Origin of the sequence: Pseudomonas sp. YH-1 (assembly GCF_051990045.1) — a bacterium.
GTDB lineage: Bacteria > Pseudomonadota > Gammaproteobacteria > Pseudomonadales > Pseudomonadaceae > Pseudomonas > Pseudomonas nicosulfuronedens.
In genome coordinates, this window is the sequence record NZ_CP178184.1 from 338,396 (window position 1) to 453,738 (window position 115,343).

Genomic DNA, 115,343 nt, shown 5'->3' on the forward strand with positions numbered 1-115,343 from the left:
CGATTCGCTGCTGGGCACCTACCGCGAGCTGGGCTACCCGCTGCTGGAGGTCTCGGCCGCCAACGGCCTGGCACTGGACGCCCTGCGCGCCGCACTGAACGAGCACGTCAGCGTGTTCGTCGGTCAGTCGGGCGTGGGCAAGTCCTCGCTGGTGAACGCGCTGCTGCCGGGCGTCGACACCCGTGTCGGCGACCTCTCGGAAGTCACCGGCAAGGGCACCCACACCACGACCACCGCGCGGCTGTTCCACTTCCCCGCCGGCGGCGACCTGATCGACTCCCCGGGTATCCGCGAATTCGGCCTCGGCCATGTCAGCCGCGACGATGTCGAAGCGGGTTTCATCGAGTTCCACGACCTGCTCGGCCACTGCCGCTTCCGCGACTGCAAGCACGACCGCGAGCCGGGCTGCGCCCTGCTCAAGGCGCTGGAAGACGGGCGTATCTCGCCGCAGCGGATGAACAGCTATCGGCACATTCTCGCCAGCCTGCCGGAAGACACGTACTAAACGACCTGTAGGGCGCATAACGCCTCAAGCGTTATCCGCCGCCTGGCCGTGCAGATGGCGCAAAGAAAAAGGCCAGCTTTTCAGCTGGCCTTCTGCGTTCTTACTGCTGCTTGTTCAGCTCGTCGAGCTTCAGCGTGCCGCCGTCGTCGAACAGGTTGAGCTTCTGCTTGAGCTGGTCCGGCGGCAGCGGGTCACCCTGCCCGGCTGCCGGCTGGGCCGGAGCGGCGCCCGGCGCGACCGGAGCAGCACCCTCGGGCAGCTTCTGCGTCCCGCCATCCTGTCCCTCGATGGCCCGCTGGGCCTTCTTGGTCAGGACGATGATGTCGATGCGGCGGTTCACCGGGTTGAGCGGCTTGTCACGGTCGAACAGCGCGGAAGAGGCGTACCCCACCACGCGGGCGATCTGGTCTACCGGATAGCCGCCGGCCTCCAGCGCACGGCGTGCGGCGTTGGCGCGGTTGGCTGACAACTCCCAGTTGCCGAACTCGCCGTTGCCGGCGTAAGGCTTGGCATCGGTGTGACCGCTGATGCTGATCTTGTTCGGCACCTGCTTGATGGTCTCGGCCAGCGCCAGCAGGATGTCCTCGAAGTACGGCTGCAGGCGCGCGCTGCCCAGGTCGAACATCGGCCGGTTGTCCGAGTCGACGATCTGGATGCGCAGGCCGTCCTGGGTGATCTCGAAGAGGATCTGGTCCTTGAAGCGCTTCAGGGTCGGGTTCTCGTCGACCTTGTTCTGCAACTCCTGCAGCAACAGCTCCAGACGTTCCTTTTCCACCTGCTCGGCGACGTCCTGGGCCTGTTGCTCGGTGATCTTGGCATTCTCGTCCGGGTTGATCCGCGTCTCGTCGGCGTCCGGCTGGGCCTGGATCTGCGGGTTCAGGGTCTTGTCCGGCGCCGGCGTCGGCGTGCCACCCAGGTCGATGACATAGGGGCTGGCACTCTCGGTGAAACCGATGGGGTCCTGGAAGTAGCCGGAGATGGCCTTCTTCTGCTCCGGCGTGGCCGAGGACAGCAGCCAGAGCACCAGGAAGAACGCCATCATGGCGGTGGCGAAGTCGGCGAAGGCGATCTTCCAGCCACCGCCATGGTGGCCGGCGGCATAGCGCTTGATGCGCTTGACGATGATCGGCTGGTTGTTATCCATGCTTAGCGCCCACGTACCGCCTGTTCCAGCTCACTGAAGCTGGGACGGTGCGCCGGCAGCAGCACCTTGCGGCCGAACTCGACGGCCAGCGACGGCGGCATGCCGGAGGCGGACGCCACCAGGCAGGCCTTGATCGACTCGTAAAGGTTCAGCTCTTCCTTGGCGTCATGCTCCAGGGCGTTGGCCAGCGGACCGACAAAGCCGTAGGCCGCGAGAATACCGAGGAAGGTACCCACCAGCGCTGCGGCGACGTGGTGGCCGATCTCGGCCTGGCTACCCTGGCCGAGCAGGGCCATGGTGATCACGATACCCAGGACCGCGGCAACGATACCGAAGCCCGGCAGGGCGTCGGCGACGCGGGTCACGGCATGGGCCGGGTGTTCCAGATCTTCCTTCAGGCTGCCCAGCTCCATGTCGAACAGGCCTTCCAGCTCGTGGGGCGCCATGTTGCCGGAGGACATGATGCGCAGGTAATCGCAGACATACGCCGTCATGCGTTCGTCCTTGAGCACCGCGGGGTACTTGCTGAAGATCGGGCTGGCGGCCGGGTCCTCGACATCGGCCTCGATGGCCATCATGCCTTCACGACGGCTCTTGTTGAGCACTTCATAAAGCATGCCCAGCACCTCCAGGTAGAAGGTGTGGGTGAAGCGGTTGCCGAACATCTTCGGCGCCTTCTTCAGCACGGTCATGAAGGTGCTGCCGGGGTTCGCCTGAAGGAATGCACCCAGCGCGGCGCCGCCGATGATCAGCACCTCGAACGGCTGAATGATGGCCGCGATCTTGCCGCCGGAGAGCATGTAGCCGCCGAGCACGCTGGCCATGAGAACGATGATGCCGATGATTTTTGCCATGGGGACCGGACTGAAACGGTGAACAGAAAGGGAGGCATGTTTCCCGCCTCCCTGTTGTTATCGGAGATTTCGGGCAAGACTATAGGCCGAAAACACTAAAAACCAGTTCGGCGCCTCACGCATGTCAAAGCAAATGCTTCATCCAGAGCGTCTCAAGGCCTGGCTCGATCAGTTGGAAGATCTGCCTTTACCGGTTCCGCTGGAGCAGCGCGATGACATTCGCCGTGCGTTGAACGATAGCCGGCGCTCGATCCGAGAGATCGCCGACCTGCTGCAGGACGCGCCAACGCTGGCGTTCGCCATCCTGCGCGAAGCCAACCGGGCACAGAGCGCCAGGGACAATCCGGCGGAAAGCCTGGAAGTTGCGCTCAACCGCCTGGGCCTGAGTCGCGCCAGCCAGTTGCTCGACAGCCTCCCCGCGGTGCCCGAGGCGCAGATGCCGCGCGCGCTGAACCAGCTGCTGCTGATCAGCCGCCATGCCATGCAGCAGGCCAGCGGCCTGTTCGCCAATCGCCTGGCGCGACTCTGGCAGGAAATTCACTGGGGCAGTCTGTTCACCCTCGCGCCGCTGTGGGCGCTGGCGACCGCAAGACCGGAGCTGATGGAGAGCTGGCAGCGCCAGGTCTACGGCCTGGGCCGCTGCAGCAGCGAGGTCGAAGAGGAACTGCTCGGCACCCGGCTGCTGCCGCTGTGCCGCGCGCTGGCCGACAGTTGGCGGCTGCCGGACTGGGTTGGCCAGGGCTACGCCCTGCTCAGCGACGACAAGCGCCTGCTGGTGCGTGCCCTGCATGTTGCGCATACCGAGCATGAACCACTGGGCCAGCAGCAACGCCTGGACGCCGACCCGGAGCTGCAACGCTGGCTGACCCGCCCGGCCAACACCATTCTCCTCGCCAACAGCATCACCATGGCCGCGCACCAATCCTGGGGCGGCGTACACATGCTGCGCTGGCAGCGCCTGACCAGCCTTTATCTGCAGATACCGCTGGAAGAACTGCAACAGATAGTCCACGGTCTCGCCGCGCAGAGCGCCCGCCGCCACGCCCGCCCGCTACTCTGGCACCCCGCCGAGGCGCTGCTGTGGCCCTGGGACGCGCGCCGCTGGCTCAACGGGCCGAAAGCCGAGGAACCGGCCAAGGCGCCGGACACCCTGGCCGAATGGCGCCAGCACTGCACCCGCCTGATGCAGGCGCCCAGCCCGTTCGGCAACGCCGTGCAGCTGCTCGACTGCGCCACCGCAGCGCTGCAAGCCTGCGGCCTGCAGCGCGGCATGATCCTGCTGGCCGACAAGGGCGGCAGCTGGCTGCAGGCGCGTCGGCACTTCGGCCTCGACGGCGAGATCGGCGATTTCAAACTGGAGGTCGCCGCCAGCCCGGTGCTGCGCAAACTCCTGCAACAGACCGGTCAGCTGCGCCTGAGCCCGGGCAACATGGCCGAGTTCTCGGCGCTGATACCCGGCGCGCTGAAGGCGCTGATCCCCAGCGAAAACCTGCTGCTGCGCTCGCTGAGCAACGGCGCGCGGGTGGTCATGCTGGTCGTCTGCGACCGCCACGGCCAGCCGCTGGCGGACCTGCACGCGCAGGCCTTCGGCCGCACCGTGCAGTGCATCGAGCACGCGGTGAAGCAGATGGCACGGGGCGCCTGATCGGCGAAAGGTTTGCGCACCGCCGCGTCCCCTTTAAACTAACCGCCCTCACGGGGTAGCCCAGGGCGCCTGCTCACGTTGCCTCCCCCCACCGTTCCCGCCGGGAGACTCCGACATGTCCGCCTTCTCCGCCCTGCCCCTGGTGATCGAACCGGCTGACCTCGCCAGCCGCCTCGACGCCCCCGAACTGATCCTGGTCGACCTGACCAGCGCCGCGCGTTATGCGCAGGGCCACATTCCCGGTGCACGCTTCGTTGCTCCCGCGCGCACTCAGCTGGGCGGCACGCCGGCTCCGGGCCTGCTGCCGGCCAAGGCCGACCTGGAAGCGCTGTTCGGCGAACTGGGCCACAACCCCGATGCCGTCTATGTCATCTACGACGACGAAGGCGGTGGCTGGGCCGGCCGCTTCATCTGGCTGCTGGATGTGATCGGCCACGGTAACTACCACTACGTCGACGGCGGGCTGCACGCCTGGCTCGCCGACGGCCTGCCACTCTCCGAGGACGTCCCGGCGCCAGCTGGCGGCCCGCTGCCGCTGACCCTGCACGAAGAGCCCACCGCCACCCGCGAATACTTGCAGACCCGCCTGGGTGCCGACGACCTTGTCGTCTGGGACGCCCGCAACGCCAGCGAGTACAGCGGCCAGAAAGTCCTCGCCGCCAAGGCCGGCCATGTGCCCGGCGCTGTCAATTTCGAATGGACCGCCGGCATGGACCCGGCCCGCGCCCTGCGCATCCGTACCGATATGCCGCAGATCCTCCAGGACCTGGGCATTACCAAGGACAAGGAAGTGATCACCCACTGCCAGACCCACCACCGTTCCGGCTTCACCTACCTGGTGGCCAAGGCCCTCGGCTATCCGCGGGTCAAGGGCTATGCCGGTTCCTGGTCGGAATGGGGCAACCATCCCGACACCCCCGTAGAGGTTTAAGGAATGTCGTTCAAAGATCGTCTGTTCATCCTCGCCCAGTACCTGCTGCCGCATCACCTGCTGTCGCGCCTGATCGGCTGCGCCGCGGAGTGCCGCGCGCCCTGGTTCAAGGACCGCCTGATCCCCTGGTTCGCCCGCCGCTACCGGGTGGACATGCGCGAAGCCCAGGTCGAGGACCTGCGTGCCTATGAGCACTTCAACGCCTTCTTCACCCGCGCCCTGAAAGACGGCGCGCGCCCGCTGGACGACACCGCCGGCTCCGTGCTCTGCCCCGCCGACGGCGCCATCAGCCAACTCGGCCCGATCGAGCACGGCCGTGTGTTCCAGGCCAAGGGCCACAGTTACAGCCTGATGGAACTGCTGGGCGGCGACGCCGAACGCGCCGCGCCCTTCATGGGCGGCGAATTCGCCACCGTCTACCTGTCACCCAAGGACTACCACCGCGTGCACATGCCGCTGGCCGGCACCCTGCGCGAGATGGTCTATGTGCCAGGCCGCCTGTTCTCGGTGAACCAGCTGACCGCCGAGCAGGTGCCGGAACTGTTCGCCCGCAACGAGCGCGTGGTGTGCATCTTCGACACCGAGCGCGGGCCGATGGCGGTCGTACTGGTAGGCGCGATGATCGTCGCCTCCATCGAAACCGTCTGGGCCGGCCTGGTGACCCCGCCCAAGCGAGAGCTGAAGTCGTTCTCCTACGACGAAGCTTCCCGCGCACCGATCCACCTGGAGAAAGGCGCCGAGCTGGGCCGCTTCAAGCTCGGTTCCACCGCCATCGTGCTGTTCGGGCCGGAGCAGGTGAGCTGGGCGGAAAACCTCGCTGCCACCAGCGCCGTGCGCATGGGCGAGCGCCTGGGTGGCGCGCGCCAGGGCTAACGCCCATTCCTATAAGGCGGGCGGCCAACGAGTCGCCCGCCAACGCTTTCCGCCTCATCGTGCCAATTCCCTGCCATGAAACGCTTCCTGCATCTGATGGGCTGGCGTGCCAACGCCACCAGCCATCTCGAGAAATGGCTCTCCGCAATCGGAGCGCTGTGCGGCATCGCCGTCATCTATGCCGTCACCCACTGGGTCCTGCCCAGCGAAGCGGCCATCTGGGTCGTCGCCTCCATGGGCGCCAGTGCCGTGCTGCTGTTCGCCGTCCCCCACGGCGCGCTGTCGCAGCCCTGGGCGGTGCTCGGCGGCCAGGTCCTCTCGGCCATCGTCGGAGTGATCTGCCAGAAACTCTTTCCCGGCCAGGCCTTCACCCCCGCTCTCGCGGTGGGCGCGGCGATCCTGGTCATGCACTACACCCGCTGCATCCACCCGCCGGGTGGCGCCACCGCGCTGGCGGCGGTGTCCGGCGGGCCGGCAATCAGTGCGCTGGGCTTCCACTACGTGCTCAGCCCGGTGCTGCTCAACGTGGCGCTGATCCTCGCCGTTGCCGTGCTCTTCAACGGCTTGTTCGCCTGGCGCCGCTACCCCGCGCCACTGGCACGCCTGCCGCAAACCCCGAAGCTGCCGGCCGGCCCCGCGCCGGAAGATCTCTACCACGCGCTGCGCAAGATGGATTCGTACATCGACGTGCAGTTCGACGACCTGCTGAAGATTCTCCAGCTGGCCCAGGAGCACGCCCAGGCGCAGCGCCTGACGCCGGAGGATGTCCTGCTCGGCGCCAGCTACAGCAACGCCCTGAGCGGCGATGCCTGGGCCGTGCGTCAGGTGATCGACGACCACCCGGACAAGCGCGGCCGCCAGGATCAACTGGTCTACAAGGTGGTGGCCGGCGCCGGCAAGGGCAACACCGGCGTGTGCCGCCGCCAGGACCTGCTCGACTGGGCCGCCCATCCGGTGATCGCCCAGGGCGACGGCTGGGTGCGCAGCACAGCGCAGGACTCGGCAAAAAACGCACTGCAACGACAGTTAACAGGCGAAACACCGCTGGCGTGACCTGTCCGCGCACCATCCGGGCGATGGGCTGCGGCGCGCGACGGATGCTGCTAGAGTTCGGAAAAAGCCGACAGTTATGACCAACCGGTTCGTACAACGAGCCGGATTGTGGAGAAACCATTCCCACCATGGACAACAGTCCCCAGCAGTTTCTACGTGTCCCCACCCCGACGCACGAGAGCCTGAGCTTCTGCAACGCCAACGCGCGCGAGCTGAAAAACTGGCTGGATCACCTGCCCAAGGCCAACCTCGGGGAAACGGCCCGCCAGCTCTACCAGGGGCTGATCGAACTCAACCAGCTCAAGCTGCCGGTCGAGACGCGCCTGCAATTGCTGGAACTGTTCCGTCCGGAAGTCCACTTCGTCTGCCATAACCTGGAACGCCACTTCCTCAACCAGTCGATCGTCCTGGACGAGCGTCCGCGCAAGGTCGCGAACCTCTGCCAGGCGCTGCAGAACCACCTGGCCATCGGCTACAAGCTGATCGTCGTGCGCGAGGCCTCGCGCTTCACCCGCGAGCGCGCGCAGGTCATGACCGCCGCCATCCAGCGCGCCATCCGCAGCCTCTGCGGCCCGCTGGTGCGTGCCTCCCAGCTGTACTGCCCGGTGCCGGAAAACCTCTGGCTGGAACTCCACCAGCTCTACCAGCTCGCCCGCCAGCACGGCCTGCAGAACACCCCCGTGCGCGATGCCCTGGCACGCCAATCCCAAGGGCTGTCCATCGAGCACTCCTATCTGGTCGCGCTGATGCTTGGCTCGGCGCGCTGCAACCAGATGCGCCAGAACAATATCGCCCGCGTCGCCGAAGTCCTCGAGGGCTGGACCGCACAGGTAAGAGTCCAGGCGGCTGATGCACCCTCCACCCTGTTCGTGGTGGTGCCGCAGGTGGATGGCCCGCCGCGCTACCGCACCCTGTTCAAGGACAGCGACCTTGCCGGCGCCCTGGGCATCGACCCGCAGCCGCTGGTGGACGTGATCCGCGAGTACCTCCTGCTGCCTCCGGAAAACCGCGCGCAGGCGCGCCTGAAAGTGCCCGAGGGGGTCAGCGTCGACCTGTTGCAGCACCTCGCCGCAGCCTGGGGCGACATCGCCGAGCGCACCTTCCACCGCACCCCCGGCCAGGGCCAGCTGACCCTGTGCATCGGCATGAGCGCCCTGCACTACTTCCTCGCCGGCCGCAAAAGCTTCAATGACCTGCTGAAGATCCAGGTGCAGGAACAGGTGCCGACCTTCAAGGCCGACGTCAAAGATGCCTGGTCAGGCGCCTTCGATGCACAGAAGGTCAACGACTGGCAGCCCGGCATGCCACTGGAGGAAATCGAATACACCGCGCCTCGCGCCGTCGACGACTCCAGCCTGAGCCTGGGCGGGGTGACGGAAACCCAGCGCGACGACTACCCGGTGTTCACCCTGAACATCGTCAACCACAGCCCAGGCGGCTACTGCCTGACCTGGCCAAAGGACATTCCCAGCCAGTTGCAGGCCGGTGAGCTGCTCGGCATCCAGGACACCCCGGAGCACAGCTGGAGCGTCGCCGTGGTGCGCTGGATCCGTCAGGTCCGTGGCGGCGGCACGCAGATGGGCATCGAACTGATCGCCCCGCTTGCCCAACCCTGTGGCCTGCAACTGCTGCGCAAGACCGAGCAGGGCAGCCAGTACCTGCGCGCCCTGCTGCTGCCTGAGATCGCCGCGATCTCCCGCCCAGCCACCGTCATCACCCCGCGCCTGCCCTTCCAGGAAGGCAACCGCGTGCAGCTCAACCTGCAGGGGGACGAACGCCGCGCCACCCTGACACGCAAGGTCACCGCCACCGCCAGCTTCACCCAGTTCGAATACCAGGCACAGGATGCAGCCGGCGTACCGAGCGATAAGCCCATCACAGCCCCGAATGCTCGCGGCGCTGGAGGGGAGGAAGACTTTGACTCGCTGTGGAAGTCTCTGTAGATTCCGGGAATTCCCTTTCGTCGCCTTTTTGCTGCCGTCCAGCGCGGTATAAGCAGCCTTCCCCATGGCCAATGAAAAGAAAACCATCCGCCTGCTGATCCTGGAAGACTCGCAGAACGAAGCCGAGCGCCTGGTCAGCCTGTTCCGCAACGCCGGTCGTGCGACCCGCGTCCACCGCATCACCTCCAGTGAAGACCTGACGGACATTCTGCCCCAGGGCTGGGATCTGCTGATCGCGGCCCCGGAAGCCGAGGCCCTGGACCCGAGCGAAGCGCTGGGCGCTATTCGCCGCCAGGCCAAGGACATTCCCTTCATCCAGCTGGTCAGCGGCAATGATTCCGACGCCGTGACCGAGGCCCTGGCCCTCGGCGCGCAGGATGCCCTGCCGCAAGGCGAGGACGAGCGACTGATCCTGGTCGCCAACCGTGAGCTGTCCAACCTCGAGGAGCGCCGCGCCCGCCGCTCCGCCGAAGTCGCCCTGCGTGAAGCGGAGAAGCGCTGCCAACTGCTGCTGGACAGCTCGGTCGACGCGATCACCTACGTCCACGACGGCATGCACATCTACGCCAACCGCGCCTATGTCGGCCTGTTCGGCTACGAAGACGCCGAGGAGCTGGAAGGCATGCCGATGATCGACCTGATCGCCGGCTGCGACCAGTCCACCTTCAAGGACTTCCTCAAGGGCTATCAGACCACCGAAGACGCCGAACTCGCCTGCAGCGGCATCCGCAGCGACGGCCAGGCCTTCGCCGCGCGCATGACCTTCTCGCCCGCCACCTATGACGGCGAACCGTGCATCCAGGTGGTGATCCGCGCCGAGTCGGATAACGCCCAGCTCGAGGAAAAACTCCGCGAAGTCAGCAGCCAGGATCTGGTCACCGGCCTGTACAACCGCGCCCACTTCCTCGACCTGATGGACAGCGCCGTGGAGCGCGCGGTGACCGCCGGCCAGCCAGCCACCTTCGCCTACATGCAACTCGACCGCGCCCAGGCGCTGCAACTGGACCTGGGCGTTGCCAGCATCGACCTGCTGCTGGCGGACCTGGGCAACCTGCTGCGCGGGCAATTCCCCGAGCCGGCTCAACTGGCACGCCTGAGCGACGACGTGTTCGCCGTGCTGCTGCCGGGCGAGGCACCGGAGCACTCCGCACCGCGCTTCAGCTCGCTGCTGAAGAAAATCGAAGGCCACCTGTTCGACATCCATGGCCGCACCGCACAGGTCACCCTCTCCATCGGCACTGCCGGGCTGGACGAGAAGACCACCCGCGCCCAGGACGTCATTGAACGCGCCCACCGCGGCGCCGACGAGGTCGCGCAGAAGAACGGCAATGGCCTGAAGGTCTTCAACCCGGCCGATGAACTGGCCGCCGCCGCCTACCGCGGCGATATCAGCGCGATCATCCGCCAGGCGCTGGAGCAGAACAGTTTCCGCCTGCTGTTCCAGCCGATCATCAGCCTGCGCGGCGACACCCACGAACACTATGAAGTGCTGCTGCGCCTGCTCAACCCGCAGGGCGAGGAAGTGCCGCCGGCAGACTTCCTCAACGCCGCCAAGTCCAGCGGCCTGGCCGAGAAGATCGACCGCTGGGTACTGCTCAACTCCATCAAGCTGCTCTCCGAGCACCGCGCCAAGGGGCACGAGACCAAACTCTTCGTGCACCTCTCCAGCGCCAGCCTGCAGGACCCGGAACTACTCCCCTGGCTGAGCGTGGCACTCAAGGCCTCGCGCCTGCCGGCCGACGCGCTGATCGTGCAGATCAGCGAACCGGACGCCATCGCCTTCCTGCGTCAGGCCAAGGTGCTGAGCCAGGGCCTGGCCGAACTGCACTGCCAGATCGCACTCTGTCAGTTCGGCTGCGCGCTCAACCCGTTCAACACGCTCAAGCACATGAACGTCGACTTCGTGAAGGTCGACGGCTCCTACGTGCAGGACCTGAACGTCCCGGAGAACCAGGAAAACCTGAAAACGCTGATGGCCAGCCTGCACGCCCAGGCCAAGCTGACCATCGTGCCCATGGTGGAAAGCGCCACCGCCCTGGCCACCCTGTGGCAGGCCGGCGCCAACTACATCCAGGGCCGCTACCTGCAGGGCCCCAGCCAGGCGATGGACTACGACTTCGCCTCGGACGAGTGACCCGGGAGGGAACCTGTAGGAGCGAGCTCGCTCGCGAACAGAGTCAACCGGTACCTCCAATGCTGGGCGCGGTTCGCGAGCAAGCTCGCTCCTACAAAAAGCGCTCTCCAGCTCGCACGACGGATAATGACAAAGACAAAAAAGCCGCCCTTGGGGCGGCTTTTTCTTTTCAGCATCGTTCAGCGCTCGTCAGGCACCTTCGCGGTCACGGAAGCCGAGCAGGTACAGGATGCCATCCAACCCAAGGGTGGAGATCGCCTGCTTGGCCGACTGCTTGACCAGCGGCTTGGCTCGGAAGGCCACGCCCAGGCCGGCCAGACCAAGCATCGGCAGGTCGTTGGCACCGTCGCCCACGGCAATCGTCTGCTCAAGCTGCAGACCTTCCTTCGCCGCCAGTTCACGCAGCAGGTCGGCCTTGCGCTGGGCGTCGACGATGGGCTCGATGGCTACGCCGGTCAGCTTGCCGTCTACGATCTGCAGTTCGTTGGCAAACACATAGTCGATGCCCAGCTTCGCTTGCAATTGCTTGGCGAAGTAGCTGAAGCCGCCGGAAAGAATGGCGGTCTTGTACCCCAGGCGCTTGAGCTCGGCGAAGAGGGTTTCGGCACCCTCGGTCAGGCGCAGAGAGGCGCCGATCTCTTCCAGCACGTCTTCGGAGAGACCTTGCAGCAGCGCCAGGCGCTCCTTGAAGCTGGCACGGAAGTCCAGCTCACCGCGCATGGCGCGTTCGGTGATCTCGGAGACCTGCTCACCGACGCCGGCGGCCTTGGCCAGTTCGTCGATCACTTCGGCCTCGATCAGCGTCGAGTCCATGTCGAACACCGCCAGGCGGCGATTACGGCGGAACACCGAGTCCTGCTGGAAGGCGATGTCGACGTTCAGCTCCTGGGCCACGCTGAGGAACTCGGCGCGCAGTGCCGCCGGATCGGCCGGCTCCCCGCGCACGGAGAACTCGATGCAGCCCTTGCCTTCGTCAGCCGGCATGTCCAGCGGCATGCGCCCTGACAGGCGATCGATCTGGTCGATATTCAGGCCGTATTTGGCGGTGATCGAGCTGACCCGCTGCAGCTGCTCGGCGGTTACCCGGCGAGTCAGCAGGGTGACGATGTGGCGAGGCTTGCCCTGGCCACCGACCCACTGTCGGTAGTCGTCTTCGGAGACCGGCGTGAAGCGCACCTGCTGGTCGAGCTTGTAGGCCGTGAACAGCACGTCCTTGAGCACCGACGAGGCCCGCTCGTTATCCGGGATTTCCACCAGGATGCCGAAGGACAGGGTGTCGTGGATCACCGCCTGGCCGATATCGAGGATGTTCACGCCACCCTGCGCCAGGACGCCGGTAATGGCCGCGGTGAGGCCGGGGCGGTCTTCCCCGGTGATGTTGATCAGGACGATCTCGCGCAAGGCGCTGTCTCCGCCATGGAAAAAAGGCGGTCATTCTACCTGCTTTCACTGTCGGCGGATGCTCCGCTCGCCCCCTTGCGCCCGACTCAGGGCCAGGCGCCGTCGATCGGATTGAGGGCCAGTAACCGGGGCCATTCAGGCTTGGGTCGTATTGACAGGCCCTGCGGCGCTTTGCCCCCCGGTAGGGCCTCGTTATACTGCCCCGCATCTGCCCTAAAGAAGACCGAGCCCGCTGTGACCCGGCCCACCTCCGTCAAGCCCGACAATTTCTTCCTGCTGCTCTTCCACGCCCTGCGTCAGCGCCGCGTGCCGATTGCCCTGCGCATCGCCGTTCACGGCCTGTTGCTGGTGGCCACGGCCCTGGTGATCTACGCCTGCGTGATGGGCCTGCAGTTCAAGCAGGCCATGCAGCAGCAGGCTGACGCCCTCGGCCAGAGCCTGACGACGCAGACTGCGCAGTCGGCCACGGAGCTGCTGGTGTCCAACGACATCCTCAGCCTCAACGTGCTGCTCAACAACCTCACCAAGAATCCGCTGGTGGCCCACGCGGCCATCTACAGCGTGGACAACCGCATCCTCGCCGAGTCCGGCACGCGCCCCAAGCAGGGCCTGCTGGGTGACGCCGAAGGCCTGTACTCCACGCCCATCACCTTCCAGGAAGTGATCGCCGGTCACCTGCGCATCAGCCTCGACATGCACCAGTTCGAGCAGCCGATGACCGTCAGCCTGCAGAGCATGGGGCTGATCAGCCTGATCCTGCTGCTGCTCACCCTGACCTTCGGTCTGCGCCTGGGGCGGCAGATTTCCACACCGCTGTTACAACTTCGTGTCTGGTTGCGCGATCCGGACGACAGCGCGCCGGGCGCCGGCCTGCAGAACGAGATCGGCGACCTTGCCCGACAGCTGCAAGCGCGTCTGGCACCTGAGAAGCCGCCGGCCCCCGAGCCGGTGGTCAGCGCTCCCGCGCCGCGCCCGAAAGCGCCGGCCAAGGCTGGCAAGCCTGCCCCCAGAGAGCCGTCTCTGGATGCCAACGACGCCGCTGACGAACACGAATTCGACGAGAACATCTTCTCCGACGACGAACTGCTCGCGCCCGCCGCGCGCCGCAAGGCCGACGCCGACGAGGACTTCCCGGAGGAAGAGTTCGAGGCGCTGACCGAAGGCGAAGCCGAAGACGAGATCGGCGTCGACGAAGAAGAGCCCGAAGCCGAGCCGGAGCCGGTTTCCGCCGGCACCAGCGCCGTGCTGGCCGTGCAACTGGGCGCCCAGGAACAGCTGCGCCGCCTGCCGCGCGCCCGCCTGGTCGACCTGCTGCAGCGCTACCGCGACTGCCTGGAGCAGGCCGCGCGCCTGTACAAGGGCACACTCTATACCCTCAGCGACGGCGGCAGCCTGATCCTCTTCCACAGCCGCGACCAGGACGAGGAATTCCTCACCAACGCCCTTTGCTGCGGCGAGCTGATGCGCGCTCTGGGCCATGCCCTGCAGATCGAAGTGGCCGACAGCGGCATCACCCTGCAACTGCAACTGGGCCTGGTGCTGGGTGAAGATGTCGCAGACCTGGAACAGGCCGACCTGCTGCAGGACGCTTCCGCGCAGGACGCCCTGGCCCTGAGCCAGCACAGCCGAAACCTGTTGCTGGTAGAGAAGTCAATTGGCGACGACGAAAAAGTACGCGAGCGCGCACGCATCCGTCCTATCGCCAGTCCGGAAAATGCCTGCTGTGTGGAATGGCTGAAGGAGCCCTATCCTTCCATGCTCGAACGCCAGCTCTCGCGCATGCGCGCGTTGCGCACCACCTGACCCTCAATAGAAAGAGAGAGGGGGCCGCCTGGCCCCTCGTGGAACGGATTCCATGACCACCCTGATCACCCATCCCCTGCCCGCGCTCGCCGTGGGCCTGGCGCTCGGCTCGCGCTTCATCTCGCCGCGCCTCCTGCTGGCCGGCATGCTCGCCGCCTGCCTGCCCGACCTCGACGTAGTCGCCTTCAAGCTGGGCATTGCCTACAACGACGCCTTTGGCCATCGCGGCTTCAGCCACTCCTTGCTGTTCGCGGCCTGCATTGGTGTGCTGGGAGCGCTGTGCTGCCGCCTGCTGGGCAGCGGCCCGCTGAAAGCCGGCCTGTGGGTCGGCCTCGCCACTGCCTCCCACAGCGTGCTGGATGCCATCACCGACGGCGGCCTAGGAGTCGCATGGTTCTGGCCCTGGAGCGATCAGCGCTACTTCCTGCCACTGCACCCCATCGAAGTCTCGCCCATCGGCCTGTCGCGCTTCCTCAGCCCGCGCGGGCTGGAGGTGCTGATCTCGGAGGCGCGCTGGGTCTGGCTGCCCTGCCTGGGCGTGGCACTGGCCGGTATCGGCCTGCGCCGCGCGCTGCGTCGCAACGCCTGAGTCAGCGCTTGCCCAACTGCACCTGGAGCTGCTCCAGCAAGGAGGCCTGGGCACTCTGCAACGGCAGCCGTGCGCTGTAGCCCTGGAAGCTGCTGAACCGCGCCTGGTAATCCAGCTCGACCCGGAAGCGATTGTCCCAGCCGGGCGAATCCTCCGGCATCAGTTGATCGCAGTCATGCAGGGCCTGTGGCGTCGTGCAGGGCTTGTAAGCCTGCGGGTAGACCTGACGTTTCCACAGCACCCAGGGCGACAGCGACAACCCGGCGAGGCTGTTGCGCCGCAGATCCAGCTCGAGCAACTGCAGCAGCCCGTTGCCGCCCAGGTACTGGTGCTGGTAGTCGACCATCACCATGTCCACGCTGTGCCCCAGGTCATTGAGCATCCGCGTATGCACTGCGCCATCGGCGTGGGCGTTCAGGGTGAGGAATACCTGGTCATTGCGGCGAATCAGCCGGTCCCATAGCAGCACACCGCTGGCGTTGTCCTCGCGGGACAGCTCCGCCAGGCCGCCAGCGCTGCGTCGCAGGATGCTGTGCGATGCAAGGATCACCGGCACACGGGGATGCTCGTCGATGACGCTCTGGGCCCACGCCAGGGTAGCCTCGGAGGGGCTCCAGTCCAGCGCCAGCAGCAGGAACGACTGACCATAACGCTGGAACAGGTGCACCTGGCTCAGGCCCTTGGGATCGCTGCCGACGTAGGTACTCTGCCAGGCGGCGCGCTCGGGGCCGAAGTGATCCGCGAAACGGTCGAGGAAGGAGCGACGATCATCCGTGCTGGCTTCTTCGTGCACGTCACGCTCCCCCGTGGCGATGCTGTAGGGCACGCCGCGCTCTTCCAGCGTGCGCATGGCGCCGCTGGCGGTCTGCCACTGGGTGACGACGCCGGCGTTTTCCACCACGTCGCCCAGGTGCACCACCATCGGGACCTGCAGCACCTCGGCGTACTTTGCCAGCCAGAATGTCTGCGCGAAGAACGCCAGCGCCGGCTGGTACGGCAGGTCAGGGAAACGTTGCTCGCTGCGGAACAGGTGGCGCTTGCGGTGGTTGTTCTCCGCGTAGAACTGGGTATCGGGCAGCAAGGGCAATACGAAGCTGCCGCCGCCGGACACGATCTCCAGCGGTGGCAACGGGTGCTGGCGGAAGAACGCCTGGTCCCGTTCGACCACATCCTGGGTATCGGAATCACCACAACCGCCCAGCAGCAGGCAGCAGGCGAGCAGGGAAGTCAGTGCTTTCATCACGGCTTGGTGCCCACTCCGGGAAGGCGCAGCAGGCGGAAAGTGTTCTTGTCGAAACTGCCTTCGAACAACAGCTGGGAAGCCGCCGGCAAGGTGGGGGCAATGCGCTCGGCATCGCGATCCTGGATCACCAGGTAAAACGGTCCATTCAGCGCCGCCAGTTGCTCAGGGCGGTCCAGGAACAGCGGCTTCAGGTCGCGATCGAGATTGACCATCAGCTTGATCGCCTGCGCGTCCGGCGCCATGCCATAGAGCGCCAGGGGCGCGGGCTGAGCGTCGAGTTGGCGTAGCACTTCGCGGGAAAAACCCTGACTGTCGTACAGGCGGCGCTCCATTGGCTCGAAGACCAGGATGTAGCTGGCCCAAAGGGCGAGCGCGGCGCCCAGCGCCAGTGCTGCCGGACGTCGCCAGCGCAGTGCGCCGAAAGCCAGCAGAGCGGAGAGCACCACGATGCACGCCGGCAAGCGCCAACCCAGCGCGGCAAGTTCCTGTGGATAATGCTTCCAGGCCAGCCACAAACCCGCCAGCAGCAGGACCGGCAAAACCAGCCACAGCGCTCGCAGCAAGCCACGCAGCACTTGCGCCAAACGGCTGCCGGCGACCATGAACGGGTAGCCCGCAACGATGGCGGCCAGCGGCGCCAGCGCAATGATATAGCGGGCCTTCTTGGCCTGCGGCACCGACAGCCCGGCCATGACCACCAGCGCCGCCAGGGCGCAGCCTGCCACCAGACGGAACGCCGGCTCGCGGCGACGCTGCCAGAGCAGCGCCAGCGCCGGCAGCGCCAGCGGGAAGGCCAGCGCGTAGTTACCCAGGGAACTGCGGAAGTAATACAGCGCATCGCTGGAGCCGGCGGAACCATCCAGCCGACCGATCACCTGCATCTGCAGGACGTCCTGGACGAAGGCCTCGCCACCCACCGAGCGCGCCAGGGCAATCAGCGCGATCACGCAGAGGGTCAGCAGCGCCAGCGCGCTCGCCGAGAAGGCGAACAGCGGCTTCCAGCGGCGATCCAGCAGCAGCTGGCTGCACACCATGCCCGCCGGCACCACCAGCCCCAACGGGCCACGCAGCGCGAAACCGGCGAGCAGCAACGGCAGCAGGCGCAGCAGCAAGCCCGGCACGCCGTGTCGCTCGGCATGGAAGGCAACGCAGAAGGCCAGCAGGCCGACGGCGGCCACCATCAGGTCCAGGGAAACGGCCCGTGTTTCGCTGACGAAGGTCGCGGTCAGCAGCAGCATCGCCACGCTGACCAGAGCCCAGCAACGCGAGAAGGGAGCCACGAGCCGATACACCACGCCGGTACAGATCGCCCCCGCCAGCGCGGTGGGCAACCAGGCAGTGAATTCAGTGACGCGCCCCAGCGGCAGCGACAGCAGGTAAGTCAGGAAGGTCGAGGTGGCCGGATAGTCAGGATAGGGCGCGCCGTAGGTGGTCGGGAACCAGCCCGGCCCGTGGCGCAGCATTTCGCGCGCGAACAGCACGAAGCGCGAGTCGAAGCCGACGAAGGCATCGCCCTGCACACCGAGCAGGAACAGCACCAGCGCCGCCAGCATCACGCAAAGCGTCTGACGATTCAGGGCGGAATCCGCCTGAACACTGGAAAATTGAGGGAGTGAAGACACGCGCGAGTCTCTCGCAGGTTCCGCGCGGAAAATGTCCGGGCGCCAATAACCTGCACAAGCGCCCGTAGATACCACAGGGGCCGTCAAGAAGATGTCAAAACAGGCCACGACAGAAGCAAAACGGCCCGCAAAGCTATGCTCTGCGGGCCGCGAATACCACGGTCGCTGTGATCGGCTTAGAAGCGGTAGACCTCGACATCGGTGCGGATCGGCACCACCAGCGGGATCTTCGGCCCTTCTTCCTTGGGCTTGGCCGCCTGCTCGGTGTTGGCCACAACCGGCTTGCGTGGCGGCGTAGCCTGCTGCTCGGCAACCGCTGCGGCGACCGGACGCACATCACGGGCCAGTTGCACGGACAGCTTGCGCAACAGGTCACCCTGCGCACGCACCTGGTCCTGCACGCTGCCCGAATGCGCTTCTTCCTCGCGGAAGACGCGGCTGTCGCGCAATTCACCCTTCTGATCGAGCAGGCGCCAGCGAGCTTCCAGAACTGCCGGCTCCTTGGGGCCAGAGTCCAGGCGGCTGATGGTCAGCATGACCTGGACCTGCGGGGTGAAGCCGGGCTTCTCCGGGAACAGTGCCAGGCGGGTGCTATCGAGCTCGCCCGAGAGCAGGCGCATCAGTTGCTGGCTGACGTTGGTCTCGAGGCTGCCGGCCCAGCGGGCTTCGGTCGACAGGTTGAGGATACCGTCGGCCTGACGCTGGACCATGGTCTCGCGTTTCAGGTAATCGGCCAGGGAAACCGGGCCGAGCAGTACTGCGACGCCGTTGTCACGGGTCGGGACAGGAACCGCGCCCGCATCCAGCTGGAACAGCTGGGTCGGTCGATTCACCGTACAACCCGCCAGCCCGAGGAGGCTGACGAGAGAAAGATAGGCCAAGGCGCGCAAAGCGCTCATCTGGATCACCGTCATTCGCCGAATTTCGGCGCTACTTCCAACAAAACCAATATGACTTCAGGCAACGCGCCGCGGCGCCGGTTACCCAAAGGGACGTATCATCCCTTAACCGGCGCCTCAGCTCCAGAGGCAGAATGTATCGAGCCGCGTTTCAATCCTGAGACAGCGATTCTACCAGCAAGGCGTCCACTCGCTGGAAACCGCGCGGCAGTTTGTTGCCACGACGGCCTCTTTCGCCCTTGTAGTGCTCCAGGTCGTCACCCTTGAGCGAGAGCGTCCGCTTGCCGGCCTGCAGCACCAGGGTCGCGCCCGTCGGAAGAACGGCCAGGTCAGTGAGGTACTCCTCGCGGCTCGCCACGCGGTCGCCCGGCACGCTGATGATCTTGTTGCCCTTGCCCTTGGCCAGTTGCGGCAGGTCGGACACCTTGAACAGGAGCAGGCGGCCCTCGGTGGTCACGGCGGCGATCCAGTCTTGCTCGACGTCGGCGACCGGCCGCGGCGCCATGACCTGCGCGCCATTGGGCAGACTGAGCAGCGCCTTGCCGGCCTTGTTCTTGGCCTGCATGTCCTCGCCCTTGGCAACGAAACCGTAGCCGGCATCAGAGGCCAGCACATAGAGCGCACTGTCCTCAGGCAGCAGCACACGGTCGAAGGTCGCTCCCGGCGGCGGTGTCAGGCGGCCGGTCAGCGGCTCACCCTGGCCACGGGCGGACGGCAGGCTGTGGGCCGCCAGCGAGTAGCTGCGGCCAGTCGAGTCGATGAACACCGCGTACTGGTTCGAACGACCCGGCGCGGCTGCCTTGAAGCCGTCGCCGGCCTTGTAAGACAGGCCGGTGGCGTCGATGTCGTGGCCCTTGGCGCAACGTACCCAGCCTTTTTCGGACAGCACCACGGTCACCGGCTCGGTCGGCATCAGCTCGGTTTCCGACAGGGCGCGGGCTTCGGCGCGGGCGACGATGGGCGAGCGGCGGTCGTCGCCGTAGGTTTCGGCGTCGGCGACCAGCTCATCGCGCACCAGTTTGCGCAGCTTGGCGTTGGAGCCCAGGATGGCCAGCAGCTTGGCGCGCTCCTTGGCCAGTTCGTCCTGCTCGCCGCGGATCTTCATCTCTTCCAGCCGCGCCAGCTGACGCAGGCGGGTGTCGAGGATGTAGTCGGCCTGCAGCTCGGAGAGTTCGAAGCGCTGCATCAGGACCGGCTTGGGCTGGTCCTCGGTGCGGATGATGTGGATGACTTCATCGAGGTTGAGGAAGGCGACCAGCAAGCCTTCCAACAGGTGCAGACGCTTCTCCACCTTGTCCAGGCGGAACTGCAGGCGGCGGCGCACGGTGTCGGTGCGGTAGGTCAGCCACTCGCTCAGCACCTGGCGCAGGTCCTTGACCTGGGGTTTGCCGTCCAGGCCGATGACGTTCATGTTCACCCGGTACGAGCTTTCCAGATCGGTGGTGGCGAACAGGTGGGTCATCAGTTCTTCGGCATCCACGCGGTTGGAGCGCGGGATGATGACGATGCGGGTCGGGTTCTCGTGGTCCGACTCGTCGCGCAGGTCGGCCACCATCGGCAGCTTCTTGGCCTGCATCTGCCCGGCGATCTGCTCCAGCACCTTGGCCCCGGAGACCTGGTGCGGCAGCGCGGTGACCACGATGTCGCCGTCCTCGACGCGGTACACGGCGCGCATGCGCACCGAGCCACGGCCGGTTTCGTAGATCTTCTGCAGGTCGGCGCGCGGAGTGATGATTTCCGCCTCGGTCGGGAAATCCGGGCCCTGTACATGCTCAAGCAGGTCGCCAACGGTCGCCTGCGGCTCATCCAGCAGGCGGATACAGGCGGCGGCCACTTCGCGCAGATTGTGCGGCGGAATATCGGTGGCCATGCCGACGGCGATGCCGGTGGTGCCGTTGAGCAGCAAGTTGGGCAGGCGCGCCGGCAGCACAGCCGGCTCGTCCAGGGTGCCGTCGAAGTTCGGCACCCAGTCCGCGGTGCCCTGCCCCAGCTCGGACAGCAGGGTCTCGGCATAGCGTGACAGGCGGGCCTCGGTGTAACGCATGGCGGCGAAGGACTTGGGATCGTCCGGCGCACCCCAGTTGCCCTGGCCGTCCACCAGCGGGTAGCGGTAGGAGAACGGCTGCGCCATCAGCACCATGGCTTCGTAGCACGCCGAGTCACCGTGGGGGTGGTATTTACCCAGCACGTCGCCGACGGTCCGCGCCGATTTCTTGTGCTTGGAGTCGGCGTCCAGGCCCAGTTCGCTCATGGCGTAGACGATGCGCCGCTGCACGGGTTTCAGGCCGTCGCCGATATGCGGCAGGGCGCGGTCCATGATCACGTACATGGAATAGTTCAGGTAAGCCTGTTCGGTGAAGTCGGCCAGTGACCGGCGCTCCACGCCCTCCAGACTCAGATCGAGGGTTTCGCTCATGCGTGCCTCACGGTGTAGATCGCTGGCGCAGCACCAGGGTGCCGTCCTGCTGGGTGAAATCGAGTTGTCTGAGTGCGCTCATGCCGAGCAGCACCTCGTCGCCTTCCATGCCCGGCGCGATCAGCGCCGGCACGTCGGTCAGGCGGATGTCGCCAAGCTGCAGGCTGGGCAGGCGCGTGCGCCAGCCCTGGCTGCGGCCGTTGGCGGTGTCCAGGGTCACCGGCAAACCTCGCGGCAGGCCGAGACGGTCGGCCAGGCGCTGCGGCAGGGCCACCTGGGTGGCGCCGGTGTCGAGCATGAAGGTCACCGCCTCGCTGCCGATCCGGCCGTCCACCACATAGTGGCCAGCGCGATTGCCGACCAGCCGCACTTCCACGTAGCCGTCGCCGCGGGTCGACTGCGGCTGCGGATTGGGGTTGTGCTGACGGGTTTCCCAGGCGCCGAAATAACGGGTGGCCAGCAGGATGCCCGCGCCCCAGGCGAGGAACATCATGATCTTGCCGATCCGCTTGCCCGGCACCGCGTCGTTCATTTGCCACCGAGCCAGCCGCCGGCCGGCGCCGCGAAGCGCAGCACATAGGGGCGGCTATCACCGTCGGCGCGGGCGTGCTCGCCGTTGTCCAGGCCGATCCAGGCCCCCTGGTCGTCGAGAATCAGCGCCTCGGCTACGCCGTAAGGCAGGTCGTAGCGACGCTCCGGAGCCAGCGCACCGGCGGCGAAGGACCAGCAAAGCTCCTGCGCGCCGGTCTTGGCATCGCGGCGGCAGATCTGGTGCGCCAGGCGCTCCAGGGTGAACAGCTTGTCCTTGTACAACGCCAGGTCGGAGAAATCGATCGGCAGCGCGCGCTCTGCGCCCAGCTCCGGCGGCGGCAGCGCGGTGCCGCCTTCGCTGAGCATCACGCAGTTGCCGTCGCACTTCCAGGTACCGTTCTCGTTATGCACCTTGAGCAGGCCACGGCGCTGGCGCTCGGCGGCCAGCCACAGCTGCTTGCCGTCGGCGCTGATGGCAATGCCTTCGTAGAGCGCATTGAACTCCATCAGCAGGCCGCTGGCGCGGGCCTGGCGCAGCAGGTTCTGCGGCAACGGCAGCCAGCTCGGCTCGCCAACGGCCGGCAGCAGCAGGACAGCCGCGTAACCTTCGCTGACCACGTAGCGGTTGCCCGCCTGGTCGCAGCTGATGCCCTCGAAATCCATGGCGCCACCACGCAGCAGCCCGCCGACGGTCACCCGCGCGCGGGTGCCCCAGGACAAGCCGCTTTCCGGCGTGCCCGGCACCACGAACGGTTCGGCGGTGGCCTGCCAGGCCTTGCCCGGTGTGTCGTCGATCAGCAGGCGATAAAGACGGTCGTCGTCGCGGTCGGACACCGTCCACATCTCGCTGCCGCACAGCGCCAGCCCGGAGAGATTGCCGCTGGGCATGCCTTCCACCGGGTGCTCGGCAACGAACTGCAGCGAAGCTGGCGCAGCCGGAATGGCGACCGGCGCGACTGCCTTCGGCGCCTCGACGGGCGCTTGGGCAGCAACGGCGAGGCCGGCGAACAGCCCCAGAGAGGCCAGCAGCCAGCGCATCAGGCGAAGTCCGCCAGGTTGCCTTTGGTTTCCAGCCAGGACTTGCGATCGCCGGCGCGCTTCTTGGCCAGCAGCATGTCCATCATTTCCACGGTGCCGTCGGTGTCTTCCAGGGTCAGCTGGACCAGGCGACGGGTGTTGGGGTCCATGGTGGTTTCGCGCAGTTGCGGCGGGTTCATCTCGCCCAGGCCCTTGAATCGAGTGACCTGAGGCTTGCCGCGTCGCTTCTCGGCCGCCAGGCGATCGAGGATGCCGTCGCGCTCGGCTTCGTCCAGGGCGTAGAAGACTTCCTTGCCCAGGTCGATACGGAACAGCGGCGGCATGGCGACGTAGACGTGGCCGGCCTCCACCAGCGGGCGGAAGTGGCGGACGAACAACGCGCACAGCAAGGTGGCGATGTGCAGGCCGTCGGAGTCGGCGTCGGCGAGGATGCAGATCTTGCCGTAGCGCAGCTGGCTCAGGTCGGCCGCGCCCGGATCGACGCCGATGGCCACGGCGATATCGTGGACTTCCTGGCTGGCGAGCACCTCGCCGCCGTCCACTTCCCAGGTGTTCAGGATCTTCCCGCGCAGCGGCATGATCGCCTGGAACTCCTTGTCCCGCGCCTGCTTGGCCGAGCCACCGGCGGAGTCACCTTCCACCAGGAACAGCTCCGAGCGCATCGGGTCCTGCCCTGCGCAGTCGGCCAGCTTGCCGGGCAGCGCCGGGCCCTGGGTGATCTTCTTGCGCTCGACCTTCTTGCCCGCCTTGAGGCGCCGGCCGGCGTTGCTGATGGCCAGTTCAGCCAGTTGCAGGCCCAGCTCGGGGTGGGCGTTGAGCCACAGGCTGAAGGCATCCTTGACCACACCGGAGACGAACGCGGCGGCCTCGCGGGAGGACAGGCGCTCCTTGGTCTGCCCGGAGAACTGCGGCTCCTGCATCTTCATCGAGAGGACGAAGGCGATGCGCTCCCAGACGTCTTCCGGGGCCAGCTTCACGCCGCGCGGCAGCAGGTTGCGGAACTCGCAGAACTCGCGCATCGCGTCCAGCAGGCCCTGCCGCAGGCCGTTGACGTGGGTGCCGCCCTGGGCGGTGGGGATCAGGTTGACGTAGCTTTCCTGCAGCGATTCGCCGCCCTCGGGCAGCCACAGCAGGGCCCAGTCCACGGCTTCCTTGTTGCCGGCCAGCGAGCCGCAGAACGGCTCGTCGGGCAGGCGCAGGTTCTCGGAGACCGAGTCGACCAGGTAGGAACGCAGGCCGTCCTCGTAGTGCCACTCGATGCGCTCGCCGGTGGACTTGTCCTCGAAGCTGACCAGCAGGCCCGGGCAAAGTACAGCCTTGGCCTTGAGCACGTGCTTCAGGCGGCTGACGGAGAACTTGTGCGAATCGAAGTACTTGGCGTCCGGCCAGAAATGCACGCTGGTGCCGGTGTTGCGCTTGCCGACGGTACCGACGACCTCCAGGTCGCTGGACTTGAAGCCGTCGGCGAAGGTCATGCGGTATTCGTTGCCGTCACGCTTGACCCGCACCTCGACCAGGGTCGACAGCGCGTTCACCACCGAGATGCCCACGCCGTGCAGGCCGCCGGAGAACTGGTAGTTCTTGTTGGAGAACTTGCCACCGGCGTGCAGCTTGGTGAGGATCAGCTCGACGCCGGGCACGCCTTCTTCAGGGTGGATATCCACCGGCATGCCTCGGCCGTCGTCGATCACTTCCAGCGAGTTGTCCTCGTGGAGGATCACCTGCACGCTCTTGGCGTGGCCGGCGAGGGCTTCGTCGACGCTGTTGTCGATGACTTCCTGGGCCAGGTGGTTGGGCCGCGAGGTGTCGGTGTACATGCCCGGGCGCTTGCGCACCGGGTCGAGGCCGGAGAGAACCTCGATGGCGTCTGCGTTATAGGCGTTCTGCTGGGCCATGGGGTTCCTGCTTAATCAGTCGAAGAGGTGATGGCTTCAAATTCGGAGAAATCCACGTCGCGCCACTGGCTGGACGGCACACCGGCAAAGGCCAGGAGCGACGGCAGGTGGCTGACGAAGCGCTGGAAGCTATGGTCGCCGCCGGACTCGATGCGCAACGCGGCGGTCCGGTAATAGCGTTCGGCCGCACGGTAGTCGAGAGTCTCGTCGGCGGTCTGCAGCCATACCTGGTAGCGCGCGCCATCGATGGGCGCGGGGACTTCGAGTTCCGCCAGTGCGGCGACGTGATCCAGGGTCAGTTCCCAGGTCTCGCCGCTGTAGTAGTTGGTCTGCGGGCCGAGCTGGCCGTCGAACAGCCGGTGCGGCGCCACGGCCGGGTTGATCAGCACGGCCTTCAGGCCATGGCGCTCGGCCAGGTACGTCGAGTAATAGCCGCCCAGGGAGCTGCCGATCAGCAGTGGCTGGCCCAGTTCGGCAACGGCGGATTCCAGTTGCGCCATGGCCTGGCGCGGATGGTGATGCAGTTCAGGCACGCGCAGCCGATCGGCCAGGCCCAGGCGCTGCATGGCAGCCGTGAACTGGCGTGCCTTCTGCGAACCGGGCGAACTGTTGAATCCGTGGATATAGAGGAATGCGGTCATGGGCCGGGAGGCTACAAGCTGCAAGTGGCATGCCGCAAGTGGGTCAGCGTCGCAAGGCGTTCGAAGCGTGACCGATCAATAGCCCTTGATGCTGTAGTCGACTTCGAACTCGATGTCGGTCACTCGCGAAACGCCGGTCTGCACTTCACCATCCGCCATAAGCCGTAGCCAGCGGTAGCCCGGCGCCGGGCTGTCGACGCAGAAGTCCTCGCTGCCCGGAGTGAACTGCACGCAGGTCGACGGCGAGGCCAGCAGGCGCACGTCACCGCGCATGCGGTCGATTTCCTGATGCACATGGCCCCAGAGCAGGCAGCGCACGTTCGGGTAGCGGTCGATGACCGCGAACAGTCGCTCCGGGTTGTAGATGCCGATGCGGTCCATCCACTGGCTGCCGATGGAGACAGGATGGTGATGGAAGCTGATCAGCAGGTGCTTGTCCGGCGCGGCCTGGATGGCGCGCTCCAGCAACTGGATCTGTTCGACGGTCATCTGCCCCGGCACCGCGCCGGGAATGGTGGAGTCCAGCAGGATCACGCGCCAGGCGCCCAGGTCGATCACCGGATCGAGCAGGTCGGTGCCGGCCGTGGCTTCGCGCATCGGCTCCATTTCGTCGTGATTGCCGGGGAACCAGCGAGTCGCTGCGTCGATCGGCGCCGTGATGGCGCGGAAGCGCTGGTAGGACTCGACCGAGCCATCCTGGGAGAGATCACCCGTGGCCAGCACCAGATCGATCACCGGTTGCTCCTCGCCCACCAGGCGGACGACCTGCGTCAGGCTGTCGGCGGTATCCATGCCCAGCAGCCGGCCATTCTCCTGCGCAAACAGGTGGCTGTCGGAAAGCTGGACGACCAGGACGGAATCGGAAGCGGTGGGCTGGGTGGGCAAAACGCCTTCTCCTGTGAGGCGGGCGTGCGGGAATTCGTGACGAAGTATGGTGACAGGCGCCCCCCTGAGCAAACCGGGAAAGCGTCACAGATCACAGTTAGGGACACGAGTCTGCGATGGGCGGGCAGGATATCACGGCGCGACCATGCCACATGGCCACCATCGCGATTTCAGCGTTGCAGCACCGGCTCCAGCTCGTGGCCGCAGGACAGGCAGTGGCTCAGCCATTCGCCGAGGAACTGATTGAGCTGGTTCTTCTCGTCCGGCTGGTGCATCGCCTGGTTCGGGTAGGGATAGATCGCCAGCAGGCGGCGCGCCTGCTCGGCGCCGACCACTTCGGCCATGCGTGCATCGTGGTACACCCGTACTTCCAGCTTGGGCGCCGGCAGCCAGGGCAGGCCCAGCTCCTGGCGCACTTGCAGCACGGTGGTGTACGGGCAGGCTTCGATCACGTCCAGCGCCAGCACGCCGAGCAGCCGCTCGCCCTCGCTGAGCGCCACGCGGCGCGAGACCTGGGCCTCGCGCATTTCCGGCAACAGGCGCATCAGGCGCAAGTAGTTCGCCTCGCAGGTCGCCTGCAGACCCGCCAGGTCGACGCGATAGCGCTCGCGCAGCAGATTCACACCCATAACCCCCTGACCTCGGCGCGATTGAGCGCCAGCCATTGCAGGGCGAGCATGCTCGCCGCGTTGTTGATGCGGCCGTCACGCACGGCCTGCAGTGCTTCCTCGAACGGCATGACGTGGACGCGGATGTCCTCGCCCTCCTCCTCCAGCCCGTGGATGCCCGAGGCGGTGCTGCTGTCGCAGCGGCCGACGAACAGGTGCACCAGCTCGTTGCTGCCGCCGGGCGACGGCAGGTACTGGGCGATCGGCCAGAGTGCGCCAAGGGTCAGGCCGGCTTCTTCCACCGCTTCACGGCGCGCCACTTCCTCGGGCTCCTCGTCCTTGTCGATCAGCCCGGCCACCAGCTCCATCAGCCAGGGATTGACCCCGGCGTCCATGGCGCCAACGCGGAACTGCTCGATCAGCACCACTTCATCGCGCTGCGGATCGTAGGGCAACACGCACACGGCATCATGGCGCACGAACAATTCGCGCTTGAGCACCGGGCCCATGCCGCCGGCGAACTGGCGGTGCCGCAGGTGCAGGCGGTCGACCTTGTAGAAGCCCTTGAAGCACTGCTCGCGCTTCTGGATCTCGATGTCCTGGGGGCCTGGCTTGAACGTTTCCGACATCCCGTTCCACTCACTCTGCGTTGAACTTCGCGCCATCCTATCGCGCCGCCGTGGCAGGCGCAGCCTCTTTCGCGGGCCGCCGGGCGGCCGGATGGCTGTGACCGTCGCACACTGCCGCCGCTGCGCCAAAGTGGTTCATACTCATCCGCCGAACCGGCAGCGCCGATGGCGGTCGAACCACTCCATTGCCGGCGAACGTCAACGACAAGGACTCTCATGCGACTTCTGAAACTTGCCGCCCTGGGCAGCATCTGCCTGTTACTGGGGGCGTGCCAGGGACTGTTCAAGCCCTCGCTCGACGAGCCGCTGAGCGCGAGCCATACCGCGTTCGAACACCCGAAACCCGGTTGCCAGGGCGACCAGTGCCCGCTGTTCAACCTCGATACCCTGAGCTTCGACGACGAGCCGGCGCTCAACGAAGCGATCAACGCGCAACTGCTGCAACTGGCCCGTGAAGGCGACGGCGCGGCGCCGGCCAGCCTGGACGTCTACGAGAAGCGCTTCCTCGATTCGGCCCAGCCCGGCTGGAGTTCCTACCTGCAAGCCAAGATCCGCGAACAGCATGACGGTCTGGTGATCATCGAGCTGTCCAGCTATCGCTTCACCGGCGGCGAGTACGGCCAGCCCGGCCGCGCGTTCATCAATTATGATCGACGTATCCACAAGGTGCTCACCCTGCAGGACATTCTTCTGCCCGGCCAGGAGGACAACTTCTGGAAGGTGGCGCGCATGGCGCACCAGGCGTGGATCCTGCAGAACAAGCTGGACGAACAGGACCCGAACTTCTCGAAGGACTGGCCATTCCAGCCGACCGAGCATTTCGCCCTGACCTTCGGCGCCATGACGCTCAAGTACGACATCGACCGAATCGCCCCGCACTCGGTCGGGCACCCGGAACTGAAGATCCCGTACCCGCGCCTGAACGGCATCGTGAAGACCTACTACTTCCCGGGGCGCGGGGCGCAGTAGGTCAACACCGGAGCTGCCGATGAGTCATCGCGGACAGAGTCCGCTCCTGCGCCAGATATTGGCACCCATGGTAGGAGCAGACTCATCCGCGATCCGCCGGCAAGGCCAGCATTGGGCGGCTTCGCGAGCAAGCTCGCTCCTACAGACCCAACGCCGGAGCAACGGCTCTCGCAAAACGCCTCAGGCCGAAGCCGGCGCCCTGACGCCAACACGCCCCAGCAACAGCTGCAACACCGCTGCCACTACCAGCGCCGGCAGGGTCGCACCCAGGTCCGGCTGGTAGTTCGCCAGCAGGTGATACACCACCACGCCACCACCCCAGGCCAGCAGCGAGCCCCAGCGCAAGCCGTGGGGAATTGCAGCCGGCGCGCGGCGACGCAGGACGAAGTGATCGATCAGCACCACGCCGAACAGCGGCGCGAACACCGAGCCGATCAGCAGCAGGAAGTTCTGGTACTGCTCCAGCGGTGCGAACCAGGCGATCAGGGTGCAGATCACCCCGATGGCCAGGGCCAGCAGCTCGACCTTCAGCGGCAGCAGGATGCCACTGGAAACCGCCGCCGAATGGATGTCGGCGAAAGCCTTCTCCGATTCGTCCAGCAGGATCAGCAGCAGCGGGATGCCCATGCCCGCGCCGGCCAACGCCAGCAGCAGTGCGTTGGCGTCGCTGCCCTGGGCGAACGCCAGGGTGTAGGCCACGCCCAGGCCCATCAGCCAGAAGCAGCCGATGAAGAAGCCCAGCGCCGCGCCGGTGAAGGTGTGCCCGGCGCGTTTGCCGAAGCGCGAGTAGTCGGCGATCAGCGGCAGCCAGGACAGCGGCATGGCGATGGCAATGTCGAAGCCCACGGCGAAGGACAGCGAACCGTCGCCCGCCTTGGCCCAGATCGCCGCCAGATCGGCGCGCTGGAACAGATCGAAAGTCAGCCAGACGCACGCAGCGATCAGCAGCCAGATACCCCAGCGGCGCAGCACGCGGCGCACAAAGGCGAGCGGGCCGGCAACCGCCAGCAGGGTCGCCAGCGCGCCGAATACCAGGGTCCATAACGCCGGACTGGTCCAGGCGCCGCCCTCGCCGAAGGCGCGGGTTGCGAGCAGGCTGGCGGCGTCACGCATGACGATGATCTCGAAGGCGCCCCAGCCGATCAGCTGCATCAGGTTCAGCAACGCCGGCAACGCAGCGCCGTGACTGCCCAGGCTGAGCTTGAGCGAAGCCATGGCGGACAGGCCGGTGTCGGTGCCGATCACCCCGGCGCTGGCCAGCAGCAGCACGCCGACCAGGGTGCCGAGCAGGATCGCGCCGAGCGCGCCGGCCAGGCCCAGGCCCGGCGCCAGCAGGGCGCCGGTCTGCAGCACCATCAGGCCGATGCCCAGGGAGAACCAGAGGGAGAACAGGTCGCGCAGGCCGAGCACGCGCTGAGCGCTGCCCACGGCGGAAGTCGGTGAATAGTCGATGGCGGTAGTGGTCACGATGCGTGCAGGGCTCGAAAGGTGGTTTAGGTTTTGTTTTTGCTTTGGCTATTGGTAGGAGCGAGCTTGCTCGCGAACCCAGCTCGCCGCTGACTCCGCTGCTGGGCGGTTCGCGAGCAAGCTCGCTCCTACAGGGCTGCCCGTCCTCGTCATGGGGCGGGCGCGGGTGTCACACCTGCTTGTAGATCACCGAGCCTTCGTCCTTGAAGCGCGCAGCCTGCTCCTGGAAGCCGGCCTCGATGGCTTTCTGCTCATCGGTCAGGCCGTTCTCCTTGGCGTAGTCGCGGACTTCCTGGGTGATCTTCATGGAGCAGAACTTCGGCCCGCACATGGAGCAGAAGTGCGCCACCTTGGCCGAGTCCTTGGGCAGCGTCTCGTCGTGGAAGGCGCGGGCGGTGTCCGGGTCCAGGCCGAGGTTGAACTGGTCTTCCCAGCGGAACTCGAAGCGCGCCTTGGACAACGCGTTGTCGCGGATCTGCGCGCCCGGATGCCCCTTGGCAAGGTCGGCGGCGTGCGCGGCGATCTTGTAGGTGATGATGCCGGTCTTCACGTCATCCTTGTTCGGCAGGCCCAGGTGCTCCTTGGGCGTGACGTAGCAGAGCATGGCGCAGCCGAACCAGCCGATCATCGCCGCGCCGATACCGGAAGTGATGTGGTCATAGCCCGGCGCGATGTCGGTGGTCAGCGGGCCGAGGGTGTAGAACGGCGCTTCGTCGCAGCACTCCAGCTGCTTGTCCATGTTCTCCTTGATCAGGTGCATCGGCACGTGACCGGGACCCTCGATCAGCACCTGGACGTCGTGCTTCCAGGCGATGCGAGTCAGCTCGCCGAGGGTTTCCAGCTCGCCGAATTGCGCGGCGTCGTTGGCGTCGGCAATAGAGCCCGGACGCAGGCCGTCGCCCAGCGAGAAGCTGACGTCGTAGGCCTTCATGATTTCGCAGATTTCCTCGAAGTGCGTATAGAGGAAATTCTCCTGGTGATGGGCCAGGCACCACTTGGCCATGATCGAGCCGCCCCGGGAGACGATGCCGGTGACGCGCTTGGCGGTCAGCGGCACATAGCGCAGCAGCACGCCGGCATGGATGGTGAAGTAGTCCACGCCCTGCTCGGCCTGCTCGATCAGGGTGTCGCGGAAGATTTCCCAGGTCAGGTCCTCGGCGATGCCGTTGACCTTCTCCAGTGCCTGATAGATCGGCACGGTACCGATGGGGACCGGGCTATTGCGCAGGATCCACTCGCGGGTCTCGTGGATGTGCTTGCCGGTAGACAGGTCCATCACCGTGTCGGCGCCCCAACGGATGCCCCAGGTGAGTTTCTCCACTTCTTCCTCGATGGAGGAGCCCAGTGCGCTGTTGCCGATGTTGCCGTTGATCTTCACCAAGAAGTTGCGGCCGATGATCATCGGTTCCAGTTCGGTGTGGTTGATGTTCGCCGGAATGATCGCGCGGCCGCGGGCCACTTCCTCACGGACGAACTCGGGAGTGATTTCCTTCGGAATGCTCGCCCCGAAGCTCTGGCCCGGATGCTGGGCGTCCAGCAGGCCGCCGGCACGGGCCTCCTGCAGCTTCATGTTCTCGCGGATGGCGATGTATTCCATCTCCGGCGTGATGATGCCCTGGCGCGCGTAGTGCATCTGCGTGACGTTCTGGCCGGCCTTGGCGCGGCGCGGGGTGCGCACGTGGGCGAAGCGCAGGGCGTCGAGGCTGGCGTCGGCCAGGCGCGACTGGCCGAACTCGGAGGTCAGGCCGGGAAGGATTTCGGTGTCGCCGCGCTCGTCGATCCAGCGCGAGCGCACGTCCGGCAGGCCCTTGCGCAGGTCGATGCGCACGTCCGGGTCGGTGTAGGGGCCGGAGGTGTCGTAGACCATCACCGGGGCGTTCTTCTCGCCGCCGAAGGCGGTCGGGGTGTCGGCGAGGGAAATTTCCCGCACGGGGACGCGGATGTCCGGGCGGGAGCCGGTCAGGTAGACCTTCTGCGAGTTCGGAAAGGGCTGGGTCGACTGGCGGTCCAGCTGTTCAAGGCGGGTGACGTTGTTTTTCTGGGTGCTCATCCTGGCTCTCCTGGGGTTGATTGCCGGGGAGAACCTGGGACGAAAGGAGCTGCTTGCCGCAGCGAAGGGACGCATCCCGTGGGGACGGGGGCCGGGGCGGAAAGCGCCTGGGGATGCGGTCTTCTTGTTCCCTACGCGGGTGCTAACCCGATCAGGTTCAACGGGATCCGGAACTATCCGATCTCAGCCCCTCGCAATGGGGCACCCCGACAAGAACGCCCGCAGTCTAATCAAGTGCGCACGGATTAGCCAACGCCGCCCGGCCGAAAACGCGCAATTGCCTACGCGCGGCTACACTCCTGCCTCGGAAGGCTCGTACGAACGTGCCTTGACCGCCATCGGCGGCGACCGTAGCCTTGCCCCACCTCGCATCACTTTCCAGGACGAACGAATGCTGCGCAGACTCTCTCTGGCTGTCGCTGTAGCCGCAACGACAGGCTTTGCCTGGGCTGCACAGCCCGCTCCGGCCGCCCCATCCCTGCCCTCCAAGACTGACCTGATCAACGTCTACAAGGACGCCGTTGACAACAACGCCGACCTCGCCGCCGCCCAGGCCGACTACCTGGCGCGCAAGGAGGCCGTGCCCCAGGCGCGTTCCGGCCTGCTGCCGCAGATCAACGCAGGCGCCGATGTTGGCAGCAGCCGCACCTCGCTGGACACCCCCAACGTCACGCTGAACCGCAGCAGCCAGGTGATCCAGGCGACCCTGAGCCAGCCGCTGTTCCGCGCCGACCGCTGGTTCCAGCTCAAGGCGGCGGAAAACACCACCGAACAGGCCCAGCTGGAGTTCTCCGCGACCCAGCAGCAGCTGATCCTGCAGACCGCCCAGACTTACTTCGGCGTATTGCGCGCCCAGGACAACCTGGCCGCCAGCAAGGCCGAGGAAGCGGCCTTCAAGCGCCAGCTCGATCAGTCCAACGAGCGCTTCGATGTCGGCCTGTCCGACAAGACCGACGTACTCGAGTCCCAGGCCAGCTACGACACCGCGCGGGCCAACCGCCTGGTGGCCGAACAGCAGGTGGATGACGCCTTCCAGGCCTTGGTAACACTGACCAACCGCGAGTACAGCTCCATCGAGGGTATCCTCCACTCGCTGCCCGTAGTGCCGCCGATGCCTAACGACGCCAAGGCCTGGGTCGACACCTCGGTGCAGCAGAACCTGCGCCTGCAGGCCAGCAACTACGCGGTCGACGCCGCCGAAGAGACCCTGCGCCAGCGCAAGGCCGGCCACCTGCCGACCGTGGACGCTGTGGCCCAGTACCAGAAGGGCGATAACGACGCTCTGGGCTTCACCAACTCTCCTGGTGATACACACTACGGTAAATGGGTCGACCAGAGCAGCATCGGCCTGCAGCTGAACGTGCCCATCTACAGCGGCGGGCTGACCAGCTCCCAGGTGCGCGAGTCGTACCAGCGCCTGAACCAGAGCGAGCAACTGCGCGAAAGCCAGCGCCGCCAGGTGGTACAGGATGCGCGCAACCAGCACCGCGCGGTAAACACCGACGTCGAGACCGTGAAGGCCCGGCGTCAGGCGATCATCTCCAACCAGAGCTCGCTGGAAGCTACCGAGATCGGCTACCAGGTCGGTACCCGCAACATCGTCGACGTCCTGGACGCCCAGCGCTCGCTGTACAACTCGGTGCGCGACTACAACAACAGCCGCTACGACTACATCCTCGACAACCTGAGCCTCAAGCAGACCGCCGGCACCCTCGCGCCGAGCGACCTCGAGGCACTGGGCGCCTACCTGAAGCCGGACTACAACCCGGACAAGGACTTCCTGCCGCCGGACCTGGCCAAGGCCGCCGAGGCGCAGCTCAAGTCCAAGCCCCAGTACTGAGCCAGCCCCATGCAAAAAGCCCCGCGATGCGGGGCTTTTTCTTTGTATCGTCACGCGCTCCTACAGGGAGACGCCGCGACGCGGGCCGAATGCGACGATCAGTCCCGATACCCCGGCGATACCCGATCCAGCATGCGCAGCAGCGCACTCCACGCCAGGTCGTAGCCATCCGGGTCGCTCAACTCCCCTTCCGCCAGCGGCCGCGCCGGGGCGTTGAATTGTTGCTCGGTGTGACGGCACACCTCCTCCGGCGGGGTCACCAGCTCACCGCCCGCCTGGGCTGCCAGTTGGATGTCACAGGCCTTCTCCAGGTAGTACATGCGCAGGAACGCCTGCTGCACCGTCTGCCCCACGGTCAGCAGGCCGTGGTTGCGCAGCATCAGGCCGTAGTGGTCGCCCAGGTCGCGCACCAGGCGCTCCTGCTCGTCCATCGACAGGGCAATGCCCTCGTAGTCGTGGTAGCCCAGGCGCCCGTAGAACTCCAGGGAGATCTGGTTCAGCGGCAGCAGCCCGCAGGCCTGGGCGGCCACCGCGCAACCGGCGCGGGTATGGGTGTGCAGGACACACTGCGCGTCCTCGCGAGCGCCGTGGATGGCGCTGTGGATCACGAAGCCGGCCGGGTTGACCTTGTACGGCGATGGCTCCACCGCATGGCCGCTGAGGTCGATCTTCACCAGGCTGGATGCGGTGATCTCGTCGAACATCAGGCCATAGGGATTGATCAGGAAATGGTGCTCGGGACCGGGGATGCGTACCGAGATGTGGGTGAAGATCAGGTCGGTCATGCGGTAGTGCGCGATCAGGCGGTAGCAGGCCGCCAACTCCTCGCGCAGCTTCCACTCTTCGGCCGAACAGGTGGCGCGGCTGGGCGCCTGCAGCGACGTCATGGTGCACTTCTCCTCATGGCTTTTCTTGTCTGGAGAAACGCCGGGGCCAGCAAAGGCCCCGGCGTCACAGTCACATTCTGGTTATTGCGCGGCCCAGGCGTTGAAGCGCTCTTCCAGCTCTTCGCCGTGGTCTACCCAGAACTCATCGTCCATCGCCAGGCCCTGGGGCAGGTTCTGCGTGGAGGTCGGCACCCAGCCGGCCAGGTCGGACGGCAGGCGCTCGGCGGCCTGCTTGTTGGTCGGACCATACGCAATGTGCTTCACGTAGTCGACCTGGGCGTCGGGCTGGTTGGCGAAGGCGATGAAGCGCTTTGCCGAGTCGACGTGCTGCGAACCCTTGATGATTGCCCAGTAGTCCATGCCATACAGGCTGCCCGGCCAGACCAGTTGCAGGTTGCGCCCTCCCTTGTAGGCATCGGCGATGCGCCCGGTGTAGGTGGTGGTCATCACCACGTCACCGGCGGCCAGCCACTGCGCCGGTTGCGCGCCGGCTTCCCACCACTGCACGTAGGGCTTGATCTGGTTGAGCTTGGCGAAGGCGCGATCGACGCCGGCCTTGGTGCCCAGCTCCTTGTAGACGTCGGCGGGCTTCACGCCGTCGGCCATCAGGGCGAACTCCAGGTTGTAGATCGCGCGCTTGCGCATGCCCCGCTTGCCGGGGAATTTCTGCACGTCCCAGAAATCCGCCCAGGATTGCGGTGCCGGCTTGAGCTTGTCGGCGTCATAGGCGATGGCCACGCCCCACACCAGGGCAGCCGAGCCGCAGTCCTTGGCCGCATTGGGGATCAACTGCTCCTTGCCGCCGATCTGCTGCCAGTCCAGTGGCACGAACAGGCCTTCGTCGCAGCCGCGGGCCAGGTCCGGACCCTCGATCTGTACCACGTCCCAGTCGGCGTGGCCGGTGTCAGCCATCACCTTGATGCGCGCCATCTCGCCGTTGTACTCGCTCTGGGTCACGCCGACCCCGGACTGCTTGCTGAAGGGCTGGAAGAAGGCCGCGTCCTGGGCCTTCTGGCCGGCGCCGCCGTAGCCGACCACCACCATGTTCTCGGCGGCCTGGGCGGCGCCGCAGCTCAGCCCGAGGGCGAGCAGCAGCGGCGAGACGGCGATCTTGAAGAAGGAGCGTTTGTGGCAGGTGTTGCGGTGAAGAGTCATCGAGCATACCCCCAGTCGTAGGTGGCAATGGACGCAGCCGGGATGGCCGCGCACACGCTGGACGGGCGCGCCGAAACAACGTTGCAAGAAAGGCAGGGCAAAGGGATATCGATTGCCAGCGGGCAGGCCCGCCATGCGAGGGGGGACCGTACGGGACGGTTCATGCGCCTCTCCTCTTGTAGTTGTTGTGGAGCACGTCGCGGTGATCCCGGAATCATCCGGAGCGGGATTGAAACTACCCAGTCACTTTTAAAAAAACAAGTTGATTTTTTACTGCTGGTAAATTTCCATAGGAAGAACTTAAACAACAATTGCTTAGGCAACATCGCCCGTTTCAGGAGAAGCCGCCGTGTCCCAGGTCCGCCATTTCCAGCAATCTGCCCTGCAGTTCCAGCCCTACGGTGGGCAGGACATCGAAAGCGCCGCCATCTGCCGGCTGATAGGCCCGGCGGACAGCGAGACCATGGGGGCGGGCCTGGCCCGCTTCGACGGGGTCTCCATCGAGTGGACCGTGCTCTACGACGAACTGATCGTGGTACTCGAAGGAAACTTCCGCCTGCGCCTGGCCGACCAGGTGATCGACGCCAAGCCGGGCGACGTGATCTGGGTCCCCGAACGCACGCCGCTGGCCTACGAGGGTGAGAAAGCCTGCGTGTTCTACGCCCTCTACCCGGTGGACTGGCAGGCGCGCAACGCCTGAGTCCGCACCCCGGCCGCCCGACGCGGCCGGCGCCGCACCACCCGCTGCACCACAACAAGAATCCGGAGTTGCCCGATGAGCCAGTTTCCCCACCTGTTCAGCCCGCTGCGCATTCGCGGCAAGGCGCTGAAGAACCGCATCATGTCCACCGGGCACGACACCTCGATGCCCACCGACAACCTGGTCAACGACCAGTTGGTGGCCTACCACACCGCCCGCGCCAAGGGCGGCGTCGGCCTGATCGTGCTGCAGGTCGCCGGTGTGCACGACAGCGCCCGTTATACCTCCCACGTGCTGATGGCCACCGATGACGAGTGCATCCCCGGCTACCGGCGCATCGCCGAGGCGTGCCACGCCGAGGGGACCGTGGTGCTGTCCCAGGTGTTCCACCCCGGCCGCGAGATCATGGAGTCCAGTGACGGCCTGCTGGCCGTGGCCTATGCGCCTTCCGCCTCGCCCAACGAACGCTTCCGGGTGATGCCGCGTGAACTGAGCCAGGCGATGATCGACGAGATCATCCAGGGCTACGCCGCCGCCGCGCGCCGCCTGCACGCCGCCGGCATCGACGGCGTGGAAGTGGTCGCCAGCCACGGCTACCTGCCGGCACAGTTCCTCAATCCACGGGTGAACCGCCGTAGCGACGGCTACAACGGCGACCTCGACGCCCGCCTGCGCTTCACCCGCGAAGTGATCGCCGCCGTGCGCGCCGCCACCGACGAAGACTTCATCGTCGGCCTGCGCATTTCCGCCGACGAGCGCGACCCGGAAGGCCTCACCGAGGACGAGTCGCTGCAGGCGGTGAAGTCCCTGCAGAACCAGCTGGACTACGTGCACATCGTCGCCGGCACCTCGGCATCGCTGGGCGGCGCCATCCACATCGTCCCGCCGATGGCCATCGAAGCGGCCTACCTGGCCAATGAAGCCGGCACCTTCAAGCGCAACCTGGAGATCCCGCTGTTCGTCACCGGACGCATCAACCAGCCGCAGGAAGCCGAGCTGATCGTCGCCCGCGGCCAGGCCGATGTCTGCGGCATGACCCGCGCGCTGATCTGCGACCCGCAGATGCCGAGCAAGACCGAAAGCGGCCACGTCGAGGACGTGCGCGCCTGCATCGCCTGCAACCAGGCGTGCATCGGCCACTTCCACCGCGGCTACCCGATTTCCTGCATCCAGCATCCGGAAACCGGCCGCGAACTGATCTACGCCGAACGCAAGATGGCCACCCAGCGCAAGCGTGTGCTGGTGGTCGGTGGCGGGCCGGCAGGCATGAAGGCCGCCGCCGTCGCGGCCCAGCGCGGCCATGACGTAACCCTCTGCGAGGCCAGCGGCCAGCTCGGCGGCCAGGTCAACCTTGCCCAGTTGTTGCCGCGCCGCGCGGAGTTCGGTGGCGCCTCCACCAACCTGCAGCGCGAGATGCAGCTGGCCGGCGTCGAAGTGCGCCGCAACACTCGCGTCGACCGCGCACTGGTAGAAGCCGAGCGTCCCGACGTGGTGATCGTCGCCACTGGCGCCAAGCCCTACCGCCCACCCTACGAGGAGGCCGGCGAGCTGCAGGTGGTGGACGCCTGGCAAGTACTGCGTGGCGAAGTGCAGCTCGGCCGCTCGGTGCTGGTCACCGACTGGCGCGCCGACTGGATCGCTCCCGGCATCGCCGAGCGCCTGGTGCGCGACGGCCACCAGGTGCACCTGGCGGTGAACGGCACCCACGCCGGCGAGAGCCTGCCGCTCTATGTGCGCGACCATCTGGCCGGCGAGCTGCACCGCCTGGGCATCACCATTACCCCCTACGCCCGCCTGTACGGCGTCGATGACAGCACCGTCTACCTGCAACACACCGCCAGCGGCGAGCCGATGCTGGTGGAAAACATCGACACCCTGGTGCTCTGCCAGGGCCACCAACCCGTGGACGAGCTGGCCGACGAGATCGCCGGCCTCGCCGAGGTCCGCCGCATCGGCGACTGCCTGGCGCCGCGCACGGCGGAGGAAGCGATCTACGAGGGGCTCAAGGCGGGTTGGGCGATCTGAGGCACGGAAAGCCACTTTTGAATGAAGCAGCTCCGAATGGTCCGGCTTGCGCATGAGTAGGATGGCGTGGAGCGCAGCGATACCCATCAAGCCCAGGCAGCGGCAGCATGGGTATCGCTGCGCTCCACCCATCCTACGACTGTAGGAGCACGCCATGCGCGCGATCGCGGGCATGGCCCGCTCCTACAGATCAGCCTCGGCGTCAAATGGCACGGCGGCAGACCCACAGCCCCGGCGCATTGTTTAGAATGCCCCACGACGCCACTCGCCAGGACCCCCTTCGCATGAGCCGCAAAGCCCCGCAGGAAGCACCCGCCAACGCCGAAGCGCAGTTCCTCGGCACCCGCATCCGCGGCCTGCGCAAGCGGCGCGGCATGACCCTGGCGGAGCTGGCCGAGCAGAGTGGGCTGACCGCGGGCTACATCAGCCAGCTGGAACGCAACCTGGCCTACCCGTCGATCCCGGCGCTGTTCAACATCGCCCGCAGCCTGGGCGTGACCATCCAGTGGTTCTTCGCCAGCGAAGTGCAGGTCGACCCGGCGGACGCCGGCTACGTGGTGCGGCGCAACGCCCGTACCAGCGTGCATTATGAAGACGGCATCGTCGACGAACTGCTCAGCCCGCAGCCCAGCCGCCAGCTGGAAATCCTTCATTCGAAGTTCCCGCCCGGCACCTACAGCCAACAGAGTTACAGCCACGAGGGCGAGGAAGCCGGCTACCTGCTCAGCGGCACTTTCGAGCTCTGGGTGGGCGAGCGCTATTTCCTGCTCAATGAAGGCGACAGCTTCAGCTACTCCAGCCAGGAGCCGCACCGCTACGGCAACCCCGGAGAGGTGGATGCCGTGGTGCTCTGGGTGATTACACCGCCGACTTTCTGAGGTGCTACCGGCTTTTTGTAGGAGCGAGCTTGCTCGCGAACGCTCTCCCGGCGGCTCGGGTGCCAAGCAGGTTCGCGAGCCAGCTCGCTCCTGCAGCCAGGGCACCGGGAAGCTCTGGGGGAGCTCCCTCTCCCCGGCCCTCCCCCTGAAGGGAGAGGGAGCAAACCGGAGCAATCGGCTGACTCAGCGCTCCGCCTGATACCAAACGGTCCCCTCTCCCTTCAGGGAGAGGGTTAGGGAGAGGCCAAACCGTCACGCCGCTCCCCAATCAACCCTCGATCAACCGTCCCAGCCCATTGAGCAGCCTTTCCAGCGCACCCTGGTTGGCCTTCATCACGTCCAGCCCGGCGTCGGCCATACGCTCGGCAACAGCCGGCTCGTCCCACAGCGCGGCCACGGCCACCGCCAGCGAAGGCGCATCAGCTACTTCGCGCAGCGCGCCAACCTCGCGCAGTTGCGCGGCGATTTCCAGGAAGTTGAACAGGTGCGGGCCGGACAGTACCGGCTTGCCCAGTGCCGCCGGCTCCAGCAGATTGTGCCCGCCATTGGGCACCAGGCTGCCGCCGACGAAGGCGACATCGGCCAGCGCATAGAGGAACAGCAGTTCGCCCATGGTGTCGCCCAGCAGCACCTGGGTTTCCGCCATGACCCGTTCACCGGTGGAACGGCGCTGGGTGCGGAATCCTTCGCGCGTGCACAGTTCGAACATCGGGCTGAAGCGCTCCGGGTGGCGCGGCACCAGAATCAGCAGTGCCCCCGGGTGCTTCTCCAGCAAATGGCGGTGGGCAGCGAGGATGATCTCGTCTTCCCCGGCATGGGTGCTGGCGGCGATCCACACCGGCCGCTGCTGCGCCTGCCACTGGGCGCGCAGGTCATCGGCGCGGGCCAGCAATGCGGGATCGATAGTCAGGTCGAACTTGATCGAGCCAGTGACGCTCACGCAGTCCGGGCGCGCACCGAGCTGGCGGAAGCGCTCGGCCTCGGCCTCGGTCTGCACGGCGATCCAGCTCATCTCTTCCAGCATCGGCCGGGTCAGCCCGGCGAAGCGCGCATAGCCGCGCGCCGAGCGCTCGGACAGCCGCGCATTGGCCAGCGCCACCGGGATGCCGCGCTTGGCGCACTGATGGATATGGTTGGGCCACAGCTCGGTTTCCATGATCACGCCCAGTACCGGCCGTGCACGGTCGAGGAAGCGCGCCGCCGCCCAGGGCAGGTCGTAGGGCAGGTAACAGTGCTGCACCTGGTCGCCGAACATCGCGCGGATACGCTCGGAACCTGTGGGCGTCATGCAGGTGACAGTGATCGGCAGGCCGGGATGGCGCTGCATCAGCGCGCGGATCATCGGCGCGGCGGCGATGCTCTCTCCCACCGACACCGCGTGCACCCAGATGCCGCCGGGCTTGAGCGCCGGCAGGCCAAGGGCGAAGCGCTCGCCGACGCGCTGGGCATAGGCAGGGGCCTTGCGCGAGCGCAGGAACAGGCGCAGCGCGACCAGCGGCAGGCCCAGGTGGAACAGCAGGGTATAGAGGGTCCGGTTCATGGCGGCGGAGAGTAGCAAATTAGCGGGCTTGGCGACCGCACAATCCTGCAGGGTGCACCGTTCTTGGTAGGAGCGAGCTTGCTCGCGAACCGCTTGACGTTGGAGCGGCCGGAAAGTCCTGTTCGCGAGCGAGCTCGCTCCTGCGAAGAGCAGGTCAAACGGGAGCGGCGAGATGCTCGGCAAAGCACTCGCCCAACCAGTTGGCCGCTGGCCCCAGGGGCTCATCACGGCGCCAGACCAGCTCCACCACCAACGGCGGCGGTGTCCAGTCGCTGGCCAGTTCCACCAGCAGCGGCTGGTACGCCGGGTACTGCGCCACGTGGGTCGGCAGCCAGGCCCAGCCGAGGTCGCGCATCAGCAGTTCGGCCATGGCGTAGAAGCTGTCGGCGCGCCACACCAGCGGGCTGATCTGCTCGCCGCCTGGGTAGTGGCTGTCCTGCGGCGCCATCAGCAACTGACGGTGTCTGGCCAGCTCTCGGCGGTCCGCGTAATCCAGCCTGGCCAGCTCATGGCCGGCGCCGCACACGGTGACCATCTCGATAGTTCCCAGGCGCTGCCGTTCGAGCTCCTGCGGCATCCCCTCGTGATGGAACAGCAGGCCAAGGTCCGCGCGGCGCTCCAGCAGCTTGCGCGCCACGTCGCCCTGGGCGCTGCTGGAAAGCTGCACTTCCACCGTGGGGAACTCCTGCGCCAGCGCCTGCAGGCCGGAAAGCACCGGCTGGTAAGGCATCGCCTCGTCCTGTGCCAGTCGCAACAAAGGCTCGGTGCCGCGCACCAGCGACAGTGCGCGGCTCTCCAGCCGTTCGCACTGGCGCAGCACTTCGCGCGCCTCGTCCAGCAGCGCACGCCCCTCGACGGTCAGCACCGGCTGGCGGCCGCTACTGCGCTCGAACAGGGTCACGCCCAGGTCGCTCTCCAGCAGCGCGATGGACGAACTCACCGCAGACTGCACGCGCTTGAGCTGCCGCGCAGCAGCGGAGAAAGACGACTGATCGGCGACGCTGACGAACAGGCGCAACTGGTCCAGGTTCCATTGCATAACCCATCTCCATAGCAGATAGGTAATGACTTTATCCCATCATCCACGGGACTAGAATGGCGACCAGAATCGAACGTCAGCTGCGTGTCGCTCATACCGAGCGGCGTGTCGTTCCGGGGAGCACCCACCATGCCCGGCTATCTCTATCTCGCCATTGCCATCGTCGCCGAAGTCATCGCCACCGCCTCGCTCAAGTCAGTGAAGGGCCTGTCCACGCCTCTGCCGCTGGTACTGGTGATCGTCGGCTACGCCATCTCTTTCTGGATGCTCACCCTGGTGGTGCGCAGCATTCCCGTGGGCATCGCCTATGCCATCTGGGCCGGTCTGGGTATCGTGCTGGTCAGCATTGCGGCCATGGTGCTCTACCAACAGAAGCTCGACTCCGCCGCTCTGCTGGGCATGGGCCTGATCGTCAGCGGGGTCGTGGTGATCCAGCTGTTCTCCGGTAACGCCGGCCACTGACGAGGCAACGGCGCGCAGCCTGCCGCCGCGCGCCAACGGGTTATACTGCGCGCCTTGTTTTCCCCTTCGAGGCGCTTTCATGTCCGAATCCCTGAGCACCGACATCCTCATCGTCGGCGGCGGTATCGCCGGTCTCTGGCTCAATGCCCGCCTGCGGCGCGCTGGCTTTTCCACCGTGCTGGTGGAAAACACTGCGCTGGGCGGCGTGCAGAGCATGCGCTCGCAGGGAATCATCCATGGCGGCACCAAGTACGCCCTGCACGGCGCGTTGACCGGCGCCTCCGAAGCCATCGCCGACATGCCCGCGCTGTGGCGCGACTGCCTGGCCGGCACCGGCGAAGTGGACCTGCGCGGCGTACGTGTGCTCTCCGACGCCCATTACCTGTGGTCCCCCGGCGGCCTGGCCGGCAACCTCACCAGCTTCTTCGCCAGCAAGGCGGTGCGCAGCCGCGTAGCCCAGGTGAAAGGCGGTGACCTGCCACCGGCCCTGCAGGACAAGGCCTTCAAGGGCAAGGCCTACCGCCTCACCGAACTGGTGCTGGACGTGCCCAGCCTGATCTCTCGCCTTGCCGAGCTGGCCGGTGACAGCCTGCTGGCCGGCGAACGCATCGAAGCGTTGCGCGACGGCGGCAAACTGGTCGGGCTGCGCGTAGACGGTCGCGAAATCCGCGCCCAGCGCGTGGTACTCAGCGCCGGCGCCGGCAATGAAGCCTTGCTGCGCGAACTGGGACTGGAACGCCCGGAAATGCAGCGTCGCCCGCTGCACATGGTGCTGCTCACCGCCCCCACCCTGAAGCCGCTCTACGCCCACTGCCTCGGCGGCGGTCCGAAGCCTCGCGTCACCGTCACCACCCACCCGCTGAGCAACGGCGACTGGGTCTGGTACCTGGGCGGCGACATCGCCGAAGCCGGCGGCGTGGGGCGCAACGAGGCCGAGCAGATCGCCGAGGCGCAGCGCGAATTGCACAAGCTGGTGCCGTGGATCGATCTCTCCGCTGCCCGCTGGGCCACCCTGCGCGTCGACCGCGCCGAGCCTTCGCAGAACAACCTGCTGCGCCCGGACAGTGCCTTCCTCGCCGAGGACGACGCGCTGCTGGTCGGCTGGCCGACCAAGCTGGCCCTGGCGCCGAACTTCGCCGATCGCGTACTGGAATCCCTGGAAAAAGCCGGCATTAGCCCACAGGCAACAGCCGCCCTTCCCGAACTGCCACGCCCCGCCATGGCCCGCCCGGTGTGGGAGGAACTGCTCGGATGAAAACCCTGCATCACCTGCACCGCCCGCTGGGCAGTACCGGCCTGAGCGTCTCGCCGCTGGGCCTGGGCACTGTGAAGCTCGGCCGCGACCAGGGCGTGAAGTACCCCGCAGGCTTCCGCATCCCCGATGACCGCGAAGCCGCCGACCTGATCGCGCTGGCCCGCGACCTGGGCATCAACCTGATCGACACCGCCCCGGCCTACGGCCGCAGCGAGGAACGCCTCGGCCCGTTGCTGCGCGGCCAGCGTGACCAGTGGGTGATCGTCAGCAAGACCGGCGAGGAATTCGTCGGCGGCCAGTCGCAGTTCGACTTCAGCGCCGCCCACACCCGTCGCTCGGTGGAGCGCAGCCTGCAGCGCCTGGAGACCGACTACATCGACCTGGTGCTGGTGCATTCCGACGGCAACGACCTGGACATCCTGCGCGGCACCGAGGTCTACGCGACCCTGGAGCGCCTGAAGGACGAAGGGCTGATCCGCGGCTTCGGCTTCTCCGGCAAGACCGCCGACGGCGGCCTGCTGGCCCTGGAGCGCGGCGACTGCGCGATGGTCACCTACAACCTCAACGAGCAGGCGGAAAAGCCGGTGATCGACCATGCCCAGACCCATGGGCGCGGCATCCTGATCAAGAAGGCCCTGGCCAGCGGCCACGCCACTCTCGCCCCCGGCGTCGACCCGGTGCGCGCCAGCATCGAGCTGGTGCTAGGCCATCCGGGCGTGGCCAGCGCCATCGTCGGCACCATCAATCCGCTGCATCTGGCCCACAACGTGGCGATCGCGACTGAGGTGCTCGACCGCTGATCGACGGTCATGTGGATTACGTATTCCTGTGCCATGCTCAGATTCCCCTGGGGTCTCTCGGGGGCACAGAAACTGTCGCCAACCGGTGATTGCCAAGGAAATTCCTCGTGATCACCAAGCCTTTCAGGGAAAAATCCGGAAATCCTTTTGATTTTCGATGACACCAGGAGCGGTGTCAGGCTGTCTAGGTTGTAGCGACCCCGTAGAAAACGCTCGGCCGGACCGTCCCTCCAGACGGTCAGCGTTCGCGTCGGCGTCGCCCGCCAGTCAACCAACTGAAGGGACACGCCAGCGCAACCCGGCGCCCTGTACGACCAGGCCCTGCAAGACCAGGCTCTGCAAGAAAAGGAAGCCCACATGCCCCGTACGCTCGCCCGCAAGGACCCGACCGCCTTCAAGACCCTGCCGCTGCTGGTGGAAGCCAGCCCGGAAGGTCTCGCCTACCAGACCCTCGGCAAGCCCCTGAACTTCGCCCAGGTCCTGGAAAAGCGCCGCCCCATCGAGATCCCCGAGACCGAACGCTTCACCACCGAACTGGCCAACCTTGGCGTTTCGGTGCGTCTGACCCTGAACTATCAGGGCCGCGATCACTGGATTCTGGTTCGCCAGCGCCGCCTGGACCGTGGCGACACGGTGCTCAAGCTGATTTCCGGCTACGTGCCGGCCCACGAACTGAACCTGCCGCTGCTCACCGCGATCCAGGAAGTGGCCGAGGAATGCCTGGTGGAAACCGCCGACGGCTGGCTCGGCGGGCGCTTCGGCGACACCTGGCTGCCGACGCCCTACGAGGGCATCCTGCGCTACCGCGAGAGCAGCCACTTCTCCCTGACCCCGCTGTCCGGCGCCTCGCGCCCGGTGCAGGCCGGCGCGCTGCGCCTGCTGGAGCGCCCGCAGGCTTACGTGCACCTGCCAACGGCCTCACTGCAGCTGGTCTATGACCTGCGCATGGAGCTACCCAAGGATGCCCGCGAGGTCAGCCTGTTCCACGTCGACGAGAAACTCGAAAGCGGCCCGCTGGTGGCCCGCCTCGACCGTCGCCGCCCGGACATCTACCTGCTGCCACTGGACCACGGCCAGCCGACCGGCGAGCTGTTCACCCTGAGCAAGGGCGAGCTGAGCAAGGCCAGCACCCGAGGCCTGTGGCTGTCGGAGAGCTTTGCCGAGCAGGACGGCTGGCTCGTCCGCGAGGAACGCATCCGCTTCCGCGAATGGATGGAGCAATGGCCGCCCGCCGCCGGCAATGCCGGCAGCGGGCGGCGCACGGCCTGAGGCCGTCATCTGTCCCAGCCGGCCTTGACCTGTAGGAGCGAGCTTGCTCGCGAACCGCCCAACGCCATCGTGCTCGGGGACGTTGTTCGCGAGCAAGCTCGCTCCTACAAGAGCCCAGCGCTCACTTAAGCTGGCTGGAACTCTTGCCCAGCAGCCGCCGCGCCACGATCAGCAACTGGATCTGCTGGGTGCCTTCGAAGATGTCGAGGATCTTCGAGTCCCGCGCCCACTTCTCCAGCAACTCCTCCTCCCCATAGCCCAGCGCCCCCGCCAACTCGACACATTTGAGCGTGACCTCGTTGGCGACCCGACCGGCCTTGGCCTTGGCGATGGAAGCCTCCTTGGAGTTGGGCAGGCGGTTGTCGGCCATCCAGGCGGCCTTCAGGGTCAGCAGGCGCGCGGCTTCCCATTCGGCTTCCAGGCGGTACAGCGTGGCTTCGACATGACTGGCCGTAAGCAGCGGTTGTCGATAGTCGAAGCGGCAGCCCGCCTTTTTCAGCAGCTCGCGGGTACGGTCCAGCGAGGCCTTGGCCACGCCGATGGCCATGGCGGCGACCAGCGGACGGGTGTTGTCGAAGGTTTCCATCACCCCGGCAAAGCCCTTCTGCACGTCGATCTCGGCGTTGCCCAGCAGGTTGGCGGCCGGCACGCGGCAGTCGCTGAAGCTGATGGAGGCAGTGTCCGAGGCCTTGATGCCGAGCTTCTTCTCCAGGCGCGTGACGGTCATGCCGGGCGTGCCCTTTTCCACCACGAAGGACTTGATCGCGGCACGACCCAGGCTCTTGTCCAGGGTCGCCCAGACCACCACCGCGTCGGCGCGGGCGCCGGAGGTGACGAAGATCTTCTCGCCGTTGAGCACATAGTCATCACCGTCGCGGGTGGCGCTGGTGCGGATCGCTGCCGAGTCCGAACCACAGCCCGGTTCGGTGATGGCCATGGCCGCCCAGGTGCCGGAGAAGCGCTTGAGCTGCTCCTCGTTGGCCACCGCGGCGATGGCAGCGTTGCCCAGCCCCTGACGCGGCATGGCCAGCAGCAGGCCGGTGTCGCCCCAGCACATTTCCATCACACCCAGGCAGGCGGAGAGGTTGCCGCCGTTCTTCACACCCTCCTCCGCTCCGGCCTTGCGCTTGCTGGCCGAGGTGGCGCCGACGGCGTCCGGCGAGCCGGCGTTCATGCCGTCCAGCAATGCGGCCAGCAGGTCCAGCTCCTTGGGATAGGCGTGCTCAGCCTTGTCGTACTTGCGGGAGATCGGTCGCAGGTAGTTCTCCGCCACCTGGCGGGCCTGGTTCTGCAAGGTGCGGAATTTCTTTGGCGTCTCGAGGTACATTCAAGGCTCCTTACAGGTGCAGGCCGCCAGCCATCAGGCTGACGGCGCGCAGGTCGCGGTACCAGCGCTCGGCCGGGTGTTCCTGGGTGAAGCCATGGCCGCCGAGCAGTTGCACCGCATCGGTGCCGATCTTCATCGCCTTCTCGGCGCAAAGCAGCTTCGCCAGGTAGGCCTCGCGGTGGAACCCCTGCCCGCGTTCGGCCAGCGCGCAGGCGCGCCAGACCATCAGGCGCATGGCGTCCAGCTCGACGGCGATGTCCGCGACCATGAAGGCCACGCCCTGGCGATGGCTGATCGGCTCGCCGAAGGCCTCGCGCTCGTTGCAGTAGGTGATCACGTAATCGAGTGCTGCCTGCCCCGTGCCCACGGCCAGCGCACACCAGGCCAGCGCGGTGTGATCGACGAAGGCCTGGAAGTCGAAGCGCTCCGCCGCCAGCCGCTGCTCGGCCGGCACCTTCACACCCTTGAAGCGAACCCGCGCAGTGCCGGTGGCCTTCAGGCCCATGGCCGGTTCGGCGCGCACTTCAACACCCTTGGCACGGGTATCGACGAGGAACAGCGCCGGTCCGTCGCCGGCATCCGCCGCAACGATCAATTTCTGCGCATCCACGCCGCGCACCACCAGGCACTTTTCGCCGGACAGCGTGTAGCTCGAACCGCGCTTGCGCGCCTTGGTCGACAGCCGCAGCGGATCGGCCAGCAGTTGCGGCTCGTTGACCGCAATGGCGATCAACGGCGCGGCCTCTTCGGCGACGAAAGCCGGCAACCAGCGTGCCTGTTGCTCCGGCGAGCCCCAACGGCGAATGCAGTTGGCTGCCGACAACGGAACCAGCAGCGCGGCGGCCAGGCTCAGGTCGCCACGGGCAAGGGATTCGGCGATCAACGCATTGGTCATCACGGTGCGCTCGCCGGCCATGCCGCCGTGCACTTCACTGACGCCATAGTGGGTCAGGCCCAGTTCCTGCGCCTGGGCCAGCAGCTCCAGGCTCAGGCCGGCCTTGGCGTCAGCCTCATGGGCAGCCGGGCGCAATACTTCGGCGGCGAAGCCTTCGAGCATCTCCACGAGCATCTGCTGCTCGTCGGACAGGGACAGGTCGAACAGCCCGTCCGGGTCGGCCTTGCGCGGCGTCTTGGGTTGCTTGGCGGCGCGCTCGCTGGCCAGCCGGAAGCCGGTGCGGCTGCCGCTGTAGAGCAGTCTTTCGAAGGGTTTGCGCAGCTTGAGTCGGTCCGGCCAGTCGGCCTGGGCGACACGGTTCAGCACGGCCAGGGCGCGGCCCTGCACGTCGGTGGTCATGGCATCTCGCTCCGCGGAGGGTGGATGCCCCGATCATGCGCTTCGACGGGCCGCAGGGACCATGACCGCTTTGCCGCCGTTCACTGGCAGAGCGGTCAGTGCATCGCCACAAACAAAAAGGGCGCTACCCGGTAGCGCCCTTTCTGGGGAGGAGAGGATCAGCCCTGGTGGCGAATCTTCTCCACGATGGCGGTGGTGGAGCTGTTTTCCACCAGGCCCAGCACGCGGACTTCGCCGCCGTAGGCCTTGACGATGTCGGCGCCGACCACCTGCTCGACACCGTAGTCGCCGCCCTTCACCAGCACGTCCGGGCGGACTTCGCTGAGCAGGCGCTCGGGGGTGTCTTCGGCGAAGCTGACGACCCAGTCCACCGCGCCGAGGCCGGCGAGTACGGCCATGCGGCGGTCGACGCTGTTGATCGGGCGGCCCGGGCCTTTCAGACGGGTCACCGAACCGTCGTCGTTGACCCCGACGATCAGGCGGTCGCCCTGGGCGCGCGCCTGCTCCAGATAGGTCACGTGGCCGGCGTGGAGGATGTCGAAGCAGCCGTTGGTGAAGACGATCTTCTCACCGTGGGCGCGGGCATCCTCGATGGCCAGCAGCAGCTGGTCGAGGCTCAGCACGCCACGCTCGGAGCCCTGCTCGCGCTGCACCGCGCGACGCAGCTCCGGGGCGCTGATGGCGGCGGTACCGAGCTTGCCGACGACGATGCCGGCGGCCAGGTTGGCCAGGGCCACGGCCTGCGGCAGGTCCTCACCGGCAGCGATGGCGCCAGCCAGGGTGGAAATCACGGTGTCGCCGGCGCCGGTGACGTCGAACACTTCGCGGGCACGGGCCGGCAGGTGCAGGGCGCTGTGGCCGGGACGCAGCAGGGTCATGCCGTGTTCGCCTCGGGTGACCAGCAGCGCGCCGAGCTCCAGCTCGGTCATCAACTGCTGGCCCTTCGCAACGAGGTCGGCTTCGTCGGTGCAACGGCCGACGATGGCCTCGAATTCGGAGAGGTTCGGGGTGATCAGGCTGGCGCCCCGGTAGATGGCGAAGTCCTTGCCCTTGGGATCGGCCAGCACCGGGATGCCGCGTTTGCGCGCGGCCTGGATCAGCGCCTGGTGGTTCTTCAGCGCTCCCTTGCCGTAGTCGGAGAGCACCAGCACTCGGACCTGGTCCAACAGCGCCTCGACGTCGGCAGACAAGGCCACGGCGTCGGTACGGAAAGCTTCCTCGAAGTCCACGCGCAGCAGCTGCTGGTGGCGGCTCATGACCCGCAGCTTGACGATGGTCGGCTGGCCGGCGATGCGCTGGAAGCGGGTGGTCACACCCACTGCCTGCAGGCTATCGCTCAGGCTGTCGGCGGCCTCGTCGACGCCAGTGACGCCAACCAGGAAGGCCGGAGCGCCGAGGGCGGCAAGGTTCAACGCGACGTTGGCGGCGCCACCGGGGCGGTCCTCATGCTGCTCGACCCGCACCACGGGCACCGGCGCCTCGGGCGAGATGCGCGAGGTCGCGCCGTGCCAGTAGCGGTCGAGCATCACGTCGCCGACGACTAGAACGGGGGCCTGATCGAATCGGGGCATGGTCAATTTCATGGGAACTCCGCAGGTCGAAATCGCTGCGGATAATACCATAGCCGCCCGCTGCGACTTGCGCCGGGCAGCAGGCGGTCAGCGTATGAGTTACGGCAGTTTGCGAACCCAGAACAGCTCGTGGCGGCGCACCGCCTTGCGGAAGAACTCGTCGTCGCCAGTGGCCGGCCATTGGCGCCCGGCCAGCACGCGCTGGATCAGCCGGCGCAGGCGCTTCTTGCCAGTCAGCGGGGTCTGCAGGTCGTGCTGCAGGGCCAAGGCCTGAGCCTTGTCGATGCGGGTCGCAGCGTCCAGCGTCGGGCTCCACAGTGGGTCGGCCGGCAACGGTTCGATACACGGTGGCAGGGCGATGCCCCCGTCCGCCGGCCCCATCGGCCAGCGGTCGTTGTCGTGCAGGTGGTTGGCGTAGAGCAGCAGGGTCTGTGGCTTCCAGCTGCTGCGCCCAATGGCCTCCAGCGTCGCGCGCGTAGCCTGGACGTGGTCGGCGTGGGGATCCAGCTCCGGATGGGCGGTGAGGATGACCTCCGGGCGGACGTGTTCGATCAGCGCGGTGAGGTCGGCCACCAGGTTGAGCCAGGTCGGTGCGCCGTCACTGTCGCCCGGCAGCGCGAAGGGATTGAAGCCTCGCACGCTGCGGATGTCGATTTCGCCGGACTCCTTCGAGCCGAATGCCTGACTGGGCTCGGCGGCCATGGACGGTAGTTGCAGGCAGTAGTAGCCCAGTTGCACACAGCGCTCGACTGGCACGCCGCCCCAGAGCGGCGCGGCAATGCTGTCCCAGGTGCGCAGGCGGCCCTTCAGGCGCGCCGCAGCGGCCTTGTCCAGACCCAGGCGCTGGTAGTGCTCGGCCTCGATCTCACCCTGGGTCAGGGTGACGATCCAGGCCTCCGGGCAACGGCTGTACTGGCCAAAGGCGGCCAGCTCGGCGTCGTCGGCGTGGGGCGCGATAACCAGCAGGCGCTGCTTGGCGTAGTCGGGATTGTGGAAGGCATGCAGCACGCCTTGCTGCGCCAGCCGGCAATGGCGGCTACGGATGCGCAGATGCCCGGAGCGCAGCGCTTCGCCCTGGCCGGAGAGATTGATGTAGCGCTTGCCGCTGACACCGCGCTCGAAGTCCTGACGGTCGTTCTCGACGCCCTCGACCAGCACCTGCGGGTCGAGCCAGCGACCGAGCAGCGACGCCTTGACGTCGATCTCCAATACCAGCGTTTCCTCGTTCTCCGGCAACGCACCGGTGGCGACGTGCAGGCCGTGCGGGCCGAGGGACGCCGGCAGGGCGATGGAGCCCTCGGGGAAGTCGTAGCGGTAGTCGTCACGCGGCGAATAGAAGAGGTGATCGGCGAACCAGGCCTCATGGGCGACCCAGCCGAGCACCACGGCCAGCGGCACACTCCACCAGGGCGCAAGGATACCCAGCAGGATCAGCGCCAGCAGGGCGACGAGCAGGACCGCGCGCTTCTTGCGACGGTGCTGTTTGAGCAGGTGCTGCTTGCGGGCGCTCATGGCGACTCTCCATCAAGCCCGCTATCGCGGGCGGGGCGTCAGACCTGGAACACCGGCACGCGGTGGCACCAGCGGTCCTTGTACTCGCGGTCGGCGCGACCGAAGGAATAGCGCAGCGGTTTGCCCAGCGCCTCGGCCTCGGCCCAGGCCTCCTGGGTATTGACGAAACTGAGCACGCTGCCGGGGCTGAACTCGCGGTTCTCCGGAGCCACGCCGCCATTGATGTATTCGACGCTGACCCATTTCGGCGCTTCGACCCGATAGAGAATCTGGATCGCCACCGGCTCGCCGTCCAGGCGCACCAGCGAACCGCGCATGAATTCGCGCATCAGGCCGAACACCTCGGCCAGCCGTGCCTTGCCTGGCACCTCGAATTCCCAGCGGCGCTGGAACAGGTCGGCATAGATGCTCGCCTGTTCCTCAGGGCTCAGCTCGCTCATGGGCTGCAGTACCCCGCCCGCCTCTTCCAGCAGGCGCTGCTCACGGCGCTGGTTGTAGCGGAATTTCTTCGAGAAGTCGGCCGGGGCGCGGTTCATCGCCAGTTGCTCGGGCTGCTCGCGGGCGTCGCTGACCTGCTCGCGGTTGAGCTCGGAGAGGTAGCGCACCTGATGACGCAGCTCGATGCGCGCGCCCTCGGCGATGGGCAGGATGATCTCGGCATTGCCCAGGTCGAACAGCGCCTTCTTGCCCTCGCGCTTGAGCACGTCCTTGGACAGCGCCAGGTTGCGTCCCCAGGTCGGCACGGCGGCGAGCAGTTCATCGCCTTCGAACCAGCCCAGGTAGCGCACCGGAATGCCGGCCAGATGGGCGAGACGCTCGACCACCTCCGGGTGGGTGGCGACGCTGCCGCCGAAGCGCTGCCAGGCGGTGGCATAGTCGGCCGACGCGATGGGCGTCCAGCCGCGTTCGCGGAAGACTCGCAGGCGATTCAGCATGAACGGCAATTCCCCACTGCCGTCATACCGGTTGCTCGACCGCTGCTTCTTCGGTCCCGTCGACCGGATCGTCCGCGAACTGGCGAGCATGCAGGCGAGCGTAGTAGCCGTTCTGCGCGATCAGTTCGTCGTGGGAGCCGCGCTCGACGATATGGCCCTGGTCCATCACCAGGATCAAGTCCGCCGCCTCGATGGTGCTCAGGCGGTGGGCGATGACCAGCGTGGTGCGACCTTCCATGACCTTCTCGAGGGCAGCCTGGATATGCCGCTCGGATTCGGTGTCCAGCGCCGAGGTAGCCTCGTCGAGGATCAGCACCGGGGCATCCTTGAGCAGTGCGCGTGCAATCGCCAGGCGCTGGCGCTGGCCGCCGGAAAGCATCACGCCGTTCTCGCCGACTTCGGTCTCGAAGCCTGCGGGCAGGCGGTCGATGAACTCGCGAGCGAAGGCATCATCGGCGGCCTTTTCCACCGCTTCGCGCGGTCGGCTGGCGAGGTCGCCGTAGGCGATGTTGTTGAGCACGCTGTCGTTGAACAGGTTGACCTGCTGGGTCACCAGCGCGATATGCCGGCGCAGGTTGCTCAGCTTGTAGTCTTCGACGTCGGTGCCATCGAGCAGGATCTGCCCGTCGCTGTGGTCGTAGAAGCGCGGGATCAGGTTGGCCAGGGTCGACTTGCCGCTGCCGGAACGGCCGACCAGCGCCACCATCTGGCCCGGCTCGACGCTGAAGTTCAGGTCGTTGAGGACCTTCTTCTCGGTGCCCGGGTAGGTGAAGCTGAGGTTCTTCACTTCGAGGCGGCCCTGCACACGGTCACGCTCGATGGTGCCGTTGTCCACCTCAGGCGGCTCGTCGAGCTGCTCGAAGATGCTCTCCGCGCCGGCCACGCCCTTCTGGATGGTCGAGCTGACTTCGGACAGCTGGCGGATCGGCTTGGGCAGCAGGCCGGCCATGGAGATATAGGCCACCAGGTCGCCGACGGTGGCATCGCCACGCAGCAACAGTACGAGGTACAGCAGTACCGCCATGGCGCTGTAGATCACCAGCTGCAGCATCGGCGTGTAGATCGCCGAGGTCTTGTTCATGCGCAGGTTCTTGCTGGTGTTCTCGTTGGTCACGTGGCGGAAGCGTTCGCGCTCGTAGGGCTCGCCGCCGAAGCTGCGGACCACGCGGTAACCCTGGATGGTCTCGGAGGACACATGGGTCACGTCGCCCATGGCCACCTGGATCTTCTTGCTCTGCTTGCGGAACTTGCGGCTGGCGCTGGTCACCATCAAGGCGATGACGGGCAGGATCGCCAGCATCACCAGGGTCAGCTTCCAGTTCATGTAGAGCAGGGAGAGGAACAGGAAGACCACGGTCATGCCTTCGCGGATCACCACCTTGATCGCGTCGGTGGCGGCGCCGGTGACCATGGTCACGTTGAAGGTGATGCGCGAGATCAGGTGCCCGGAATTGTTGCTGTCGAAGTAGCGGTTGGGCAAGGTCAGCAGGTTGTTGAACAGCGCGATGCGCAAGTCCTGCACCAGCCCCAGGGAAACCTTGGCGATGAAGTAGTTGCCGAGGAAGGACCCCACGCCTTGCCAGACAGCGATCAGCACCACCAGCAGCGGTACCGCATAGAGCAGCGAGAGGTCTCGCAACCAAGCCCAGGGCGCATTGGGGAACAGCTTGGCGTCCGGGTGGGCCAGGCCGTCGACGAAATACTTGAGGATGCCCGCCAGCATTGGCTGGGTCGCGGCGAAGATCAGGAAGCCGATGATGCTGAGCATGAACATGCCGATGTACGGACGCACATAGGACAGCAGTCGGAAGTAGATCTTCAGGCTCGAAGGAGCCTGGGGTTCTTTACCGGACATGTAGGAATCGCACGCTTAAAAGGTCGGCGATTATAACACAGCGCTCTCGTTTGCCCGGCGGCTGGGCTACTATAGCCGGCTATCGATTCAGGGACCCGTTATGCAAGACCTCGCCCTCTCCGCCTACGAAGCGCTGCGCGCCGGCGCCCAGGTGCTGGAAGCCGACAAGCATGGCGACAAGGTCCTGCGCCTGGCCGATGGCAACTTCCTGAAACTGTTCCGGCGCAAGCGGCTGATCTCCTCGGCAGCGCTCTATCCCTATGCGCAGCGCTTTGCCGACAACACCCAGATGCTGCAGCGGCTGGCGGTGCCCTGCCCGCAGATCATCGCGGTGTACCGCATTGCCGATATCGCCCGCGACGCGGTGCACTACCAGCCCCTGCCGGGCGACACGTTGCGCCAGGTGATCGAAGCGGGCGAGGCGGACACGCAACTGGCAGCGCAACTGGGCGAGCTGATCGCCGAACTGCATGATCAGGGCGTGTACTTCCGCTCGCTGCACCTGGGTAACGTGGTGAAGACCCCCGAAGGCACCCTGGGCCTGATCGATCTGGCGGACATGAAGAAACAGCGCCGGGCGCTGTCGCGCCAGCAGCGCAAGCGCAACTTCGCGCACATGCTGCGCTATACCCAGGATCGCCAGTGGCTGCTGGCCGGCAATGCCGACAGCTTGTCCGCGGCCTACCTCGCCCGCAGCCGAGTGCGCTGGTCGCTGCCCGAACTCCGGCAGTTCCTCAGTTCGGCTCCATAACCGCTGGTCGCACCTGAGGCCAGCGCTCCAGGCTCAGCCCCAGCAGGATCACCACCCAGGGCATCAGCCACATGGCACGCGTGCGCTCCCACAGGCTGAACACGTCGAACTGCATGGCAACGCTGGAGAACACCCACAGCAGCATCACCGACAGGCCCAGCGCCCGGGAGCGGCTGCGCCAGGCGTTGTAGCCGATCGCCCCCCATAGCGCCAGGAACGCCAGCAGAGCCGGCACACCGTACTGGATCGCAGTATGTACGGGGAAATTGTGCGCCCCGTTCTGGTACACGGAGCTCCCGCTGGTCACCGAATAATCGGCCCCCAGCCCAACCCCGAACCAGAAATGCTGCTGGATCTGCGGCCAGGCATTGCGCAGCAACTCGAAGCGCTCGGCATCTCCGCGCTCCATCAGACCCGGCTCGACGATAACCAGTGCCGCCCCACCCACCAACAGGAGCAAAGGCAGCAGCTTGGCTATCCGCCCTGGCACCAGGCTCAAGCTGAAGATGGCCGTGACCATCAGCGCCAGCAATGCCCCGCGACTTCCGCAGAGCACCACGTAGACAAGCGATGCGGCCAGCAGCAGCACCCAGGGCAACTGCGACCAGCCGCGGCGCGGCAGCAACGGCACGCATAACACCGTGACGAAGGCGATCGAGTAGGCCGCCGCATTGGGGTTGTCGAGGAAGCCGCCAAACCCGTTCAGGCGCCCCATTCCGAAAGCTGGGGCAAACAGCAGTGCCGCCACGCTGTAGAAACCGACCACGAGCGCCAGCGATAGCATCGTCAGGCGCAGCCGGCGCTCGTCCGCGCGGGCCCAGAGCACCCAACCGAAGATGAACAGCATGAACAGCGAAACACTCTTGAGTTGCCCCAGCGGCTTCCCCGATGTCGACCAGAGCAGCGAGAGGACCGCCCAACCGAACAGCGCCAGGAGCACCCACATCTCCCGGTGAGCCCGCAGCAAGTGGCCAAGCTCTTCGCGGCGAGCGATGCACAACCACAGCGATGGCACGTAGACGAACAACGCAACCATCTGGAAGTAGAATTTCATGCTGGGCGTCAGCATCACGCCCGCGATGGTCCACAGTACGCCGATACCCAGCATTGCCTCGGCTATCCGGCTTCCCCGGCGCTGTGTCACGCCAGTGGGGGTTACAGCGGGGCACCAGGCCCTCCAGGCCGGAGCAATCACATCTTTCATCAGCAAACGTCTTATTCCCGCCCGAACTTGAACAGCAAATGGCGAACCCGCCGCAGGGTAATACGATTCCAGCGCCACGGCGGAAGCTGCAGCAACAGCGACCAGGCGTAGCCCTTGTCGTTGACCACGGACTGCTTGAGCGCCTTGTTGAGGATACAGGTCATACCAGAGCCGTACGCCGGGTGATCACGATAAGGAGCGACCGCCATCCGATCATAATGCAGCTGGTTCTTGTAGGCCGTACGCGACAGGTTGCCCTCGTGGCGGCGGTAGCCGCTGACCACCTCCGGGAGGACTTCGACCCGGTAGCCCAGGTGTGCGATCTTCAGGCTCATCTGGAAGTCCTGGATGCGGATCTGCGGATCATAACCGCCTGCCCGATCCATGGCCTCGCGCCGGTACATGGCCACGGTCGCACCAATAGCGATGGCCTGCCCCAGCAGTTCGTCGAAGCTGTACTGGCGCACGGCATTGCCGGGACCGCCTTTCAGGTGCTTGCCGTCGGCATCGATGTAGACAGCGCGCCCGCCCAGGCAACCGACCTCGGGATGCTCACTCAGGTAGCTCGCCTGCAGGCTCAGGCGCCCCGGCATCATGATGTCGTCGGAGTCCGGCGTCGCCACCAGCTCACCCCGCGCATGGCCCAACGCCGTGTTGAGCGCGGCACTGACACCCTGGTTGGCCTGACGGTAGAACTGGAAGCCATGCTGCTGCTGAAGTGCCTGAATCTTCTCGGCACTGCGGTCACTGGACCCGTCATCCACCACGATCAGCTCGAAGTTGGGGTAATCCTGCCCGAGGATGCTCAGCAGCGTTTCTTCGATATAACGTTCACGGTTATAGCAAGGCACCAACACGGAAATCAGCGGATATTCCACAGACACCTCAATAACCGGCAGGAAATGGCCACAGGTCAGATCCCCAACGCCCGGCGCCAGCGCTCCAGCATACCGGGACGCGGACGCTCGCGCAGCGGGGCAGCCATGGCCTGGACGATGCGGGCGCCGATCTGGCTGAAGCCGAAGCCCTCCACCGCCAGCGCCCGTCCGGCTTCGGCAATCCGGCTCGCCTGCTGCGGGTCTTCGCGCAGCACCTGCAGCTTGCTGCGCAGCTGCGCTACATCTTGGTATAGCACCACGTTATGCATGTCCTGCAACCCCAGCGCGCGGTTCTCCGCCTCCCCCTGGTCATACGCCAGCAGCACGCAACCACAGGCCATGGCCTCGAAGTTCTTGATCATGTACTCGCCCATGCCAACGTCCGCGCTGACGAAGAAGCGGATGCGATTGAGCGTGTTCAGGTAGTCCTCGCCCGAGTTGGTCTTGGTCACCAGCAGGTTTTCCACCTGCCCCAGCTCATCCAGCAACGCCTTGCGACCGCTGTAGGCAACACTGCCGGTGCTGCCGACGAAGGCCAGTTCGATATCCCGCTCCCGCCCCAGGTCATGCAACAGGTTCTGGTCGTAGCCCTTGGGCACGAAGACCGCATCGAAGCCTTCCCGGCGCAGGCGCTCGCTGACCATGAAGCCCGAGCTGATTACCCTGGCCCAGGGCAGGCGGCGGTAGTGCGCACTGAACTTGCCGGTGTACTTGCAGGGAATGTAGTTCTGGTAGGCGTCGTGCTCGAGGATGACCAGGTTGGGCACGCTGCGGATGAAGGAGGCCTGGCGGATTTCCTTCTTGAAGCGCAGGAAGAACAGGATACGGTCGTACTTCGATACGTCCACGTGATCGCGGAAATACCGGCGCAGGTTGGCCTGCTCATCGCTGCTGAGCCAGCGCAGGTCGCAGTCGCAATGTTCGGCGATGCCGTCATACAGACGGTCGAGAATGGCGCGTTGTTCTTTCTGGACCAGGAACAGAACTTTCAAGACTCACCTTTACATCCCAGAGTGCGGGCAATCGAATTAACGTGCATCCTGGGCCGGATACGGCAATCGCCCAGCTTCCATGCGCCCCGCCCGTCACCCTCCGCAAGGAAATCGGCGACAAGGACAATGCGCCGCGAAGATTAGGGGACGCTGAACAGCCCGGTCAAGGCGATGGCCGTCTCAGGATATAGCAGGCAGGATCTGGCTTTGACGGACGTTATAGAAGGTGCAACCCGCGGGGAGGTCCTTGTTGACGAAAGACATCGCCCCAATGGTGACACCACTGCCAATCTCGAGTTCATCGGCGATGATGCAGCTGTGCGCGCCGAGGCTCACATTGTCACCGATCACCAGCGAGTAGCGCGACAAGCCCAACGTCTTGATGCCCACCGTGGAGTTCTGCCGAATGAAGAAATTCCTGCCGATCGTCGCGTAGCCAGTGATGACCACTCCCGGCAGGTGGGCAATCCGGAAACCGGGGCCGATCTGCGCGGCAACGCTGATGTCTACGGCATAGCGACGGTTCAACTTGCGCTGCATGCGCAACGCGTAACGACGTCGCATTCCGCCTTTGGCGTAAAGGAACTGAGCCAGGCGAAACTGCAGCAGGTAGCGGAGCACGTTGCTCTTGTAGGCCCGCTTCACGATGTTGCTGAACAGGCCGATGCGGCTACCAGGTTTCTTCTTGTTCGAGACTTCGCACTTCCAGCACTCGATCAGTTGCTGCAGATCCATCACGACCTCGCTCGCAGGTGTTTGCCATCCGCTGCTGCCACTTCTGCTTCGAGCAATGCATCCAGCTGGGTGGTTTCTATTTTCGGAACAACGCTGGCCGGCAATCGGCTGAGCGGCGACAGATTGAAAAGCCGCAGTGGATACCGGGGCGAAACCTGTTCGGCGACGATCCGGAAGCTGGGCAGGATGTAATCCTCGAAGTCCTCGTCGAGGCTGCTGGGCAGGGCGGCCGCCCCTGTTTCGTAGAAGCGCCCGATAGCCTTGTTCAGGTCCATCCCGATGAGGAACACCTGGCTGAAGCCCAGGTGGCAAGCCAGCTGTGTCGCGGCGTAGGGAATGGTACGCCCCCCGAAGTAGCCCTTGCTCATGTTGCGGCTGAAGCCGATCCGATTGGTCTTCCTGCGCAGCAGGGAGAACCCGCAGATCAGGTCAGGATCACGGCGGATGGACCAGGCATAGGAGCGATCCGAGAGCACGGCCATGCCATGGCGACGGTTGACCCGCTCCAGCAGCAGAACACCGGACCTCTGCGGCAGCAGTGTTGGGTCATGGCGATGCAGCTCCTGGAGGCAGCTCAGGCTCATCGCCAGGTGCGTGGCACTACGCGCGCCGAGGCAGGCAAGGTCGGGGCGATCGCGCACGAATCCGGGGTCGTCACAGATATAGAAGAACGGCGTGATCTTCTGGTCAGCGCAGCGAACGATGGAACCATTCATCGCAATGACCGGCCAGTCCGCATAGCGCGACAGCGGGAACTCTCCGGCGGAAGGCCCGGATGCAAGCAGGAAAACACTCCCCTCGTATCGCCCAAGGCACTCCTCGAACTCGGTAATGAGAATCTGCACACGCCCATCGCCGAGCCAGCGTCGACCACCTTCCAGTTTGAGTTCCAGCATCTGCAATCGCGCGCTCGTCAATGAATCGCCAAAGGGCGCACCCAGCGTCCAGGCCAGTATAAATGGAGGGTGCCCGCCAGTCCGTCAGCGGGCCGGCGCGAGCAGCGCCTTCACCAGCGGCAGACTCCAGAACTCCCGGCGCACAGCCTCATCGCTGAAGCGCGTCTGCAGACGTTGCTCCATCTGCTGCGCACACATCACCCGCTGCTCGCGGTCCAGTACCGACAGATGACGCAGACCTTCGGCCAGTGCCGCATCGTCGCCCAGCGGGAACAGGATACCCAACCCCTCGACGATTTCCCCCGCGCCACCACCGGAAGTCGAGATCAGCGGCACGCCGGCCACCATCGCTTCCAGCAGAACCATGCCGAAAGGCTCGTGGTCGGAGGTCAGGGCGAACACGTCGAAGGCCTTGAAGTAGCGCTTGGCGTCCGGGACCTGGCCGAGGAACAGCACGCGGTCGGCGATGCCCAGCTCGCGCGCGAGGTCCTTGAGGTCCTCCTCCAGACGCCCTTTGCCGAGGATCGCCAGCAGGCTGTTGTGCGGCAGGCGCGGCAGTGCGCGAGCGAAGCCACGCAGCAGGGTGGCCTGGTCCTTGTCCGGATGCAGGCGGCCGACGTTGCCGACCACCCAGGCATTGTCCGCCAGCCCCAGGTGTTGGCGAGCGGGATAGCGCTCGACCTGTTGTGCCTGCAGCGCGTCGACGTCGACCCGGTTGTACAGCGTCTCGATGCGTTCCTGCGGCCAGGCCGGCAGACAGGCGCGGATTTCGTCGCGCACCGCATTGGAAACACCCAGCAAGCTCAGGCGTTCGGCGAAGAAGCGCGCGAACAGCTTGCGCCCCAGGCGCTGGAAATCACCGAAACCGTGGTGCACACCGATGATCGGCAGCTTGGTGCCGAGCATGGCAATCCAGGTTGGCTTGAAACGGTGCGCGATGCAGAACCGGAAATCGCGGGATCGGGCGATCTCGCGCAGGTCGCGGATTGCCTTGAGCTTCAGCCCGCGGATATCCCGCGAGCTGTAGTCGAGGAAGAGCACCTCGTCGCTGGCGCAACCGGCCACTACTTCCGGATCGGGCGCACCGGTAAGGAACACCGTGGTGACCCGATAGCCGGTACCGGCGAACAGGCTGGCGTACTGACGGGCACAGTCGAGGAACGGCCCGTCATAGCCGTGGCAGAACTGCAGTACGCGCGGTTCAGCCGAGCGAGTCATAGGGCTCCGCGCCGTCCTTGACCACGAGGATGTCCTGCATGATCAGGTACTGCAGGTCCGAGCCGTAGAACATGTTCAGGGCGTCGGTCGGCGAGCAGACCATCGGCTCGCCACGGCGGTTCAGCGAGGTGTTGAGCGCCACGCCGTTGCCGGTGAGCCGCTCCAGCTCCTTCATCATGTCGTAGTAGCGTGGGTTGAACTCGCGCTTGAGTACCTGGGCGCGGGAGGTGCCATCTTCATGGACGACTTCCGGCACACGGGTCTTCCACTCTTCGTTGACCTCGAAGGTGAAGGTCATGAAGGGCGCCGGGTGGTCGATCTTGAACATCTGCGGGCCGACGGTATCGAGCATCGACGGGCAGAAGGGCCTCCAGCGCTCGCGGAACTTGATCTGCGCGTTGATGCGGTCAGCCACGCCGGGGACGCTCGGGCAGCCGATGATCGAGCGGCCGCCGAGGGCGCGCGGACCGAACTCCAGGCGGCCCTGGAACCAGGCCACCGGGTTGCCGTCCACCAGCACCTTGGCGATCAGTTCGGACAGGTTGTCGATCTTGCGCCAGGTCGGTTTCGCCTCGTGGCGGGCGCAGGCGGCGATGACGTCTTCGTTGCTGTATTCCGGGCCGAGGTAGACGTGCTCCATCTTCTCGACCGGTACGCCACGCTCCCAGGAAACGTAGGCCGCCGCGCCAACCGCGGTGCCGGCGTCGCTAGCCGCGGGCTGCACGTACAGCTCCTTGACCTCGGGACGGGCGATGATCTTCTGGTTGAGCTTGACGTTCAGTGCGCAGCCGCCCGCAAAGGCAATCTTGCCGGTCTCGCGAATGATGTCGCCCAGGTAGTAATCCATCATCTCCAGCGCCAGCTTCTCGAACAGCGCCTGGATGCTGGCGGCGTAGTGAATGTACGGATCGTCGGCGATATCGCCTTCACGCTTCGGACCGAGCCACTCGATCAGCTTGGGCGAGAAATAGTAGCCCTTGCCCTTTTCCTTGTAGCGACGGAAGCCGATGACGTTGGCGTAGTCGGTGTTGATCACCAGCTCGCCATTTTCGAATTTGGCCAGACGGGAAAAGTCGTACTTGCTGGCATCGCCGTAGGGCGCCATGCCCATGACCTTGAACTCGCCGTCGAGCATGTCGAAGCCGAGGTACTCGGTCAGCGCACCGTACAGGCCGCCCAGGGAGTCCGGATCGTAGAACTCCTTGATCTTGTGGATCTTGCCGTTCTCGCCGTAGCCGAAGAAGGTGGTGGCGTACTCGCCCTTGCCGTCGATCCCGAGGATCGCCGTCTTCTCCTTGAAGCCCGAGCAGTGGTAGGCACTGGAAGCGTGGGCCAGGTGGTGCTCGACCGGCTGGATCTTGGTCTTCTTCAGGTCGAAGCCCAGCTGCTGCAGGCACCACTGGATACGTTTGTAGTAGCGATGGTAGCGGCGGTTGCCGAGCAGGATGGCGTCCAGCGCGCGGTCCGGCGCGTAGGCGTAGCGCTTGGCATAGTGCCAGCGGGCCTTGTCGAAGATGCTGATGGGGGCGAAGGGAATGGCCACCACGTCAACGTCCGACGGCTTGATCCCGGCCTGCTCCAGGCAGAACTTGGCCGACTCGTAGGGCATGCGGTTCTTCGCGTGCTTGTCGCGGACGAAGCGCTCTTCTTCGACGGCCGCGACCAGCTTGCCGTCGATGTACAGGGCGGCGGAAGGGTCATGGCTTACGGCGCCGGACAGGCCGAGGATGGTCAATGCCACAGGGTCTAGCCTCTTTCATCTGGGCGGGTGCCAGGCACCCGCGGTAAACGTTCGTCGAGCAGCCGGTGCAGTGCGCTGCCCTCTGGCCAGTTGCGCAGGAAACGCGCACGGTCGCGGGCATAGGCGCGGGCGAAGCTCGCTTCTCGCGAGTGGCGCTGCATGGCATCGAGGTCGATCAACGACCACTGCCCACCTTCGCCCTGCTCCTGCCAGAACAGGTTGTGCCCTTTCAGGTCGCCGTGGCTGATGCGCTCGCGCACCAGCGCCGCGAACAGTCTGTCCAGGGCCACAAGATCCGATTCCGGCGGCAGGCCGCCCCCCTCCGGATGGTCCAGGTAGGGTTTGAAACGGGCGATTATATCCTGACCCGCCAGGTAATCGGTAATCAGGAAGGCCGGGCCCCGCAGCCACAGCCAGCGCCGCTCGATCACCGCCAGCGGCTTGGGTGTGGCGATGCCGAGGAAGTCCAGGCGGTTGCCCTCGCGCCAGGAGGCCCAGGCGCGACTGGGGCGCCAGAAGCGCTTGAACCAGTGCAACAGGTTCTTGATGTTGTAGCGCTTGACCACCAGAGGCCGGCCATTGAGCTCCACGCGGGCAACGGTCGCCGCGCCGCCGGTCTTGTAGATGTGTCCGCGATTTATGTAGGAATCCGGATCGGACAGCAGCGGCTGCAAGCTCTCCTCTTCTTCGCGGCGTACCGCGCGCAGGCCAAATGGCCCCCTGAACACGCTGAACAGGCTGCAGTCGCGGGCGATCTTCTTCATCAGGTCGCCGACGCGCCAGCGTCGAACCCTGGCGATTTCCTTCTGCAGCGCTTCCAACGGCAGCGCGTGCTCGCCATTGGCCAACAGATAATGAATCAGCAGCTCTTCCAGATACGGATCGAGGCTCGCCGGCAGCTGGGCGAAGAATACCCCGAGGTTTTCCAGCACGTGCTTGCGCGACAGCGGCTGCCCCGGAGTTTCCGCGCGGATGCCGGCGCCGTCGATCAGGTACAGCTTGCCGGCGTGGCGCAGCAGGTTGTCCAGGTGCAGGTCTTCCTGCCACAGGCCCTTGAGGTGCAGCTGGGCGATGGCGGTCAGGGCTTCGGCGATAACGGCGGTCTGACCGTCGGACAGCAGCGGCTCGCCTTCCACGGCGCGCCAGGCGTCCCAGAGACTTTCGGAATTTTCGAGGAACTCGAAGAGCAGCCAGCCGCCTTCGCCGTCCTTCAGGCCGTCAGCCAGCAGCTGCGGCGTGGTCAGGCCCTGCTCGGCAAGTAGGCGCACGCCTTCACGCTCACGCTGGAAGTGCCGCGCAGCCTTGCCGCCGACCAGCAGCTTGGCCAGTACCGACCGGCCGCGCCAATTGGCCGCACCGACGTAGCGCTGGCCGGGCAGGACGCGCAGCAGGCGGTCCAGCCGCAGTTCGGCCGGGCCGGCACCGTCTTCCAGCTCGATGCGCAGGGGTAGCGCCGGAGCGCGGCCGGCATCGCGCAGGGCAGACAGCCTCATGCGCGGTTTTCCTTCTTCTTGCGGCGCGCACCCAGGCGACGGTACCAGTCGTCCACTTCAGGGCCGGTGGACGAGGTGCCCAGGTAGGCCGCCAGCAGGTTGCGCACGTCGGTCTCGTTCCAGTCCGGCGCACGGCGCAGCAGAGGCTCGAGGTCGCGCACGCGGTCGCGCTGGCCAAACCACAGCGGGCGGGTCTTTTCCAGGTCGATCAGAGTCGCCTCGAAGGCGTCGTCGGTTTCGCGCAGGAAGATGTGCTTGGGGTAGAAGCAGCCGTGCATCTGCCCGGCCTCGTGCAGGCGACGAGCGAGCATGCCGCAGGCGCGCAGGATGGCCTGGCGACGTTCGGCAGGCAGGTTCGACCAGCCCTGCAGCAGGCTGTCGAGGTCGCGCCAGCCGTCCAGGGCGCGGGTCATCAGGATCGCCCGGCGCTCGCCGCCGACCTGCCGCGCGCCGAAGAACGCTGCTTGCATCGACGGAATGCCAAGCTGGTGATAGCGCTGGATATTGCGGAACTCGCGGCTGAAGGTCGGCTCGCCGAGCGGACGCTTCAGGCTGCGGGTCAGGTGGTTGCTCTGGCGCTTGAGGTAGTAGGCGGTGCCGTCCAGCTCCAGGCGATAAACGCTGCTCCAGCCGCCACGCTCGGTGTTGGGCTCGTCAACGGCTTCCAGCTGAAGAGCCCAGAGCGCATCGAAATCGGCCAGGGCGTTGCTTTCCAGCAGGGCCTGGTCGCCCTCGGCAATGAAATCCTTCACTCGCGTCCCTCGAAGAAATGGACGATCTGTCGGACACGTTTCTTGTCCGACGCGTTCAGTCGCTCGCGGCGCCGGTACAGCAGGTAGAACTGCAGGCGCTGCGTGTAGGAAAGGTGGTACTTGGCGACCTTGTCGAGGGTGGCCAGGTCCTTGGTGATGCGGTAACGCAGCATGAAGCTGATCCAGAAGTCGCCGATCGGGCAGTCGATGAAGTACACCGTACCCTCCCCGTCCACCAGGATGTTGCGCCACTTCAGGTCGTTGTGGGTGAAGTGGTGGTCATGCATGGTCCGGGTGTAGCCGGCCAGCTGACGCATGACGTGCTCGACCCAGGCGCGATCCTTCAGGCGCGGATCGTTCTGCTTGGCCAGGGCATGCAGGTCCTCGGTGCCAACCAGCTCGCGGGTGATGATCGCGCCACGGGAGAAGCCGCCGTTGACGCGTTCCAGGCCATAGGCCACGACCTGTGCAGTCGGTATGCCCCACTTGGCGAACTGTTTGAGGTTCTGCCACTCGGCCTTCACCCGTGGGCGCGGCAGATAACGGCGGAAACCCTTGCCCGGCTTGCGGTAACGCTTGACGTAATAGCGCACGCCGTCGCGTTCGATGCGCACGACGTCGGACATCGCATCCTTGGTGATGCGCTCGCCTTCGAGGGCAAACACGGCATCCAGGCTGCCGAAATCGGCGGCGAGATGCTGGTAGTCGGCTTCGAGTACCCAGCCGGCCATCAGAGCAGGTCTCCGTAACGTTGTTTGCGGTCGTAGAGCTTGGCCGCCTTGCGTTCCATCCACGCCAGCAGCGCAGCTTCCTCGCGGAGGATGTCACGCAGCGGACGCTGGAAGTAACCGCGCAGGAAGCGCAATTTGTCACGGCGCGTAAGGCCGATGTCCAGCGCGGAGAAGTACAGCGCCGCCAGGTCCTTGTCGCGCCAACGGCGTGGGGTAGCAGTGCGGGTCTGAGCGCGGTGCAGGTCGATCACCGACAAGCGCAGGTCATTGGCGCTGATCGGGCGGTCGGTGTGCAGCAGGAAGTGGCAGATATAGCAGTCGCGGTGGTTCACCCCGGCGCGATGCATGGTGCCGACCATCTTCGCCACTTCGGCGATCAGCGCGCGCTTCAGGCGTGGCTCGGGCGGCGTCTGCAGCCAGTCCAGCGAGAGGACCTCCAGGTCGGTGGTCGGCGCCAACTCCTCGGTGATGATGAAGGAGTGCTGCGCGGCCGGATTGCCGCCACGTTCGCCGTAGGCCACCGAGGTCATGGTCGCCACGCCGGCCTGGTGCAAGCGTTCCAGGGCGCGCTGTTCCTGGCCCGCACCCAGCACCGGGAGCTTGGCACTGAACAGGTTCTTGACGATCTCGCCCCAGCCGATGCCGCGGTGGATCTTCACGAAATAACCGCGCCCTTGGACTTCGGTGCGCAGCGTGCGGCGGCCTTCCAGCTCGCGATAGACCTTGCCCTGCAGGCGTTCGACTTCGGCGAACGGGTCCTTGCCGGCCCAGAGGGTCTTGAAGGGCTCGTGCAGTTCGAGCTTCATGCGCGCTCCCGCAGGATCAGATCGGCGGCGTGCTGCGGCATGCTGTAGAGATCGGCGCTGTCGGCGAAGGCCAGGCCATTGCGCGACCAGTCGGCGCGCGTCACGTCATCTTCCAGCATGTCCTTGAGCATGGCGTTCAGGCGCTCCTGCTCGAAGGGCGACGGCACCACGCGCCCGGCTTTCGCCTCGTCGATGTAATGGGCGTAGCCGCAGACGTCGGTGACCAGCACCGGCAGGCCCGCGACCAGCGCTTCCAGCAGCACGGTGCCGGTGTTTTCGTTGTAAGCCGGATGAATCAGCAGGTCGGCGCCGAGCAGGAAGCGCGGAATATCGCTGCGCCCCTTGAGGATCTGCACGTTGTCCGACAGCCCCAGCGCCTTCACCTGCAGCAGGAACGGCTTGGGATCGTCCTGGCCGATGGCAATCAGCCGGGTGCGCTTGCGCAGCGAGCGCGGCAGGGCGGCCAGCGCCTTGAGACTGCGGTCCAGGCCCTTGGTCTTGAAACCGGAGCCGATCTGCACCAGCAGCAGGTCGTCGTCACCCAGCTTGAACTCGCGGCGGAAATCGGCGCGGATCTCGGCGGCGTTGGCCGGCGCGCGACGGTCCTGGGCGATGCCCGGCGGCAACAGATGGAAGCGTGCCTCGGGGGTGCGGTAATGCTTGATGAACAGCGGCTGCTGGACTTCGGAGATCATCAGGATCTCGGTCTTGGACTCCGGCGCAAACACCGCACGCTCATAATCGGCGAAGTGCTTGTAGCGGCCCCAGCGACGGTAGAAGGAATTGCGCAAGGTCTGCGCCTTGTCCTCGAAGCAACCGTCGGCGGCGTAGTAGACGTCCAGACCGGGCATCTTGTTGAAACCGATCACCCGGTCCACCGGCGAACGCGCGAGGTCCGCCGCCAGCCAGGCGCTGAATTTCTCGTTGCGGCGGTGGTTGAACAGCGACTTCACCGGCGCCACCCGCACGTCGAAGCCAGGCGGCACTTCGCCCTCCCAGATCGGCGTGTAGACGCGGATGGAGTGGCCGCGCTGCTGGCACTCCAGGGCAATGCGCATGAAATCGCGCTGCAGCCCGCCGAACGGGAAGTATTTGTAGAGAACGAAAGCCAGGGTCATCGAAGCGTCTCCGGGGCCAGCAGCAGTGCCTCCAGCTGGGTGGCCACACGCAGGGGATTCAGGCGCGTGAAGCACAGAGGCTGTTCATGCCGCAGGTCGAACTGGCGCTTGTCTTCGGCCGTCGGCTGGTAGGTGCAGGTCTTCTGCAGGCACGGCGCACACGAGGGCCAGTCACTGGCCAGGTGCACCTGCGAGCGCCCGTAGGCACCCGTAAGACCGGGATTGGTCGGACCGAACAGCGATAGCGTCGGCACGTCCAGGGCGGCTGCCAGGTGTCCGAGTCCGGTGTCGACCGCCACGCAGGCGGAAGCGCCGGCCAGGACCTTGGCCATGCCTGCGAGGCTTAATTTGGGGAGCACCGAGGCATTTTCCAAGCCTTCGGCAAGCCGTTCGGCGCGTTGCCGCTCGGCTTCGTTGCCCCAAGGCAGGCGAACCTGCCAGCCGCGCTCGCCCATACGCTGGGCCAACTCGCGCCAGTAAACCTCGGGCCAGTGCTTGGTCACCCAGGTGGTGCCGTGCAGGAAGACCAGGTAGGGCTCGGTTTCCACCGAATCCAGCAGGCGATTGCGGTCCAGGCCGTAGTCACCGGTGTCAGCGGGCAGCGGGTAGTCCAGCGCCTGGGCGAACAGCTGACGCACGCGCTCGACGGCGTGCTGGCCCCAGGCGACCGGGTAGGTCCGGTTATAGAAGCGGCTGGCGGCCGGCTCGCGGGCCGACGCCTTGTCCAGCCCGGCGATCGGCGTGCGGCGGCGCGCATAGCGGGTCAGCCAGGCACTCTTGAGCAGGCCTTGGGCATCGATCACCAGGTCGTAGTCGACCTCCTTCAGGCGGCGCTTGAAGCGACTCCACTCACCGCTCTTGAGGGTCTGCCAGAGATTCTTGCGCCAGCGTCGGATCGCCACCGGGATCACCTGGGCCACGGCCGGGTGCCAGGCAGGAATCTCGGCGAAGCCCTCTTCCACCACCCAGTCGAACTGGATGCCGGGAATGGCGCGGGCAGCGTCGGTCAGTGCTGGCAGGGTATGGATGACATCGCCCAGGGACGAGGTCTTGATCAGCAGGACCCTCATTCGGCGCTTTCCACATCCACCGGGTCAGCGACCAGTCGGTCCAGCGCTTCGATCACCGGGCGCGGCTTCAGCTCGCGCAGGCAGTTGTAGTGGCCGAAGCGGCACACGCGATCGAAGCAGGGGCTGCATTCCAGGCCGAGGCGGACGATTTCCACGGCATCGGCCAACGGCGGGGTGAACTGCGGCGAAGTGGAGCCGTAAACCGCCACCAGCGGGCGGTTCAGCGCGGCGGCCACGTGCATCAGGCCGGAATCGTTGGTGACCACGGCGCCTGCGCAGGACATCAGGTCGATGGCCTCGGACAGCGCGGTCTCGCCGGCGAGGTTCACCGATTCTTCGCGCAGCCCGGGAATCAGGCGCATGCGAATGTCTTCGCCGCCGGGGTGGTCGTTCTTCGAGCCGAAGATCCACACCTGCCAGCCGGAGCGGATCTTCACCTCGGCGACCTTGGCGTAGTACTCCGCCGGCCAGCGCTTGGCCTCGCCGAACTCGGCGCCGGGGCACAGCGCCAGCACCGGGCGATCCAGGCTCAGGCCGAACTTGGCCAGCGCGGCCTCGCGGCTCTGTGGGTCGATGGCCAGGCGCGGCTGTGGATAAGGTTGCGGCAGCTCGGCGCCCGGCGCGAAAGCCAGCGCCATGAAGCGCTCGATCATCAGTGGGTAGCGTTCTTTATCCAGCACACGGATGTCATTGAGCAGGCCGTAGCGCATCTCGCCCTTCCAGCCGGTGCGCTTGGGGATGCCGGCGAAATACGGCACCAGCGCCGACTTGAGCGAGTTGGGCAGGAGGATCGCCTGGTCGTACTGGCCCTTGAGGGTCTTGCCGATGCGCCGGCGCGAGGCGATGTCCAGCACGCCATGGCCGAGCGGGAAGCTCAGGGCCTGGCGCACTTCGGGCATGCGCTCGAGGATCGGCCGGCTCCAGTCGGGCGCCAGCACGTCGATCACGCAGTCCGGATGCTGCTGCTTCAGACACTGGAAGAGTGTCTGCGCCATCACCATGTCGCCCACCCAGGAGGGGCCTACGATCAGAATTCTCATGCCTTTTCCAGAAACGACCGGGGAGGCTCTCGCCTCCCCGTACTCCATTCATCCAGCCGTGCGGTGCTTGCCCTCACGGTCAGGTGCCGAGCATCGAATGCCGGCAGTCTAGCCCAGCGCACCTTGCGGCCGGGCGGATTTCGTCACTCCCTGTGACCTGGCGCAATGGCATCACGCGCCCAACTCCTGACCTCTGTATAGCTGCACAAGCAACCGACAGCGCGGCCCGCTCCGGCGATCATCATCCCGCCGGATGCTGGCTACTTCATAGGAAATCGCAGCGAATCAGGTCAGCTCGAAGGCCTTCCACATCTGCATCACCATGCGTCTTTCCGCATGGAAGTGGTCGCCGCTCACCACGCCCGGCTGCTTCTGCAGGGACAATCGGTGCGCCGCCGCCCGGTAGGCCTTATAGGCGTCCTGCAACTTCAGGACATCCTCACCGGACATCAACCCGACCCGCTCCAGTGCTTCCAGGATGCGGATATTGTCGGTGAACTCCACCAGCTCCGGGTGTTGCCACGACCAGGCCAGGGCCGCGTATTGCACCATAAATTCGATATCGACGATACCACCGGCATCCTGCTTGAGATCGAACGGGGCCGCGGCCTCGAAGGCATTCGGCGCGGTGCCGGCGGCCGTGCTGGGGGTGCCGAGGTTGTCGCGCATCTTGGCGCGCATCTCGCTGACCTCCTTGCGCAACTCCGGCAGATCGCGTTGCTGGCCGAGCACTTTCGCGCGGATCGCCTCGAAGGCCCTGGCCACCCGCTGGCAGCCGGCGAGCACACGGGCACGCACCAGCGCCTGGTGCTCCCAGGTCCAGGCCTCGCCCAGCTGGTAGGCCTCGAAGGCGCGCAGCGAGCTGACCAGCAGGCCGGAGGCACCACTGGGACGCAGGCGCATGTCCACTTCATAGAGCATGCCCGAAGGCGTCTGCGCGGTGAGGAAGTGGATGATCTTCTGCCCCAGGCGCGTATAGAACTGCGCCCCATCGATGGGCTTGGCGCCGTCGGTCTCGCTCTGCGGGTCGCCATCGTGGATGAACACCAGGTCCAGGTCCGAGCCATGGCCCAGCTCCAGGCCGCCGGACTTGCCGTAGCCGATGATGATGAAGTCCGGATCGCACGGCGTGCCGTCCACACGGGTCGGCCGGCCGTGGCGCTGCACCAGTTGGTCCCAGGTCAGGCTCAGCACCTGTTCGAGGATCGCTTCGGCCAGCCAGGTCAGGTAGTCGCTGACCTTCATTAAAGGCAGAGTCCCTGCGATTTCCGAGGCCACTACGCGCAGGGCATGGGCCAGCTTGAAGTGGCGCAGGGTTTCCATCTGCTGCTCGAGGTCGTCCTCCGGGATGCGCATCAGCCGCTCGCGCAACTCGGCGCCCAGCTCGGCGGCCTGTGGCGGGCGGAACAAGCGCCCTTCATTCAATAGCTCGTCGAGCAGGATGGGGAAGCGCGCAATCTGCTCGGCCACCATCGGGCTGGCCGCACAGAGCGTCAGCAGACGCTCCAGCGCGCCGGGGTTTTCGGTCAGCAGCACGAGATAGGCGGAGCGCCGCGCCACCGCCTCGATCAGCGGCAGTGTGCGCTCCAGCAGTACATCCGCCGGGCCGCGCTCGGCAATCATGTTCAGCAGGCGCGGCATGAAGGCGTCCAGCCGCTCGCGGCCCAGGCGCTGCATGGCTCGCACCTGCGTGCCGTGGCGCAGGTCGGTGAGGCGCTTCCAGGCCGCCGCCGGCTGGGTGAACCCGGCGTCGGCGAACTGCCGGCAAGCAGACTCTTCATCCACCGCCTCTTCCCACAAGGGGATCCACTCGCCACCGATGGTGGTATCCACCTGGCCTTCTTCATCTTCATCCGGATCGGCGATGACCTGGCGGAAGTGCCAGTCGATGCGGTCGCGCCACTGGTTGGTGGCCTGGTGGAAGGCCGACCAGTTGGCGAAGCCCATGATGAAGGCGACGCGGATACGCTCGAACTCGTCCTCCGGCAGCATCTGCGTCTGGCGGTCGGCGATGGCCTGCAACGCGTGCTCGGCATAGCGCAGGAATTCGTAGCCCTCGCGCAATTCGGCAACCACCTGCGGCGGCAGGTAACCCTGCCCTTCGAGGATCGCCAGCACGCGCAGCAGCGGCCGCTGCTGCAGGCTCAGGTCGCGACCGCCATGGATCAACTGGAAGGCCTGGGCGATGAACTCCACCTCGCGGATGCCGCCGGCGCCCAGCTTGATGTTCTCGCTCATGCCCTTGCGCCGGACTTCCTGCTGGATCAGCTGCTTCATGGTGCGCAGCGCCTCGATGGCGGAGAAGTCCAGGTAGCGGCGGTAGACGAACGGGCGCAGCAGGTCCAGCAGGCGCTGGCCGGCCTCCTGGTCGCCACCGACCACGCGAGCCTTGATCATCGCGTAGCGTTCCCAGTCGCGCCCCTGATCCTGGTAGTACTGCTCCAGCGCAGCGAAGCTGTGCACCAGCGGGCCGCTGGAGCCGTAGGGGCGCAGACGCATATCGACGCGGAAGGCGAAGCCTTCGACGGTGATGGCGTCCAGCGACTTGATCAGCTTCTGCCCCAGGCGAGTGAAGAACTCCTGGCTATCCAGCGCACGCTTGGCGCCCTGGGTCTCCCCACCCTCGGGGTAGCCGAAGATCAGGTCGATGTCCGAGGACAGGTTCAGCTCGCCAGCGCCCAGCTTGCCCATCCCCAGCACGATCATCTTCTGCGGCAGGCCCGAGCGGTTGCCGATGGGCACGCCGAACTGCTGGCAATGGCGCTGATAAAGCCAGGCCAGGGACTGGTCGATGCTGGCGTCGGCGAGGTCCGACAGGTCGCGACAGGTGCCCGCGAGGTCGCTGCGGCGAGTCAGGTCGCGCCAGATGATGCGCATCTGCTGGCGTCGACGGAAGCGACGCAGGCGGCGGCCCAGTTCGTCCTCGTCGGCGCAGTCGGCCAGCAGCGCTTCCAGTTGCGCGCCCATCTCACCGGGCTGCAGGGCACGCTCCAGTTCGCCGGTCGCGGCCAACGCCAATAGAAAGGCAGGATCGCGCTGGACCTGCTCGGCGACGAAATCGCTACCGGCGGTGACGCGGGCGAAATCGGCATGCCGCTCGTCGGACCAGCTGTCGAAGCTGTCGATCTGCTCGGCGGAAAGCGCGGCGATGGCGGTACGGAAATTCTGCTCAGCGCGCTCGGCGAGAGGCTTGAGAGTAGCCGGCAAAGCGGCCAGGGACGGCAGGCTCATGGTCTATCCTGAGTGGTCGGCGAGGCGCCGGCATTCCTGTCTTTTCGTGCCCCTGTAGTTTTACTACTAACTTTTTCGAGGGGAGGGATGTATCCGCTGGCGATTTGTAGTAAAACTACAACCCGCCGGGCGTACCCCCGGAGCACTTCCAAGAATTCGCCGCGTCGCCCACGAGGTTGGCGCAGCTATCGGCAACGATCTACTGGCTTCCGATTCTGGAAGCCTTTCCGCCCTGGAGCAAGCCATGCAAGACCTCGATCCCGTCGAAACCCAGGAATGGCTGGACGCCCTGGAATCGGTCCTGGACCGTGAAGGTGAAGACCGCGCCCATTACCTGATGACCCGCATGGGCGAGCTGGCCAGCCGGTCCGGCACCCAACTGCCCTACGCCATCACCACGCCGTACCGCAACAGCATCCCGGTGACCCACGAAGCGCGCATGCCCGGCGACCTGTTCATGGAGCGCCGCATCCGCTCCCTGGTGCGCTGGAACGCCCTGGCGATGGTGATGAAGGCCAACAAGAACGACCCGGATCTGGGTGGCCACATCTCCTCCTTCGCCTCCTCGGCGACTCTGTATGACGTTGGCTTCAACTACTTCTTCCAGGCCCCGACCGACGAGCACGGCGGCGACCTGGTGTTCTTCCAGGGCCACGCCTCCCCCGGCGTCTACGCCCGCGCCTTCCTCGAAGGCCGCATCAGCGAAGACCAGCTGAACAACTTCCGCCAGGAAGTGGACGGCAACGGCCTGTCTTCCTACCCGCACCCCTGGCTGATGCCGGACTTCTGGCAGTTCCCGACCGTATCCATGGGTCTGGGTCCGATCCAGGCGATCTACCAGGCGCGCTTCATGAAGTACCTGGAAAGCCGCGGCTTCATCCCCGCCGGCAAGCAGAAGGTCTGGTGCTTCATGGGCGACGGCGAGTGCGACGAGCCTGAATCCCTGGGGGCGATCTCCCTGGCCGGCCGCGAGAAGCTGGACAACCTGATCTTCGTCATCAACTGCAACCTGCAGCGCCTCGACGGCCCGGTTCGCGGCAACGGCAAGATCATCCAGGAACTCGAAGGCGTGTTCCGTGGCGCCGAGTGGAACGTCAACAAGGTGGTCTGGGGTCGCTTCTGGGACCCGCTGTTCGCCAAGGACACCGCCGGCCTGCTGCAGCAGCGCATGGACGAGGTCATCGACGGCGAGTACCAGAACTACAAGGCCAAAGACGGTGCCTACGTGCGTGAGCACTTCTTCGGTGCCCGTCCGGAGCTGCTGGAGATGGTCAAGGACCTCTCCGACGAGGAAGTCTGGAAACTCAACCGTGGCGGCCACGACCCCTACAAGGTCTATGCGGCCTACCACCAGGCGGTCAACCACAAGGGCCAGCCGACCGTCATCCTGGCCAAGACCATCAAGGGCTACGGTACCGGTTCGGGCGAAGCGAAGAACATCGCGCACAACGTCAAGAAGGTCGACGTCGAGTCCCTGAAGTCGTTCCGCGACAAGTTCGACATCCCGGTCAAGGATGCCGACCTGGAAAACCTGCCGTTCTACCGCCCCGAAGAAGGCAGCGCCGAAGCCAAGTACCTGGCCTCCCGCCGTGCTGCGCTGGGCGGCGTGATGCCGGTTCGCCGCGAGAAGAGCTTCCAGGTCCCGGTTCCCCCGCTGGAAACCCTCAAGGCCATGCTCGACGGCTCGGGCGACCGCGAAATCTCCACCACCATGGCCTTCGTGCGGATCATCTCGCAGCTGGTCAAGGACAAGGAACTCGGCCCGCGCATCGTCCCGATCGTGCCGGACGAAGCCCGTACCTTCGGTATGGAAGGCATGTTCCGTCAGTTGGGTATCTACTCTTCCGTCGGCCAGCTGTACGAGCCGGTGGATAAAGACCAGGTGATGTTCTACCGCGAGGACAAGAAAGGTCAGATCCTCGAGGAAGGCATCAACGAAGCCGGCGCCATGTCCAGCTGGATTGCCGCGGGTACCTCGTACTCCACGCACAACCAGCCGATGCTGCCGTTCTACATCTTCTATTCGATGTTCGGCTTCCAGCGTATCGGCGACCTGGCCTGGGCCGCTGGCGACAGCCGCGCCCACGGCTTCCTGATCGGCGGTACCGCCGGCCGTACCACCCTGAACGGTGAAGGCCTGCAGCACGAAGACGGTCACAGCCACCTGCTGGCAGCGACCATCCCGAACTGCCGCACCTACGATCCGACCTATGCGTACGAGCTGGCGGTGATCATCCGCGAAGGCTCGCGGCAGATGATCGAAGAGCAGCAGGACATCTTCTATTACATCACCGTGATGAACGAGAACTACGTCCAGCCGGCCATGCCCAAGGGCGCAGAGGAAGGCATCATCAAGGGCATGTACCTGCTCGATGAGGACAAGAAGGACGCCGCGCACCACGTGCAGCTGCTGGGTTCGGGCACCATCCTGCGCGAAGTCGAAGCCGCCGCGAAGATCCTGCGCGAAGACTTCGGCATCGGCGCCGACGTCTGGTCCGTTCCGAGCTTCAACGAACTGCGCCGCGACGGCCTCGCCGTGGAGCGCTGGAACCGCCTGCACCCGGGTCAGAAGCCCAAGCAGAGCTATGTCGAAGAGTGCCTGTCCGGCCGCAAGGGCCCGGTCATTGCCTCCACCGACTACATGAAGCTCTATGCCGAGCAGATCCGTCAGTGGGTTCCGAGCAAGGAATTCAAGGTCCTGGGCACCGACGGCTTCGGCCGCAGCGACAGCCGCCGCAAGCTGCGCGACTTCTTCGAAGTCGACCGCCACTGGGTGGTGCTGGCCGCGCTGGAAGCCCTGGCTGATCGCGGTGATATCGAACCCAAGGTCGTGGCGGAAGCCATCGCCAAGTTCGGCATCAACCCCGAAAAACGTAACCCGCTGGACTGCTGAGGAGAGGCACGATGAGCGAACTGATTCGTGTACCCGACATCGGCAATGGCCAGGGTGAAGTCATCGAGCTGCTGGTCAAGGTGGGCGACACCGTCGAGGCCGACCAGAGCCTGCTGACCCTGGAATCCGACAAGGCCAGCATGGAAATCCCCTCGCCCAAGGCCGGCGTGGTGAAAAGCCTGAAGGTCAAGGTGGGCGACACCCTGAAGGAAGGCGACGAGATCCTCGAACTGGAAGTCGAGGGTGGTTCGGCTGCCGCCGAAGCGCCCAAGGCCGAAGCACCGGCTCCGGCCGCCGAGGCACCGAAGGCAGAGGCTCCGGCCGCTGCCCCGGCTGCCGCGCCCGCCGCTGGCGCCAGCGTCCAGGACATCCACGTCCCGGACATCGGCTCAGCCGGCAAGGCCAACGTCATCGAAGTCATGGTGAAAGCCGGCGACACGGTCGAAGCCGACCAGTCGCTGATCACCCTGGAGTCGGACAAGGCCAGCATGGAAATCCCCTCGCCGGCTTCCGGCGTGGTAGAGAGCGTATCGATCAAGGTCGGTGACGAAGTCGGCACCGGTGACCTGATCCTCAAGCTCAAGGTCGCGGGCGCTGCTGCCCCGGCCGCGGCGGAAGCTCCGGCTGCTGCTCCGGCTCCGGCCGCTGCTCCTGCCGCCGCTCCCGCGCCGACCGCTGCAGCTCCGGCCAAGGCACCTGAAGCTGCTCCGGTGGGTGCGCCCAGCCGTGACGGCACCAAGGTCCACGCCGGCCCCGCCGTGCGCATGGTTGCCCGCGAGTTCGGCGTCGAGTTGGGCGAAGTCAAAGGCACCGGTCCGAAAGGCCGCATCCTCAAGGAAGACGTGCAGGCGTTCGTCAAGGAACAACTGCAACGCGCCAAGTCCGGCCCGGCTGCGGGCGCTACCGGTGGCGCGGGCATCCCGCCGATCCCGGAAGTCGACTTCAGCAAGTTCGGCGAAGTGGAAGAAGTGGCCATGACCCGCCTGATGCAGGTCGGCGCCGCCAACCTGCATCGCAGCTGGCTGAACGTGCCGCACGTGACCCAGTTCGACTCGGCCGACATCACCGAGATGGAAGCCTTCCGCGTGGCCCAGAAAGCCGTCGCGGAGAAGGCCGGCGTCAAGCTGACCGTACTGCCGATCCTGCTGAAAGCCTGCGCCCACCTGCTCAAGGAAATGCCGGACTTCAACAGCTCCCTCGCCCCCAGCGGCAAGGCGCTGATCCGCAAGAAGTACGTGAACATCGGCTTCGCCGTGGACACGCCGGACGGTCTGCTGGTCCCGGTGATCAAGAACGTCGACCAGAAGAGCCTCCTGCAGCTCGCCGCCGAAGCCGCCGAACTGGCCGAGAAAGCGCGCACCAAGAAGCTCTCCGCCGACGCCATGCAGGGCGCCTGCTTCACCATTTCCAGCCTCGGGCACATTGGCGGCACCGGCTTCACGCCGATCGTCAACGCGCCGGAAGTGGCGATCCTGGGTGTCAGCAAGGCGACCATGCAGCCGGTGTGGGACGGCAAGGCCTTCCAGCCGCGCCTGATGCTGCCGCTGTCGCTGTCCTACGATCACCGCGTGATCAATGGGGCGGCCGCCGCGCGCTACACCAAGCGCCTGTCGGACCTGCTGGGCGATATCCGCACCCTGCTCCTGTAAGTGCGGCTGCTGTAAGTGTTGTAAAGGCCGGCCCCGCGCCGGCCTTCCTCTCGACGAGCACGCCACGCTCGTACTCTCCAGCCCTGCCGGATGGCGGGGCTTCTTTTTTTGCCGGACAGGCGGTCACGCCTGGCTCCCGCCGCTCGCTCAACTTCGCTCTGTGATGGCCGATACAGTCTTGGCTTGTCATGGCCCCGTGCCTCATGCAAATCTTGCCAACGCCCATAGAAGTCGGGTGGGGCGAAGTACCCCATCCAGCACCCTGGAAATCTCCCGCGCATGAAGAGTCATCCCGATGCCGCCAGCCGTCAGGCGGCCGAGGTTGTCACGCAGCTTCCCGTCCCTTCGAGGCTCGGGATGCTGCGCTTCGAGCGCCTGAATGAACCCAGCTGGACCCTGCTGTTCCTCGACCCCGGTTGTGAGCGGCAGATCGGCGTACCGGCCCAGGACCTCTGCGGCATCCTTGACGCCCCCTACGCCAGCCTGATGGAGCCCGAGGCGCGCCATCGCCTGCATGAGCAGGTGCAGCAGCAACTGCTCAAGGACGGCCGCTACCGGGTGCGCTACCTGCTCCACTCGCCGCGCGGCACGCTGAACGTGCTGGAGGTCGGCGAAAGTTTCCAGCAGCACGGTCGCCAACTGCTCCACGGCTACCTGCTGCAGACCGAGGCGGACGAGCACGAAACCGAACTCGACCCGCGCCTGCTGGACCTGGAAGCGCAGAACATCCGCCTGAAGATGTCCCTGGAGATGTACCAGCGCTCCCAGGACGAACACCTGCAGCACCTGGTGCGCTCGCGCACCCAGCAGAACCTGATCGTGCGCCTGGCGCGGCACCGCTACCTGTCCAGCGACCCGCTGCTCGAAGCCGCCCAGCTGATCGCCCAGGCCGCCTGCGAGGCCTACGACGTGGCCCGCGCCGGCATCTGGCGCCTGCACCCGGACCATCGCCTGGAAGCGGTGACCATCTACCGCCGCGACACCGACCAGTACGAAAAGCCCCAGGACATCGACGCCAGCAATTTCCCCAATTACCTCGACGCGGTCCACAGCGGCCGCGCCATCGACGCCCACAATGCCCAGCAGGACCCGCGCACCCAGGAACTGGCCGCACGCTACCTGCGCCCGCAGGGCATCAGCGCCATGCTTGACGCCACCATCCGCGTCGGCGGCGAAGTGGTCGGCGTGCTCTGCCTGGAACATGTCGGCGAAGTACGCATGTGGCAGAGCGACGAGATCGCTTTCGCCGGCGAGCTGGCCGACCAGTATGCCCAAGTATTGATGAACCACGAGCGGCGCAACGTCTCCAGCGCACTGCACCTGTTCCAGCGCGCCGTCGAGCAGAGCGCCAGCGCCTTCCTGCTGATCGACCGCGACGGCCTGGTGGAGTACGTCAACCCGAGCTTCACCGCGATCACCCAGTACGGCGCCGACGAAGTGCGCGGCCGTCGCCTGCCGGAGCTGCCGGCGCTGGCGAACCTCAGCGAGCTGCTGTTCGACGCGCGCTCCACCCTGGTGACGCAGAACAGCTGGCAGGGTGAGTTCCGCAGCCGGCGCAAGAACCTCGAGCCGTACTGGGGCCAGTTGTCTCTGTCCAAGGTCTACGACGACAAGGGCGAGCTGACCCACTACATCGGCATCTACGAAGACATCACCCAGAGCAAGCTGGCCCAGCAGCACATCGAGAAGCTCGCCTACCGCGACAACCTCACCGGCCTGGCCAACCGGCACTTCTTCATCAATGCCCTGGAAGAGCGTCTGCAGGTAGGCAGCGAGCACTCGCTGAGCCTGCTGCTGGTGGACATCGACAACTTCAAGCGGATCAACGACAGCCTCGGCCACCAGACCGGCGACAAGCTGCTGGCCAACCTCGCCCGCCGCCTGCGCAGCAGCCTGAGCGACAGCGCCACCCTGGCGCGCTTTGCCAGCAACGAATTCGCCGTGCTGCTGGAAGAGTCCGTGGCCGGCCGTGGCGAGAAAGTCGCCGCGCAGATCCTCGAGGTGCTCGACAAGCCGCTGTTCGTCGACAATCAACTGATCAGCATCACCGGCTCGGTCGGCATCGCCTACGCGCCACAGCACGGCCAGGACCCGCAGACGCTGATGAAGCACGCAGGCCTGGCGCTGCACAAGGCCAAGGCCAACGGCAAGCACCAGGTGCAGACCTTTACCGAGGCAATGACTGCCGAGGCCAGCTACAAGCTGTTCGTCGAGAGCAACCTGCGCCGCGCGCTGGTGCAGGACGAACTGGCAGTGCACTACCAGCCCAAGCTGTGCCTGCGCAGTGGCGCGCTGCTCGGCCTGGAGGCACTGCTGCGCTGGCAGCACCCGGAGAAGGGGATGATCCGCCCGGACCAGTTCATCAGCGTCGCCGAGGAAACCGGGCTGATCATCCCCATCGGCAAGTGGGTGATCCGCCAGGCCTGCCGCCAGGTGCGCGAGCTGGCCGCCAAGGGGCTGGGCGAGCTGCACATGGCGATCAACCTGTCACCCAAGCAGTTCAGCGACCCGGACCTAGTCGGCTCCATCGCCGCGATCCTCCACGAAGAAAGCATTCCGGCCTCTCAGCTCGAGCTTGAACTCACCGAGAGCCTGCTGCTGGACGCCACCGACGACACCCGCCAGCAGCTGGAGCGCTTGAAGAGCCTCGGCCTGACCCTGGCGATGGACGACTTCGGCACCGGTTATTCGTCACTGAGCTACCTGAAGAAATTCCCCATCGACGTGATCAAGATCGATCGCAGCTTCATCAAGGACATCCCGGATAACCAGGACGACATGGAAATCACCTCGGCGGTGATCGCCATGGCCCACAACCTCAAGCTGCAGGTGGTCGCCGAAGGTGTCGAGACCGCCGCCCAGTTGGCCTTCCTGCGGCGCAACCGCTGCGACATCGGCCAGGGCTACCTGTTCGACAAGCCCATCCCCAGCCACGACCTGTCTTCCAGCCTGCAGCGCTATCCCTGCCGCCCACATTGAGGCGCTCTGGCGCGGCGTGCCCGCAGCCAGTTCCGCAAGCGGTACCAAACCTCCCGCAAAGCAAAACAAACGCTGTAATCTTCGGCGAGTACCCGAGTCTATTGCCGCCCCTATTCAGAGGAGACGAATGCCATGACCCTGCGCTCGCAAATACTTGCCCACAAGCTGGAACTGCCCAGCTCCGCCCAGGCCCTGCCCGGGCGCGAGAGTCCGATGTCGGTGCCCGAAGCGCATTACGTCAATGGCCACCCGCTGACCGCGCCCTTCCCGTCGGGCCTGCAGCAGATCGTCCTCGGCATGGGCTGCTTCTGGGGCGCCGAACGGCGTTTCTGGCAGCAACCCGGCGTGTGGGTCACCGCGGTGGGATACGCCGGTGGCTTCACACCGAACCCGACCTACGACGAAGTCTGCTCCGGGCTGACCGGCCACAGCGAAGTGGTACTGGTGGTCTACGACCCGCGTGAAACCACCATCGAGGCACTGCTCAAGGTGTTCTGGGAATCCCACGACCCGACCCAGGGCATGCGCCAGGGCAATGACACCGGTACCCAGTACCGCTCGGTGATCTACTGGTTCGACCAGGCGCAGAAAGCCGCCATCGACGCCAGCCGCGCGGCCTTCCAGAAAGAGCTCAGCGCCAAGGGCTACGGCGAGATCACCACGGAGATTCGCGAAGTGCCGCCCTTCTACTATGCCGAGACCTACCACCAGCAGTACCTGGGCAAGGTCCCCTACGGCTACTGCGGCCTCGGTGGCACGGGCGTCTGCCTGCCGGCGTGAGCCGGCTCTTGTAGGAGCGAGCTTGCTCGCGAACCGGCAGCGCAATGAGGCTGTTCGCGAGCGAGCTCGCTCCTACACAGGCGCCGTATCCGCTCGGCGCGTTGCAGACACCGGCCGCGATCGGCCCTGCCCCACGCTGAACCAACACGGTCATAGCCATGAAAAAGCCCCGGCACTGCCGGGGCTTTTTTCATTCGGCGATCAGCCAGTCCACCTGGCTGCTACCTTCGCTCTGCGCCAGGGTCTCGGCCAGCCAGGGCAGCAGGCCGCGCAGCTCTCCGTCCAGCGGCCACGGCGGATTGACGATGACCAGTCCGGAGCCGTTCAGGCGATCGGCCGTCTCGGCCGGGTGCACGCACAGCTCCACGCGGAGCATCTTCGGTGCCGAGCTCTTTTCCAGGCGCTGGTAGAAGCGCTTGAGCTGGCGACGGTCCTTGATCGGATACCAGATCGCGACCACGGTCTGACGCATGCGGCCGATGGCTTCGTCCAGGGCGACCACGCAGCGCTCCAGGTCGTCAGGCTGCTCGAAGGGCGGGTCGATCAGCAGCACGCCGCGCTTCTCCGCCACCGGCAGGAAGGCACGGGGCAGCAGCCAGCCGTCGCCCTGGTGCACCGAGATACGGCGCTCGCCGCCCATGTTGGCCTTGAGCAGGCGGCCGTCTTCCGGGTGCAGCTCGTTGAGCAGGACGCGGTCTTGCGGACGGGTCAGGCGGCGCGCCAGCTCCGGCGAGCCGGGGTAGTACTCCAGACCGCCATCGGGGTTGAGCGCACGCACCACCTCCAGGTAGTCCTGCAGCAGCTCCGGCAGGTCATCGCGCTCATACAGGCGGCCGATGCCCGACTCCCACTCGCCGGTGCGGCTGGCTTCATCGCCCAGCAGGTCGTACAGGCCGATGCCGGAATGGCTGTCGAGGTAGGCAAAGGGCGTGTCCTTGCGCGCCATCAACGCGAAGAGGCGGGCGAGGACGATGTGTTTCAGCACGTCGGCGTGGTTGCCGGCGTGGTAAGCGTGGCGGTAGTTCATGGATAGCGGACTCCTCAAGGCGCGCAGTTTAGGTCCTGGGGCGGGTGCGGTGCGAGTCCGCCGTCGCCGGGGCCCGCCGGGAGGCCGGGCGTTTTAGCCCTTTATCACGCTCATGGATGATTCTGTGCGCGCTTCATTCACCAGACTAGACTGCGGCGATTCCCACGGAGGTCGATCCATGTCCGAGACCCTGCTCAGCTCCCGCAACCTCGCTTTCGAACTCTACGAAGTGCTCGACGCCGAGGCCCTGACCCAGCGCGAACGCTTCGCCGACCACAACCGCGAGACCTTCGACGCCGCCCTGGGCACCGCCCGCGGCATCGCCGAGGAGCTGTTCGCCCCGCACAACCGCAAGAACGACGAGAACGAACCGCAGTACGTCGATGGCGGCGCGGTACTCATCCCGGAAGTGAAGCCGGCGGTGGACGCCTTCAATGAGGCCGGCTTCCAGAACGCCTCGCGCAGCTTCGAACAGGGCGGCATGCAGCTGCCGCACCTGCTGTCGCGCGCCTGCTTTGCGCACTTCCAGTCGGCCAACATCGCCACCTCGTCGTACCCGATGCTGAGCATGGGCGCCAGCCACCTGATCGAGACCTTCGGCAGCGACGAGCAGAAACGCCTGTTCCTGCAGCCGATGATCGAGGCGCGCTTCTTCGGCACCATGGCGCTCACCGAGCCGCACGCCGGCTCGTCCCTGGCCGACATCCGCACCCGCGCGGAGCCGGCCGCCGACGGCAGCTACCGGATCAAGGGCAACAAGATCTTCATCTCCGGCGGCGACCACCCGCTGTCGGACAACATCGTGCACATGGTGCTGGCCAAGCTGCCGGACGCCCCACCCGGCGTAAAAGGCATCAGCCTGTTCATCGTGCCCAAGTTCCTGGTCAACGAAGACGGCTCCCTCGGCGCGCGCAACGACGTGACCCTGGCCGGCCTGTTCCACAAGATGGGCTGGCGCGGCACCACGTCCACCGCGCTGAACTTCGGCGACAAGGGCGAGTGCGTCGGCTACCTGGTCGGCAAGCCGCACCACGGCCTGGCCTACATGTTCCAGATGATGAACGAGGCACGCATCGGCGTCGGCATGGGCGCCATCATGCTCGGCTACGCCGGCTACCTGTACTCGCTGGAGTACGCCCGCGAACGCCCGCAGGGCCGCCCGGTGGACGCCAAGGACCCGACCTCCGCGCCGGTGTCCATCGTCCAGCACACCGACGTCAAGCGCATGCTGCTGACCCAGAAGGCCTATGTCGAGGGCGCCTTCGATCTCGGCCTGTATGCCTCACGACTGGTGGACGACTGCGAGACGCTGGCGACCGAAGAAGAACGCAAGCAGGCCCACGAGCTGCTGGACCTGCTGACCCCGATCGTCAAATCCTGGCCCTCGGAGTTCTGCCTGAAGGCCAACGAACTGGCGATCCAGATCCTCGGCGGCCACGGCTACACCCGCGAATACCCGGTGGAGCAGTACTACCGCGACAACCGCCTGAACCCGATCCACGAAGGCACCCACGGCATCCAGTCGCTGGACCTGCTGGGCCGCAAGCTGGCGCAAAACAACGGCGCCGGCCTCAAGCAGCTGACCCGCCTGATCAACCAGACCTGCGAGCGCGCCCAGGCGCACGCCTCGCTGGACAAGCTGCGCGAGCCGCTGGAGCAGCTGATGGCACGCCTGTCCGCGACCACCCTGAGCCTGCTCGGCGACCTGATGCAGGGGCGCGTGGCCCAGGGCCTGGCCAACTCGGCGCTGTACCTGAAGGTCTTCGGCCATGCCGTAATCGGCTGGCGCTGGCTGGAGCAGGCCATTCGTGCCGAAGAAGGCCTGGCGCGCGGCGATGCCACCGATACCGACTTCTACCGCGGCAAGCTGCAGGCCGCGCGCTACTTCCTGACCTGGGAAGTGCCGTCCTGCCACCATGACCTGACGCTGCTCGAAGCTCGCGACGACACCTGTTCCACCATGCAGGACGCCTGGTTCTAGGCCCCCGCATGCCCCTTGTGCCCCGGTCACGTCCGGGGCTTTTTTATGCCCGTGGAAACGTGGGCCCTGGCAGCAATGCTGCAGGACACCGATTGAATTGAAGGAATATTCAGACAGCAACAGCTGACCAGGCCGACAGCGAAGTCGGGGGCGTTTGCCGTTGAATGGCGCCCGCGCAACTTTTCACCTTCATGACCATGGCCGCCTACCCCACCTTCCTCGCCAACGCTTCACGCCGCTGCCTGCATTGGCTGCCCCTGCTTGCCATCACGGTAGCGCTGGGTTGTGTGCTCGCCCTGTTCAACACCGGCCCGGCCGACGCCCTGCCCGAGGGCAACTCGCAGCGCAGCCAGAACGCGTCCCTCAGTTCCACCCCCATCTTCACCGAAGCCAATGACGAGGCCGTCCGGCACGTCGACGATTACCTGAAGAGCATCGATACGGCGATGAGCAACGGGCTCGAGGTCCTGCGCGGCGGCGATGGCAAGTCGATCACCGCGCAGGGCCGCTACTTCAATGCCCTGGTCAATGCGGGCTACGCCCAGTTCGGCTCCTCCTACTACGACCCGCTGGGCAGTTGCGGCGTAGCCGGCAGCTCCGCTCGCCACCTGTGGCACACGCAGGTCCGCGCGATCAGCGGCGAGACGAACATCGCCGGTGAGGTCGGCAAGGCCCGCACCACCTTGCAGCGTGACCGTCAGGCCTGCCTCGACTCCGTCCGGCTGCCGCTTGAGGAGGCCGTTGCCTGGGCGCCCACCCAAGTGACTTCGCCCAGCCTGGTGCCCACCTGGGCCACCAGCGGGGCCTGGCCCGAAACCACCGCCGAGCGGACCTCAACAAACCTTTGACAGCCTTGTAAATCCGCAGGTTAGAATCGATTGGCATGCGGCCTGCATCCTGATCCTTGAGTAGCGTCGCCACTCCCCCATTCCCCAGGAGGTCGACACCTTGGATGCCGTGGCCATCAACAGCTATTTCCTGATCGCTGCGGTGCTGATCGGCATGAGCATCCTGGTCAGTTCGCTGTCTTCGCGCCTGGGCATCCCGATCCTGGTCATCTTCCTTGCCGTGGGCATGATCGCCGGCACCGACGGTCCCGGAGGCATCGGCTTCTCCAACTACCCCATGGCCTACCTGGTGGGCAACCTGGCGCTGGCGGTGATCCTGCTGGACGGCGGTTTGCGCACACGGGTGTCGAGCTTCCGCGTGGCACTCTGGCCGGCCCTGTCACTGGCCACCGCCGGGGTGCTGATCACCGCCGGGCTCACCGGCATTGCCGCCGCCTGGCTGTTCAAGCTGAGCTGGATGGAAGGCCTGCTGATCGGCGCCATCGTCGGCTCCACGGATGCCGCAGCAGTGTTCTCGCTGCTGGGCGGCAAGGGCCTGAACGAGCGGGTTACCGCGACTCTGGAAATCGAATCGGGCAGTAACGACCCCATGGCGGTGTTCCTCACCGTCACCCTGATCGACATGCTTGCCCATGGCGAGAGCGGCCTGTCCTGGAGCTTCCTCTGGCACTTCCTCCGCGAATTCGGCATCGGCTCGGTGCTGGGCCTCGCCGGCGGCTGGCTGCTGCTGCAGGTGATCAACCGCATCCACCTGGCCAACGGCCTCTACCCGCTGCTGGCAATCAGCGGCGGCCTGCTGATCTTTGCCCTGGCCAACGCGGTGCACGGCAGCGGCATCCTCGCCATCTACCTGTGCGGCCTGGTGCTGGGCAATCAGCCGATCCGCTCGCGCCACGGCATCATGCACATGCTCGACGGCATGGCCTGGCTGGCGCAGATCGGCATGTTCCTGGTACTGGGCCTGCTGGTCACGCCCCATGACCTGTGGCCAATCGCCCTGCCCGCCCTCGGCCTGGCGCTGTGGATGATCCTCTTCGCCCGCCCGCTGTCGGTGCTGGTCGGCCTGTTCCCGTTCCGCGCCTTCCATGGCCGCGAGAAGGCTTTCATCGCCTGGGTGGGCCTGCGCGGCGCGGTGCCGATCATTCTGGCGGTGTTCCCGCTGATGGCCGGGCTGCCCAACGCCCAGCTGTTCTTCAACGTGGCTTTCTTCATCGTGCTGGTCTCGCTGCTGGTGCAGGGCACCAGCCTGCCCTGGGCCGCCAAGCTGCTGCGCGTGGTGGTGCCGCCGGACCCGGCGCCGATCTCCCGCGCCGGCCTGGAAGTCCACCCCACCAGCGAGTGGGAGCTGTTCGTCTACCACCTCAGCAAGGAAAAGTGGTGCATCGGCGCCGCCCTGCGCGAGCTGAAGATGCCCGAGGGCACCCGTATCGCCGCGCTGTTCCGCGGTACCCAGCTCCTGCACCCGTCCGGCAGTACCATCCTCGAGGCCGACGACATCCTCTGTGTGATCGGCCACGAGCATGACCTCTCGGCGCTGGGCAAGCTGTTCAGCCAGGCGCCGGATCGCGGCCTGAGCGCACGCTTCTTCGGCGACTTCGTCCTCGAAGGTGACGCGCAGCTTTCCGCCGTGGCGTCGCTCTATGGCCTGAAGCTCGAAGGCGTGGACGGCGAACAGAATCTGGGCCGTTTCATCGCCCACGAAATTGGCGGCCAGGCGATCATCGGCGACCAGGTGGAATGGAACGGCCTGACCTGGACCGTGGCCGCGCTGGACGGGAACAAGATCCGCAAGGTCGGGGTCAAATTCCCGGAAGGCCGTCCCGGCCCCGGTCTGTTCCTCTGACCGCCCACCGGCACCCGCTTGCGGGTGCCGGCCTGCCAGCACTACCCTCACTCCACTTTTTTGCACGAGCCGCTGAACGCGACCATGTCATTCCTGCTGCGTACCCTTCTGACCGCCGTCCTCCTGGCCGGCTCGCTCACCGGCCTGCCCGCGCTGGCCGCCGAATCCACCGTGCCGAGCGCCGAGAAGGTGCAGCAGAGCCTCGACGGCCTGGCCGACCGCAAGCTGGCCGACGCCGAGGCCAAGCCGATCAAGGCCAGCCTGGAAAACACCCTCAAGTTGCTGGCCAGCAAGGCTGACAGCGAGAAGCAGCTGGAGGAACTGAACGGCAAGCTGGCCGACGCGCCCAAGCTGATCAACGAGAACCAGAAGGCCCTCACCCGCCTCAAGGCCACCAGCGAAAAACCGGCCAGCCAGCGCTACGGCAGCTACAGCGCCACCCAGCTGGAAATGCTCCTCAACGAGCAGTCCACCCAGCTTGCAGCCTGGCAAAAGGACATGGTCGACGCCAAGAGCGAGATCCTCACCGCGCAGACCCGCCCCGAGCGCGCCCAGGCTGACCTGAGCAAGAACCAGACGCGTCTGCTGGATATCAACACCACGCTCAAGGCTGGCAAGGAAGGCTCGAAGCCGCTCGCCGAGGAGCGCCGCAACGAGCTGCTGGCTGAACAGGCTTCGCTCACGGCGCAGAACCAATTGCTGCGCAAGCAATTGGCGGGCAACAACCTGCTGCTGGACCTCGCCTCCAGCCAGCGCGACCTGCTGGCCGAGCGCATCGGCCGCGAGGAACGCGAGACCCTCGAACTGCAGGCGATGATCAGCGACAAGCGCCGCGAACAGTCGGAGAAGACTGTCGCCGAACTATCCAAGGACAGCAGCCAGGCCGCCGGCACCGACAGCCTGCTGAGTCAGCAGAGCGCAGCCAACCTCAAGCTCTCCGACTACCTGCTGCGCACCACCGATCGCCTCAACACCCTCACCCGGCGCAACCTGGAAGCCAAGCAGCAGCTGGATAACCTGACCCAGGGCGAGCAGGCCCTGGACGAACAGATCAATGTGCTGCGCGGCAGCCTGCTGCTGTCGAAAATCCTCTACCAACAGAAGCAGTCGCTGCCGGTCATCAAGACCGACCAGGACCTCGCCGACGAGATCGCCGACCTGCGTCTGTACCAGTTCGAGCTGAACCAGAAGCGCGACGAGATCAACAACACCCAAGTCTACATCGACAACCTGCTGGCCCAGCAATCGCAGGAAAGCGTCACCCCGCAACTGCGCCATGACCTCGGCGAACTGGTGGACACCCGCCTGGAACTGATGGAGCGCCTCAACCACGAGCTGAACGCGCTCCTCAACGAAGCCATCACCCTGCAGCTGAACCAGAAGCAGCTCAAGGAAACCAGCGACAGCCTGCGCGCCACCCTTGACGAGCAGATGTTCTGGATTCCCAGCAACCGCCCGCTGGATCTGTCGTGGTTCAAGATGACCCCGACCCTGCTGCACCACCAACTGGCCGAAGTGCCCTGGGGCTCGGGGGTGAAGGAGCTGTTCGAAGGCCTGATCGACCGGCCCTTCCTGTTCCTGCCGCTGCTCCTGCTGGTCGCCGGGCTCTTGTGGAAGCGCAAGTTCCTCTACGACAAGCTGGAGTCGCTGAACGACGACATCGGTCACTTCAAGCGCGACAGCCAAGCCCACACCCCACTGGCCCTGCTGCTCGCCGTACTGCTGGCACTGCCCGGCACCCTGGCGCTGGCCATCGCCGGCCTCGCGCTGCTGCTCGACGCCCGCGGGCAGAACGCTACCCTGGGCAGCGCGCTGCTGGAGATGGCGCAGGTCTGGCTGGTGTTCTACACCGCGCACCGCATCCTGCGTCCGGGCGGCATCGCCGAGCGGCACTTCCACTGGAGCCAGCCGCAGGTGCTGTTCCTCGGCAAGCTGATGCGCCGACTGGGCCTGGTGGTGATGTCGCTGGTCGCCGTGGTCACCGTCGCCGAACACGCGCCGGCCTCCCTGGCTGATGACGTGATCGGCATTGCCGTGGTGCTGTTCGGCTACGGCGCCATGACCTGGCTGCTCGCCCAACTGCTGTTCAAGAGCCCGTCCAGCGAACGCCCGTCGATGATCAAGATGATCGTCGGCCTGGGCTTCACCGCCCTGCCGGTAGCGCTATTCCTGGCCGTGGGCTTCGGCTACTACTACACCGCGCTCAAGCTCACCGATCGACTGATCGATACCCTGTTCCTGCTGATGTTCTGGATGGTGGTGGAAGCCACCTTCGTCCGCGGCATGGGTGTCGCCGCCCGCCGCCTGGCCTACCAGCGCGCGCTGTCGAAGCGCCAGAACACCCCCAAGGAAGGCATCGAGGGCACCGAGGTGGTCGAAGAGCCGACCCTGGGTATCGAGCAGATCAACGACCAGTCCATGCGCCTGATCCGCCTGGGCCTGCTGATCGGATTCGTGGTCACCCTGTACTGGGTCTGGGCCGACCTGATCAGCGTCGTCTCCTACCTCGACAACGTGACCCTCTACCAGTACACCAGTGGCACCGGCGACGCGGCGTCCACCACGCCGATCAGCCTCAGTGACTTCCTCATGGCACTGGTGATCGCCGCCGTGACCGTGGCCCTGGCGCGCAACCTGCCCGGCCTGCTGGAAGTTCTGGTGCTGCAACGCCTGACCCTGGCCCAGGGCAGCGCCTACGCCATCACCACCCTGCTGTCCTACACCATCAGCGGCATCGGCTTCGTCAGCGCGCTGTCCACCCTCGGGGTGAGCTGGGACAAGCTGCAATGGCTGGTGGCCGCGCTGTCGGTTGGCCTGGGCTTCGGCCTGCAGGCGATCTTCTCCAACTTCGTCTCCGGCCTGATCATCCTCTTCGAGCGCCCGGTACGGATCGGCGACGTGGTGACCATCGGCACGCTGTCCGGCACCGTCAGCCGGATTCGCATCCGCGCCACCACCATCACCGACTTCGACCGCAAGGAAATCATCGTCCCCAACCAGACCTTCATCACCGGCCAACTGGTGAACTGGTCGCTGAGCGATACCGTCACGCGCGTCACCATCAAGATCGGCCTGGCCTACGAGAGCGACCTGCCGCTGGCGCGCAAGATCATGCTCGACGCCGCCCATGCCAACACCCGCATCCTGCGCGACCCGGAGCCGGTGCTGTACTTCACCACCATCAGCGCCAGCACCTTCGACTACGAACTGCGCTTCCATGTGCGCGAACTGGGCGACCGCAACCCGGCGGTGGACGAAACCCTCACCCGCATTGCCCTGGCCTTCCGCGAGGCTGGCATCGACATGGCCTTCAACCAGGTCGACGTGTTCCTGAAGAACTTCCAGGGCCAGGAAGCCCAGGTCATCGTTGGCCAGCAGCAACCCACCGCCACACCGGTGAAGCTGCCCGCAACGCAGAACGAGAAGCCCGCCGGCGACAAGGCCTAAGGGTGGACGCCTTCGGACAAGTCCGAGCACAATGCTCGGACTTGTCCCGGAGATGCGTGTGAAAAAGCTCGACGAACTGACCTTCGATAACCGCTTCGCCCGCCTGGGCGACGTGTTTTCCACCCAGGTCCTGCCCGATCCCATCGCCGACCCACGCCTGGTCGTCGCCAGCCCCGCCGCCATGGCCCTGCTCGACCTCGACGCGAGCGAGGCAGACAACCCGCTGTTCGCGGAAATCTTTGCCGGCCACAAGCTCTGGGAAGAAGCCGATCCGCGCGCGATGGTCTATTCCGGGCACCAGTTCGGCTCCTACAACCCACGCCTGGGCGACGGCCGCGGCCTGTTGCTGGGCGAAGTGGTCAACGACGCCGGAGAACACTGGGATCTGCACCTCAAGGGTGCCGGACAGACCCCCTATTCGCGCATGGGCGATGGCCGCGCGGTGCTGCGCTCGTCGATCCGTGAATTCCTCGCCAGCGAATACCTCACCGCCCTGGGCATTCCCAGCAGTCGCGCACTGTGCGTGACCGGTTCCAGCACCACGGTGTGGCGCGAGTCCAGGGAAACTGGCGCCATGCTGTTGCGCCTAGCGCCCAGCCACGTGCGCTTCGGCCACTTCGAGTACTTCTACTACACCCAGCAGGAAGAACAGCTGCGCACCCTCGGCGAGTTCGTTCTCCAGTCGTATTACCCGCAGTGCCTGGGCGACGAGAAGCCTTACCTCGCGTTCTTCCGCGAAGTCGTCGAGCGCAACGCCGAGATGATCGCCCTCTGGCAGGCCTACGGCTTCTGCCACGGTGTAATGAACACCGACAACATGTCGATCCTCGGCATCACCTTCGACTACGGCCCCTACGCCTTCCTCGACGACTTCGACGCCAACCACATCTGCAACCACTCCGACGACACCGGCCGCTACTCCTTCAGCAACCAGGTGCCCATCGCCCACTGGAACCTCGCCGCCCTTGGCCAGGCGCTGACGCCCTTCGTCGAAGTGGACGACCTGCGCGCCACCCTGGACCTCTTCCTGGCGCTCTACCAGGCGCACTACCTGGACCGGATGCGCCGCAGACTTGGCCTCACCACCGCCGAAGACGGAGACCTGGAACTGGTGCAGCGCCTGCTGCAATCCATGCAGAAAGGCGCAGTGGACTATTCGCTGTTCTTCCGACGCCTCGGCGACCAGGCACCCGAGCAGGCGCTGGCCATGGTCCGGGAAGACTTCGTCGACCTCGCCGGCTTCGACGCCTGGGCCGCCGACTACCGGGCCCGCGTTGAGCGTGAAGGCGGCGGCCAGGACGAGCGACGCGCCCGCATGCACGCCGTCAACCCGCTCTACATGCTGCGCAATTACCTCGCCCAGGAAGCCATCACGGCTGCCGAACAAGGCGACTACAGCGTCGTGCGCCGCCTGCATGAAGTGCTCAGCCGGCCCTTCGAAGAGCACCCGGATGCCGAAGCCTTCACCCGTCGCCCGCCGGACTGGGGCAAGCACCTGGAGATCAGTTGCTCGTCCTGAGCCGGTTATAAGCTCAGCGAAAAGCGATCTAGCGGCGCCCCGGCCACATTGCTCCCGGTCATTGACCAGGGCCGGGCGCCGCTCGCATCCTCGGGGCTTTCTGCCACAAGGACGCTCGAACAATGAAACCGGAAACCCTGGCCATCCACGCCGGCTACAGCCCCGACCCGACCACCAAGGCCGTGGCCGTGCCAATCTACCAGACCAGCTCCTACGCCTTCGACGACACCCAGCACGGTGCTGACCTGTTCGACCTGAAAGTTGCCGGCAACATCTACACGCGCATCATGAACCCCACCAACGCGGTGCTCGAGGAGCGCGTGGCCGCCCTGGAAGGCGGCGTCGCGGCGCTGGCCGTGGCTTCCGGCATGGCCGCCATCACCTACGCCATCCAGACCGTCGCCGAGGCCGGCGACAACATCGTCTCGGTAGCCAAGCTCTACGGCGGCACCTACAACCTGTTCGCCCATACACTGCCGCGCTTCGGCATCCAGACCCGCTTCGCGCCGCACGATGACATCGCCGCCCTCGAAGCGCTGATCGACGAGCGCACCAAGGCGGTCTTCTGCGAATCCATCGGCAACCCGGCGGGCAACATCGTCGATCTCCAGGCCCTGGCCGATGCCGCGCACCGCCACGGCGTGCCACTGATCGTCGACAACACCGTCGCCACGCCGATCCTCTGCCGCCCGTTCGAACACGGCGCGGACATCGTCGTGCACTCGCTGACCAAGTACATCGGCGGCCACGGCACCAGCATCGGCGGCATCGTCGTCGACTCCGGCAAATTCCCCTGGGCCGACAACAAAGAGCGCTTCCCGCTGCTCAACACGCCTGACCCGTCCTACCACGGCGTCACCTATACCGAAGCCTTCGGCCCCGCCGCCTTCATCGGCCGCTGCCGCGTCGTGCCGCTGCGCAACACCGGTGCCGCACTTTCGCCGTTCAATGCCTTCCTCATCCTGCAGGGCCTGGAAACCCTCGCCCTGCGCATGGAGCGCCACTGCGAGAACGCGGTGAAAGTCGCCCAGTACCTGCAGGACCACCCCCAAGTCAGCTGGGTGAAATACGCAGGCCTTGCCGATCACCCCGAGCAGGAACTGGCGTTGCGCTACATGGGCGGCAAGCCAGCGTCGATCCTCTCGTTCGGCATCAAGGGCGGGCAGGAAGCCGGCGCACGCTTCATCGACGCACTCAAGCTGGTGGTGCGCCTGGTGAACATCGGCGACGCCAAGTCCCTGGCCTGCCACCCGGCTTCCACCACGCACCGCCAACTCAACGACGAGGAACTGCAGAAGGCCGGCGTGCCGCGTGACATGGTGCGCCTGTCCATCGGCATCGAGCACATCGACGATATCCTCGCTGACCTCACCCAGGCGCTGGACGCGGCCAAGGCCTGACCCAACTCGCCTCGCACGAGTCCCCAAGGGCCTCGTGCGGGCGCCCGCAATATCTCTTTGCCATCATTTCCGGGCGCAGCATCGGACGATTCCGTACAATCCCGCCCAGCGCCGACAGCCAGCGCGTAACCGCACCGCACGACACGCCAGCGAACAGGGATTTCGTCCGCCTTTCCCCCGCTCCTTGTCTTCCGACCCGCCTCCGGCGCGGGCCGGTGGATAACTTTTTCGCCCGTGACCATACGGTTCTGCCCCGACCTGCCGATAGGGTCTTGGCGCGGTCCGCCCGCCTGGCCCCCAACAAGAACAATCTCCGAACGGCCTGACTTCACACAACCTTTCCTGGAGATCGTCAATGAACCGCTGGATTTCCGACTTGAGCGTCAACCTCAAGTTGGCCCTGGGCTTCGGCCTGGTGCTCGCCTTCACCGCCATCCTCGCCATCGTCAGCTGGGTCGGCCTGGGCTCGCTGATCGACCGCAGCAACTGGATGAGCGACATCACCGAGCTGAACTCGCGCCTCACCAAGCTGCGCATCACCCGCCTGCAGTACATGATCGCCGACGGCGCCGAGCAGGAAGCCGCCAACGTCATGAGCACCCTGGCCGACTTCAAGGCCCAGCAGCAGAAACTGCGCGCGTCCTTCGTCAGCCCCGAGAACGTGCGCATGCTCGACCAGCTCGGCGGCATCATCGCCGACTACGAGAAGTCCCTGGCCGCCATGCGCGCCGGCTACCAGAGTGCCGGCATCACCCGCCGCGCCCTGCAGGACAATGCCGCCCGCGCCAATGAGCTGACCGCGCAGATCCAGCAGGACATCCTCAAGGCGCCGGCCGACGAAGAGCGCGCCACCCGCTTCCAGGCCATTACCGGCACCCGCGAGGACCTGCTGCAAGCGCGCTACGACGTGCGCGACTACCTCGCCACCGCCCTCACCAGCAACGGTGACGGCGTGACCCGCCAGCTCGATGAAAGCATCGCCGGCCTGCCGGCCCTGGAAAGCGTGCTCGGTGTCGCCGAAGCGCAATACGTTCAGCAACTCGGTACCGCCCTGCGCACCTACCGCGACGCCGTGCAGACCCTGCGCCAGCACATGGCCGCGATCGTCCAGGCGCGCAAGGAAATGACCGCCCAGGGACAAGACATCGTCAAGATCAGCGAAAATCTCTACCAGTTGCAGCTCGATCGCCGCGACGTCGAGAGCGCCAAAGCTCGCAGTCTGCAGACCCTGGTCACCCTGCTCGCACTGGTGTTGGGCAGCATCGCTGCGCTGATCATCACTCGCCAGATCACCCGTCCGCTGCACGACACCATGGCGGTGGTCGACCGCATCGCTGCCGGTGACCTGTCGCAGAGCATCCAGGTCAGCCGCCGTGACGAACTCGGCCGCCTGCAGCAGAGCATGCAGCGCATGAGTCAGAGCCTGCGCGAGCTGATCGGCGGCATCCGCGATGGCGTCACCCAGATCGCCAGCGCCGCCGAGGAACTCTCTGCCGTCACCGAGCAGACCAGCGCCGGCGCCAACACCCAGAAGGTCGAGACCGACCAGGTCGCCACCGCCATGCACGAGATGTCCGCCACCGTGCAGGAAGTCGCGCGCAACGCCGAACAGGCCTCCCAGGCCGCCTCCGCCGCCGACCACCAGGCCCAGGACGGCGACCGCGTGGTGAACAAGGCCGTCGAGCAGATCGAACGCCTGGCCATCGAGGTCGAGCGCTCCGCCGAAGCCATGCAGCGCCTGGAGCAGGAGAGCGAGAAAATCGGCAAGGTCATGGACGTGATCATATCAGTCGCAGAACAGACCAACCTGCTGGCCCTCAACGCAGCCATCGAAGCTGCCCGCGCGGGCGAGGCCGGGCGAGGATTCGCCGTGGTTGCCGACGAAGTGCGCGGCCTGGCCCAGCGCACCCAGCAATCCACCGAAGAGATCGAAGCCCTGGTCGCCGGCCTGCAAAGCGGCACTCGCCAGGTCTCCAGCGTCATGCTCGGCAGCCGCGAGCTCACCGCCAGCAGTGTCGCCCTCAGCCGCCAGGCCGGCGAATCGCTCGGCGAGATCACCCGCACCGTCTCCAACATCCAGGCAATGAACCAGCAGATCGCCACCGCCGCCGAAGAACAGAGCGCCGTCGCCGAGGAAATCAGCCGCAGCGTGGTCAATGTGCGTGATGTGTCGGAACAGACCGCCTCGGCCAACGAAGAAGTCGCCGCTTCCAGCGTCGAACTGGCGCGCCTGGGCGGACAGTTGCAGACGCTAGTGAGTCATTTCCGGGTGTGAACCTGCAGCCGCCGGCACTCCCCCGGCGGCCGTTTTATCTGGTTCCTGATACGCTCGATGCGCCCCAAGGCATTGCCCGTGATCATCTTGCAATGCATCCACCCCCTGCAACGAACGGGAGAACTCGTCTGAACGCTCGACGCGACAATTGCATGGCAGCCGGCTGCCGATAGTTATCACCGTCGAGCAGATAAGCTCAGTTGGAGAGTTGATGCGAGATACAGTAATTGCTAGCAGATAGCATGCCGGGCAATACAACTTACCTGAATATTACTTACCGCCCTTACACAACTGAGGATGGTATTTACACTTGTGGGCTCCCGTTGTTTCCTTGGAGGCGGCCGAAGCGGCCGAGGACATGGACAGTGCAGCGACACCGGAGAGAACAATGATCGCGGAAAGGAACGACGAAATAATAGTTTTCATTTTACCCTCTAGCATTAAGGAGCCAGTCAAAGTTTTCCGCTCGACAGCGCGAGCAAACTCAGCGTATGAGCTCAACCTGGCGGGTAGAATGAGATATTCTCCCGGCGAGCATGGAAACAGGAAAAATCAATTAAGGAATATTCCGAATATCCATCCACATCAATTAGGAAAGATAACTTATCCCTCTATTTCCGCACCCGAAACCTGACTCACCGCCCTGCTGAAAAAACAACTTAACCCTTCTAACTGCGGCCCACAAAATCCAGGATGTTCTTATCTAATTCGCCCCCAGCCAAAGAACAACAAGAGCCCGTATGAACTAAGCCCCCCAAGGTCTCACAGGCCTAGGGAACACCTCGATGACCACCTGAAACTTAACTTTCATGGTCATTCTCACCAGCCCTCCCATTGATATTCTGCCTTCCTACCACCACCTAGCTCCTCACCGCCTCTGGAGCCCCATCATGTCCGATCCCCTGATCATTCCCTGCCCCCACTGCAACGGCCTCAACCGCGTGCCCGCCGCGCGCCTGGGCGATTCGCCCAGTTGCGGGCGCTGCCAGTCGCCGATCGTGCTGGATGCGCCGTTCGACCTCGACGAGGCTGGCTTCGCCGCCCAGGCCAAGGGCGACTTGCCATTGCTGGTGGACGTCTGGGCCGACTGGTGCGGGCCGTGCAAGGGCTTTGCGCCGGTGTTCGAGCAGGCCGCCGCACGGCTGTCGGGCAAGGTGCGCTTCGCCAAACTGGACAGCGATGCCAACCCGAACCTCTCCACGCGCCTGGGCATTCGCTCGATTCCCAGCCTGATACTGCTACGCAACGGCCAGGAAGTGGCGCGCCAGAGCGGTGCGATGCCGCTGCCGCAGTTGCTGGATTGGCTGTCCCGCCAGGGCATCTGACGGCGAGCGTTTCGGTCAATCGGTGCGGTCATTGCCAGGCCGCGCGGGGCGGCTAGGCTTGGGCAAAAAGCCAACGGAGCACGCCATGCCTTCCTACCCCGAAGACTTCATCCGCCAGCTCACCGAAGAACACATCGCCTTCGTCAAGCGCACCGGCCTCAAGGCCGAGGTGCTGGAACCGGGCCACGTGCGCCTGCGCATGCCGCTCAAGGGCAATGAGAACCACATCCGCAACATGTACGCCGGAGCGCTGTTCACCGTGGCCGAGATGCCCGGCGGTGTGCTCATGCTGACCAGCTTCGACGCCCGGCGCTTCTACCCCATCGTCAAGGAAGCCGGCCTGCGTTTCCTGCGGCCCGCCGCCAGCGACGTGACGGTCGAGGCGCAGCTCAGCGAGGAGGAAATCCAGCGCATCGGCGAGGAAGCCACGCATCACGGCAAGTCCGAGTTCGTTCTCGACCTGCAACTCAAGGACGAAGAGGGCAATGTCGTTGCTGAAAGCCACGCCATCTATCAGCTGCGTAGCCGCTGAAGCCGGCCATTGCCCTGTATCAAGGTGAATTTTCCTACGTGGCGCGACAGTGGAAGCGCCACCAGAGGGAATCCACCATGTACCAGAACCTGCTCGTCGCCCACGACCTCAGCGTCGAGGCGGATATCGCCGTGCGCCGCGCCGCCCAGCTGGCCCGCCAGCACGGCGCCCGTGTCACGCTGCTGCACGTCATCGAGGAATTCTTCCCGGACCGCATGATGGCCACGGTGCGCGAAGCCGCTGAGGTGGCATTGCGCGATGCGGCCCGCGCCAGTGACATCACCGACTACCAACTGGTGATCCGCCAGGGGCGCGCGGCCAATACCGTGACCGATACGGTTCAGGAACTGAACGCGGACCTGCTGGTGATTGGCGCGCACCATCAGCAACTGCTGGAGCGCTTCGACGGCACCACCTTGGAGCGCATCGCCCGGCATTGCCGCGCGCCGATCCTGCTGGCCGTGGACGAAGCCGCCAGACCTTATGCCAAGGCGCTTTCCGGGCTGGACCTGTCGCACTGCTCCTGCCAGGCCTGGCGCGCTGGTTACCGGCTACTCACGCCCGACGCCGAACTGCTGGCGCTCAACGCCTACCAGCCGGGCAAGAAGGCCGATCGCGCCGACAGCCATCTGGAAACCCAGCGCGAACTTTTGCGCCAGGCGCTGCAGGATGAGCGCACGCAAGTGCCGGTTACAGGGCCGCAATTGCTTTGCGCGGTGCAGCAGGGAACGCCCCAGCAGGCGCTGGAGACGGCATTGCGGGAATGGACGCCGGACCTGCTGGTGCTCGGCAGTCGCAGCCGCGGCGCCATCGAGCAGGCCATGCTGGGCAGCTCGACGCGCTATTTCCTGCGCCGGCCGCCCTGCGATGTGCTGATCAGCCAGTAATCGCTCAGGCTTCCAGCAGGTTGTGCAATTCGACGAACTGCTGGGTCAGCTTGTGCCGCGGCTCGAGAAAGATCAGCGGGGTGCAGGCCTGGTGGGACTCGCGCATCTTCACCGAGCTCATCAGGTACACCGGTAGCACCGGCAATTCCTCCTCCACCAGCTCATCCAGCAGTTGCTGCGGCAGGGTCGCGCGCGGCTGGAACTGATTGACCACGATGCCTTCGACTTCCAGCTCTTCGTTGTGGTCTTCCTTCAGCTCTTCGATTTCCTGCAGCAGGCCGTACAGCGCCTGGCGGGAGAAACTGTCGCAGTCGAAGGGGATCAGGCAGCGATCTGCCGCGATCAGCGCGGAAACCGTGTAGAAATTCAGCGCCGGCGGCGTATCCAGGTAGATTCGGTCGTAGTCTTCGGAGAGCTCGTCCAGCAGTTTGCGCAGCTTGTTGATCTTGTGCTTCTGCTCGAGCTTGGGCTGCAGGTCCGCCAACTCCGGGCTGGCGGTGACGATGTGCAGGTTGTCGAAGGGCGTCTCGTAGATATCCACCTTGCCCTTGCGGCTGAAAGGCCCGGACGACAACGTCTGCTTGAAGAAGTCGGCGATGCCCACCGGCAGGTCCTCGCCGGTCAGACCGGTCAGGTAATGCGTGGAGTTGGCCTGTGCATCCAGGTCCACCAGCAAGGTGCGATAGCCCTCCGCCGCGCTCACTGCCGCCAGGTTGCAGGCGATGCTGGACTTGCCGACCCCGCCTTTCTGATTGAACACCACACGCCGCATGAGCCGTCCCTCCAGGAACCAATCGAGTGCCGATGGATTCTATGCAAAGCCCATGACAAGGGCGAGCATCCTTCGCCAGACGACCGCTCGGCGGCTTCCGGCGATTCCCCCAAGCTTCGTAACAGGCACGACGGTAAATTGAGAACCTTGCCCAGCCTTTGTAAGCAAAAGTTTGCCTGACCTCAGAACGACCGGGATAATGCCAGCATTGCGCCATGGCACGTGTCGACGAAGCCCTTGGTGGACCAGGGAAGACTCATTTGCCGACAGGAACGCCCCCAAGGGCCCACAAGAGCTCGCAGCGTGATTCAATTCGATATCGACCAGTGGAGCGCCTGGGCCCCGGGCCTGTCCACGACCGCCGACTGGCAACAGTGGACCCGCGAAGAGCGCATGCCTGACACCACCGGGCAGCCGGATGTCGCCTTTCTCCCCGCCCTGCAGCGCCGCCGCCTGAGTCCTCTGGCGCGCATGGTCTTCAGTGTCGCCTGGCCCCTGGCCGACGGGCGGCCGCCGATGCCGCTGATCTTCGTCTCCCGCCACGGCGAAACCGGCCGCAGCCTGGAACTGCTGCGCGAGTTGGCCGTCGAACAACCATTGTCCCCGACCCAGTTCAGCCTTTCCGTGCACAACGCGGTGATCGGCCTGTGGTCGATCCTGCGGCAGGACACCAGCGAAATGACGGCGATTGCCGGTGAACGGGACGGCTTTGAGCATGGTTTGCTGGAAGCTGCCGCCCTGCTGGCCGAGGGTGCTACGGAAGTCCTGGTCGTCGCGGCGGAAGAGACACCACCCGAGCTCTACGCGCCGTGGGTCGACGATGTGCCTTTTCCCCATGCCGTGGCCCTGCGCCTCAAGCGCGGCTGCGACTGGAGCCTGAGCCTTTCGGACAACGACGCGCCATTGAGCGCGCCGCCATTACCCAATGCACTGAACCTGGTGCGCGCGCTGATCGAGCCCGCCAGCCTGATCCATCACCCCTGGAAGAAGCGTCTATGGACCTGGCAACGCAACCACTGAGCAAGCGCACCGACGCTTGGCTGTGGCGCCTGTTCGCCACCGGCCTTTGCTTCGCCATTTTCGGTGTCGGCGGCCTGCTGCTGCGGGTACTGGTGTTCCCCCTGCTGGCGTTGCTGCCCGGCGACACCATTCGCCGCCGTACCCGGGCACGCCAGACAGTCAGCCGGCTGTTCTGGCTGTTCGTGCAGATCATGCAGCGCAGCGGCGTGCTCACCTACGAAGTGGAAGGCATCGAGCGTCTGGGACGGCCAGGGCAGATGGTGATCGCCAACCACCCCTCGCTGATCGACGTGGTGTTTCTCATCGGCCTGATCCGCAACGCCAACTGCGTGGTCAAGCAGAGTCTGTTCGCCAATCCCTTCACCCGCGGCCCGGTGACAGCGGCTCAGTACATCAGCAACAACGGCAGCATGGACATGTTCGATGCCGCCGTGGCGGCCCTGCAGCAGGGCCAGACCCTGATCGTTTTCCCCGAGGGCACCCGCACCACGCCAGGCAAGGCGCCCGAGTTCCACCGCGGTGCGGCATCGATCGCCCTGCGCGGTGCCAGCGCAATCACCCCGGTGACCATCACCGTCACCCCGACCACCCTGACCAAGGCTGAGCCCTGGTACAGCATTCCCGCTCGCCGCGTGCATTTCCGCTTGCGCGTGGGCGATGACATCGATCCGCGCGAGTTCGCCAGCCAGGGCCCGGCCCCGGCCGCCTCGCGCCGGCTCAATGCCTTCCTGCACCAGCATTTCACCAAGGAGCTCGCAAGAGATGAGCGATCTGCAACTGGAGATTAAACAGCTGATCATCGACGCCCTCGGCCTCGAAGACATCGGCCCTGATGACATCGGCGCCGAAGACGCGCTGTTCGGCGACGGCCTCGGCCTGGACTCGGTGGATGCCCTGGAACTGGGCCTGGCGATCCAGAAACGCTACGTCATCAAGATCGACGCCGATGCCAAGGACACCCGCCAGCACTTCGCCAACGTGGCGAACCTGGCGGCCTTCGTGACTGCCCAGAAAGCCGCCTGAGATCGCCGACCATGCAAACCCGTGAGGACATTTACAACACCCTGCGCGACGCCCTCGTCGAGTTGTTCGAACTCGAGCCGCAGCAGATCAGCCTCGACGCCAACCTGTACGAGGACCTGGAGATCGACAGCATCGACGCCGTCGACCTGATCGACCACCTCAAGCGCCACACCGGCAAGAAGATCGCCGCCGAGGAGTTCAAGTCGGTGCGCACCGTCGGCGACGTGGTCGAAGCGGTCTATCGCCTGGCCAACCCATGACACGCCTGGTCGGGCTCGGCCTGCTGCTGGCCGGGCTGCTCTACCCGTTCGCGATCTACTTCGGCATCGATCACCTGTCGCCGAAATTCTTCGCCCTGCTCCTGGGCGGACTGTGGTTCGCCCGCAGCCTGGGAAGCGGCCAACGCCCCGGACAACGCTGGATGGCGCTGGCCGCCGTGGCATTCTGCATCGTGCTCTGGCTGTGCAACGAGCCACACCTGCTGCGCTGGTACCCGGTACTGGTCAGCGCCGGCCTGCTCGGCCTGTTCGCCCTGAGCCTGAAGTTCGGCCCGCCGCTGGTGGAGCGCCTGGCGCGCCTGCACGAACCCGATCTACCGCCCCATGCCGTGCGTTACACCCGCCGGGTGACCCAGGTCTGGGTGCTGTTCTTCCTGGGCAACGGCCTGATCGCCGCGGCCCTCACCCTGTGGGCGCCGCTGGCCTGGTGGACGCTGTACAACGGCCTGATTTCCTACCTGCTGATGGGCGTGCTGTTCGCCGTCGAGTGGCTGGTGCGGCAACGGGTCAGAGGTCAAGGATGAAACCGATATCCCTCGCCCGGCTGCTGCCGGACCTGCCTGCCGAGCGCCCGCTGGCATTGGAGCCTGCGCTGTCGGCCGGTGACTTCGTGCAGCGCGTTTGCGCGGTCGCCGGCGCCTTGTGCCAGCGCAACACCCAGCGCGTGGCGATCCATCTGGAGGATGCCGGCGAACTGGCCATCGCCCTCTACGCCGCCTGGCTCGCCGGTGCCGAAGCGGTGCTGCCAGCCGACAACCTCGCCCACAGCCGCGAACGGCTGGCCGCGCAGATCGACGCCTGGATCGGTGACCAGCCCGGCGACCTGCTGCTGACCGAACTGGACGGTCCGGCCGTCATCCCCACTGAGCTCGATCTCGACGCCTGCCGCCTGGTACTGAGTACCTCCGGGTCCACCGGCGAGCCCAAGCTGATCGGCAAGACCCTGCGCCAGTTGAGCAACGAAGTGCAGGTGCTGGAAAACCTCTGGGGGACGGAACTGGGCGACGCTCGCGTCCTCGGCAGCGTCGCCGCACAACACATCTACGGCCTGTTGTTCCGCGTACTCTGGCCACTCTCCGCCGGCCGCGCCTTCCTGCGCCGGCAGATCGCCTTTCCCGAAGACCTGCAACGCCACAGCCTGGATCAGCCACGCTTCGCCTGGGTCGGCAGCCCCGCGCTGCTCAAGCGCATGGGCGACAACCTCGACTGGCCGGCGCTACGCCCGGTAGTTCGAGTGTTCTCTTCCGGTGGACCGTTGCCGACCGAAGCCGGCGAGCAGTTGCATGAGCGCCTCGGCCAGGCCCCCACCGAAATCTACGGCAGCTCCGAGACCGGTGGTATCGCCTGGCGCCAGGGCGGGCAGCTGTGGCAGCCATTCGAAGGCGTCACGCTGAGCCAGGACGAGCACGGCGCGCTGCGCATCGAGTCGACCTACCTGCCGCCCGGTGAATCCGAACAGACCGCCGACGCTGCGCGCCTCTGCGCCGACGGCCGCTTCGAGCTGCTCGGCCGGCTGGATCGCATCGTCAAACTGGAAGAGAAACGCATCTCCCTGCCGCAACTGGAGCAGGCGCTGATGCAGCACCCCTTCGTCAGCGAAGCACGCCTGGGCGTCGTGCAGGAAAACCGCGCCAGCCTCGGCGCACTGGTCGCCCTGAGCGACGCCGGCCTGCACGCGCTGCGCAACGGCGGTCGACGCGCACTGACCCAGCGCCTGCGCGAACACCTGGCAGGCCACTGCGAAGCCCTCGCCCTGCCACGCCGCTGGCGCCTGCTGCGGCGCCTGCCGGGCAACGCCCAGGGCAAGCTGCCGCAAAGCCTGGTGGATGAACTGCTGCACGCGCCACGCAGCCGTGAGCCCGACGTACTGACCCACAATGCGGTGGACGGCGAGCAGCACTTCCAGCTGGAAATTCCCCTGGACCTTGCCTATTTCCCCGGCCACTTCCCCAAGGCCCCCGTGCTGCCCGGCGTGGTGCAGGTGCAATGGGCGCAGCAACTGGGCCGCCTGGTATTCGACCTGCCGCCGCGTTTCGGCGGCATGGAAGTGCTGAAGTTCCAGCAACTGCTGCGGCCGGGTGATCGCTGCCTGTTGTCGCTGCGCTGGGATGCCGGGCGCGGCAAGCTGTATTTCGCCTTTACCCGCGGCGAAGCGGCCTGCTCCTCCGGGCGCATCCTGCTGGGTGCCGGCCAATGAGCGTCCGTCCGTGCGCGGTGATCCCGGTGTACAACCACGAGCACGCGCTGCCCAAAGTCGTCGCCGAACTGCGCGCCGCCGGACTCCCCTGCGTGCTGGTAGACGATGCCTCCAGCCGCGCATGCGCCGTGGTCATGGACCAACTCGCCGAAGGCCACGATACGTATCTGGTGCGCCTGAGCGTGAACCAGGGCAAGGGCGGTGCAGTGATGGCCGGCCTGCGCGAGGCTGCGCGCCTGGGCTATTCCCATGCGCTACAGGTGGATGCCGACGGCCAGCATGACCTGACCGACGTGCAGCGCTTCCTCGACGCCTCACACCAGCACCCCGACGCACTGATCTGCGGCTACCCGCAGTACGATGAGAGCGTGCCCAAAGGCCGTCTCTACGCGCGCTACCTGACCCACGTCTGGGTGTGGATCAACAGCCTGTCGCTGTCGATCCGCGACGGCATGTGCGGCTTCCGCGTCTACCCGCTCGCACCGACACTGGCATTGATCGACAGCGCGAAGCTGGGCAAACGCATGGACTTCGACCCGGAAATCCTCGTGCGCCTGGCCTGGCGCAACCAGCCGATGCAGTGGCTGCCAACACGGGTGCACTACCCGCTGGACGGCCTCTCGCACTTCCGCCTGTTCCATGACAACGCGCTGATCTCTTCCATGCACGCCCGGCTGTTCTTCGGCATGCTCTGGCGCTCGCCGGCCATTCTCTGGCGCCGCCTGCGGAGCGCCGCGTGAGCGCGCAGCACTGGGCGCAGCAACGCGAGCGCGGCAGCCTGCTGCTGATGCGCTTCACCGCCTGGGCCGCGCGCACCCTCGGTCGACGCCTGCTGTCGCCGCTGCTGCACCTGATCGTGCTGTACTTCTTCCTCTTCGGCTCCCGTGCGCGCGGCGCCATCCGCGAGTACCAGCAGCGCCTGGCACAGCACAGCGGCGACGCCTCGTTGTGCCCGACCACCGGCCGCGTGTTCGGCCAGTTCATGGCCTTCGCCGACGCCATCCTCGACAAGCTCGACGTCTGGGCCGGCCGACTGGATATCTCCAGCATCGAACTGTGCGACCCACATGGCCTGCGCGCGCAGTTGCGCAGTGGCCGTGGCCAACTGCTGGTCGGCGCTCACCTGGGCAACCTCGAGGTCTGCCGCGCGCTGGCCGAGCTGGGCGAAAAGGTGCGCATGAACGTGCTGGTGCACACTCGCCACGCCGAGCAGTTCAACAAGCTGCTCGGCGAGTCCGGCGCCAGCCACCTGCGGTTGATCCAGGTGAGCGAACTGGACCCGGCGATCATGCTGCAACTGTCCCAGCGCCTGGACGCCGGCGAATGGCTGGCAATCGCCGGCGACCGCATTCCGCTGCACGGCGGGCGCAACGTGGAGGTCGACTTCCTCGGCGCGCCCGCGGCCTTCCCACAGGGCCCCTGGCTACTGGCCGGCCTGCTGCAATGCCCGGCCAGCCTGATGTTCTGCCTCAAGGAAGAAGGCCGCTACCGCGTGCACCTGGAGCCCTTCGCCGAACGTATCCAGTGGCGCCGCAGCGACCGCGCCGAGGTTCTGAAACACTGGACCCAGCGCTATGCCCAGCGCCTGGAACACTACTGCCTGCGTGCGCCGCAGCAGTGGTTCAACTTTTACCCGTTCTGGAAAGCCCATGACGACAGCCACTGAAGCGCCGGTTTTCGGCCAAGGCCACCTGAGCATCGAGCAGATCGTCGCCCTCGCCGAGCGCCGCGTCGAAAGCCGCCTGGACGATGACGCCGAGTTCCGCGCGCGCATCGCCCGTGGCGCGCAGTTCCTCGACACCCTGCTGGACAAGGAAGGCGTGATCTACGGCGTGACCACCGGCTACGGAGATTCCTGCGTGGTGGCCGTGCCGCTGGAGCACGTCGAGGCGCTGCCGCAGCACCTGTTCACCTTCCACGGCTGCGGCCTGGGCAAGCTGCTCGATCCACAGGCTACCCGCGCCGTGCTCGCCGCGCGCCTGCGCTCGCTGAGCCATGGCGTTTCCGGTGTGCGCCTGGAGCTGCTGGAACGCCTGCATGCCTTCCTCGCACAAGACATCCTGCCGCTGATTCCGGAAGAAGGTTCAGTGGGCGCCAGCGGTGATCTCACGCCGCTGTCCTATGTCGCCGCCACTCTCGCCGGCGAGCGTGACGTGCTCTGGCGCGGAGAGCGCCGCAGCGCCGCTGAAGTCCACGCCGAACTGGGCTGGCAGCCGCTGGTGCTGCGGCCCAAGGAAGCGCTGGCGCTGATGAACGGCACCGCCGTGATGACCGGCCTCGCCTGCCTCGCCTATGTGCGCGCCGACTACCTGCTCAAGCTGGCCACGCGCATCACCGCGCTGAACGTCATCGCGCTGCAGGGCAACCCGGAGCATTTCGACGAGCGCCTGTTCGCCGCCAAGCCACATCCGGGGCAGATGCAGGTCGCCGCGTGGATTCGCCAGGACCTCGCCATCGACGCGCCGACGCCGCCGCTGCACCGTCTGCAGGACCGCTACTCGCTACGCTGCGCACCCCACGTGCTGGGCGTGCTGGCCGACAGCCTGGGCCTGCTGCGGCAGTTCATCGAGATCGAGCTGAACAGCGCCAACGACAACCCGATCATCGACGCCGAAGACGAGCGCGTCCTGCACGGCGGGCACTTCTATGGCGGGCACATCGCCTTTGCCATGGACAGCCTGAAGAACCTGGTGGGCAACGTCGCCGACCTGCTCGACCGGCAGCTCGCGCTGCTGGTGGACACCCGCTACAACCACGGTCTGCCGAGCAACCTTTCGGGTGCGCCGGCCGAGCGCGCGATGATCAACCATGGCTTCAAGGCTGTGCAGATCGGAGCCAGCGCGTGGACCGCCGAGGCGCTGAAAAATACCCTGCCAGCCAGCGTGTTCTCGCGCTCCACCGAGTGCCACAACCAGGACAAGGTGAGCATGGGCACCATCGCCGCGCGCGACGCCCTGCGCAGCCTGGAGCTGACCGAGCAGGTCGCCGCCGCCGCGTTGCTGGCCGCGCAACAGGGCGTCTGGCTGCGCGGGCGCGAAGACGATGCACAGCCCCTGCCGACGCCGCTGGGCGACATGCACGAGCAGCTCGGCCAGGACTTCCCACCACTGATCGAGGACCGCGCGCTGGAAGGCGAACTGCGCCTTTGCCTGGAGCGCATCCGCGCGCGCCACTGGGGGCTCTATGCGTAAGGCCGGGGTCCTGCAGGCCGAGGTGGAAATCCTCGTGCCGTTCTTCGACGTGGACATGATGGAAGTGGTCTGGCACGGCCACTACGTCAAGTACCTGGAAATCGCGCGCTGCGCCCTGCTCGACAAGCTCGACCACAACTACGCGCAGATGCGCGAGGCGGGCTACGCCTGGCCGGTGATCGACCTGCAGCTGCGCTACGTGCGCGGCGCCCGCTTCGGCCAGCGCATCAGCGTGCGCGCCGACCTGGTGGAGTGGGAAAACCGCCTGAAGATCAACTACCTGATCAGCGACGCCGAAACCGGCGAGCGCCTGACCCGCGCCAGCAGCAGCCAGGTGGCGGTGGAAATCGCCAGCCGCGAAATGCAGATGGTCTCCCCGCCGGTATTCATCGCCGCCGTGCAGCGCGCGCTGGAGGCCGAAGCATGCTGACGCGCGCACTGCTCCTGTGCGGCTTACTACTCGCCCCCCTGGCCCACGCCTTCGACCTGCCGCAACTGGCAGCGCAGTTGGGCAAGCCGGCGGTGGTGCGTGGCGAGTTCCTCCAGGAGAAGCACCTGCGTTCGCTGCCGCAGCCGCTGGTGAGCAAGGGCCGCTTCGTCCTGGCCAAGCAGCACGGGCTGCTGTGGCTGTTGCAGACACCGCTCAAGCAGGATTACCGGATCGACGACCAGGGCCTTGCCCGGCGCGACGCCAACGGCTGGCAGCAACTGCCGCAACGCAGCGCCAGCGCGCAGCAGAACCGCTTGTTCCTCGCCGTGCTGGAAGGCGACAGCAGCGGCCTGCAACGGGACTTCGACCTGGCCCTGAGCGGCGAAGCAAGCGATTGGAAACTGACCCTCACGCCGCGCGCCGTGCTGCTCAAGCAGATCTTCGACAGTATCGAAATCGCTGGCGGCGGGCTGGTGCAACGCATCGAACTGCACGAAGCCCAGGGCGACCGAACCGTGCTGCGCATGACCAGCAGCCAGCCCGGCGACAATCTGACCGATGCGGAGCGCAGCGACTTTGCCCGCTGAGCGGCCGCAGTGGCTGCCGCGCCTGGTGATTGCCGGGCTGCTGGCGCTGCTCGCCCTTGCCGCCTGGCAATGGCGCGGCGCCGCGCCGCTGAGCACCGACCTGCTGGAGCTGGTGCCCGGCGGCAGCCGTGATGCCCTGCAAAAGCAGGCTGAGCAGCGCATGCAGGAGCCGCTCAACCGCGAGCTGCTAGTGCTGGTCGGCTACCCCGAGCGCGGCACCGCCATCGCCCATGCCCGCGCGCTGGCCGAGCGCTGGCAGACCAGCGGGCTCTACGAGAAAGTGCAATGGGGTGTGCAGGCCGACCTGCCAGCGTTACGCGAACAGTTGCGCGATGGCCGCCTCGCCTTGCTCAACCGCGATGACCGCCAGCAGCTCACAAGCGATCCTGCCGCTTTCATCCAGCAGCGAGTGGAACAACTCTTCGACCCCTTCTCCGGCTTCGGCCTGCTGCCCAACGACCAGGACTGGTTCGGCCTGGCCCTGCGTATCCAGCATCACCAGCCGCTGACAGCGAAGGTGCAACTGGACATCGGCAGCGGCGCGCTGGTCGCCGAAGCCGATGGCCGCAGCTGGGTGCTGCTGCGCGCCCGCACCCGCGCCGATGCCTTCGACATGAGCCTGCCGCGCGCCGTGGCCGCACAGATCGCCGAGGCGCGCCAGCAAGTGGCTGCCGACGGCGGACAGATAGTCGCCGCGAGCGGTCTGCTCTACGCCGCCGACGGCCAGCGCCAGGCCAGCCGCGAAATGACCTGGGTCGGCGGCGGCGCCGCACTCGGTACCCTGCTTCTGCTGCTACTCGCCTTCCGCCGTGTGCGCGCGCTGCTGGCCTTCCTGCCGGTGCTGGTCGGCGTGCTGGCCGGCGCTACCGCGTGCATCGCGCTGTTCGGCAAGATCAACCTGCTCACCCTGGTACTCGGTGCGAGCCTGATCGGCGTGGCGTCGGACTACCCGCTGCACTACCTGTCCAAAGCCTGGAGCCTGAGTCATTGGCAACCCTGGCAGGCGCTGCGGCTGAGCCATCGCGGGCTGCTGCTGAGCCTGCTGACCAACCTGATCGGCTACCTCGCCCTGGCCTGCACGCCCTTCCCGGCGCTGACCCAGGTGGCGACCTTTTCGGTGGCCGGCCTGCTCGCCGCCTACCTGTGTGTGATCGGCCTGCTGCCACTCCTGCTGCGCGGCAACGCCATTGCGCCGCAACCACTGCTGCTTTCGCTGGGCGAGCGACTGATCGGCCTGCGCCAATCGTTGCTCAAGCGCACGGGCAGTTGGCCGCTGCTGGTCGCTGTCGCGCTGTTCTGCGCTGGCGGACTGTGGCAACTGCAGGTGAAGAACGACCTGCGCCAATGGCTGGGCGCCAAGCCGCAACTGCTCAGCGAGGCCCAGGCCGCCGCGCGCATCACCGGCTACCAGCCCACCAGCCAGTTCTTCCTGGTGCGCGCCGCCAATGAAACCCAGTTGCTGCAACGCCAGGCCGAACTGGCCACGCGGCTGGAGAAGCTGGTCGCCTCCGGTCAGCTCAAGGGCTATCTCGCGCTCAACCAGTTGCTCGCCACCGAGCAGCAGCAACAGCAGGCCCGTGAGGCACTGCGCCAACTGCCTCAGCACTGGCAGGCACTGGTCGACCTGGGCATTCCCCAGGCCGCGCTGCAAGCCGAGCTGGAGCAGCTGGAAAAACTCCCGCCGCAAACGCTCGACCAAGCGCTGAAAGGCCCACTGGGCGAACCCTGGCGGCCGCTGTGGCTGGGCACGGTGAGCGGCGGCGTAGCCGGGCTGGTGAGCCTGCAAGGGCTATCCGATGCCGGCTTGCTGGCCGAGCAGGCCAAGGGGCTGGAAGGCGTGCAACTGGTGGATCGCCTCGGCGAGCTGAACCGCCTGTTCGCCGCCACCCAGGTCAGCGCCACCGAACTCAAGCTGCTCTCCTGCGTGCTGATCTTCGCCCTGCTGCTCAAGCCCTTCGGCCCGCGCGGCGCCCTGCGCATCGTCCTGCTGCCGCTGCTGGCAGCGTTGTGCAGCCTCGCCAGCCTCGGCTGGCTGGGCCAGCCGCTGACGCTGTTCAGCCTGTTCGGCCTGCTGCTGGTGACCGCCATCGGCGTGGATTACACCATCCTCATGCGCGAGCGCGTCGGCGGTGCAGCAGTGAGCCTGGTGGGTGTGCTGCTCGCGGCCATCACCACCTGGCTGTCGTTCGGCCTGCTGGCGCTGTCGGCCACGCCGGTGATCAGCAATTTCGGCCTGGCCGTGGGGCTGGGCCTCGCATTCTGTTTCCTGTTCTGCCCCTGGGCGCAAGCAGGCACCCGAGAGGGAACTGCGGCATGTTGACGATCCTTTTCTGGTTGGCCATGCCGCCGCTGTTCGCCCTGGCGGTGATCGGCGGGCGCCGTCTGCGCCTGCCGCCCATCGTCAGCCAGTTGCTGGTGGCCGGCCTGCTGCTGCCGCTGCTGTTCATCGTACTGCAGGACCAGGGCTTCGAGGTGCGTACGCTGGTCACCGCGCCCTGGCTGCGACCGCTCTACGACATCGGCTTCGCGCTGCTGCTGGGGCACATCCTGAGCGATGTGATCGACCTCGACGTCAGCCGCCAGAGCCTGAAGATCGCCCTACCCAGCTTCGCCGTACCGCTGGCCTGCGGCATGGCCAGTGCGTGGTGGCTGCTGGGTGTGCGCGAGGGCATCAGCGTGCTGGGCATCGGCCTGCTGTTCGCCATCACGGCAATCCCGGTGCTCTACCTGTTCCTGCGCAACATCGACTACCCCGAGGATGCCACCCGCCGACTGATGCACGCGGCGGTGCTGATGGACCTGTGGTGCTGGAGCCTGTTCGGCCTGGCCCAGGGCAGCAGCGATCCGTCCCAACTGGTGTGGCCGTTGCTGGCCGGCGTGATTCCGTTGCTGCTACGCCTGATCGGTGTGCGCCAGCACCTGGCCTACAGCCTGCCGTTCTTCGGCCTGATGATCGCCTTCCAGCACTGGTACCTGAACACTCTGGTGTTCGCCATTACCTGGCTGATGACCCAGGCCGCGATACGTCAGCCTTTCCGCCTGCCGGTCGCGCCACGCGCGGCGCTGGCCTTGCAGAACTATCTGCTGGTGCCACTGGTGTTGTCCTTCGGCATCCTGCAGATCGACTTCCACACGGCCCTCTCCGGCTACTCCTGGCTCTACCTCGGCGCGCTGCTGGTGCTGCCGGTGCTCAGCAAGCTGGCCGGCAGCTGGCTCGGCCTGCGCTGGGCGCTGCCGGGCGCGAGCCTTCCCGAGCTATGGAGGGAAAGCCTGCTGCTGAACATTCGCGGGCTGACCGAGATCGTCTTCCTCAACCTGCTGTTCCAGCAGGGTCATATCGACTCGCTGCTGTATTTCAGCCTGCTGCTGATGAGCCTGTTCGCCACCCTGCTGCCCGCGCTGTGCGGCGTTCGCCGCCCACGCGGCAGTCACGCCGACAAGGACGCCAGCCCGGCAAGGAGCCCTTCCGATGTCCCTCGTTGATTTGCAAAAACGCGCGGTCGTGGTGATCGGCGCCGGTCCATCCGGCGCCATCGCCGCCGCCCTGCTCAAGCGCAAGGGCCACGACGTGCTGGTGCTGGAGCGCCAGCGCTTCCCGCGTTTCTCCATCGGCGAGAGCCTGCTGTCGCACTGCCTGGATTTCGTCGAAGAGGCCGGGATGCTCGATGCGGTGCAGGCCGCCGGCTTCCAGGTGAAGCACGGTGCGGCATTCGCCTGGGGCGAGCGCTACAGCGCATTCGACTTCCGCGACAAGTTCACCGAAGGCAAGGGCACGACTTTCCAGGTCCAGCGTGCGCGCTTCGACCAGCTGCTGGCCGACCAGGCCGAACTGCAGGGCGTGGATATCCGCTACGAAGAAGAAATCATCGCCGCCGACTTCACCGGTGACTGCCCGCGCCTGCGGGTGCGCCGCCTGGACGGCAGCGAATACGAGGTGGAGTGCACCTTCGTTCTCGACGCCAGCGGCTATGGCCGCGTGCTCCCGCGCCTGCTCGACCTGGAGGCGCCATCCGGCTTCCCGGTGCGCCGCGCGGTATTCACTCATATCGAGGATCGCATCGACGCGCCGCACTTCGACCGCGAGAAGATCCTCGTCAGCATCCACCCCGAGGAGCGCGGAGTCTGGTACTGGACCATCCCCTTCAGCGACGGCCGTACCTCCATCGGCGTAGTGGCCGAGGACCACCATTTCGAGGGCAGGCTGGACGACCTGGACACCTGCCTGAAGGACTTCGTCGAAGCTGCGCCGAACCTGCGTTCGCTGCTGAAGAACGCCGTCTGGGATACGCCGGCGCGCACCCTCGGCGGCTACTCGGCCAACGTCAAGCGCCTGGCCGGTCCGGGCTTCGCCCTGCTGGGCAACGCGGCGGAATTCCTCGACCCGGTATTTTCCTCCGGCGTCACCATCGCCATGCGTTCCGCCAGCCTGGCGGCCAGCCTGCTCGACCGTCAGCTCAAGGGCGAGACGGTGGACTGGGAGGCCGACTTCGCCCAGCCGCTCAAACGCGGCGTGGACACCTTCCGTGCCTACGTCGAAGGCTGGTACGACGGCAGCTTCCAGGACGTGATCTTCTACGAGAAGGCGACCCCGGAAATCCGCCGGATGATCTGCTCCATCCTCGCCGGCTACGCGTGGGACATGCGCAATCCCTTCGTCGCCGAACCGCAGCGTCGCCTGCGGGTACTCTCCGAAATCTGCGCAAGCTGAAGGACAAGGACTGTCATGACCCGCCCCGCCTCCACCTACGTCGAAGAAACCCGATTCGGTTTCTGGTTCCTGCAGAGCCACACCTGGCAGCACCATGTGCTGCGCGTGGCGATCAACGACCTGAAGCGCCTGATCAGCTGGGACATCCCGGCCAACCCGGTGCTGCTCGACGCGGGCTGCGGCCAGGGCCGCTCGTTTCGCCTGCTGCGCGATGCCTTCAAGCCTGGGCGGATGATCGGTCTCGATGCCGACCCGCACAGCCTCGACTGCTCGGCCATGGAAGCGGCGCGGGAAAACATCGAGGTGGAGCTGAACTGCGCCGACTGCGCCGACCTGATGCTGCCTTCGGCCAGCGTCGACATCCTGTTCTGCCACCAGACCTTCCATCACCTGGTGGAGCAGGAGCAGGCACTGCAGGAATTCTGGCGCGTGCTCAAACCGGGCGGCCTGCTGCTGTTCGCCGAGTCCACCGAGGCTTACATCGATACCTGGGTGATCCGCTGGTTCTTCCGTCACCCGATGCACGTGCAGAAGAGCGCCGCGCAGTACCTGCAGATGCTCCGCGAGCAAGGCTTCGAGTTCGGCGAGAAGAACGTCTCCTACCCCTACCTGTGGTGGAGCCGCGCCAGGGACTTCGGTCTGCTGGAGCGCTGGGGCCTGCGCCAGCCGAAACCGTTCGGCCAGCGCGAGGAAACCCTGGTCAATGCCGTGGTACGCAAGCCACTGGAGAGCCGCTGAGCATGATCCGCTGGTTGAGTCTTGCCTTCGCCCTGTTGCTGGCCGGCTGTGCCCAGCACGCGCCGCTGCCGTCCGCAATGCCGTCGCTGTCGACGCCGATGCAGTTGCACATCCAGCGCGAACAAGGCCAGGCCAGCCAGCTCTCGACACAGGATTGGCTGCTGGTGATCCAGCAGGAAGGCGCCGCGCTGCGCTGGTCACTGATCGATCCGCTGGGCATTCCGCTGTCGCGCCAGTTGCTGCGTGAGGGAGAATGGAGCAACGACGGCCTGCTGCCACCCAACCCGGAAGCGCGCGAGCTCTTCGCCGTGCTGCTGTTCGCGCTGACGCCCGAAGGCGAACTTGCCTCGCGCTACCCGGCGAAGGACTACCGGGCGGACGACCCTGAGCGCCACCTGCAGCAGCGCTGGAAGATCACCTACCGGTCGGCGCAGGACTTCACCCTCGAATCCGCCGACCTCTGCTACCGGGTGACGCCCCTGGACTCCGAGAGCGCCGCACCATGAACGCTACCTACCTGAACGAGCTGGGCCTGATCTGCGCACTGGGCAACGACTGCCGTGAAGTCACCGCCGCGCTGCTGGCCGGCGAGTCTGCCGGCATGCAGGTCCAGGCCGGCTGGGTGCCGGGCAGGAGCCTGCCGGTGGGCACGGTGAAAGCGCGCCTGGCAGCTATCCCCGACAAGCGCCACGATACCCGCAACAACCGCCTGCTGCTGGCCGCCGCCACGCAGATCGACCCGGCCATCCGCGCAGCCATCCAGCGCCACGGCGCTGCGCGCGTCGCGGTGGTACTGGGGACCAGCACCTCGGGCATCCAGGAAACCACCCAGGGCATTCGTCATCACAGCCTGCACGGGCAGTTGCCCGAGGGCTTCCACTACTCGCACCAGGAGTTGGCCAACCCCGCCGCCTTCCTCGCCGAGCACTACGAACTGGCCTGCCCCGCCTATGTCATCTCCACCGCCTGCACCTCCAGCGGCCGCGCCCTGCAGAGCGCGCGCCGGCTGCTGGAGCTAGGGCTGTGCGACGCCGTGCTGTGTGGCGGCGTGGACAGCCTGTGCGAGCTGACGCTCAACGGCTTCAGCGCCCTGGAGGCGGTTTCGAACGAGCGCTGCAATCCGTTCTCCGCTAACCGCAAGGGCATCAACATCGGCGAAGGTGCGGCGCTGTTCCTGATGACCCGCGAGCCCGGCCGCGTGGCCCTGCTCGGCGCCGGCGCCAGCTCCGATGCACACCATATTTCCGCGCCCGAACCCGAAGGCCGCGGCGCCCGCGAGGCGATGCGCAAGGCGCTGGCGGATGCGCGACTGCAGGCCGGGCAGATCGCCTACCTGAACCTGCATGGCACCGCGACCCTGCACAACGACGCCATGGAAAGCCTCGCCGTCAGCGCCGAGTTCCCCCAGGGCGTGCCCTGTTCCTCGACCAAACCGTTGTCCGGGCACACCCTCGGCGCCGCCGGCGCGCTGGAAGCGGCGTTCTGCTGGCTGTTGCTGAGCGAGCACAATCCGGATAATCGCCTGCCGCCGCAGTGCTGGGATGGCGTCGCCGACCCACAGCTGCCGCCCCTCGCGCTGGTCGGCGAGAACGGTCCCGGCCTTGCTGTGCAGGGGCCGCGTTATCTGATGAGCAACTCGTTCGCCTTCGGCGGCAACAACGTCAGCCTGATCCTGGGCGAGTTGAGCAATCTTTCTGGAGTGCCCCGATGATCGACTGGCCGATCGCCTCCCTGCTGCCCCATGCGGGGGACATGATCCTCCTCGACGAAGTGCTCGAGTTCGGCGAGGAGGACATCCGTACCCGCCTGACCGTGCGCCCCGGCGGGCTGTTCAACGAGGCCGATGGCAGCCTGCCGGCCTGGATCGGCGTGGAGCTGATGGCACAGAGCATCGCCGCCTATGCCGGCTGCCAGGCGCGCTCGCGCGGCGAGCCGGTGGAGCTGGGCTTCCTGCTCGGCACGCGCCAGTACCAGTGCAACGTGGCAAGCTTCCCGGTCGGAGCGCAACTCACCCTCCACGCCATCCGGACCCTGCAGGACGACAATGGCATGGGCGTCTTCGAATGCCACCTGGAAGGAGCGGACATCAAGGCACTGGCGCGCCTCACCGTGTTCCGCCCGCCCGAGGCCGCCAGCTATCTACAAGAACCCCCTCTCGAGGCCCCAGCGCCGGGAAGCGAGAGCCCAAAGAGCCAAGCATATGACTGACCCCATTCTGGTAACCGGCTCCAGCCGCGGTATCGGCC

Annotated in this window: 95 protein-coding genes and 1 riboswitch (2 of these 96 running past the window's edge); of the genes, 52 read left to right on the forward strand and 43 right to left on the reverse strand. The window is 66.0% G+C overall.

Going from position 1 to position 115,343, the window contains the following annotated elements:
- On the forward strand, positions 1-505 hold the end of the coding sequence (gene rsgA / locus ACKI1H_RS01615; RefSeq protein WP_440467479.1) for a small ribosomal subunit biogenesis GTPase RsgA. 527 nt of this gene lie to the left of the window's left edge; only the last 505 of its 1,032 coding nucleotides appear in the window; its start codon lies off the left edge, out of view; it ends in the stop codon at positions 503-505.
- A 100-nt stretch (positions 506-605) separates the two neighbouring features.
- Here rsgA and motB read toward each other — a convergent pair whose 3' ends face one another.
- Positions 606-1,649: a flagellar motor protein MotB gene (gene motB / locus ACKI1H_RS01620; protein WP_138524126.1), complete on the reverse strand. Its 1,044-nt coding sequence runs from the start codon at positions 1,647-1,649 to the stop codon at positions 606-608.
- A gap of 2 nt (positions 1,650-1,651) precedes the next feature.
- The gene (motA, locus tag ACKI1H_RS01625) at positions 1,652-2,503 is read right to left on the reverse strand and encodes a flagellar motor stator protein MotA (protein ID WP_081515523.1); all 852 of its coding nucleotides are present in this window, start codon (positions 2,501-2,503) and stop codon (positions 1,652-1,654) included.
- Positions 2,504-2,636: 133 nt separating this feature from the next.
- Between motA and ACKI1H_RS01630 the strand changes: the two genes are divergently transcribed.
- From ACKI1H_RS01630 to ACKI1H_RS01655, 6 genes are all read left to right on the forward strand, one after another.
- Positions 2,637-4,148, forward strand: a complete 1,512-nt coding sequence (locus ACKI1H_RS01630; RefSeq protein WP_440467480.1) for an HDOD domain-containing protein — start codon at positions 2,637-2,639, stop codon at positions 4,146-4,148.
- A gap of 115 nt (positions 4,149-4,263) precedes the next feature.
- Positions 4,264-5,079 carry a thiosulfate sulfurtransferase gene (gene rhdA, locus ACKI1H_RS01635; protein WP_440467481.1) on the forward strand — a complete coding sequence of 272 codons (816 nt, stop codon included), beginning with the start codon at positions 4,264-4,266 and terminating at the stop codon, positions 5,077-5,079.
- Positions 5,080-5,082: 3 nt separating this feature from the next.
- Positions 5,083-5,952 carry an archaetidylserine decarboxylase gene (gene asd, locus ACKI1H_RS01640; RefSeq protein WP_138524122.1) on the forward strand — a complete coding sequence of 290 codons (870 nt, stop codon included), beginning with the start codon at positions 5,083-5,085 and terminating at the stop codon, positions 5,950-5,952.
- Positions 5,953-6,027: 75 nt separating this feature from the next.
- Positions 6,028-7,005: an HPP family protein gene (locus ACKI1H_RS01645; protein ID WP_138524120.1), complete on the forward strand. Its 978-nt coding sequence runs from the start codon at positions 6,028-6,030 to the stop codon at positions 7,003-7,005.
- A 128-nt stretch (positions 7,006-7,133) separates the two neighbouring features.
- Positions 7,134-8,948, forward strand: a complete 1,815-nt coding sequence (locus ACKI1H_RS01650; protein WP_440467482.1) for a molecular chaperone — start codon at positions 7,134-7,136, stop codon at positions 8,946-8,948.
- A gap of 64 nt (positions 8,949-9,012) precedes the next feature.
- Complete coding sequence (locus tag ACKI1H_RS01655; protein WP_138524116.1) at positions 9,013-11,082, forward strand: EAL domain-containing response regulator; 2,070 nt, start codon at positions 9,013-9,015, stop codon at positions 11,080-11,082.
- 189 nt (positions 11,083-11,271) lie between these two features.
- Here the strand turns inward: ACKI1H_RS01655 and serB are convergent, their stop codons facing one another.
- Complete coding sequence (gene serB / locus ACKI1H_RS01660) at positions 11,272-12,483, reverse strand: phosphoserine phosphatase SerB (protein WP_138524114.1); 1,212 nt, start codon at positions 12,481-12,483, stop codon at positions 11,272-11,274.
- A gap of 234 nt (positions 12,484-12,717) precedes the next feature.
- Here serB and ACKI1H_RS01665 point away from each other — a divergent pair, with 234 nt between their 5' ends.
- Positions 12,718-14,286 carry an AhpA/YtjB family protein gene (locus tag ACKI1H_RS01665; protein WP_440467483.1) on the forward strand — a complete coding sequence of 523 codons (1,569 nt, stop codon included), beginning with the start codon at positions 12,718-12,720 and terminating at the stop codon, positions 14,284-14,286.
- A 52-nt stretch (positions 14,287-14,338) separates the two neighbouring features.
- Positions 14,339-14,875, forward strand: coding sequence for a metal-dependent hydrolase (locus tag ACKI1H_RS01670; protein WP_440467484.1), 537 nt, complete (start codon positions 14,339-14,341; stop codon positions 14,873-14,875).
- A gap of 1 nt (position 14,876) precedes the next feature.
- Here ACKI1H_RS01670 and ACKI1H_RS01675 read toward each other — a convergent pair whose 3' ends face one another.
- The 11 genes from ACKI1H_RS01675 to ACKI1H_RS01725 form a co-directional block, all read right to left on the reverse strand.
- The gene (locus tag ACKI1H_RS01675) at positions 14,877-16,115 is read right to left on the reverse strand and encodes a calcineurin (protein ID WP_440467485.1); all 1,239 of its coding nucleotides are present in this window, start codon (positions 16,113-16,115) and stop codon (positions 14,877-14,879) included.
- On the reverse strand, positions 16,115-17,671 hold the full coding sequence (locus tag ACKI1H_RS01680) for an ArnT family glycosyltransferase (RefSeq protein WP_440468810.1): 1,557 nt from the start codon (positions 17,669-17,671) through the stop codon (positions 16,115-16,117). Before ACKI1H_RS01680 ends, ACKI1H_RS01675 begins: the two co-directional genes overlap by 1 nt.
- 245 nt (positions 17,672-17,916) lie before the next feature.
- Complete coding sequence (locus tag ACKI1H_RS01685; RefSeq protein WP_440467486.1) at positions 17,917-18,639, reverse strand: PqiC family protein; 723 nt, start codon at positions 18,637-18,639, stop codon at positions 17,917-17,919.
- A 151-nt stretch (positions 18,640-18,790) separates the two neighbouring features.
- A complete protein-coding gene (parC, locus tag ACKI1H_RS01690) occupies positions 18,791-21,055 on the reverse strand; it encodes a DNA topoisomerase IV subunit A (protein ID WP_440467487.1) in 2,265 nt (754 codons plus the stop codon).
- Between the two features lie 7 nt (positions 21,056-21,062).
- Positions 21,063-21,587, reverse strand: a complete 525-nt coding sequence (locus ACKI1H_RS01695) for a retropepsin-like aspartic protease family protein (RefSeq protein ID WP_138524102.1) — start codon at positions 21,585-21,587, stop codon at positions 21,063-21,065.
- Positions 21,584-22,624, reverse strand: a complete 1,041-nt coding sequence (locus ACKI1H_RS01700) for an esterase-like activity of phytase family protein (RefSeq protein WP_440467488.1) — start codon at positions 22,622-22,624, stop codon at positions 21,584-21,586. Before ACKI1H_RS01700 ends, ACKI1H_RS01695 begins: the two co-directional genes overlap by 4 nt.
- On the reverse strand, positions 22,624-24,519 hold the full coding sequence (parE, locus tag ACKI1H_RS01705) for a DNA topoisomerase IV subunit B (protein ID WP_138524098.1): 1,896 nt from the start codon (positions 24,517-24,519) through the stop codon (positions 22,624-22,626). Before parE ends, ACKI1H_RS01700 begins: the two co-directional genes overlap by 1 nt.
- An 11-nt stretch (positions 24,520-24,530) precedes the next feature.
- Entirely contained in the window at positions 24,531-25,160 is a 630-nt protein-coding gene (locus tag ACKI1H_RS01710) for a YqiA/YcfP family alpha/beta fold hydrolase (protein WP_138524096.1), read from the reverse strand.
- Positions 25,161-25,235: 75 nt separating this feature from the next.
- Positions 25,236-26,045, reverse strand: a complete 810-nt coding sequence (gene cpdA, locus ACKI1H_RS01715; protein ID WP_440467489.1) for a 3',5'-cyclic-AMP phosphodiesterase — start codon at positions 26,043-26,045, stop codon at positions 25,236-25,238.
- Positions 26,046-26,215: 170 nt separating this feature from the next.
- The gene (locus ACKI1H_RS01720) at positions 26,216-26,674 is read right to left on the reverse strand and encodes a DUF1249 domain-containing protein (protein WP_045216166.1); all 459 of its coding nucleotides are present in this window, start codon (positions 26,672-26,674) and stop codon (positions 26,216-26,218) included.
- Entirely contained in the window at positions 26,665-27,282 is a 618-nt protein-coding gene (locus ACKI1H_RS01725) for an NUDIX domain-containing protein (RefSeq protein WP_138524092.1), read from the reverse strand. Before ACKI1H_RS01725 ends, ACKI1H_RS01720 begins: the two co-directional genes overlap by 10 nt.
- 216 nt (positions 27,283-27,498) lie before the next feature.
- Here ACKI1H_RS01725 and ACKI1H_RS01730 point away from each other — a divergent pair, with 216 nt between their 5' ends.
- Positions 27,499-28,251 carry an RsiV family protein gene (locus ACKI1H_RS01730; RefSeq protein ID WP_440467490.1) on the forward strand — a complete coding sequence of 251 codons (753 nt, stop codon included), beginning with the start codon at positions 27,499-27,501 and terminating at the stop codon, positions 28,249-28,251.
- A gap of 180 nt (positions 28,252-28,431) precedes the next feature.
- Here ACKI1H_RS01730 and cytX read toward each other — a convergent pair whose 3' ends face one another.
- Both cytX and thiC read right to left on the reverse strand, forming a co-directional pair.
- The gene (cytX, locus tag ACKI1H_RS01735; RefSeq protein ID WP_440467491.1) at positions 28,432-29,718 is read right to left on the reverse strand and encodes a putative hydroxymethylpyrimidine transporter CytX; all 1,287 of its coding nucleotides are present in this window, start codon (positions 29,716-29,718) and stop codon (positions 28,432-28,434) included.
- Positions 29,719-29,887: 169 nt separating this feature from the next.
- Entirely contained in the window at positions 29,888-31,768 is a 1,881-nt protein-coding gene (gene thiC / locus ACKI1H_RS01740) for a phosphomethylpyrimidine synthase ThiC (RefSeq protein ID WP_138524086.1), read from the reverse strand.
- A 111-nt stretch (positions 31,769-31,879) separates the two neighbouring features.
- A riboswitch (TPP riboswitch) is annotated at positions 31,880-31,987 on the reverse strand.
- A 172-nt stretch (positions 31,988-32,159) separates the two neighbouring features.
- Here thiC and ACKI1H_RS01745 point away from each other — a divergent pair.
- A complete protein-coding gene (locus ACKI1H_RS01745; RefSeq protein ID WP_440467492.1) occupies positions 32,160-33,608 on the forward strand; it encodes a TolC family outer membrane protein in 1,449 nt (482 codons plus the stop codon).
- Positions 33,609-33,706: 98 nt separating this feature from the next.
- Here the strand turns inward: ACKI1H_RS01745 and ACKI1H_RS01750 are convergent, their stop codons facing one another.
- Together ACKI1H_RS01750 and ACKI1H_RS01755 are read right to left on the reverse strand one after the other, a co-directional pair.
- Positions 33,707-34,495, reverse strand: a complete 789-nt coding sequence (locus ACKI1H_RS01750; RefSeq protein WP_440467493.1) for a class II aldolase/adducin family protein — start codon at positions 34,493-34,495, stop codon at positions 33,707-33,709.
- An 81-nt stretch (positions 34,496-34,576) separates the two neighbouring features.
- Positions 34,577-35,650, reverse strand: a complete 1,074-nt coding sequence (locus tag ACKI1H_RS01755; protein WP_138524080.1) for an ABC transporter substrate-binding protein — start codon at positions 35,648-35,650, stop codon at positions 34,577-34,579.
- A 349-nt stretch (positions 35,651-35,999) separates the two neighbouring features.
- Between ACKI1H_RS01755 and ACKI1H_RS01760 the strand changes: the two genes are divergently transcribed.
- The 3 genes from ACKI1H_RS01760 (at position 36,000) to ACKI1H_RS01770 (ending at position 39,253) form a co-directional block, all read left to right on the forward strand.
- Positions 36,000-36,350, forward strand: coding sequence for a cupin domain-containing protein (locus ACKI1H_RS01760; RefSeq protein ID WP_138524078.1), 351 nt, complete (start codon positions 36,000-36,002; stop codon positions 36,348-36,350).
- A 75-nt stretch (positions 36,351-36,425) separates the two neighbouring features.
- A complete protein-coding gene (locus tag ACKI1H_RS01765; protein ID WP_440467494.1) occupies positions 36,426-38,375 on the forward strand; it encodes an oxidoreductase in 1,950 nt (649 codons plus the stop codon).
- Between the two features lie 284 nt (positions 38,376-38,659).
- On the forward strand, positions 38,660-39,253 hold the full coding sequence (locus tag ACKI1H_RS01770; RefSeq protein WP_138524074.1) for a helix-turn-helix domain-containing protein: 594 nt from the start codon (positions 38,660-38,662) through the stop codon (positions 39,251-39,253).
- Positions 39,254-39,521: 268 nt separating this feature from the next.
- Here ACKI1H_RS01770 and waaA read toward each other — a convergent pair whose 3' ends face one another.
- Both waaA and ACKI1H_RS01780 read right to left on the reverse strand, forming a co-directional pair.
- Positions 39,522-40,793 carry a lipid IV(A) 3-deoxy-D-manno-octulosonic acid transferase gene (gene waaA / locus ACKI1H_RS01775; RefSeq protein WP_440467495.1) on the reverse strand — a complete coding sequence of 424 codons (1,272 nt, stop codon included), beginning with the start codon at positions 40,791-40,793 and terminating at the stop codon, positions 39,522-39,524.
- 154 nt (positions 40,794-40,947) lie between these two features.
- A complete protein-coding gene (locus ACKI1H_RS01780) occupies positions 40,948-41,832 on the reverse strand; it encodes a LysR family transcriptional regulator (RefSeq protein WP_138524070.1) in 885 nt (294 codons plus the stop codon).
- Positions 41,833-41,961: 129 nt separating this feature from the next.
- Between ACKI1H_RS01780 and ACKI1H_RS01785 the strand changes: the two genes are divergently transcribed.
- The 4 genes from ACKI1H_RS01785 (at position 41,962) to ACKI1H_RS01800 (ending at position 45,618) form a co-directional block, all read left to right on the forward strand.
- Entirely contained in the window at positions 41,962-42,294 is a 333-nt protein-coding gene (locus tag ACKI1H_RS01785; protein WP_138524068.1) for a DMT family transporter, read from the forward strand.
- A 79-nt stretch (positions 42,295-42,373) separates the two neighbouring features.
- The gene (locus ACKI1H_RS01790; protein WP_440467496.1) at positions 42,374-43,549 is read left to right on the forward strand and encodes an NAD(P)/FAD-dependent oxidoreductase; all 1,176 of its coding nucleotides are present in this window, start codon (positions 42,374-42,376) and stop codon (positions 43,547-43,549) included.
- Complete coding sequence (locus ACKI1H_RS01795; protein ID WP_440467497.1) at positions 43,546-44,349, forward strand: aldo/keto reductase; 804 nt, start codon at positions 43,546-43,548, stop codon at positions 44,347-44,349. The genes ACKI1H_RS01790 and ACKI1H_RS01795 overlap by 4 nt, the downstream gene beginning before the upstream one ends.
- A 357-nt stretch (positions 44,350-44,706) precedes the next feature.
- Positions 44,707-45,618, forward strand: coding sequence for a metal ABC transporter ATPase (locus tag ACKI1H_RS01800; protein WP_440467498.1), 912 nt, complete (start codon positions 44,707-44,709; stop codon positions 45,616-45,618).
- Between the two features lie 121 nt (positions 45,619-45,739).
- Here the strand turns inward: ACKI1H_RS01800 and ACKI1H_RS01805 are convergent, their stop codons facing one another.
- From ACKI1H_RS01805 to msbA, 6 genes are all read right to left on the reverse strand, one after another.
- On the reverse strand, positions 45,740-46,945 hold the full coding sequence (locus tag ACKI1H_RS01805; protein ID WP_280055191.1) for an acyl-CoA dehydrogenase family protein: 1,206 nt from the start codon (positions 46,943-46,945) through the stop codon (positions 45,740-45,742).
- 10 nt (positions 46,946-46,955) lie between these two features.
- Entirely contained in the window at positions 46,956-48,239 is a 1,284-nt protein-coding gene (locus ACKI1H_RS01810) for an acyl-CoA dehydrogenase family protein (RefSeq protein WP_440467499.1), read from the reverse strand.
- Positions 48,240-48,397: 158 nt separating this feature from the next.
- On the reverse strand, positions 48,398-49,822 hold the full coding sequence (gene hldE / locus ACKI1H_RS01815; RefSeq protein WP_138524056.1) for a bifunctional D-glycero-beta-D-manno-heptose-7-phosphate kinase/D-glycero-beta-D-manno-heptose 1-phosphate adenylyltransferase HldE: 1,425 nt from the start codon (positions 49,820-49,822) through the stop codon (positions 48,398-48,400).
- A gap of 87 nt (positions 49,823-49,909) precedes the next feature.
- Entirely contained in the window at positions 49,910-51,322 is a 1,413-nt protein-coding gene (locus ACKI1H_RS01820; RefSeq protein ID WP_440467500.1) for a PIG-L deacetylase family protein, read from the reverse strand.
- A gap of 38 nt (positions 51,323-51,360) precedes the next feature.
- Positions 51,361-52,257, reverse strand: coding sequence for a GNAT family N-acetyltransferase (locus ACKI1H_RS01825; protein WP_440467501.1), 897 nt, complete (start codon positions 52,255-52,257; stop codon positions 51,361-51,363).
- Positions 52,258-52,279: 22 nt separating this feature from the next.
- Positions 52,280-54,112, reverse strand: coding sequence for a lipid A export permease/ATP-binding protein MsbA (gene msbA, locus ACKI1H_RS01830; RefSeq protein ID WP_138524050.1), 1,833 nt, complete (start codon positions 54,110-54,112; stop codon positions 52,280-52,282).
- A gap of 100 nt (positions 54,113-54,212) precedes the next feature.
- On the opposite strand from msbA, the gene ACKI1H_RS01835 reads away from it, so the two are divergent.
- Positions 54,213-54,863, forward strand: a complete 651-nt coding sequence (locus tag ACKI1H_RS01835; RefSeq protein ID WP_440467502.1) for a lipopolysaccharide kinase InaA family protein — start codon at positions 54,213-54,215, stop codon at positions 54,861-54,863.
- Here the strand turns inward: ACKI1H_RS01835 and ACKI1H_RS01840 are convergent.
- The 15 genes from ACKI1H_RS01840 to glnE form a co-directional block, all read right to left on the reverse strand.
- Complete coding sequence (locus ACKI1H_RS01840) at positions 54,847-55,971, reverse strand: O-antigen ligase family protein (RefSeq protein WP_440467503.1); 1,125 nt, start codon at positions 55,969-55,971, stop codon at positions 54,847-54,849. The two genes, ACKI1H_RS01835 and ACKI1H_RS01840, sit on opposite strands and share 17 nt — an antisense overlap.
- Positions 55,972-56,078: 107 nt before the next feature.
- On the reverse strand, positions 56,079-56,945 hold the full coding sequence (locus ACKI1H_RS01845) for a glycosyltransferase family 2 protein (RefSeq protein ID WP_440467504.1): 867 nt from the start codon (positions 56,943-56,945) through the stop codon (positions 56,079-56,081).
- 35 nt (positions 56,946-56,980) lie between these two features.
- Entirely contained in the window at positions 56,981-57,937 is a 957-nt protein-coding gene (locus ACKI1H_RS01850) for a glycosyltransferase family protein (protein ID WP_440467505.1), read from the reverse strand.
- A gap of 180 nt (positions 57,938-58,117) precedes the next feature.
- Positions 58,118-58,672 carry a serine acetyltransferase gene (locus tag ACKI1H_RS01855; RefSeq protein ID WP_440467506.1) on the reverse strand — a complete coding sequence of 185 codons (555 nt, stop codon included), beginning with the start codon at positions 58,670-58,672 and terminating at the stop codon, positions 58,118-58,120.
- On the reverse strand, positions 58,672-59,568 hold the full coding sequence (locus tag ACKI1H_RS01860) for a lipopolysaccharide core biosynthesis protein (RefSeq protein ID WP_440467507.1): 897 nt from the start codon (positions 59,566-59,568) through the stop codon (positions 58,672-58,674). The genes ACKI1H_RS01855 and ACKI1H_RS01860 overlap by 1 nt, the downstream gene beginning before the upstream one ends.
- An 84-nt stretch (positions 59,569-59,652) precedes the next feature.
- Positions 59,653-60,786 carry a glycosyltransferase gene (locus tag ACKI1H_RS01865; protein ID WP_138524038.1) on the reverse strand — a complete coding sequence of 378 codons (1,134 nt, stop codon included), beginning with the start codon at positions 60,784-60,786 and terminating at the stop codon, positions 59,653-59,655.
- Positions 60,770-62,527 carry a carbamoyltransferase family protein gene (locus tag ACKI1H_RS01870; protein ID WP_138524036.1) on the reverse strand — a complete coding sequence of 586 codons (1,758 nt, stop codon included), beginning with the start codon at positions 62,525-62,527 and terminating at the stop codon, positions 60,770-60,772. Before ACKI1H_RS01870 ends, ACKI1H_RS01865 begins: the two co-directional genes overlap by 17 nt.
- Positions 62,528-62,532: 5 nt before the next feature.
- Positions 62,533-64,020, reverse strand: coding sequence for a lipopolysaccharide kinase InaA family protein (locus tag ACKI1H_RS01875; RefSeq protein ID WP_440467508.1), 1,488 nt, complete (start codon positions 64,018-64,020; stop codon positions 62,533-62,535).
- The gene (locus ACKI1H_RS01880; protein ID WP_440467509.1) at positions 64,017-64,772 is read right to left on the reverse strand and encodes a lipopolysaccharide kinase InaA family protein; all 756 of its coding nucleotides are present in this window, start codon (positions 64,770-64,772) and stop codon (positions 64,017-64,019) included. The genes ACKI1H_RS01875 and ACKI1H_RS01880 overlap by 4 nt, the downstream gene beginning before the upstream one ends.
- On the reverse strand, positions 64,769-65,503 hold the full coding sequence (locus ACKI1H_RS01885; protein WP_440467510.1) for a lipopolysaccharide kinase InaA family protein: 735 nt from the start codon (positions 65,501-65,503) through the stop codon (positions 64,769-64,771). Before ACKI1H_RS01885 ends, ACKI1H_RS01880 begins: the two co-directional genes overlap by 4 nt.
- Entirely contained in the window at positions 65,503-66,309 is an 807-nt protein-coding gene (rfaP, locus tag ACKI1H_RS01890; protein ID WP_440467511.1) for a lipopolysaccharide core heptose(I) kinase RfaP, read from the reverse strand. Before rfaP ends, ACKI1H_RS01885 begins: the two co-directional genes overlap by 1 nt.
- Positions 66,306-67,427, reverse strand: a complete 1,122-nt coding sequence (locus ACKI1H_RS01895; RefSeq protein WP_440467512.1) for a glycosyltransferase family 4 protein — start codon at positions 67,425-67,427, stop codon at positions 66,306-66,308. The genes rfaP and ACKI1H_RS01895 overlap by 4 nt, the downstream gene beginning before the upstream one ends.
- Positions 67,424-68,497 (reverse strand): lipopolysaccharide heptosyltransferase I, encoded by a 1,074-nt coding sequence (waaC, locus tag ACKI1H_RS01900; RefSeq protein ID WP_440467513.1) that lies wholly within the window; start codon positions 68,495-68,497, stop codon positions 67,424-67,426. The genes ACKI1H_RS01895 and waaC overlap by 4 nt, the downstream gene beginning before the upstream one ends.
- Positions 68,494-69,537, reverse strand: coding sequence for a lipopolysaccharide heptosyltransferase II (gene waaF, locus ACKI1H_RS01905; RefSeq protein ID WP_440467514.1), 1,044 nt, complete (start codon positions 69,535-69,537; stop codon positions 68,494-68,496). The genes waaC and waaF overlap by 4 nt, the downstream gene beginning before the upstream one ends.
- 285 nt (positions 69,538-69,822) lie before the next feature.
- Entirely contained in the window at positions 69,823-72,768 is a 2,946-nt protein-coding gene (glnE, locus tag ACKI1H_RS01910; protein ID WP_440467515.1) for a bifunctional [glutamate--ammonia ligase]-adenylyl-L-tyrosine phosphorylase/[glutamate--ammonia-ligase] adenylyltransferase, read from the reverse strand.
- 244 nt (positions 72,769-73,012) lie between these two features.
- On the opposite strand from glnE, the gene aceE reads away from it, so the two are divergent.
- From aceE to msrA, 4 genes are all read left to right on the forward strand, one after another.
- Positions 73,013-75,661: a pyruvate dehydrogenase (acetyl-transferring), homodimeric type gene (aceE, locus tag ACKI1H_RS01915; protein WP_169935986.1), complete on the forward strand. Its 2,649-nt coding sequence runs from the start codon at positions 73,013-73,015 to the stop codon at positions 75,659-75,661.
- 11 nt (positions 75,662-75,672) lie between these two features.
- Entirely contained in the window at positions 75,673-77,310 is a 1,638-nt protein-coding gene (aceF, locus tag ACKI1H_RS01920) for a dihydrolipoyllysine-residue acetyltransferase (RefSeq protein WP_138524016.1), read from the forward strand.
- A gap of 279 nt (positions 77,311-77,589) precedes the next feature.
- A complete protein-coding gene (locus tag ACKI1H_RS01925; protein ID WP_440467516.1) occupies positions 77,590-80,289 on the forward strand; it encodes a putative bifunctional diguanylate cyclase/phosphodiesterase in 2,700 nt (899 codons plus the stop codon).
- A 132-nt stretch (positions 80,290-80,421) separates the two neighbouring features.
- Positions 80,422-81,069 carry a peptide-methionine (S)-S-oxide reductase MsrA gene (gene msrA, locus ACKI1H_RS01930; protein ID WP_440467517.1) on the forward strand — a complete coding sequence of 216 codons (648 nt, stop codon included), beginning with the start codon at positions 80,422-80,424 and terminating at the stop codon, positions 81,067-81,069.
- A gap of 190 nt (positions 81,070-81,259) precedes the next feature.
- On the opposite strand, the gene ACKI1H_RS01935 is transcribed toward msrA, so the two are convergent.
- Positions 81,260-82,096, reverse strand: a complete 837-nt coding sequence (locus ACKI1H_RS01935; RefSeq protein WP_440467518.1) for a 23S rRNA (adenine(2030)-N(6))-methyltransferase RlmJ — start codon at positions 82,094-82,096, stop codon at positions 81,260-81,262.
- Between the two features lie 178 nt (positions 82,097-82,274).
- On the opposite strand from ACKI1H_RS01935, the gene ACKI1H_RS01940 reads away from it, so the two are divergent.
- From ACKI1H_RS01940 to ACKI1H_RS01985, 10 genes are all read left to right on the forward strand, one after another.
- The gene (locus tag ACKI1H_RS01940) at positions 82,275-84,077 is read left to right on the forward strand and encodes an acyl-CoA dehydrogenase (RefSeq protein WP_440467519.1); all 1,803 of its coding nucleotides are present in this window, start codon (positions 82,275-82,277) and stop codon (positions 84,075-84,077) included.
- Between the two features lie 164 nt (positions 84,078-84,241).
- A complete protein-coding gene (locus ACKI1H_RS01945; protein ID WP_440467520.1) occupies positions 84,242-84,925 on the forward strand; it encodes a hypothetical protein in 684 nt (227 codons plus the stop codon).
- Positions 84,926-85,025: 100 nt separating this feature from the next.
- Positions 85,026-86,768, forward strand: coding sequence for a potassium/proton antiporter (locus ACKI1H_RS01950; RefSeq protein ID WP_138524004.1), 1,743 nt, complete (start codon positions 85,026-85,028; stop codon positions 86,766-86,768).
- 84 nt (positions 86,769-86,852) lie between these two features.
- Positions 86,853-90,215: a mechanosensitive channel MscK gene (gene mscK / locus ACKI1H_RS01955; protein WP_440467521.1), complete on the forward strand. Its 3,363-nt coding sequence runs from the start codon at positions 86,853-86,855 to the stop codon at positions 90,213-90,215.
- Between the two features lie 58 nt (positions 90,216-90,273).
- The gene (selO, locus tag ACKI1H_RS01960) at positions 90,274-91,734 is read left to right on the forward strand and encodes a protein adenylyltransferase SelO (RefSeq protein ID WP_440467522.1); all 1,461 of its coding nucleotides are present in this window, start codon (positions 90,274-90,276) and stop codon (positions 91,732-91,734) included.
- A gap of 122 nt (positions 91,735-91,856) precedes the next feature.
- Positions 91,857-93,134: a bifunctional O-acetylhomoserine aminocarboxypropyltransferase/cysteine synthase gene (locus ACKI1H_RS01965; protein WP_138523998.1), complete on the forward strand. Its 1,278-nt coding sequence runs from the start codon at positions 91,857-91,859 to the stop codon at positions 93,132-93,134.
- Positions 93,135-93,624: 490 nt separating this feature from the next.
- Entirely contained in the window at positions 93,625-95,409 is a 1,785-nt protein-coding gene (locus ACKI1H_RS01970; RefSeq protein ID WP_440468811.1) for a methyl-accepting chemotaxis protein, read from the forward strand.
- Between the two features lie 890 nt (positions 95,410-96,299).
- On the forward strand, positions 96,300-96,734 hold the full coding sequence (trxC, locus tag ACKI1H_RS01975) for a thioredoxin TrxC (RefSeq protein WP_440467523.1): 435 nt from the start codon (positions 96,300-96,302) through the stop codon (positions 96,732-96,734).
- An 85-nt stretch (positions 96,735-96,819) separates the two neighbouring features.
- Positions 96,820-97,266: a YiiD C-terminal domain-containing protein gene (locus tag ACKI1H_RS01980; protein ID WP_440467524.1), complete on the forward strand. Its 447-nt coding sequence runs from the start codon at positions 96,820-96,822 to the stop codon at positions 97,264-97,266.
- Between the two features lie 77 nt (positions 97,267-97,343).
- Complete coding sequence (locus tag ACKI1H_RS01985) at positions 97,344-98,153, forward strand: universal stress protein (protein WP_440467525.1); 810 nt, start codon at positions 97,344-97,346, stop codon at positions 98,151-98,153.
- Between the two features lie 4 nt (positions 98,154-98,157).
- Here the strand turns inward: ACKI1H_RS01985 and ACKI1H_RS01990 are convergent, their stop codons facing one another.
- On the reverse strand, positions 98,158-98,925 hold the full coding sequence (locus ACKI1H_RS01990; RefSeq protein ID WP_138523465.1) for a ParA family protein: 768 nt from the start codon (positions 98,923-98,925) through the stop codon (positions 98,158-98,160).
- Between the two features lie 303 nt (positions 98,926-99,228).
- Here ACKI1H_RS01990 and ACKI1H_RS01995 point away from each other — a divergent pair, with 303 nt between their 5' ends.
- The 19 genes in view from ACKI1H_RS01995 to fabG are tightly spaced (at most 47 nt apart) and all read left to right on the forward strand, a layout consistent with a single transcriptional unit that may run on beyond the window.
- Positions 99,229-99,945 carry a beta-ketoacyl synthase chain length factor gene (locus ACKI1H_RS01995; RefSeq protein ID WP_440467526.1) on the forward strand — a complete coding sequence of 239 codons (717 nt, stop codon included), beginning with the start codon at positions 99,229-99,231 and terminating at the stop codon, positions 99,943-99,945.
- Positions 99,921-100,733: a lysophospholipid acyltransferase family protein gene (locus tag ACKI1H_RS02000; RefSeq protein WP_440467527.1), complete on the forward strand. Its 813-nt coding sequence runs from the start codon at positions 99,921-99,923 to the stop codon at positions 100,731-100,733. Before ACKI1H_RS01995 ends, ACKI1H_RS02000 begins: the two co-directional genes overlap by 25 nt.
- Entirely contained in the window at positions 100,708-100,968 is a 261-nt protein-coding gene (locus tag ACKI1H_RS02005; protein ID WP_440467528.1) for a phosphopantetheine-binding protein, read from the forward strand. Before ACKI1H_RS02000 ends, ACKI1H_RS02005 begins: the two co-directional genes overlap by 26 nt.
- An 11-nt stretch (positions 100,969-100,979) precedes the next feature.
- Positions 100,980-101,228: an acyl carrier protein gene (locus ACKI1H_RS02010; protein WP_138523473.1), complete on the forward strand. Its 249-nt coding sequence runs from the start codon at positions 100,980-100,982 to the stop codon at positions 101,226-101,228.
- The gene (locus tag ACKI1H_RS02015) at positions 101,225-101,770 is read left to right on the forward strand and encodes a hypothetical protein (RefSeq protein WP_138523475.1); all 546 of its coding nucleotides are present in this window, start codon (positions 101,225-101,227) and stop codon (positions 101,768-101,770) included. The genes ACKI1H_RS02010 and ACKI1H_RS02015 overlap by 4 nt, the downstream gene beginning before the upstream one ends.
- Positions 101,767-103,443 carry an AMP-binding protein gene (locus ACKI1H_RS02020; protein ID WP_440467529.1) on the forward strand — a complete coding sequence of 559 codons (1,677 nt, stop codon included), beginning with the start codon at positions 101,767-101,769 and terminating at the stop codon, positions 103,441-103,443. The genes ACKI1H_RS02015 and ACKI1H_RS02020 overlap by 4 nt, the downstream gene beginning before the upstream one ends.
- Positions 103,440-104,183, forward strand: coding sequence for a glycosyltransferase family 2 protein (locus ACKI1H_RS02025; protein ID WP_440467530.1), 744 nt, complete (start codon positions 103,440-103,442; stop codon positions 104,181-104,183). The genes ACKI1H_RS02020 and ACKI1H_RS02025 overlap by 4 nt, the downstream gene beginning before the upstream one ends.
- A gap of 47 nt (positions 104,184-104,230) precedes the next feature.
- On the forward strand, positions 104,231-105,109 hold the full coding sequence (locus ACKI1H_RS02030; RefSeq protein ID WP_440468812.1) for an LpxL/LpxP family acyltransferase: 879 nt from the start codon (positions 104,231-104,233) through the stop codon (positions 105,107-105,109).
- Entirely contained in the window at positions 105,093-106,634 is a 1,542-nt protein-coding gene (locus ACKI1H_RS02035; protein ID WP_440467531.1) for an HAL/PAL/TAL family ammonia-lyase, read from the forward strand. The genes ACKI1H_RS02030 and ACKI1H_RS02035 overlap by 17 nt, the downstream gene beginning before the upstream one ends.
- Positions 106,627-107,064: an acyl-CoA thioesterase gene (locus ACKI1H_RS02040; protein WP_138523485.1), complete on the forward strand. Its 438-nt coding sequence runs from the start codon at positions 106,627-106,629 to the stop codon at positions 107,062-107,064. The genes ACKI1H_RS02035 and ACKI1H_RS02040 overlap by 8 nt, the downstream gene beginning before the upstream one ends.
- Positions 107,058-107,651, forward strand: coding sequence for an outer membrane lipoprotein carrier protein LolA (locus tag ACKI1H_RS02045; RefSeq protein ID WP_440467532.1), 594 nt, complete (start codon positions 107,058-107,060; stop codon positions 107,649-107,651). Before ACKI1H_RS02040 ends, ACKI1H_RS02045 begins: the two co-directional genes overlap by 7 nt.
- Positions 107,641-109,971, forward strand: a complete 2,331-nt coding sequence (locus ACKI1H_RS02050; protein ID WP_440467533.1) for an MMPL family transporter — start codon at positions 107,641-107,643, stop codon at positions 109,969-109,971. The genes ACKI1H_RS02045 and ACKI1H_RS02050 overlap by 11 nt, the downstream gene beginning before the upstream one ends.
- On the forward strand, positions 109,965-111,134 hold the full coding sequence (locus ACKI1H_RS02055; RefSeq protein WP_440467534.1) for a sodium:proton antiporter: 1,170 nt from the start codon (positions 109,965-109,967) through the stop codon (positions 111,132-111,134). The genes ACKI1H_RS02050 and ACKI1H_RS02055 overlap by 7 nt, the downstream gene beginning before the upstream one ends.
- Positions 111,121-112,359, forward strand: a complete 1,239-nt coding sequence (locus ACKI1H_RS02060; RefSeq protein ID WP_440467535.1) for an NAD(P)/FAD-dependent oxidoreductase — start codon at positions 111,121-111,123, stop codon at positions 112,357-112,359. The genes ACKI1H_RS02055 and ACKI1H_RS02060 overlap by 14 nt, the downstream gene beginning before the upstream one ends.
- A 15-nt stretch (positions 112,360-112,374) precedes the next feature.
- Positions 112,375-113,097 carry a class I SAM-dependent methyltransferase gene (locus ACKI1H_RS02065; protein ID WP_138523495.1) on the forward strand — a complete coding sequence of 241 codons (723 nt, stop codon included), beginning with the start codon at positions 112,375-112,377 and terminating at the stop codon, positions 113,095-113,097.
- Between the two features lie 2 nt (positions 113,098-113,099).
- Positions 113,100-113,603, forward strand: a complete 504-nt coding sequence (locus ACKI1H_RS02070) for a hypothetical protein (protein ID WP_440467536.1) — start codon at positions 113,100-113,102, stop codon at positions 113,601-113,603.
- Complete coding sequence (locus ACKI1H_RS02075; RefSeq protein ID WP_440467537.1) at positions 113,600-114,808, forward strand: beta-ketoacyl-[acyl-carrier-protein] synthase family protein; 1,209 nt, start codon at positions 113,600-113,602, stop codon at positions 114,806-114,808. Before ACKI1H_RS02070 ends, ACKI1H_RS02075 begins: the two co-directional genes overlap by 4 nt.
- Positions 114,805-115,305 (forward strand): hotdog family protein, encoded by a 501-nt coding sequence (locus ACKI1H_RS02080; RefSeq protein WP_138523501.1) that lies wholly within the window; start codon positions 114,805-114,807, stop codon positions 115,303-115,305. Before ACKI1H_RS02075 ends, ACKI1H_RS02080 begins: the two co-directional genes overlap by 4 nt.
- Positions 115,298-115,343, forward strand: partial view of a 3-oxoacyl-ACP reductase FabG gene (gene fabG / locus ACKI1H_RS02085; RefSeq protein WP_440467538.1) — the 5' portion only. It continues 683 nt past the right edge of the window; only the first 46 of its 729 coding nucleotides appear in the window; the start codon lies at positions 115,298-115,300; the stop codon falls past the right edge of the window. Before ACKI1H_RS02080 ends, fabG begins: the two co-directional genes overlap by 8 nt.

Excerpts from the sequence above, each read along its gene's own strand:
- ACKI1H_RS01970 (WP_440468811.1), top strand. The coding sequence starts at position 93,625 with ATGAGCGACATCACCGAGCTGAACTCGCGCCTCACCAAGCTGCGCATC.
- ACKI1H_RS02010 (WP_138523473.1), top strand. The coding sequence starts at position 100,980 with ATGCAAACCCGTGAGGACATTTACAACACCCTGCGCGACGCCCTCGTC.
- ACKI1H_RS02065 (WP_138523495.1), top strand. The coding sequence starts at position 112,375 with ATGACCCGCCCCGCCTCCACCTACGTCGAAGAAACCCGATTCGGTTTC.
- ACKI1H_RS01935 (WP_440467518.1), bottom strand. The coding sequence starts at position 82,096 with ATGAACTACCGCCACGCTTACCACGCCGGCAACCACGCCGACGTGCTG.
- ACKI1H_RS01990 (WP_138523465.1), bottom strand. The coding sequence starts at position 98,925 with ATGCGGCGTGTGGTGTTCAATCAGAAAGGCGGGGTCGGCAAGTCCAGC.
- ACKI1H_RS02020 (WP_440467529.1), top strand. The coding sequence starts at position 101,767 with ATGAAACCGATATCCCTCGCCCGGCTGCTGCCGGACCTGCCTGCCGAG.
- thiC (WP_138524086.1), bottom strand. The coding sequence starts at position 31,768 with ATGAGCACCCAGAAAAACAACGTCACCCGCCTTGAACAGCTGGACCGC.
- aceE (WP_169935986.1), top strand. The coding sequence starts at position 73,013 with ATGCAAGACCTCGATCCCGTCGAAACCCAGGAATGGCTGGACGCCCTG.
- ACKI1H_RS01805 (WP_280055191.1), bottom strand. The coding sequence starts at position 46,945 with ATGTACCTCGAGACGCCAAAGAAATTCCGCACCTTGCAGAACCAGGCC.
- ACKI1H_RS01655 (WP_138524116.1), top strand. The coding sequence starts at position 9,013 with ATGGCCAATGAAAAGAAAACCATCCGCCTGCTGATCCTGGAAGACTCG.
- asd (WP_138524122.1), top strand. The coding sequence starts at position 5,083 with ATGTCGTTCAAAGATCGTCTGTTCATCCTCGCCCAGTACCTGCTGCCG.
- ACKI1H_RS01675 (WP_440467485.1), bottom strand. The coding sequence starts at position 16,115 with ATGAAAGCACTGACTTCCCTGCTCGCCTGCTGCCTGCTGCTGGGCGGT.
- parC (WP_440467487.1), bottom strand. The coding sequence starts at position 21,055 with ATGAGCGAAACCCTCGATCTGAGTCTGGAGGGCGTGGAGCGCCGGTCA.
- ACKI1H_RS01650 (WP_440467482.1), top strand. The coding sequence starts at position 7,134 with ATGGACAACAGTCCCCAGCAGTTTCTACGTGTCCCCACCCCGACGCAC.
- trxC (WP_440467523.1), top strand. The coding sequence starts at position 96,300 with ATGTCCGATCCCCTGATCATTCCCTGCCCCCACTGCAACGGCCTCAAC.
- ACKI1H_RS01895 (WP_440467512.1), bottom strand. The coding sequence starts at position 67,427 with ATGACCCTGGCTTTCGTTCTCTACAAATACTTCCCGTTCGGCGGGCTG.
- ACKI1H_RS01685 (WP_440467486.1), bottom strand. The coding sequence starts at position 18,639 with ATGAGCGCTTTGCGCGCCTTGGCCTATCTTTCTCTCGTCAGCCTCCTC.
- ACKI1H_RS02040 (WP_138523485.1), top strand. The coding sequence starts at position 106,627 with ATGCGTAAGGCCGGGGTCCTGCAGGCCGAGGTGGAAATCCTCGTGCCG.
- ACKI1H_RS02025 (WP_440467530.1), top strand. The coding sequence starts at position 103,440 with ATGAGCGTCCGTCCGTGCGCGGTGATCCCGGTGTACAACCACGAGCAC.
- waaC (WP_440467513.1), bottom strand. The coding sequence starts at position 68,497 with ATGAGGGTCCTGCTGATCAAGACCTCGTCCCTGGGCGATGTCATCCAT.
- ACKI1H_RS01795 (WP_440467497.1), top strand. The coding sequence starts at position 43,546 with ATGAAAACCCTGCATCACCTGCACCGCCCGCTGGGCAGTACCGGCCTG.
- ACKI1H_RS01855 (WP_440467506.1), bottom strand. The coding sequence starts at position 58,672 with ATGGATCTGCAGCAACTGATCGAGTGCTGGAAGTGCGAAGTCTCGAAC.
- rfaP (WP_440467511.1), bottom strand. The coding sequence starts at position 66,309 with ATGAAGCTCGAACTGCACGAGCCCTTCAAGACCCTCTGGGCCGGCAAG.
- aceF (WP_138524016.1), top strand. The coding sequence starts at position 75,673 with ATGAGCGAACTGATTCGTGTACCCGACATCGGCAATGGCCAGGGTGAA.
- motB (WP_138524126.1), bottom strand. The coding sequence starts at position 1,649 with ATGGATAACAACCAGCCGATCATCGTCAAGCGCATCAAGCGCTATGCC.
- parE (WP_138524098.1), bottom strand. The coding sequence starts at position 24,519 with ATGGCCCAGCAGAACGCCTATAACGCAGACGCCATCGAGGTTCTCTCC.
- ACKI1H_RS02060 (WP_440467535.1), top strand. The coding sequence starts at position 111,121 with ATGTCCCTCGTTGATTTGCAAAAACGCGCGGTCGTGGTGATCGGCGCC.
- ACKI1H_RS01745 (WP_440467492.1), top strand. The coding sequence starts at position 32,160 with ATGCTGCGCAGACTCTCTCTGGCTGTCGCTGTAGCCGCAACGACAGGC.
- ACKI1H_RS01980 (WP_440467524.1), top strand. The coding sequence starts at position 96,820 with ATGCCTTCCTACCCCGAAGACTTCATCCGCCAGCTCACCGAAGAACAC.
- motA (WP_081515523.1), bottom strand. The coding sequence starts at position 2,503 with ATGGCAAAAATCATCGGCATCATCGTTCTCATGGCCAGCGTGCTCGGC.
- ACKI1H_RS01725 (WP_138524092.1), bottom strand. The coding sequence starts at position 27,282 with ATGTCGGAAACGTTCAAGCCAGGCCCCCAGGACATCGAGATCCAGAAG.
- ACKI1H_RS01720 (WP_045216166.1), bottom strand. The coding sequence starts at position 26,674 with ATGGGTGTGAATCTGCTGCGCGAGCGCTATCGCGTCGACCTGGCGGGT.
- mscK (WP_440467521.1), top strand. The coding sequence starts at position 86,853 with ATGTCATTCCTGCTGCGTACCCTTCTGACCGCCGTCCTCCTGGCCGGC.
- ACKI1H_RS01750 (WP_440467493.1), bottom strand. The coding sequence starts at position 34,495 with ATGACGTCGCTGCAGGCGCCCAGCCGCGCCACCTGTTCGGCCGAAGAG.
- ACKI1H_RS01820 (WP_440467500.1), bottom strand. The coding sequence starts at position 51,322 with ATGAGCGCCCGCAAGCAGCACCTGCTCAAACAGCACCGTCGCAAGAAG.
- ACKI1H_RS02005 (WP_440467528.1), top strand. The coding sequence starts at position 100,708 with ATGAGCGATCTGCAACTGGAGATTAAACAGCTGATCATCGACGCCCTC.
- ACKI1H_RS02055 (WP_440467534.1), top strand. The coding sequence starts at position 109,965 with ATGTTGACGATCCTTTTCTGGTTGGCCATGCCGCCGCTGTTCGCCCTG.
- ACKI1H_RS01755 (WP_138524080.1), bottom strand. The coding sequence starts at position 35,650 with ATGACTCTTCACCGCAACACCTGCCACAAACGCTCCTTCTTCAAGATC.
- ACKI1H_RS01780 (WP_138524070.1), bottom strand. The coding sequence starts at position 41,832 with ATGCAATGGAACCTGGACCAGTTGCGCCTGTTCGTCAGCGTCGCCGAT.
- ACKI1H_RS02035 (WP_440467531.1), top strand. The coding sequence starts at position 105,093 with ATGACGACAGCCACTGAAGCGCCGGTTTTCGGCCAAGGCCACCTGAGC.
- ACKI1H_RS01670 (WP_440467484.1), top strand. The coding sequence starts at position 14,339 with ATGACCACCCTGATCACCCATCCCCTGCCCGCGCTCGCCGTGGGCCTG.
- ACKI1H_RS01680 (WP_440468810.1), bottom strand. The coding sequence starts at position 17,671 with ATGCTGGCGGCGCTGGTGCTGTTCCTGCTCGGTGTGCAGGGCGATGCC.
- waaF (WP_440467514.1), bottom strand. The coding sequence starts at position 69,537 with ATGAGAATTCTGATCGTAGGCCCCTCCTGGGTGGGCGACATGGTGATG.
- ACKI1H_RS01985 (WP_440467525.1), top strand. The coding sequence starts at position 97,344 with ATGTACCAGAACCTGCTCGTCGCCCACGACCTCAGCGTCGAGGCGGAT.
- ACKI1H_RS01885 (WP_440467510.1), bottom strand. The coding sequence starts at position 65,503 with ATGGCCGGCTGGGTACTCGAAGCCGACTACCAGCATCTCGCCGCCGAT.
- ACKI1H_RS01875 (WP_440467508.1), bottom strand. The coding sequence starts at position 64,020 with ATGAGGCTGTCTGCCCTGCGCGATGCCGGCCGCGCTCCGGCGCTACCC.
- hldE (WP_138524056.1), bottom strand. The coding sequence starts at position 49,822 with ATGAAATTGACCATGCCCCGATTCGATCAGGCCCCCGTTCTAGTCGTC.
- ACKI1H_RS02015 (WP_138523475.1), top strand. The coding sequence starts at position 101,225 with ATGACACGCCTGGTCGGGCTCGGCCTGCTGCTGGCCGGGCTGCTCTAC.
- ACKI1H_RS01865 (WP_138524038.1), bottom strand. The coding sequence starts at position 60,786 with ATGACTCGCTCGGCTGAACCGCGCGTACTGCAGTTCTGCCACGGCTAT.
- ACKI1H_RS02080 (WP_138523501.1), top strand. The coding sequence starts at position 114,805 with ATGATCGACTGGCCGATCGCCTCCCTGCTGCCCCATGCGGGGGACATG.
- ACKI1H_RS01925 (WP_440467516.1), top strand. The coding sequence starts at position 77,590 with ATGAAGAGTCATCCCGATGCCGCCAGCCGTCAGGCGGCCGAGGTTGTC.
- ACKI1H_RS01730 (WP_440467490.1), top strand. The coding sequence starts at position 27,499 with ATGCGACTTCTGAAACTTGCCGCCCTGGGCAGCATCTGCCTGTTACTG.
- ACKI1H_RS01770 (WP_138524074.1), top strand. The coding sequence starts at position 38,660 with ATGAGCCGCAAAGCCCCGCAGGAAGCACCCGCCAACGCCGAAGCGCAG.
- ACKI1H_RS01800 (WP_440467498.1), top strand. The coding sequence starts at position 44,707 with ATGCCCCGTACGCTCGCCCGCAAGGACCCGACCGCCTTCAAGACCCTG.
- ACKI1H_RS01965 (WP_138523998.1), top strand. The coding sequence starts at position 91,857 with ATGAAACCGGAAACCCTGGCCATCCACGCCGGCTACAGCCCCGACCCG.
- ACKI1H_RS01810 (WP_440467499.1), bottom strand. The coding sequence starts at position 48,239 with ATGACCACCGACGTGCAGGGCCGCGCCCTGGCCGTGCTGAACCGTGTC.
- ACKI1H_RS02075 (WP_440467537.1), top strand. The coding sequence starts at position 113,600 with ATGAACGCTACCTACCTGAACGAGCTGGGCCTGATCTGCGCACTGGGC.
- ACKI1H_RS02000 (WP_440467527.1), top strand. The coding sequence starts at position 99,921 with ATGGACCTGGCAACGCAACCACTGAGCAAGCGCACCGACGCTTGGCTG.
- glnE (WP_440467515.1), bottom strand. The coding sequence starts at position 72,768 with ATGAGCCTGCCGTCCCTGGCCGCTTTGCCGGCTACTCTCAAGCCTCTC.
- ACKI1H_RS01695 (WP_138524102.1), bottom strand. The coding sequence starts at position 21,587 with ATGAACGACGCGGTGCCGGGCAAGCGGATCGGCAAGATCATGATGTTC.
- ACKI1H_RS01645 (WP_138524120.1), top strand. The coding sequence starts at position 6,028 with ATGAAACGCTTCCTGCATCTGATGGGCTGGCGTGCCAACGCCACCAGC.
- rhdA (WP_440467481.1), top strand. The coding sequence starts at position 4,264 with ATGTCCGCCTTCTCCGCCCTGCCCCTGGTGATCGAACCGGCTGACCTC.
- ACKI1H_RS02070 (WP_440467536.1), top strand. The coding sequence starts at position 113,100 with ATGATCCGCTGGTTGAGTCTTGCCTTCGCCCTGTTGCTGGCCGGCTGT.
- ACKI1H_RS01945 (WP_440467520.1), top strand. The coding sequence starts at position 84,242 with ATGGCGCCCGCGCAACTTTTCACCTTCATGACCATGGCCGCCTACCCC.
- ACKI1H_RS02030 (WP_440468812.1), top strand. The coding sequence starts at position 104,231 with ATGCGCTTCACCGCCTGGGCCGCGCGCACCCTCGGTCGACGCCTGCTG.
- ACKI1H_RS01710 (WP_138524096.1), bottom strand. The coding sequence starts at position 25,160 with ATGACCGCATTCCTCTATATCCACGGATTCAACAGTTCGCCCGGTTCG.
- ACKI1H_RS01630 (WP_440467480.1), top strand. The coding sequence starts at position 2,637 with ATGCTTCATCCAGAGCGTCTCAAGGCCTGGCTCGATCAGTTGGAAGAT.
- ACKI1H_RS01785 (WP_138524068.1), top strand. The coding sequence starts at position 41,962 with ATGCCCGGCTATCTCTATCTCGCCATTGCCATCGTCGCCGAAGTCATC.
- ACKI1H_RS01700 (WP_440467488.1), bottom strand. The coding sequence starts at position 22,624 with ATGCGCTGGCTGCTGGCCTCTCTGGGGCTGTTCGCCGGCCTCGCCGTT.
- msbA (WP_138524050.1), bottom strand. The coding sequence starts at position 54,112 with ATGTCCGGTAAAGAACCCCAGGCTCCTTCGAGCCTGAAGATCTACTTC.
- ACKI1H_RS01860 (WP_440467507.1), bottom strand. The coding sequence starts at position 59,568 with ATGCTGGAACTCAAACTGGAAGGTGGTCGACGCTGGCTCGGCGATGGG.
- ACKI1H_RS01940 (WP_440467519.1), top strand. The coding sequence starts at position 82,275 with ATGTCCGAGACCCTGCTCAGCTCCCGCAACCTCGCTTTCGAACTCTAC.
- ACKI1H_RS01840 (WP_440467503.1), bottom strand. The coding sequence starts at position 55,971 with ATGCTGGGTATCGGCGTACTGTGGACCATCGCGGGCGTGATGCTGACG.
- ACKI1H_RS01825 (WP_440467501.1), bottom strand. The coding sequence starts at position 52,257 with ATGCTGAATCGCCTGCGAGTCTTCCGCGAACGCGGCTGGACGCCCATC.
- ACKI1H_RS01790 (WP_440467496.1), top strand. The coding sequence starts at position 42,374 with ATGTCCGAATCCCTGAGCACCGACATCCTCATCGTCGGCGGCGGTATC.
- msrA (WP_440467517.1), top strand. The coding sequence starts at position 80,422 with ATGACCCTGCGCTCGCAAATACTTGCCCACAAGCTGGAACTGCCCAGC.
- ACKI1H_RS01835 (WP_440467502.1), top strand. The coding sequence starts at position 54,213 with ATGCAAGACCTCGCCCTCTCCGCCTACGAAGCGCTGCGCGCCGGCGCC.
- ACKI1H_RS02045 (WP_440467532.1), top strand. The coding sequence starts at position 107,058 with ATGCTGACGCGCGCACTGCTCCTGTGCGGCTTACTACTCGCCCCCCTG.
- waaA (WP_440467495.1), bottom strand. The coding sequence starts at position 40,793 with ATGAACCGGACCCTCTATACCCTGCTGTTCCACCTGGGCCTGCCGCTG.
- ACKI1H_RS01765 (WP_440467494.1), top strand. The coding sequence starts at position 36,426 with ATGAGCCAGTTTCCCCACCTGTTCAGCCCGCTGCGCATTCGCGGCAAG.